This window comes from Nonomuraea typhae (assembly GCF_009760925.1).
In the GTDB taxonomy this organism is placed as follows: Bacteria; Actinomycetota; Actinomycetes; order Streptosporangiales; family Streptosporangiaceae; genus Nonomuraea; species Nonomuraea typhae.
This window is the reverse complement of sequence record NZ_VRLV01000002.1, coordinates 282,053-397,395: the sequence shown is the minus strand read 5'-3', so window position 1 is coordinate 397,395 and position 115,343 is coordinate 282,053. Positions and strand designations below refer to the sequence as shown.

Annotated in this window: 91 protein-coding genes (2 of these 91 running past the window's edge); 58 read left to right on the top strand and 33 right to left on the bottom strand. The window is 71.9% G+C overall.

The genetic code is table 11. The annotated features are described in order from the left end of the window. A protein-coding gene (locus FVE25_RS08300; RefSeq protein ID WP_157245842.1) for a LacI family DNA-binding transcriptional regulator crosses the window boundary here: on the bottom strand, nt 1-71 show its beginning. Its footprint begins 1,012 nt before the window's first position; only the first 71 of its 1,083 coding nucleotides appear in the window; the start codon lies at nt 69-71; its stop codon lies beyond the left edge, outside the window. Between the two features lie 111 nt (nt 72-182). On the opposite strand from FVE25_RS08300, the gene FVE25_RS08295 reads away from it, so the two are divergent. Beyond that, the gene (locus FVE25_RS08295) at nt 183-1,403 is read left to right on the top strand and encodes an ABC transporter ATP-binding protein (protein ID WP_157245841.1); all 1,221 of its coding nucleotides are present in this window, start codon (nt 183-185) and stop codon (nt 1,401-1,403) included. Nucleotides 1,404-1,505: 102 nt separating this feature from the next. Here FVE25_RS08295 and FVE25_RS08290 read toward each other — a convergent pair whose 3' ends face one another. Next, complete coding sequence (locus FVE25_RS08290) at nt 1,506-2,255, bottom strand: SDR family NAD(P)-dependent oxidoreductase (RefSeq protein WP_157245840.1); 750 nt, start codon at nt 2,253-2,255, stop codon at nt 1,506-1,508. Between the two features lie 147 nt (nt 2,256-2,402). Here FVE25_RS08290 and FVE25_RS08285 point away from each other — a divergent pair, with 147 nt between their 5' ends. After that, a complete protein-coding gene (locus FVE25_RS08285) occupies nt 2,403-3,590 on the top strand; it encodes a PQQ-dependent sugar dehydrogenase (protein WP_246266799.1) in 1,188 nt (395 codons plus the stop codon). Beyond that, nucleotides 3,587-4,033 carry a flavodoxin family protein gene (locus tag FVE25_RS08280; protein ID WP_157245839.1) on the top strand — a complete coding sequence of 149 codons (447 nt, stop codon included), beginning with the start codon at nt 3,587-3,589 and terminating at the stop codon, nt 4,031-4,033. Before FVE25_RS08285 ends, FVE25_RS08280 begins: the two co-directional genes overlap by 4 nt. 6 nt (nt 4,034-4,039) lie before the next feature. Here FVE25_RS08280 and FVE25_RS08275 read toward each other — a convergent pair whose 3' ends face one another. Then, nucleotides 4,040-4,306, bottom strand: a complete 267-nt coding sequence (locus tag FVE25_RS08275) for a carboxymuconolactone decarboxylase family protein (protein WP_157245838.1) — start codon at nt 4,304-4,306, stop codon at nt 4,040-4,042. 116 nt (nt 4,307-4,422) lie between these two features. On the opposite strand from FVE25_RS08275, the gene FVE25_RS08270 reads away from it, so the two are divergent. From FVE25_RS08270 to glnII, 13 genes are all read left to right on the top strand, one after another. Next, a complete protein-coding gene (locus FVE25_RS08270; protein WP_157245837.1) occupies nt 4,423-4,830 on the top strand; it encodes a hypothetical protein in 408 nt (135 codons plus the stop codon). Nucleotides 4,831-4,956: 126 nt separating this feature from the next. Further along, a complete protein-coding gene (locus tag FVE25_RS08265) occupies nt 4,957-7,536 on the top strand; it encodes an AAA family ATPase (RefSeq protein WP_246266798.1) in 2,580 nt (859 codons plus the stop codon). Nucleotides 7,537-7,603: 67 nt separating this feature from the next. Beyond that, nucleotides 7,604-9,094, top strand: coding sequence for an MFS transporter (locus FVE25_RS08260; protein WP_157245836.1), 1,491 nt, complete (start codon nt 7,604-7,606; stop codon nt 9,092-9,094). Between the two features lie 31 nt (nt 9,095-9,125). After that, nucleotides 9,126-9,557, top strand: coding sequence for a hypothetical protein (locus FVE25_RS08255; protein ID WP_157245835.1), 432 nt, complete (start codon nt 9,126-9,128; stop codon nt 9,555-9,557). Between the two features lie 63 nt (nt 9,558-9,620). Further along, nucleotides 9,621-10,967, top strand: coding sequence for a cytochrome P450 (locus FVE25_RS08250; RefSeq protein ID WP_157245834.1), 1,347 nt, complete (start codon nt 9,621-9,623; stop codon nt 10,965-10,967). A gap of 35 nt (nt 10,968-11,002) precedes the next feature. Next, on the top strand, nt 11,003-11,398 hold the full coding sequence (locus tag FVE25_RS08245) for a hypothetical protein (RefSeq protein ID WP_157245833.1): 396 nt from the start codon (nt 11,003-11,005) through the stop codon (nt 11,396-11,398). After that, complete coding sequence (locus FVE25_RS08240) at nt 11,395-12,582, top strand: adenosylhomocysteinase (RefSeq protein ID WP_157245832.1); 1,188 nt, start codon at nt 11,395-11,397, stop codon at nt 12,580-12,582. Before FVE25_RS08245 ends, FVE25_RS08240 begins: the two co-directional genes overlap by 4 nt. After that, a complete protein-coding gene (locus FVE25_RS08235; protein WP_157245831.1) occupies nt 12,579-14,186 on the top strand; it encodes an ABC transporter ATP-binding protein in 1,608 nt (535 codons plus the stop codon). Before FVE25_RS08240 ends, FVE25_RS08235 begins: the two co-directional genes overlap by 4 nt. After that, on the top strand, nt 14,183-14,761 hold the full coding sequence (locus FVE25_RS08230) for an ECF transporter S component (protein ID WP_157245830.1): 579 nt from the start codon (nt 14,183-14,185) through the stop codon (nt 14,759-14,761). The genes FVE25_RS08235 and FVE25_RS08230 overlap by 4 nt, the downstream gene beginning before the upstream one ends. A gap of 4 nt (nt 14,762-14,765) precedes the next feature. After that, nucleotides 14,766-15,587 carry an energy-coupling factor transporter transmembrane component T family protein gene (locus tag FVE25_RS08225; RefSeq protein WP_157245829.1) on the top strand — a complete coding sequence of 274 codons (822 nt, stop codon included), beginning with the start codon at nt 14,766-14,768 and terminating at the stop codon, nt 15,585-15,587. Beyond that, nucleotides 15,575-16,819 carry an amidohydrolase family protein gene (locus FVE25_RS08220; RefSeq protein ID WP_157245828.1) on the top strand — a complete coding sequence of 415 codons (1,245 nt, stop codon included), beginning with the start codon at nt 15,575-15,577 and terminating at the stop codon, nt 16,817-16,819. Before FVE25_RS08225 ends, FVE25_RS08220 begins: the two co-directional genes overlap by 13 nt. Before the next feature lie 32 nt (nt 16,820-16,851). Further along, entirely contained in the window at nt 16,852-18,798 is a 1,947-nt protein-coding gene (locus FVE25_RS08215) for a sensor histidine kinase (protein ID WP_157245827.1), read from the top strand. A gap of 22 nt (nt 18,799-18,820) precedes the next feature. Beyond that, nucleotides 18,821-19,840 carry a glutamine synthetase gene (gene glnII, locus FVE25_RS08210; RefSeq protein ID WP_157245826.1) on the top strand — a complete coding sequence of 340 codons (1,020 nt, stop codon included), beginning with the start codon at nt 18,821-18,823 and terminating at the stop codon, nt 19,838-19,840. A gap of 59 nt (nt 19,841-19,899) precedes the next feature. On the opposite strand, the gene FVE25_RS08205 is transcribed toward glnII, so the two are convergent. The 6 genes from FVE25_RS08205 to FVE25_RS08180 form a co-directional block, all read right to left on the bottom strand. Beyond that, on the bottom strand, nt 19,900-21,180 hold the full coding sequence (locus tag FVE25_RS08205; protein ID WP_157245825.1) for a CehA/McbA family metallohydrolase: 1,281 nt from the start codon (nt 21,178-21,180) through the stop codon (nt 19,900-19,902). A gap of 88 nt (nt 21,181-21,268) precedes the next feature. Further along, on the bottom strand, nt 21,269-24,802 hold the full coding sequence (locus tag FVE25_RS08200) for a tetratricopeptide repeat protein (protein ID WP_157245824.1): 3,534 nt from the start codon (nt 24,800-24,802) through the stop codon (nt 21,269-21,271). After that, on the bottom strand, nt 24,799-26,151 hold the full coding sequence (locus FVE25_RS08195) for a hypothetical protein (protein WP_157245823.1): 1,353 nt from the start codon (nt 26,149-26,151) through the stop codon (nt 24,799-24,801). Before FVE25_RS08195 ends, FVE25_RS08200 begins: the two co-directional genes overlap by 4 nt. After that, nucleotides 26,148-27,167 (bottom strand): hypothetical protein, encoded by a 1,020-nt coding sequence (locus FVE25_RS08190; RefSeq protein WP_157245822.1) that lies wholly within the window; start codon nt 27,165-27,167, stop codon nt 26,148-26,150. The genes FVE25_RS08195 and FVE25_RS08190 overlap by 4 nt, the downstream gene beginning before the upstream one ends. Then, a complete protein-coding gene (locus tag FVE25_RS08185; protein ID WP_157245821.1) occupies nt 27,164-28,216 on the bottom strand; it encodes a hypothetical protein in 1,053 nt (350 codons plus the stop codon). Before FVE25_RS08185 ends, FVE25_RS08190 begins: the two co-directional genes overlap by 4 nt. Before the next feature lie 48 nt (nt 28,217-28,264). Continuing rightward, the gene (locus tag FVE25_RS08180; RefSeq protein ID WP_157245820.1) at nt 28,265-29,803 is read right to left on the bottom strand and encodes an aldehyde dehydrogenase family protein; all 1,539 of its coding nucleotides are present in this window, start codon (nt 29,801-29,803) and stop codon (nt 28,265-28,267) included. Nucleotides 29,804-30,147: 344 nt separating this feature from the next. On the opposite strand from FVE25_RS08180, the gene FVE25_RS08175 reads away from it, so the two are divergent. Beyond that, nucleotides 30,148-31,548: a class I adenylate-forming enzyme family protein gene (locus FVE25_RS08175; protein ID WP_157245819.1), complete on the top strand. Its 1,401-nt coding sequence runs from the start codon at nt 30,148-30,150 to the stop codon at nt 31,546-31,548. A 13-nt stretch (nt 31,549-31,561) separates the two neighbouring features. Here FVE25_RS08175 and FVE25_RS08170 read toward each other — a convergent pair whose 3' ends face one another. Then, nucleotides 31,562-32,791: a hypothetical protein gene (locus FVE25_RS08170; protein ID WP_219825386.1), complete on the bottom strand. Its 1,230-nt coding sequence runs from the start codon at nt 32,789-32,791 to the stop codon at nt 31,562-31,564. Between the two features lie 74 nt (nt 32,792-32,865). Between FVE25_RS08170 and FVE25_RS08165 the strand changes: the two genes are divergently transcribed. After that, nucleotides 32,866-33,927, top strand: a complete 1,062-nt coding sequence (locus tag FVE25_RS08165) for an alpha-hydroxy acid oxidase (RefSeq protein WP_157245818.1) — start codon at nt 32,866-32,868, stop codon at nt 33,925-33,927. A gap of 68 nt (nt 33,928-33,995) precedes the next feature. Further along, entirely contained in the window at nt 33,996-34,655 is a 660-nt protein-coding gene (locus FVE25_RS08160) for a sulfotransferase family protein (protein WP_157245817.1), read from the top strand. Between the two features lie 20 nt (nt 34,656-34,675). Here the strand turns inward: FVE25_RS08160 and FVE25_RS08155 are convergent, their stop codons facing one another. From FVE25_RS08155 to FVE25_RS08130, 6 genes are all read right to left on the bottom strand, one after another. Then, nucleotides 34,676-35,164, bottom strand: a complete 489-nt coding sequence (locus tag FVE25_RS08155) for an RNA polymerase sigma factor (RefSeq protein ID WP_157246569.1) — start codon at nt 35,162-35,164, stop codon at nt 34,676-34,678. Between the two features lie 88 nt (nt 35,165-35,252). Continuing rightward, on the bottom strand, nt 35,253-35,798 hold the full coding sequence (locus tag FVE25_RS08150; RefSeq protein WP_246266796.1) for a cupin domain-containing protein: 546 nt from the start codon (nt 35,796-35,798) through the stop codon (nt 35,253-35,255). Next, entirely contained in the window at nt 35,799-38,837 is a 3,039-nt protein-coding gene (locus FVE25_RS08145) for an NACHT domain-containing protein (RefSeq protein ID WP_157245816.1), read from the bottom strand. It abuts the gene before it with no gap. 21 nt (nt 38,838-38,858) lie between these two features. Then, nucleotides 38,859-39,665 (bottom strand): carbohydrate ABC transporter permease, encoded by an 807-nt coding sequence (locus FVE25_RS08140; RefSeq protein ID WP_157245815.1) that lies wholly within the window; start codon nt 39,663-39,665, stop codon nt 38,859-38,861. Further along, entirely contained in the window at nt 39,662-40,537 is an 876-nt protein-coding gene (locus FVE25_RS08135) for a carbohydrate ABC transporter permease (RefSeq protein ID WP_219825384.1), read from the bottom strand. Before FVE25_RS08135 ends, FVE25_RS08140 begins: the two co-directional genes overlap by 4 nt. Continuing rightward, nucleotides 40,534-41,832: an ABC transporter substrate-binding protein gene (locus tag FVE25_RS08130; RefSeq protein WP_219825383.1), complete on the bottom strand. Its 1,299-nt coding sequence runs from the start codon at nt 41,830-41,832 to the stop codon at nt 40,534-40,536. The genes FVE25_RS08135 and FVE25_RS08130 overlap by 4 nt, the downstream gene beginning before the upstream one ends. A gap of 137 nt (nt 41,833-41,969) precedes the next feature. On the opposite strand from FVE25_RS08130, the gene FVE25_RS08125 reads away from it, so the two are divergent. The 5 genes from FVE25_RS08125 to FVE25_RS08105 all read left to right on the top strand — a co-directional run bounded on the left by FVE25_RS08125 (nt 41,970) and on the right by FVE25_RS08105 (nt 49,415). Further along, a complete protein-coding gene (locus FVE25_RS08125) occupies nt 41,970-42,998 on the top strand; it encodes an SWIM zinc finger family protein (protein WP_157245814.1) in 1,029 nt (342 codons plus the stop codon). A gap of 80 nt (nt 42,999-43,078) precedes the next feature. Next, a complete protein-coding gene (locus FVE25_RS08120; RefSeq protein WP_157245813.1) occupies nt 43,079-44,572 on the top strand; it encodes a DUF5691 domain-containing protein in 1,494 nt (497 codons plus the stop codon). Between the two features lie 127 nt (nt 44,573-44,699). After that, entirely contained in the window at nt 44,700-45,764 is a 1,065-nt protein-coding gene (locus tag FVE25_RS08115) for an ATP-binding protein (protein ID WP_157245812.1), read from the top strand. Continuing rightward, nucleotides 45,761-48,160: a DUF5682 family protein gene (locus tag FVE25_RS08110; RefSeq protein WP_157245811.1), complete on the top strand. Its 2,400-nt coding sequence runs from the start codon at nt 45,761-45,763 to the stop codon at nt 48,158-48,160. The genes FVE25_RS08115 and FVE25_RS08110 overlap by 4 nt, the downstream gene beginning before the upstream one ends. A gap of 76 nt (nt 48,161-48,236) precedes the next feature. Then, nucleotides 48,237-49,415 carry a VWA domain-containing protein gene (locus tag FVE25_RS08105; RefSeq protein ID WP_246266795.1) on the top strand — a complete coding sequence of 393 codons (1,179 nt, stop codon included), beginning with the start codon at nt 48,237-48,239 and terminating at the stop codon, nt 49,413-49,415. Here FVE25_RS08105 and FVE25_RS08100 read toward each other — a convergent pair. Further along, nucleotides 49,370-50,305: a hypothetical protein gene (locus tag FVE25_RS08100; RefSeq protein WP_157245810.1), complete on the bottom strand. Its 936-nt coding sequence runs from the start codon at nt 50,303-50,305 to the stop codon at nt 49,370-49,372. The genes FVE25_RS08105 and FVE25_RS08100 overlap by 46 nt on opposite strands. 234 nt (nt 50,306-50,539) lie before the next feature. On the opposite strand from FVE25_RS08100, the gene FVE25_RS08095 reads away from it, so the two are divergent. From FVE25_RS08095 to FVE25_RS08085, 3 genes are all read left to right on the top strand, one after another. Further along, nucleotides 50,540-51,856 (top strand): MFS transporter, encoded by a 1,317-nt coding sequence (locus FVE25_RS08095; protein WP_246266794.1) that lies wholly within the window; start codon nt 50,540-50,542, stop codon nt 51,854-51,856. 11 nt (nt 51,857-51,867) lie between these two features. Then, a complete protein-coding gene (locus tag FVE25_RS08090; protein ID WP_157245809.1) occupies nt 51,868-52,872 on the top strand; it encodes an enolase C-terminal domain-like protein in 1,005 nt (334 codons plus the stop codon). A gap of 253 nt (nt 52,873-53,125) precedes the next feature. Next, nucleotides 53,126-53,689: a response regulator transcription factor gene (locus FVE25_RS08085; RefSeq protein WP_157245808.1), complete on the top strand. Its 564-nt coding sequence runs from the start codon at nt 53,126-53,128 to the stop codon at nt 53,687-53,689. 34 nt (nt 53,690-53,723) lie between these two features. Here the strand turns inward: FVE25_RS08085 and FVE25_RS08080 are convergent, their stop codons facing one another. The 3 genes from FVE25_RS08080 to FVE25_RS08070 form a co-directional block, all read right to left on the bottom strand. Beyond that, complete coding sequence (locus FVE25_RS08080) at nt 53,724-54,188, bottom strand: FixH family protein (protein WP_157245807.1); 465 nt, start codon at nt 54,186-54,188, stop codon at nt 53,724-53,726. Continuing rightward, on the bottom strand, nt 54,185-58,735 hold the full coding sequence (locus FVE25_RS08075) for a hypothetical protein (RefSeq protein WP_157245806.1): 4,551 nt from the start codon (nt 58,733-58,735) through the stop codon (nt 54,185-54,187). Before FVE25_RS08075 ends, FVE25_RS08080 begins: the two co-directional genes overlap by 4 nt. Nucleotides 58,736-58,880: 145 nt before the next feature. After that, nucleotides 58,881-60,320, bottom strand: coding sequence for an LCP family protein (locus tag FVE25_RS08070; protein WP_246266793.1), 1,440 nt, complete (start codon nt 60,318-60,320; stop codon nt 58,881-58,883). Between the two features lie 121 nt (nt 60,321-60,441). Here FVE25_RS08070 and FVE25_RS08065 point away from each other — a divergent pair, with 121 nt between their 5' ends. Both FVE25_RS08065 and FVE25_RS08060 read left to right on the top strand, forming a co-directional pair. After that, nucleotides 60,442-61,008 (top strand): enoyl-CoA hydratase-related protein, encoded by a 567-nt coding sequence (locus FVE25_RS08065; RefSeq protein ID WP_157245804.1) that lies wholly within the window; start codon nt 60,442-60,444, stop codon nt 61,006-61,008. Continuing rightward, the gene (locus FVE25_RS08060; protein WP_157245803.1) at nt 61,001-61,930 is read left to right on the top strand and encodes an alpha/beta hydrolase; all 930 of its coding nucleotides are present in this window, start codon (nt 61,001-61,003) and stop codon (nt 61,928-61,930) included. The genes FVE25_RS08065 and FVE25_RS08060 overlap by 8 nt, the downstream gene beginning before the upstream one ends. Here the strand turns inward: FVE25_RS08060 and FVE25_RS08055 are convergent. Then, nucleotides 61,903-63,405, bottom strand: coding sequence for an alpha/beta hydrolase family protein (locus FVE25_RS08055; RefSeq protein WP_157245802.1), 1,503 nt, complete (start codon nt 63,403-63,405; stop codon nt 61,903-61,905). The genes FVE25_RS08060 and FVE25_RS08055 overlap by 28 nt on opposite strands. Before the next feature lie 107 nt (nt 63,406-63,512). Here FVE25_RS08055 and FVE25_RS08050 point away from each other — a divergent pair, with 107 nt between their 5' ends. Further along, complete coding sequence (locus FVE25_RS08050) at nt 63,513-64,622, top strand: exonuclease SbcCD subunit D (protein ID WP_157245801.1); 1,110 nt, start codon at nt 63,513-63,515, stop codon at nt 64,620-64,622. After that, nucleotides 64,623-68,321, top strand: coding sequence for an AAA family ATPase (locus FVE25_RS08045; protein WP_157245800.1), 3,699 nt, complete (start codon nt 64,623-64,625; stop codon nt 68,319-68,321). A gap of 16 nt (nt 68,322-68,337) precedes the next feature. Here the strand turns inward: FVE25_RS08045 and FVE25_RS56200 are convergent, their stop codons facing one another. Further along, nucleotides 68,338-68,460, bottom strand: a complete 123-nt coding sequence (locus FVE25_RS56200; protein ID WP_281367828.1) for a hypothetical protein — start codon at nt 68,458-68,460, stop codon at nt 68,338-68,340. A 222-nt stretch (nt 68,461-68,682) separates the two neighbouring features. Between FVE25_RS56200 and surE the strand changes: the two genes are divergently transcribed. Together surE and FVE25_RS08035 are read left to right on the top strand one after the other, a co-directional pair. Further along, nucleotides 68,683-69,552: a 5'/3'-nucleotidase SurE gene (gene surE, locus FVE25_RS08040; protein ID WP_157245799.1), complete on the top strand. Its 870-nt coding sequence runs from the start codon at nt 68,683-68,685 to the stop codon at nt 69,550-69,552. A 108-nt stretch (nt 69,553-69,660) separates the two neighbouring features. Continuing rightward, entirely contained in the window at nt 69,661-70,989 is a 1,329-nt protein-coding gene (locus tag FVE25_RS08035; RefSeq protein WP_157245798.1) for an NAD(P)/FAD-dependent oxidoreductase, read from the top strand. 3 nt (nt 70,990-70,992) lie between these two features. Here the strand turns inward: FVE25_RS08035 and FVE25_RS08030 are convergent, their stop codons facing one another. Further along, on the bottom strand, nt 70,993-72,213 hold the full coding sequence (locus FVE25_RS08030; RefSeq protein ID WP_157245797.1) for a LeuA family protein: 1,221 nt from the start codon (nt 72,211-72,213) through the stop codon (nt 70,993-70,995). 195 nt (nt 72,214-72,408) lie between these two features. Between FVE25_RS08030 and FVE25_RS08025 the strand changes: the two genes are divergently transcribed. Beyond that, nucleotides 72,409-73,929, top strand: a complete 1,521-nt coding sequence (locus tag FVE25_RS08025) for a citrate synthase (RefSeq protein ID WP_157245796.1) — start codon at nt 72,409-72,411, stop codon at nt 73,927-73,929. A 345-nt stretch (nt 73,930-74,274) separates the two neighbouring features. On the opposite strand, the gene FVE25_RS08020 is transcribed toward FVE25_RS08025, so the two are convergent. The 7 genes from FVE25_RS08020 to FVE25_RS07985 form a co-directional block, all read right to left on the bottom strand. Next, nucleotides 74,275-75,570 carry a threonine/serine exporter family protein gene (locus tag FVE25_RS08020; protein WP_157245795.1) on the bottom strand — a complete coding sequence of 432 codons (1,296 nt, stop codon included), beginning with the start codon at nt 75,568-75,570 and terminating at the stop codon, nt 74,275-74,277. Between the two features lie 67 nt (nt 75,571-75,637). Further along, nucleotides 75,638-78,640, bottom strand: coding sequence for a coiled-coil domain-containing protein (locus FVE25_RS08015; protein WP_157245794.1), 3,003 nt, complete (start codon nt 78,638-78,640; stop codon nt 75,638-75,640). Between the two features lie 118 nt (nt 78,641-78,758). Continuing rightward, complete coding sequence (locus FVE25_RS55015) at nt 78,759-80,087, bottom strand: hypothetical protein (protein ID WP_246266790.1); 1,329 nt, start codon at nt 80,085-80,087, stop codon at nt 78,759-78,761. Then, nucleotides 80,084-81,283, bottom strand: coding sequence for a hypothetical protein (locus FVE25_RS08000; protein WP_157245793.1), 1,200 nt, complete (start codon nt 81,281-81,283; stop codon nt 80,084-80,086). The genes FVE25_RS55015 and FVE25_RS08000 overlap by 4 nt, the downstream gene beginning before the upstream one ends. Before the next feature lie 179 nt (nt 81,284-81,462). After that, nucleotides 81,463-82,647: a PucR-like N-terminal domain-containing protein gene (locus FVE25_RS07995; protein ID WP_157245792.1), complete on the bottom strand. Its 1,185-nt coding sequence runs from the start codon at nt 82,645-82,647 to the stop codon at nt 81,463-81,465. Nucleotides 82,648-82,752: 105 nt separating this feature from the next. After that, nucleotides 82,753-83,511 carry a hypothetical protein gene (locus tag FVE25_RS07990; RefSeq protein ID WP_157245791.1) on the bottom strand — a complete coding sequence of 253 codons (759 nt, stop codon included), beginning with the start codon at nt 83,509-83,511 and terminating at the stop codon, nt 82,753-82,755. A 43-nt stretch (nt 83,512-83,554) separates the two neighbouring features. After that, entirely contained in the window at nt 83,555-84,307 is a 753-nt protein-coding gene (locus FVE25_RS07985; protein WP_157245790.1) for a hypothetical protein, read from the bottom strand. Between the two features lie 270 nt (nt 84,308-84,577). On the opposite strand from FVE25_RS07985, the gene FVE25_RS07980 reads away from it, so the two are divergent. The 21 genes from FVE25_RS07980 (at nt 84,578) to FVE25_RS07880 (ending at nt 108,143) form a co-directional block, all read left to right on the top strand. Further along, on the top strand, nt 84,578-85,993 hold the full coding sequence (locus FVE25_RS07980) for a hypothetical protein (protein WP_157245789.1): 1,416 nt from the start codon (nt 84,578-84,580) through the stop codon (nt 85,991-85,993). A gap of 121 nt (nt 85,994-86,114) precedes the next feature. Then, a complete protein-coding gene (locus tag FVE25_RS07975) occupies nt 86,115-87,077 on the top strand; it encodes an ABC transporter ATP-binding protein (protein WP_157245788.1) in 963 nt (320 codons plus the stop codon). Between the two features lie 3 nt (nt 87,078-87,080). Further along, on the top strand, nt 87,081-87,851 hold the full coding sequence (locus FVE25_RS07970; protein WP_157245787.1) for an MlaE family ABC transporter permease: 771 nt from the start codon (nt 87,081-87,083) through the stop codon (nt 87,849-87,851). Beyond that, a complete protein-coding gene (locus tag FVE25_RS07965) occupies nt 87,851-88,660 on the top strand; it encodes an MlaE family ABC transporter permease (protein ID WP_157245786.1) in 810 nt (269 codons plus the stop codon). The genes FVE25_RS07970 and FVE25_RS07965 overlap by 1 nt, the downstream gene beginning before the upstream one ends. 10 nt (nt 88,661-88,670) lie before the next feature. After that, nucleotides 88,671-90,047: an MCE family protein gene (locus tag FVE25_RS07960; RefSeq protein WP_157245785.1), complete on the top strand. Its 1,377-nt coding sequence runs from the start codon at nt 88,671-88,673 to the stop codon at nt 90,045-90,047. Then, nucleotides 90,044-91,069: an MCE family protein gene (locus FVE25_RS07955; protein ID WP_157245784.1), complete on the top strand. Its 1,026-nt coding sequence runs from the start codon at nt 90,044-90,046 to the stop codon at nt 91,067-91,069. Before FVE25_RS07960 ends, FVE25_RS07955 begins: the two co-directional genes overlap by 4 nt. Continuing rightward, nucleotides 91,066-92,181: an MCE family protein gene (locus FVE25_RS07950; RefSeq protein ID WP_246266788.1), complete on the top strand. Its 1,116-nt coding sequence runs from the start codon at nt 91,066-91,068 to the stop codon at nt 92,179-92,181. Before FVE25_RS07955 ends, FVE25_RS07950 begins: the two co-directional genes overlap by 4 nt. Next, nucleotides 92,178-93,353, top strand: a complete 1,176-nt coding sequence (locus tag FVE25_RS07945) for an MCE family protein (RefSeq protein ID WP_157245782.1) — start codon at nt 92,178-92,180, stop codon at nt 93,351-93,353. Before FVE25_RS07950 ends, FVE25_RS07945 begins: the two co-directional genes overlap by 4 nt. Beyond that, nucleotides 93,353-94,600: an MCE family protein gene (locus FVE25_RS07940; protein ID WP_157245781.1), complete on the top strand. Its 1,248-nt coding sequence runs from the start codon at nt 93,353-93,355 to the stop codon at nt 94,598-94,600. Before FVE25_RS07945 ends, FVE25_RS07940 begins: the two co-directional genes overlap by 1 nt. Continuing rightward, nucleotides 94,601-95,851, top strand: a complete 1,251-nt coding sequence (locus FVE25_RS07935) for an MlaD family protein (RefSeq protein ID WP_157245780.1) — start codon at nt 94,601-94,603, stop codon at nt 95,849-95,851. Then, nucleotides 95,830-96,372, top strand: a complete 543-nt coding sequence (locus tag FVE25_RS07930) for a hypothetical protein (RefSeq protein ID WP_219825381.1) — start codon at nt 95,830-95,832, stop codon at nt 96,370-96,372. The genes FVE25_RS07935 and FVE25_RS07930 overlap by 22 nt, the downstream gene beginning before the upstream one ends. A gap of 13 nt (nt 96,373-96,385) precedes the next feature. Then, nucleotides 96,386-97,045, top strand: a complete 660-nt coding sequence (locus tag FVE25_RS07925; RefSeq protein ID WP_157245779.1) for a hypothetical protein — start codon at nt 96,386-96,388, stop codon at nt 97,043-97,045. After that, nucleotides 97,042-97,617 carry a hypothetical protein gene (locus tag FVE25_RS07920; protein ID WP_219825380.1) on the top strand — a complete coding sequence of 192 codons (576 nt, stop codon included), beginning with the start codon at nt 97,042-97,044 and terminating at the stop codon, nt 97,615-97,617. The genes FVE25_RS07925 and FVE25_RS07920 overlap by 4 nt, the downstream gene beginning before the upstream one ends. A 32-nt stretch (nt 97,618-97,649) precedes the next feature. Then, nucleotides 97,650-98,213: a hypothetical protein gene (locus tag FVE25_RS07915; protein WP_157245778.1), complete on the top strand. Its 564-nt coding sequence runs from the start codon at nt 97,650-97,652 to the stop codon at nt 98,211-98,213. Next, nucleotides 98,210-98,749 (top strand): hypothetical protein, encoded by a 540-nt coding sequence (locus tag FVE25_RS07910; protein WP_157245777.1) that lies wholly within the window; start codon nt 98,210-98,212, stop codon nt 98,747-98,749. Before FVE25_RS07915 ends, FVE25_RS07910 begins: the two co-directional genes overlap by 4 nt. A gap of 95 nt (nt 98,750-98,844) precedes the next feature. Further along, the gene (locus FVE25_RS07905; protein WP_157245776.1) at nt 98,845-101,019 is read left to right on the top strand and encodes a fibronectin type III domain-containing protein; all 2,175 of its coding nucleotides are present in this window, start codon (nt 98,845-98,847) and stop codon (nt 101,017-101,019) included. 15 nt (nt 101,020-101,034) lie between these two features. Continuing rightward, nucleotides 101,035-102,030, top strand: a complete 996-nt coding sequence (locus FVE25_RS07900) for an AAA family ATPase (RefSeq protein ID WP_246266786.1) — start codon at nt 101,035-101,037, stop codon at nt 102,028-102,030. Nucleotides 102,031-102,032: 2 nt separating this feature from the next. Further along, the gene (locus FVE25_RS07895; RefSeq protein ID WP_157245775.1) at nt 102,033-103,112 is read left to right on the top strand and encodes a DUF58 domain-containing protein; all 1,080 of its coding nucleotides are present in this window, start codon (nt 102,033-102,035) and stop codon (nt 103,110-103,112) included. A gap of 377 nt (nt 103,113-103,489) precedes the next feature. Continuing rightward, the gene (locus FVE25_RS07890; protein ID WP_157245774.1) at nt 103,490-105,514 is read left to right on the top strand and encodes a transglutaminase TgpA family protein; all 2,025 of its coding nucleotides are present in this window, start codon (nt 103,490-103,492) and stop codon (nt 105,512-105,514) included. Between the two features lie 84 nt (nt 105,515-105,598). Next, a complete protein-coding gene (locus FVE25_RS07885) occupies nt 105,599-106,618 on the top strand; it encodes a winged helix DNA-binding domain-containing protein (protein WP_157245773.1) in 1,020 nt (339 codons plus the stop codon). Between the two features lie 127 nt (nt 106,619-106,745). Beyond that, nucleotides 106,746-108,143: an MFS transporter gene (locus tag FVE25_RS07880; RefSeq protein ID WP_219825379.1), complete on the top strand. Its 1,398-nt coding sequence runs from the start codon at nt 106,746-106,748 to the stop codon at nt 108,141-108,143. Between the two features lie 15 nt (nt 108,144-108,158). Here FVE25_RS07880 and FVE25_RS53740 read toward each other — a convergent pair whose 3' ends face one another. Beyond that, complete coding sequence (locus FVE25_RS53740; protein WP_181019499.1) at nt 108,159-110,849, bottom strand: serine/threonine-protein kinase; 2,691 nt, start codon at nt 110,847-110,849, stop codon at nt 108,159-108,161. Nucleotides 110,850-110,939: 90 nt separating this feature from the next. Further along, on the bottom strand, nt 110,940-111,638 hold the full coding sequence (locus FVE25_RS07870; protein WP_157245772.1) for a M50 family metallopeptidase: 699 nt from the start codon (nt 111,636-111,638) through the stop codon (nt 110,940-110,942). Between the two features lie 34 nt (nt 111,639-111,672). On the opposite strand from FVE25_RS07870, the gene FVE25_RS07865 reads away from it, so the two are divergent. Genes FVE25_RS07865 through FVE25_RS07855 form a run of 3 tightly spaced genes read left to right on the top strand, consistent with a single transcriptional unit; the run spans nt 111,673 to nt 114,198 of the window. Continuing rightward, nucleotides 111,673-112,557: an amidohydrolase family protein gene (locus tag FVE25_RS07865; RefSeq protein ID WP_246266785.1), complete on the top strand. Its 885-nt coding sequence runs from the start codon at nt 111,673-111,675 to the stop codon at nt 112,555-112,557. A 7-nt stretch (nt 112,558-112,564) separates the two neighbouring features. After that, the gene (locus tag FVE25_RS07860) at nt 112,565-113,032 is read left to right on the top strand and encodes a nuclear transport factor 2 family protein (RefSeq protein ID WP_246266784.1); all 468 of its coding nucleotides are present in this window, start codon (nt 112,565-112,567) and stop codon (nt 113,030-113,032) included. A 44-nt stretch (nt 113,033-113,076) separates the two neighbouring features. Next, entirely contained in the window at nt 113,077-114,198 is a 1,122-nt protein-coding gene (locus tag FVE25_RS07855) for a magnesium and cobalt transport protein CorA (RefSeq protein WP_157245771.1), read from the top strand. Nucleotides 114,199-114,217: 19 nt separating this feature from the next. On the opposite strand, the gene FVE25_RS07850 is transcribed toward FVE25_RS07855, so the two are convergent. Beyond that, nucleotides 114,218-115,343, bottom strand: the 3' portion of a protein-coding gene (locus tag FVE25_RS07850) for a thiamine pyrophosphate-dependent enzyme (RefSeq protein ID WP_157245770.1). Its footprint extends 1,094 nt past the window's final position; only the last 1,126 of its 2,220 coding nucleotides appear in the window; the start codon falls outside the window, past its right edge — the gene reads right to left on this strand; it ends in the stop codon at nt 114,218-114,220.

Genomic DNA, 115,343 nt, shown 5'->3' with positions numbered 1-115,343 from the left:
AAAACCCGGGATACGGTCGCCACGCCGACGCCCGCCGCCTCGGCCACATCCTTGATGGTCGCCCGCTTCATGGAAACGATTCCATCATGGTTTCCGCAATGTTTCCAGCATTGCCCCAGGCTCTTGACATGGATGTACGTTTCGGGTGAGATGCATGAAAACGTATCCACGCAGGAGTGCGCATGGCTTCCATCGTCCTAAACAACGTCGACAAGATCTACGCCGGCGGCGTCAAGGCAGTGAACGGGCTCAACCTTGAGATCAAGGATGGCGAGTTCATGGTGCTTGTCGGCCCGTCCGGCTGCGGCAAGTCGACCGCGCTCCGGATGATCGCCGGCCTTGAGGACATCAGCGGCGGCGAGATCTCCATCGGCGAGAAGGTGGTCAACCACCTGCCGCCGAAGGACCGCGACATCGCGATGGTCTTCCAGAACTACGCGCTCTACCCGCACATGACGGTGGAAGAGAACCTGGCCTTCGGCCTCAAGCTCCGCAAGATGCCCAAGGCGGAGATCCAGAAGCGGGTGAACGAGGCGGCCAAGATGCTCGGCCTCGAGCAGTACCTCAAGCGCAAGCCCGCCGCGCTCTCCGGTGGTCAGCGTCAGCGTGTCGCCATGGGCCGCGCGATCGTCCGCGAGCCGCAGGCGTTCCTCATGGACGAGCCGCTGTCCAACCTGGACGCCAAGCTCCGCGTCTCCATGCGCGCCTCGCTCAACCAGATGCACGAGCGCCTCGGCGTCACCACCGTGTACGTCACCCACGACCAGGTCGAGGCCATGACCCTCGGCGACCGCGTCTGCGTCCTGCGCGACGGCCTGCTCCAGCAGGTCGACACCCCGCAGAACCTGTTCGACAAGCCGGTCAACCTGTTCGTCGCCGGCTTCATGGGCTCGCCGTCCATGAACTTCGTCACCGCCGAGCTCGTCCGCGACGGGAACGGCGCCGCCGTGTCGTTCGCCGGCATCAAGCTGTCGATCCCCGAGTCGACCTTCTCCGACAAGCCGGGCCTCGACCAGTACATCGGCAAGAAGATCATCCTCGGCATCCGCCCCTCCGACTTCGAGGACTCCAGCGCGGCCGGCAACCACGCCAACGGCTGGGCCACCCTGCCCGTGAGGGCGGAGGTCACCGAGGAACTCGGCTCCGAGATCAACGTCCTGTTCCTCATCGACGCCCCGCCGGTCGAGCACAAGGACACCGTCGCCGCCGCCGACACCGGTGACGACGACGAGGCCGCGCTGCCGCTGGCGGGCGACAAGTCCCTGTGGACCGCCCGCGTCAACGCCCGCAGCCACGTGCGCCCCGGCCAGAACATCGAGCTGGTCGTGGACACCCACAACCTGCACTTCTTCGACTCCGCCTCCGGTCTGTCCATCGGGCACGAGGCGAACATCGGCAAGTAGCTCTCCCAGCCCCGATCCCCACCACAACCCCCTCCTGTGGTGGGGATCGGCTGTTTTCCCGATTTTTCCGGGCTTTTCGTAGAACCGGGCGCCCGCGTGCCGTCAGCGGCCGATCTTGGCGGAGACCAGCGCCGTGAGGTTGTGCGGGATCAGCTTGCCCACGGCCACGATCGCCTTGTAGCGCACGTCCTGGACGCTGACCAGCTTGCCCCGCGCCAGGTCGCGCAGGGCGGCGTCGGCCACGGCGTCGGCCTTGAGCCACAGGAAGCCCGGGATGGCCGAGGTGTCCATCCCGGCGCGGTCGTGGAACTCCGTGCGCACGAAGCCGGGGCACAACGCCATGACCTTGACCCGCGGGTGGCCGACCTCCGTGGCGGCCGAGGCGCTGAAGTTGACCACCCACGCCTTGGAGGCGCTGTAGGTGCCGCGCGTGAAGAAGGCGGCCACCGAGGCCACGTTGATGACGCCGCCCCTGCCGCGGGACTTCATGCCCGGCAGAGCGGCCAGCGTGAGACGGAGCACGGCTTCGCAGTGGACCTTGAGCATGCGGCGCTCGTCCTCGACCGGCGTCTCCAGGAATCCGCCCGGGTGGGCGAAACCGGCGTTGTTGACCAGGAGGTCGACGCCCTCGCCGACCCGGGCTTCGACGGCGGCCAGGCCCTTGTCCGTGGCCAGGTCTGCGGGCAGGGTCTCGACGGTCACGCCGTACCGGCGCTTGAGGTCCTCGGCGCTCTCGGCCAGGCGCAGCTCGTCGCGGGAGACGAGCACCAGCGTGAAACCGTCGGCGGCCAGGCGACGGGCGAAGGCGGCGCCGAGGCCGGCGGTCGCGCCCGTGATCAGTGCGGTAGGCATGTCGGCAGACTAGCCGCAGGTCGCACGCGTCTCACGCAGGCACAGGCTGGGCCGGTCGGATGCGGACGCGGGGTCGTGCCGGGTTGGTGAGGGCGTGGGTTGCGGCGCGGTCGTGGGGCCGCGGGGGGTGCGTGAGAGGATCAAGGGGTGAGATCGGCCGTCCTCGCGCCCCTGGCCGCCGCGGTGCTCACCGTGACGGTGGCCGCCTGCGCGCCCTCCGCCCCAGAGATCACCCAGCCTCCGGCGCCCGCGTCCTCGGCGCCTTCCTCGCCGGCGACCGCCTCTTCGCCGGCCGCCACGGCGGCGGGCACCTCGCCCGCCCCGGAGAGCGAACCGGGCAAGCTGGCCTTCGAGCAGGTCGCCACCCTGGACAAGCCGGTGGCGATGGCCGTGCGCGCGGGGGACGACCGGGTGTACGTCGCCGAGCAGAGCGGCCGGTTGCGCACGCTCGGCGGTGACACGGTGATCGACCTGTCCGGTGAGATCAGCACGGGCAACGAGCAGGGGCTGCTCGGGGTGGCGTTCCACCCGGACGGGCGGTGGCTGTACCTGAACTGGACCGACCGGGACGGCCACACGCATGTCACCGAATGGGCCTTCGACGGGACGAAGGCCACCTCCCGCCGGGACGTGCTCAAGCAGGACCAGCCCTACCCCAACCACAACGGCGGGCACCTCGCGTTCGGGCCGGACGGGTACCTGTACATCGGGCTGGGCGACGGGGGCAGCGGCGGGGACCCGCACGGCTACGGCCAGAAGCTGACCACCTGGCTGGGCAAGATCCTGCGCATCGACCCGAGGGGCAGCCCGTACAAGGTGCCGAAGGACAACCCGTTCGCCGGACGAAGGACAGCAAAACCCGAAATCTGGGCCTATGGGCTGAGAAATCCCTGGAAGTTCACCTTTGATAGGGAAACAGGTGACCTGTGGATCGGGGACGTCGGCCAGAACGCCTGGGAGGAGATCGACTTCCAACCGGCCTCCTCCAAAGGCGGGGAGAACTACGGCTGGAACCTCCGCGAAGGCGGCGAACCCTTCAACGGCGGCCAGGGCGGAAACCTCACCGACCCGGTCATCACCTACCCCCAGGACGACTGCACCTCGGTCACCGCCGGATACGTCTACCGCGGTCAGAAGATCCCCTGGCTCAAGGGCCGCTTCCTGTACGGCGACTTCTGCGCCGGCTGGGTGAAGGCCGCCCGGTCGGGCAAGCCCGGCGACGCCGTCGAGGTGGGCCGGGTCGAGCAGCTGTCGTCGTTCGGCGAAGGGGCCGACGGGGAGCTGTACGCGATGAGCATCCAGGGGCCGGTGTACAAGATCGAAGCGGCGCCGTGAGCCGGCTCCTCATCGTTCACCACACGGTCTCGCCCGTCACGCACGAGCTCTTCGGCCAGGTGCTCAAGGGCGCCACGACGGACGAGATCGAGGACGTCGAGGTGGTCACCGAACCGGCCCTGGGCGCGACCGCCGCCGACCTGCTGGCCGCCGACGGCCTGATCATGGGCACGACCGCGAACATCGGTTACATGTCCGGCGCCCTCAAGCACTTCCTGGACACCGTCTACTACCCGTGCCTGGCCGAGACGCGCCGCCTGCCGTACGGGCTCTATGTGCACGGCGACAACGACACCACGGGCGCGGTCCGCGCGGTGGAGTCGATCGCGGCGAGCCTCGGCTGGGAGCGCGCCGTCAAGCCGGTGACCGTCACGGGACGGCCCGGCAAGGCCGATCTGGAGGCGTGCTGGGACCTGGGCGCCACCGTCGCCGCCGGGCTGTGAGCGCGGTCAGCCGAAGATCTTCTCGACGAGCTCCTCCACCTGGGCGTTGAGCCGGGCCCCGCGAGACCACCCGGCGTAGTGAGTGAGGAACGCGACGACCTCCCGCATCTCTTCGACGGTCAGCTCTTTGGTCCGCAATGCGGCGTCCACCTGGATGAAGAGTTCCTCATCCAGGCCGCCCTGGCCGACGAAGAGGCCGAGCAGCAGCAGGCGGCGATCCCTGACGGAAAGCGCGTCCCGCGACCACAGATCGGCGAAGGTCATCTCTGTCATGGACACAGCGCTCCCTGTCCGGGCTCCGTTGCCACGTGATCCCCATATTTTTCGCTACTTCCGGAGATGGACCAATGGGGGTTGCGGGAACGTTGCGGCGGAGTGACCGTGAGGGAATGCGAGTCTTAAGCACGCTGCTGGCCGTGTTGCTCCTCGTCACGGCCTGCGGCGCGAATCAAGGAGAGGCCCCCGGCGCCGCGCTGCCGCGCAACGACGGCGGGAACGCCAGCCAGCGCGGCGTCCACGTCCGCAACGCCTACCTGCTGAAAGGCGGGTCGCTGCACGCCATCCTGATCAACTCGACCGGGCGCCCGGACCGGCTGGTACGGCTGGCCCTCACGACCGGGCAGCTCACGCTGGACGCGCCGGTGGAGCTGCCGCCGCGCGAGCCCGTCGGCACGGCCCGGGCGCTGGCCACCGCCACCGGCCTGCAGGCGCAGCCGGGCGCGTGGGTGCCGGCGACGTTCGTGTTCCAGGAGGCGGGCACGCTCACCGTGGAGGTTCCGATCAAGGAATACCCCTAGGCATGTGTCACCGGGCAACAGCCCTCATTCCACATAAAGACGGGCATAAACCGACTGTTAATCCGTAAAGCGGAGGTAAGTCCCGGTGATGCCCACACTGGCCCCGCTCCGGCTGAGGGGGCTTCCTTGACGACCGTTCGCCGCGCCGTCACCAGGAAGAACCTGCGGTTCTGGGACCGCGGCAGGATCCTCGCCGTCCTTGTCGCCGTCTTCCTCATCCTGATCTGGAGGTCCATGGCCGATGCCGAGGGGACCATCCCCGTCGGCCACGCCGTGCGGGACGTCGCGCGGGCTCATGCGTGGATCTTGTGGCTGGCGGCCGCCGAGACGGTACGGCAGGCGCATGTCCTCACGGGCGAATGCTCCTCCGGCTATCACCGGTTCTGGAGCGAGAAGGTCTTCGGCGGGTTCGAACGCTGGTCGCATCGCCGCTTCGGCGACTGGACCCGCTTCCGCATCGCCCGCGCGGTCGCGATCGCCTTCTGGGTGGTGATGATCGCGCTGCTCCTCGGGATCAGCCCGTTCGCCGCCTTCCTCCAGGCATCGGCGCAGGCACTGCCGTTCGTCGTCTTCGTGACCCTCGCCGGCCTGCTCTGGCTCCTGTCCCGCGGCGGCGTCGAGACGCACCTGCCCGACGACGTCAAGGCCCGCTTCGCCGACGTCTGGGGCCAGGACCACGTGGTCGAGCGCGTCCGGGAGGACACCCTCTTCCTGGAGAACCCCGGCGCCATCGAGGCAGGCGGCGGCCGCGTGCCCGGCGGCCTGCTGCTGTGGGGCCCGCCCGGCACCGGCAAGACGCTCATGGCCGAAGCCGTGGCCGGCGAGACCGGCAAGCCGTACGTCGTCGTGCACCCCGGCGCGTTCACCACCCCGTTCACGGGCATCGGCGTCCTCAAGGTGAAGGCGCTCTTCGGGAAGCTGCGCACCCTCGCCCTGCGCTACGGCGGCGTGGTCGTCTTCTTCGACGAGGCCGACTCCCTGGGCCGCCTCGCCGGGCAGGGGCCGCCGGGGCGGCAGGACCGGAGCGGCTGCCACGGCCTGACCTACCTGTCGGAGGAGACCCGCTCCGTGCTCGCCTTCCGCGGCGGCCGCCCCGAGCCCGGCACCGCCCGCGACCCCGGCCCCGTGCGGGCACTGCTCGCCGAACTGTCCGGGCTCCACAAGCCGCGGGGACTCGTCAACCGGCACGTCCGGCGGGCGCTCGGCATGCGGCCCAAGCCGCCGCCCAAGTACCGCATCCTGGTCATCATGGCCACCGACCGGCCTGACGCCCTCCACGAGGCGCTGCTGCGGCCCGGCCGCATCGACCGCGTCTACAAGCTCGGTCACCCCTCCGAAGCCGGGCGGGTGCGCACCTACCAGGGCTACTTCGGCAAGGTCGCGCACCGGCTCACCCCCGGGCAGATCGGCAAACTCGCCACCATCACCCCCTACGCCACCGGCGCCACCATCAAAGACCTGGTCAACGAGTCGCTCATCCTCGCCGTCCGGGACGGCCGCCAGGTCATCACCTGGTCCGACGTGCTGCGCGCCAGGCGCCTCAAGCAGCTCGGGCCGCCCGAGGACGTCGAGTACGCCGAGCGTGAACGGCACGCCGTCGCCGTCCACGAGGCGTGCCACGCCGTCGTCGCCCACCACACCCGCCACCGGCTCGAGATCGACCTGGTCACCATCGAGAAGGGCGCCGGCTACCTCGGCATGGTCGCCGCCGTCGGGCCCGGGGAGCGGTTCACCCGGTGGAAGTCGGAGTACGAGGCCGACATCATGGTCGCGCTCGCCGCGCTGGCGGGGGAGCGCATGTTCTTCGCCGGGGACAGTTCCTCCGGCGTCTCCGGCGACCTGCGCGCGGCCACGTTCCTGACCGCGCTCATGGAGTCGTGCTGGGGCATGGGCTCCGGCCTCACCTCGCTGCCCGCGCTGCGGGAGCTGGAGATCGCGGGCGGTGTGCCGGAGGAGCGCATCGAGGGCGGCCTCGTGCGGCTGCTGGAGCGGACCGAGCGGCTGCTGCGGGAGCACCGGCGGGAGGTGCTGAGCGTCGCCCACGCGCTGGAGACCCACAGGACGCTCGACGGGGACGACGTGGTCGCCGTCATCGAACGCCGGGCCGGGCCCCTGCTCGACGGCAGCGTGTACGCCTCCGAGGAGCTCTGGGCCGAGCTGGAGGACTACCACCGGGAGGCGGCCCGCGCCCACCGCGAACACGGCCGCGTCGGACGCGGCCTGCCGGGACCGCCCCGGGAGAGCACGGTTCCCGGCCCGCCCGCCGTACCGGACCTCTGGGGTACGGCGCAGCCGGAGTTCACGGCGTGGACCCCCGAGCCCCAGCCGCCGCATCCCCACGTGCCGGTCGCCGAGGCGTCGTCCGGGCGGCGAGGGGCCGGGCGGACGGTGCTGATCACGGCCGGCAGCCTGCTCGGCCTGGTGCTCGTGGCGCTGCTGGGCGGGCTGGCGGTCACCCGGCCGGAGACGAGCATGGAGCTGGCGTCGCCGGGTCTGCTGGTGGCGATGGCCGTGTTCGTGGTGGCGGTGATCGTGGGCACCTGCCTCGCGGTGGTGACCGTCAGGGGGCTGCGGGCCGCCCAGGCCAAGGTGGAGCGCGAGCGTGACCAGGCCCACGCCCGTGCCCAGCTGCTGGCCGCGGCCATGGACCCGGACACGGCCATGCGCCTGCTCGGCTACGACGGGGGACACCGGCCCGGCACATAGCTTCATCACGCCATGTCATCGCTTCATTGCTTAGGGTGAGATCGTCGCCGGGTGAGGGAGTGATGGCATGGGTCCGGGAATCGTCCGCAGCCTGGTTCCCGCGCGCATGGACCGGCTGCCGTGGTCGCCGTTCCACACCCGCCTCGTCATGGCCCTCGGCGTCGCCTGGGTGCTCGACGGCCTGGAGATCACCATCGCCGGCAACGTCGGCGCCTTCCTGCAGCGCTCCGACACCCTGGGTCTCACCTCGGCCGAGGTGGGCCTGTCGGCGAGTGTTTATCTGATCGGGGAGGTGGTCGGCGCGCTGTTCTTCGGCTGGATGTCCGACCGGATGGGCCGGCGCAAGCTGTTCATCCTCACCCTGGCCGTCTACCTGATCGCCAGCGGGCTGACCGCCTTGTCCTGGGATCTCGGCAGTTACCTGGTGCTGCGGTTCATCGCGGGCACCGGCATCGGCGGCGAGTACGCGGCGGTCAACTCCGCGATCGACGAGATGATCCCGTCGAAGTACCGCGGCCACGTGGACCTCGGCGTCAACGGCACCTACTGGCTCGGCGCCCTGCTGGCCACCTCGGCCACGTTCGTGCTGCTCGACCCCGGCGGCCCGCTCGACCCCGACTGGGCCTGGCGGCTCGGGTTCCTCATCGGCCCGGTGATCGGCGTCCTCATCTGGGGCCTGCGCCGCCACCTGCCGGAGAGCCCGCGCTGGCTGATGACCCACGGCCGGGAGGACGAGGCGGAAGGCGTGGTCGCGGCGATCGAGAAGGAGGTGGAGCGGGAGACCGGGGCGGAGCTGCCGCCGGTGCCGGAGGAGCAGGCCATCGAGGTGGTGCCGCAGAAGCGGCTGCCGCTGATCGAGGTCGCCAGGACGTTGTTCCGCACCTACCCGCGGCGTTCGTTCCTGAGCGCGACGCTGATGATCTGCCAGTCGTTCCTCTACAACGCGATCTTCTTCACGTATGCGCTGGTGCTCACGCACTTCTACGGCATCGAGGCCGGCGACGTGCCCGTGTACATGTTCGCCTTCGCCCTGGGCAACCTGATCGGCCCGCTCACGCTCGGGCGGCTGTTCGACACCGTCGGGCGCAGGCAGATGATCGCCGGCACCTACATCACCTCCGGCACGCTGCTGGCCGTCACCGGCTGGTTGTTCGAACGCGGTGCGCTGACCGCGACCACGCAGACGGTCATGTGGTCGGTCATCTTCTTCATCGCCTCGGCCGCGGCCAGCTCCGCCTATCTGACCGTCAGCGAGATCTTCCCGATCGAGATGCGCGCCCAGGCCATCTCGATCTTCTTCGCGCTGGGCCAGGTCGTCGGCTCGTTCGGCCCGGCGATCTTCGGTGCGCTCATCGGCGACCAGGCCCATCCGGATCCGACCAGGCTGTTCTGGGGATACCTCTTCGCCGCCGGAATGATGATCTTCGCCGGGATCGTGGAGATCCTCTTCGGGGTCAAGGCCGAGCGCACCGCGCTGGAGCACGTCGCCGAGCCGCTGACCGCCATCGAGGCCAGGGCCCGGCGCACGGCCGAACGCCGCGCGGGGGAGACCCCGTGAACCGGCGCCGCGCCCGGCACGTGGTGAGGGCATGAACCGCCACCGCACGCTCGGCCTGCTCGCGATCCTGCTCCTCCCGCTGGCCGCCTGCCAGAGCGAGAGGATCTGCACGGCGATCGGCACGCCGGTCGGGATCCAGGTGGACGTCGCGCCGCCGCTCGCCGGGCGGGTGGCGGCGGCCGAGATGGAGGTGTGCCAGGCGGGCGCGTGCCGCCCGGCCCGGCTGGAGCTGTTCGTCGCCGGCGGCGGCGGCAGCAACGGCTTCGGCGACGTGCGGGGCCTGAGCAAGGAGCCGGCCAGGGTGGCGCTCAAGCTGACTAGCCCCGGCGGTGACACGCTGGTGGACCGGCGGGTCGAGGTGGTTCCGCGCGGACGCTACCCCAACGGGCCCGACTGCGGCGAGGGCGGCCCCAACGCCCGGGTCGTGGTGGACGGCGACGGCACCCTGCGCGAGGTCCCCTGACGCATTGACGAAAGGGCGGCAACCAGATTAATTGGATAGGTCGCCTAATAGTGGGGTCCTGCGATGCCGGAGGTCGTGCACTACAGCCTGCGTGACCGGATACGCGTGCTGTTCACCCAGCAGGATGTGCTCGCCCGGTTCCGGCTGATCTCCGGCCACGCGGCGGGAGCCGTATGGGTGCGGACCGGCAAGGGCGGCTACTGCATCGCCTGGGCCCCCGAGCACGTCGAGCGCATCTTCGTCACCCACCAGCACCTCTACGCCAAGTCGGCCCAGTACCGGCTGCTCGCCGTCGTCACCGGCGACGGCCTGCTGACCAGCGAGGGCGAGCGGTGGAGCACGCAGCGCCGGCTCATCCAGCCGATGTTCGCCAAACGCCACCTCGGCCGCTTCGCCGAGCACATGACCGCGGCCGTCGCCGACTTCATCAAGGAATGGGAGCAACTGCCCGACGGCGCCCCCGTGGACGCCGCCACCGCCATGAACCGGCTCACGCTCGACGTGGTCGGCCGGGCGCTGTTCGGCGCCGGGCTGTCGGAGCAGGCCGCGCGGCTCGGCCCCGTGCTCACCTTCGGCCTGCGCGCCGGGGTCCGCGCCACCCGCCTGCAACTGCTGTTCAACCCGCCGCCGTGGCTGCTCGACCGCGCCCAGGCCCTGGTACGGCGGGCCCCACGGCGCCTGCCGGGCATCGGGCGCCTCCACGAGATCCTGGACACCACCGACGAGGTCGTCGAGAACCTCGTCGCGGCCCACCCCGGCGGCACCGACGACCTGCTCGGCCTCCTGCTGGCCGCGCCCATGGACCGCCGGCAGGTGCGCGACGAGGTGATGACGTTCCTGCTGGCCGGGCACGAGACCACCGCCAACGGCCTGGCCTGGTTCTGGCACCTGCTCGACCGCCACCCCGAGGTGCGCGAACGCGTCGTGGCCGAGGTCGCCGAGGTGCTCGACGGCCGGACGCCGAGCGCGGAGGACGCCGGCCGCCTCGTCTACACCGCCGCCGCCTTCCAGGAGGCGTTGCGCCTCTACCCGCCCGCCTGGTCGATCGTGCGCAAGGCGGTGAGCGGCGACCGGCTCGGCGACGTGGACGTCCCGGCGGGCAGCAGCGTGGTCATCCCGGTCTATCTGGCCCACCGCGACCCGCGCGCCTGGCCGGATCCGGACCGCTTCGACCCCGGCCGCTTCCTGCCGGGGGCGGCGCCGCGGCGGTTCAGCTATCTGCCCTTCGGCGCCGGGCGGCGCATCTGCGTGGGCGCCGGGTTCGCGGTGATGGAGGCGACGCTGATCATCGCCATGCTGGTCCAGCGGTTCCGGCTGGAGATGGAACCGGGGGCCGTGGTGCGGACGGAGGCGACCGTCACTCTCCGGCCACGGGATGGGATTCCGATGCGACTCTACAAAATGGTCTAATTCAATCGGATCCCACAAAGATCGGAAGGAAGCCCTTGACCCGGCTCCTCAGCGCGCAGGCGGTCATCCAGGCACTCCTGCGCCGGACGAACCTGCTCATGGCCGGCAAACGCGTGGCCGTGGCCGGCGACGCCCCGCCTGAGCTGGCCGTACGGCTGCGCGCGATGGGCGCCCGGCCGGGCGCCCCGCTCCACGAGGCGGATCTGGTCTTCGGCGCCGGAGTGGATCCGGCGGCGCTGAAGCCGGGCGCGGTCCTGGCCGGCGGCCCGCCGCCCGAAGGCGCGCAGCGCGTCCGCGAGGGCGTCTTCCGGATCGTGACGGCCTCCGGAGCCGAGGTGTTCGTGGCAGACCTGACCGGAGCGGCGGACCTGACCGGGGCGGCGGACGGTCCGGGCGTGGCAGACCTGACCGGAGCGGTGGATCCGTCGTGAAGAGCGAGATCGCCGACGGCGCGCTCTGGCCCGAGGGGGCCGGGCGCATCGCCTGGGCGCGGCGGTTCATGCCGGTGCTGGGCGCGCTCGGCGGCGAGCTCGACCTGGACGGCTGGCGGATCGGCCTGGTGCTCGTGCTGGAGCCCAAGACCGCCGCCCTGGCCCTCGCCCTGCGCGACGCCGGCGCCGAGGTGATCGTGCACTGCCCCGGCCGCGAAACCGCGGACGACGTGGCCGCCGCCCTGGTCCACGAGGGCATCACGGTGCTCGCCCGGTCCGGCTCCTCCCGCGTGGAGGACGACGACCTGGCCCGCCGCCTGCTCGACGCCGGGCCCGACGTCCTGGTCGACGACGGCGCCCGGGTGGTCAGGCTGGCCCACGCCGAAGAGCGCCTGGGCTCCTTGCGCGGCGCGGCCGAGGAGACCACGAGCGGACTGCGTCCCCTGCGGGTGATGGCGGCGCAGGGTGAGCTGAAGATCCCCGTCCTGGCGGTCAACGACGCGCGCGCCAAGGTGCTCTTCGACAACGTCCACGGCACCGGGCAGTCGTGCGTCATGGCCGCCCTCGACCTCAGCGGGCTGGAACTGGACGGGCGCACCTGCGTCGTGGCCGGCTACGGTCACGTCGGCCAGGGCGTGGCCCGTTACGCCGCCGCGCTCGGGGCCGAGGTGCTCATCAGCGAGGTGGACCCCTTCGCCGCGCTGCGCGCCCACCACGACGGCCTGCGCGTCCTGCCCCTGCTCGACGCCTGCCCCGAGGCGGACCTGCTGTTCAGCGCCACCGGCGTGGCCGGCACGATCACCGCCGGGCACCTGGCGGCGCTGAAGCCGGGCGCCTGGGTGGCGGTGGCCGGGGGCGTGGAGGGCGAGGTGGAGCGGCCCCCGGGCGGCCGCCCGGTCCGCCCGGGTGTCACCGCCTTCCCCGGCGGGTGGTACCTGCTGGCCGACGGGGACTGCGTCAACTGCGCCGCCGCCGAGGGCAACCCGATCGAGATCATGGACCTGTCGTTGTCGGTGCAGGCGCTGGCGGTGAACCACCTGCTCGGCACGCGGCTGCCGCCCGCCGTACACCTGCTTCCCGCGGACCTCGACGAGCGGGTGGCCAGACTGAAACTGGATGCGCTGGGGGTCGGGCTCGATCGGGTGACCGATGCCCAGCGCGCGTTCCTGGGCAGGGGCCTGTGATCATCGACGTCAGAGGCGCCGCGGTCCGGTACCGCTCGACCGGGCAGCAGGTGCTCCACGACGTCGACCTGACCGTCGGGCGCGGCGACTTCGTGCTGGTCGCCGGGCCGTCGGGATGTGGCAAGAGCACGTTGCTGCGGCTGCTCAACGGGCTGGTGCCGCACGCCTACCGGGCCGAGGTGGGCGGCGAGGTGCGCATCGGCGGCAAGGCGGCGGGGGAGCAGTCGATCCGGCAGCTGTCCACCGTGGTCGGCACGCTGCTGCAGGATCCGGCCAAGCAGATCGTCGGCACCACGGTCGTCACCGAGCTGGCCTTCGGCCCGGAGAATCTGGGCCTGCCGCGGGCGGAGATCCGTGGCAGGATCGACGAGGTGGCCACCCGGGTCGGGATCACCCACCTGCTGTCGCGGCCCACGCACGAGCTGAGCGGCGGCGAGCTGCAGCTGGTGGCGTTCGCGGGCGTGCTCATCATGCGGCCGGACGTCGTGATCGTGGACGAGCCGCTGGCCAACCTGGACCCCGACGCCGGCCGCCGCCTGCTGGGGGAGCTGCGCCGGTTCGTCGACGGCGGCGGCGCCGCGGTGGTCGTGGAGCACCGGGTGGAGGAACTCCTGGAGTTCGCCCCGACGACCGCGCTCTACCTGGAGGAGGGCCGCACCCGCTACCTGGGCGACATCCCGGGATTCCTGCGGCAGGTGCCCGTCGCCCACGTCAAACTCCCCTTCGACACGCTCATCGCCCGCGCCGACGAACTCCCCGCCTTCCCGCACGCCCCTCGCCCGCCCGGCGCCGGCCCGTCCCGGCTGGCCTACCGCAACGTCTCCCTCGGGTACGGCCGGCGTACCGTCCTGCACGAGGCCGACCTCGACCTGAAGGCCGACGAGCGGGTCGCCGTCCTGGGCCGCAACGGCGCCGGCAAGTCCACGCTGCTCCGCGCCGCCGTACGCCTGCTGGAGCCCACCGAGGGCGAGATCCTCGTGGACGGCGAGCCCATCGCCGGCCGCAGCACGCTCAGCCTGGCCACCACGTTCGGCTACGTCTTCCAGAACCCCTCCCAGGCGTTGTTCTCCGCGAGCGTCGAGGAGGAGATGGCCTTCGGGCCCCGCAACCTCGGCCGGACCCCCGAGGAGATCGCCGAGGTCGCGAAGGAGGCGCTGGCCGCGATGATGCTCGATGACGAGCCGGACATCCTGGCCCGGCCGCCGCACACGCTCTCGCACGGCCAGCAGCGCCGGCTGACCGTGGCGCTCGCGCTGGCCATGCGACCCAAGACGCTGGTCCTGGACGAGCCGACCGCCGGCCAGGACCTGCGGACCACGGCCACGTTCATGGAGCATGTGCTCGGCGGCATGGAGAGCGTCTACTTCATCACCCACGACGTGGATCTGGCGCTCACCTCCGCCGACCGCATCGTGATCGTGGACGGCGGGCGCATCGTCGCCGACGCCGCCCCCGCCGAACTCGCCCACCGGCCCGACCTGTGGACCGGCAGCGGCCTGCGCGAGACCAGCCTGGTCCGCGCCATCCGTGACCTGCTGCCAGAGAAAGGAGCGATACCCCATCCGTTCGACTTAGCCAGATCTGGAAGGAATCCCCCTCCATGATGTCTTCAGGAGCTTTACCGGTACGCCACTCCTTATGGGAGATCAACTCGCGCGTGGTCGTCTTCGCCGCCGTCGGCGCCGCGCTCTACGCAGTACTCGGCCTGATCAGCTTCACCATTCCCGGCACGCAGAACATCGACATCCGCCCGGCCTTCGCGATCGTCCCCTTCATCGGCATGCGCTTCGGCCCGATCGCCGGCTTCTTCACCGGCCTGGTCGGCAACATGGTCATCGACCAGATCCACGGGCTCGGGGCGGTGACGTTCTGGAACTGGAGCCTCGCCAACGCGCTGACCGGCCTGCTGGCCGGCCTCCTGTTCGGCCTGCTGTCCGGGGTCCTGGCCAACCGGCGCGAGATGCTGCGCCTGGTCACGATCGCCGTTATCGCATGGATCTCGATGTTCATCGCCTTCGCCACGACCTTCACGGACATGTGGCTGCAGGACATGACCTTCGGCGCCTGGGCCTCCTTCGCCCTGGGCCCGCTGCTGGCCAGCAACACCCTGGTCGCCCTTCTCCTGGTGCCCGCGCTCGACGCGATCTGGGAACCGATATCCAAGCGCATGGGCAGGTAGCAGCGTGGACGTCACCCCACGGTATCTAGGAGGCTCCTCCTTCCTCGGCCGCCGGGACCCGCGGGTGCTGCTTCTGGTCCCGGTCTGCTTCCTCGTGGCGGTGGCGCGCGTGGCGGACCTGCGCCTCATGGTTCTGTGCGCCCTGGTGGCCCTGGCCTACTACTGTGCGGCGGGCATCCCGTGGCACGAGGTCAGGGCCAACTGGGCGTTCGCGCTCACCCTGGTGACGCTGACGGTGCTGGCGAACAGCGTCTTCACCAACGCCATGCAGATCGAGGCGACCCGGAAGGCCGAGCCGCTGTTCGCGATGCCGCTGACCGGCAACCCGGTCAGCATGGCGACCCTGTCGTACTCCCTGACGGTGTTCCTGCGCTTCATCGCGATGGTGATGGTGGGCTTTCCCGTCGCCTACTGCATCGCGCCCGGCGACCTCGGGGTGACCTTCGCCCGGCTGAAGGTCTCGCAGCGCCTGGCCTTCGGCGTGGACCTGACCTTCCGGTTCCTGCCGTCCACGGTCGCCACCATGCAGGAGATCATCGACGCGCAGCGGGTCCGCGGCTACACCCATCCCCGCACCAATAACCCGATAAAGCGGCTAAAATCCCTCAAACCCATCGTGATCCCCCTGACCGTGAACTCCCTCATCGACGCAGAGGACACCTCCAACGCCATGGACCTGCGCGGCTTCGGCGCCAAGCACCGTACCTGGATGCGCGAGCTCGTCTTCGACCGTGCCGACTACCTGCTCCTCGGCGGCTTCGCCGCCTTCGCCGTGGCCCTGCTGGCCTACAAGGTCCTCGGCACGGACGTCGTATGGGTCCCGTAGTCCACGCCGCGCCGGTCATCGTCACCATGGACGGCCCGCCGATCGTCAACGGCACGATCACCGTCGAAGACGGGCGGGTCGTCGAGGTCAGCCGGCTCCGCCGCGGCCTGGCCGACGTCCTCTGGTCGGGCGTTCTGGTCGCCGGGCTGGTCAACGCCCACACCCACCTGCAGTACACCGGCATGGCCGAGGTCGGCAAAGGCAGCTACGACTCCTTCGAGCACTGGTCCGAGGTCTTCAACCACGCCTACTTCCAGGGCCGGGAAGGCAGCTGGGACCCGGCCCAGCGCATCGGCGCCTGGGACTGGGCCGCCGGCGCGAGAGACGGCGCCCGGCAGTGCCTGCGCACCGGGACCACCTCCGTCGCCGACATCGTCACCGATCCCGAGGCGTTCGTGGACACGCCCCTGGGCGGCCTGCCGTACCTGGAGATCATCGGCGACACCGACGCGAGCTGGGCGGCCGACGGCCGTGACCGCTTCCTCAAGACGCTCGGCGAGCGCGGGGCCGGCATCTCCCCGCACTCGGTCTACACCATCGACACCGGCGTGCTCGCCGACGCCGCCGCCCTCGCCCGCGACCGCGGCGCCCGCCTCCACCTCCACCTGGCCGAGTCCGCGAGCGAGCGCGAGTACACCATCGCCGGCACCGGCCCCCTCGCCGGGCTGGTCAGGACGTGGGAGGCCCCCTTCGCGCTCCTCGACGGCGGCTCCGGCCTCCCGCCGCTCGCCTACCTCGACAGCCTCGGCGTGCTCGGCCCCGACTGCCATCTCGCCCACGGTGTCTACCTCGACGCCGACGACCGCGCGCTGCTGCGCGAACGCGGCGTCACCCTCGCCCTCTGCCCGCGCTCCAACCGCACGCTCGGCCTCGACCGGCCCGACGTGGCCGCGCTGCTGCGCGAGGGCAACCCCATCGCCGTCGGCACCGACTCGCTGTCGTCCTCGCCGTCGCTCGACCTGCTCGCCGACGTCAGGCTGCTCAAGGTCCTCGCCGTACGGCAGCGCTACCGCGAACCCGACCTCGACCGGCGCCTCATCGAGGCCGCCACGCTCGGCGGCGCCCGCGCCCTGGGCATGGAAGGCGAGATCGGCGTCCTCAAACCCGGCTCCCGGGCCGACTTCGCCGTCTTCGACGTGGACCCGCGCGAGCCGTACCGCGCCCTGGCCGAAGACGGCGCCGGCCGCTGCGTGGCGACGGTGGTGAACGGAAGAAAGATTTGGGCCCTGTAGCGGGGCCCGGTTGGTGCTAGCGTCCCTGGACGATGGCATCGCAGAGTCTGCGGTTCAAGCTGTACTCCCTCCTCAGCCTGCCGATCGTGGCGCTCGTCGCGCTGTGGACCTTCGTCGCCGGTTACGTGGTCGGCGACTTCTTCGAGCTGCGCAGGGCTTCGACCGTGTTCGAGAAGATCAGCTCGCCCGCCGCGGCGCTCGTCACCGAGCTGCAGTACGAGCGCAAGTCGGCGGCGATGTTCCTCTCGGCGCCGCCCCCCGACGGCAGCCTGCTCATCACCGCGCGCAAGCGCACCAACGCCGCCGCCGCGCAGTTCCGCGCCCTGTCCTCGACGGAGGAGGCGCACACCGTCACCACGCCCGAGCTGCGCCGGGCCATCGACGCCGTGCTGCGCAAGATCGGCGGGCTGGACGCGGTGCGCAAACAGGTCGACGACGGCGAAACCACCCGCCTGGCCGCGGTCCAGGCGTACGGCGAGGTCACCGACGAGGTCTACCGCCTCTACGACCAGGCCGTCACCGTCTCCGAGATCAAGCTCTACCAGCAGGCCGCCGGGCTTCAACGCATCACGCACGCCCGCGACCTGCTCTCGCGAGAGGACGCGCTGATCGCCGGCGCGACCGCGACACCGGGCGAGCTTCTGACCAAGGAGGAGTACACAGCGATCCAGCAGCTCGCCCCCAACCGGCGCCTGCTGCTGGAGGACGGCGTCTCCGCGCTCGACGCCGAGCTGCGCGGCCCCTACGACCAACTGCTCGCCTCCGCCGACCACCGGCAGATCGGCGCGATCGAGAGCGAGATCATCGAAAACGCCGCGCTGCCGCGCGAGCGCACCTCCTGGCTGTCCGTCGCCGAGAGCTTCGGCGCCGCCCTGGACCGGCTCCGCATCACCCGCGCCGAGCTGCTCAACGTCCGCACCGAGAACGAAGCCGGCACCATCGTGGTCAGGATCGTCGTCGTCGGCGCGTTCGGCCTGGCCACGATCTTCGGCGCGGTCGTATGGTCGGCCAGCCTCGGCCGCCGCCTGGCCGGGGAGCTCGACGCCCTGCGCGACGCCGCCGCCGACCTCGCCGACGTACGGCTGCCGCGCGTGGTGGAGAACCTGCGCGACGGCGAGAAGGTGGACGTCGACGCCGAGGCGCCGCCCATCCCCACCGACGGCGCCACCCAGGAGATCCGGGACGTCGGCCACGCCTTCGCGGGCGTGCGCCGCACCGCCATCGAGGCCGCCGTCGGCCAGGCCGGCCTGCGCCAGGGCCTCGGCCGCGTCTTCCGCAACATGGCCCGGCGCAACCAGGCGCTCGTCCAGCGCCAGCTCGCCCAGCTCGACGTCATCCGGCGGCAGATCACCGAGCCCGACACCCTCCAGGACCTGTTCACCCTCGACCGGCTCACCACCCGCATGCGCCGCCAGGCCGAAGGACTGCTCGTGCTGTCCGGCGCCTCGGGCGGCCCCAGCACCGGCGACCCGGTTCCCGTCGCCGACGTCGTGCGCGTGGCGGTGGCCGAAGTCGAGCAGTACACCCGGGTGGCCGCGCCGCCCATCCCCGACGCCTTCCTGGACGGCGCCGCCGCCTCCGACGTCACCCACCTGCTGACCGAGCTGCTCGCCAACGCCACCGCCTTCTCCCCGCCGACCACCACCGTCCAGGTCCAGGGGCAGCTCGTCGGCCGTGGCTTCGCCATCGAGGTGGAGGACCGCGGGCTCGGCCTGCCCGAGGGCATCCGGGAGGACTTCAACGCCCGCCTGGCCGACCCGCCGGAGTTCGACCTGGCCGACAGCGAACGGCTCGGCCTGCTCGTCGTCGGCATGCTCGCCCGCCGCCACGGCATCAAGGTCACCCTCAACAAGTCGCCTTACGGAGGCATCACGGCGGTTGTCCTGCTTCCGCAGTCCCTGATCGTCACCGGATTAACACGGCGTTCACATGCGGGCAAAAACCGGGAAACGGCCGGGTGGCAGCCTCGGCGTGGCTGAAAGAAATCCCGAAAGGACCGCCGTGAGCTACAAGGCTGAGTACATCTGGATCGACGGCACCGAGCCCACGGCTCTGCTGCGCGCCAAGACGAAGATTCTTGCCGATGGCGCCGAGCCGCCGGTGTGGGGTTTCGACGGCTCCAGCACCAACCAGGCCGAGGGCCACTCCTCCGACCGCGTGCTCCGCCCCGTCTTCACCTGCCCGGACCCGATCCGCGGCGGTTCCGACATCCTGGTCCTGTGCGAGGTCGAGGAGATCGACGGCGAGCCGCACAAGAGCAACACCCGCGCCCTGCTGCGCCCGATCGCCGAGCAGTTCGCGGCCCAGGAGTCGTGGTTCGGCATCGAGCAGGAGTACACCTTCTTCAAGGGCTCGCGCCCGCTCGGCTTCCCCGAGGGCGGCTTCCCCGCCCCGCAGGGCCACTACTACTGCGGCGTGGGCGCCGAGGCCGTCTTCGGTCGCGAGATCGTCGAACTGCACCTCGACCGCTGCCTGGCCGCGGGTCTGTCGATCTCCGGCATCAACGCCGAGGTCATGCCGGGCCAGTGGGAGTTCCAGGTAGGCCCGGCCGGTCCGCTCGAGGTCGCCGACCACCTGTGGGTCGCCCGCTACCTGCTCTACCGCACCGCCGAGGAGTTCGGCGTGGAGGCCACCCTCGACGCCAAGCCCGCCCGCGGCGACTGGAACGGCGCCGGTGCGCACACCAACTTCTCCACCAAGGCCATGCGCGAGGGTTACGACGCCATCATCACCGCCTGCGAGGCGCTCGGCGAGGGCGACAAGCCGCTGGAGCACATCAAGCAGTACGGCTCCGACATCGAGTCCCGCCTCACCGGCGCCCACGAGACCGCCCCGTGGAACAAGTACTCCTACGGCGTCTCCAACCGCGGCGCCTCCGTGCGCATCCCGTGGCAGGTCGAGAAGGACCGCAAGGGCTACATCGAGGACCGCCGCCCCAACGCCAACGTCGACCCGTACGTGGTGACCCGCCTGCTGGTCAACACCTGTTGCGCCGCCCTGGAGAAGGCCGGCCAGGTCTGATCTCCGCCTGACGACGAGGAACGCGGGTACCCCCGATGGGACCCGCGTTCCCTCCATTGTCAGGCAAGGCGCGCGCGGTAGACGCGCCGGGCCTCCTCCACCAGCCCCTCCCGGTCCTTGACCAGCTCCTCCAGCAGATCCAGCCAGCGCAGGCAGAACGTCACGTCCTCCTCCCTCGCCACCCTGCGGCCCTCCACGTCCAGGTAGACAGGGCTCGAATGAGCGCGCACCAGCCCGCCGCCCTCGGCCACCGCCACCACGTACGTCGGCCAGTCCACGCGTAACTCCGCCGCCACCTCGTTCGGCGGGCCCGCCGCCAGTTCGCCGTCGGCGGTCAGCAGCCGGACCCGCTCCACCTGCGGGCCGATCACCCGGGCCGTCGCCCGCACCCGGCCGCCCGGCTGCAGGTCGATCGTGGCCCCCGGGCCCTCGCCCTCGACCGCCAGCTCCAGGAAAGGGCCGGTCGTGGCGAACGTACGGCCCCGCCGTACGGCAAGGGCGTAGGACTCGGCGGTCAGCGGGCCCGCCACGTGCGCGTAGGTGCGCTCGCCGCCGATCGGCCCGAGGCGCCCCGCGGCGCCGGCCACCGCCGCCACCCGGTTGCCCGCCCCGATCAGCCGCCGGTAGGCCCGGTCGGAGCCGATCGCCGAGGAGAAGCTGTCGACCAGCCCGAGCGCCGCGTCCACCACGGACATGCGGGCGTCGTGGACCGGATGCCCGCCGCCCACGAGTTGCTCCGGCGTCTCCACCGGCCCGTGGAAGGCGTTGGCGTAGCCGATCAGCGCGCCCCTCGCGCGTAGCTTGTCCACCGAGTCCGAGGACACGCTCGGGGCGTCCTTGGCCAGGCCGACCCTGGCCACGTGCGTCTCGTCCGACCAGGGCAGGTTCCGGCCCGCCCACAGGCCCTCGGTGTCGTCGTCGCCGGCCAGCAGGTTGACGACGTGCAGGTCCTCGCCGTGCTGGGAGTCGGCCACCCACTGGGGCGGGCGGTTGAGCCGCACGTGCAGGTCGCCGCCGTACCAGCCGCGGGCCGCCGCGTCGTAGATGCGCGGCGGGACCAGCTCCACCAGGGTCTCGCCCGCGCCGCGTGGCGTCAGCGTCGTCTCGGCGTGGCCGTACTCCATGCCGCGGGCCGCGCGGACGGTGAGCGGCCGCGCGGGCACCTCCAGGACCACGTCGTCGCCGTGGAAGTACGGCAGGCCGTCGGTGTCCCTGGCCGGGGAGGCGCCGTCCGGGTACCAGCCCCGGCCGTCCTCCGTCCACACGCTCCACCGGCAAGGGAAGCCGGCCCGGAGGCGGAGGGTCTGCTGGGTGGCGAGTAGTGTCAGATCGTCACGCATCGGCTTCTCCCCGTAATCGAAGGCGCCGTTATCGTGCCACGGCCCTCACCCGGCGGAAAGCCGGATGAGGCCTGACGGAGTGGCTTTCTTACTCCGGAGTAGAAGGATCTGGAGCCGCGGTGGTGCCTTCGTATTTCGGCAAATGCCTACGTTCCCCCCGCAACCTCGACAAAAGTTGCTCCCGGGTCGTGAGGTTGCCGCGCCGGTCGCACTCCAGGTCGCGGACGGCCACGTCGAGCAGTCCGCGGCGGCGCTCGCGCGCCTCCACCTCCTCCGTCTGCGCCAGCGCGTTGTCGTAGGCCAGCCGGGCCGCCTCGTCATCGCCCTCGGCCCAGGCCAGCAGACCCAGGTCGAACAGCACGAACCCGGGCTGATCCCGCTTGACGGCCAGGTACTGCTGGTAGAAGTCGAGCGCCTCGGGGAAACGCCCCAGCCGATACAGGCACCACGCCTTGGTCGAGAGCCGATCGAGGTCGTTGGAGGTGAGCAGATCCAGGACCTTCTCGTAACAGGCGTGGGCCTGCTCGATCCGCCCCATCGCGTACAAGGTGTCGCCCTTGCCGGAGTGGGCCCCGGCCGAGTTGGCGTCCAGCTCCAGGGCCCGCTCGTAGGCGGCCAGCGCCGCCGGCAGGTCCGGCTCGTCGCGGTAGCGATAGGCCCAGGCCAGCATCTCCTCGCAGTACGCGGTGACCTGGCGGCCGGGTGCGGTCGCCTCCACCCCGGCCTCCACCGCGAGGTCCCAGGCGCCCACATAGGCCAGCGCGATCGACAACTCGGCCCAGATCCAGGCGGCCTCCGGCTCCAGCCGCACCGCCCTGGTGAGCGTCTCGACCGCCTTCAGCGACTCCTTGGCGGTGCGCTGGATGGAGCCGAGCACATAGAGCCGGTCCGCGCTTGTGGGGGCCTGGTCCACCGCGGTCTGCGCGGCACGCAGGGCGGCGTCGTGCCGGCCCATGGCCGACTCCAGCCACGCCAGCGCGGAGTGGATCGACGCCTGCTCGGGCCAGATCCGCGCCGCCTGGTCGAGGACGTCCTTGGCCTCCTCCACCCGGCCGACGTACTGCAGCGCCTCCGAGTAGTACACCACCGCCTGAGGGTCGCGGTTGGGGCGCACGCCGCTCTCGTCCGTCGCATACGCGCTCAGCAGCTCCACCGCCTCCTCCGCCTGCTTGGTGCGCTGCAGGGTGTTGCGCAGCGTCACCAGCGCCAGCAGGTCGATCGGCTCGTCGGGATGGTTGAGGACGAGCGCGCCCCGCAGGTCCGGCTCGGCCTTGCCGTAGGCGCCCTTGGCGAAGTGCGCGGCGCCGCGCACCGACAGCAGCCAGCGGTTGTCGGCCTTCGGCCGGATCGCCTTGGTCGCCTCCCTGATGGCCTCGTCCAGCTCGCCGGTCATCCGGTAGACCTCGGCCAGCGTCCCGCGCGCCCAGTCGAGGTCGGGGTCCATCTCCACGGCCCGCTTCAGGTCCGCGGCGGCGCGGGTGAGGTCCCCGACGGCGTAGTAGAGCTGGCCGCGCGAGCCGACGGCGAAGGGCGACTCCTGCAGCGCGACCGCCTCCTTGGCCAGCTCCAGCCCTTCCTCCGGCCGCCCCGTCATGCGCAGCACCTCGGCCAGGTCCAGCAGCGGGTCGGGATTGTCGGGCCAGAGATCCTTCGCCTTCTCCAGGTACGGCTCGGCGTCCTCGTAGCGGCCCGCGGCCAGCAGCAGGTTGCCGAGTCTGGCCAGGGCGAAGGCGTGGTCGCCGTCGAGTTCGACGGCCTTGGTGAGCTCCTCCTCGGCGGCCTGGTGGCGGCCGAGGAGGTTGAGCTCCACCCCGAGGTGGGCGTGGAGGTCGGCGTAGTTGGGCACGAGCGCCAGCCCCTGCCGGAAGGTGGCCACCGCCGCCTCGCGGTCGCCGAGCTCGCTGTAGGCGATGCCCACGAGGCGGTGGTCCTCGCCGTCGCGTGGCTCTATGCCGGTGATCTGCATCTCCACCTCCCTGGCCGCGGCGGCCAGGTCCTGCTCCAGGAGGATCGCGCGATAGGCCCAGCGCAGGGGGATGTCGCCGGGCACGCGGGCGATGGCGGTCTCGACCGCCGCCTTGACCAGGGCGATCTGCTCGGCGCCCCAATGGAGCAGCCCGGCCTCGGTCAGCTTGGTCAGCGCCACCGGATCGTGGGCGTCGATCCCCAGCGCCTCGCGGAGGGCGGCGTCGGCTTCGGCCGGCTCGCCCTTGTCGTAGAGGACCTTCCCCCGCAGCGCGTGCGCGGCGGCGTTGCCGGGATCGAGGACCAGCGATCGATCGAGCAGCCGCAACGCCCGGTCGGGGTCGTCGGCCTCGATGACCTGGGCCAGCAGGCGTAACGTCCACGCCTCCTCGAAGCCCGCCCGGTGCGCTCGCTCGAGGTCTTCGCGCGCGCCGGGCAGGTCGACCAGCCGGCGCCGCAGGTCGCCCCTGACCGCGAGCATCCATCCGTCGTCCGGGTCGAGGTCCAGGGCCTGGTTGAGCAGGGGACCGGCCAGGTCGAGCCGGTTCAGGTTGAACTGGGTCACGGCCAGGTGCCGCAGCACGACCGGCTCGCCGGGCAGCGACTCGTGCGCGCGGGTGAGGATGCGCTGAGCCGCGTCGTAGTCGCGCACGCCGAACAACGCGATGCCCTCGACGGCCAGCGCCCGCGGCTCGCCGGGCAGGTCGGCCCTGACCTCGCGGATCAGCTCGAGCGCCCTGGGCATGTCGCCGGTGGCGAGCAGGATCTGCGCGGCGGCGAAGCGGACGGCGTGCTCGTCGGCGGCCTCGAGCGCCTTGTCCACCTGCCGGGCCGCCTGGGCGTGCCCGCCCGTCGCGACGTACGCGTCGGCGGCCCGCAGGTGCAGCTCGGCGCTGGACAGGAGGTCGGCGGCCCGCGCGGCCATCGGGGCGGCGTGCTCGAGCTCGCCGAGGCTCTCGTAGGCGGTGGCCAGCAGTTCGAACGTGGGGGCGTCGTCGAGCTCCGAACGGCGCAGGGCCGGGATGGCCTCCGCGTAGTGGCCCGCGGCGGACAACGCGCGGCCGAGGCCGCTCCACACCTGCGGGGTGAGCTTGCCGAGCCGTTCGGCGAGGTCGTGGCGGAGCCGGGCCAGCTTGAGGTCGTGCTCCCAGCGGGCACAGGCGGCTTCGAGCTGCTTGAGCGTCAGGTGCGGGTCCTGCTGCCTGGTCAGCAGCGCCTGCGCGTAGGCCGCGTGCGGGTCGGCGGAGGTGCTCAGCTCGGCCAGGATCCGGCCCGCCTCCTCGGCGCGGCCGGTGTGCAGCAGGGCCAGCGCGTGCAACGGGGAGGCGTGCGACGGCGAGGTCTCGAGCCCCTCGGCGAACAGCGTCTCGTCCCGCGGCCGGTCGCCGGCGTCGCGCGCCAGCAGGCCGAGGGCGATGAGCACCAGGCCGAGCAGGCCGTTCAGGTCGTGCTGCGCGTCGGCCCCGCGGGCCCTGAGCGCGTCGCGCAGCCGGTCGCCCAGCACGTCCGCGCGCTCGGCCAGCCCGTCCTCGCGCTCGTCCCACAGGTCTGCCAGCAGCCAGACGACCTCCTGCGCCAGCGCGGCGGTGCCGGGGACAAGGTCGGCACGCCGGCGGCTGCGCCAGAGCGTGGCCATCGCCACGTGGTGTGACGTCATCGTTGTCCCCTGGGAGGCTTGGTGGTGAGGGGTTGGTCGCTTCTGCGCTCGGTAGCACGAGCCGTATTGTCCGGCTTAAGGTGCTTCATCATCCGCTCGGCGATTTCGCCTACGCTGTCGGGTTTTAGATCTTTCCTGGCTATCCAGCCTGCGTTGAGGAGGATGACCACGAGGTCGGATGGCTTCTCCAGCGGCGGCAGCCTCCCGCCGGTGCGGAGCTGCTTCGCACATGTTTGCACGTCCTCCCAGCTAATGGCACGGATCCCGCGGATCCGGGCCGTCACCAGCGCGTCAAAGATCTTCTCGGCGAGGGGCGGACGCGACTCGGGGCGCGGGCTGAGATGGAACTCCTCCAGCAGCTTGTCCCACAGGGCCGCCAGTTCCGCCACGTGGTCGGGGAAGCGGGACTGGCCGTCCTTGTGGGAGCAGAGTTCCAGAACGGCCAGGATGACCTCCGCGCGCTGAAGATCGGACGGTGTCTCCGCCTCCGGCGCGTCAGGCCGCAGGCGGAGGGTGAACATCGCCCTGGCGTAGGCGGGGCCGATGATGTAGGCCGCCACCGCGTCCGCGGCGAGCAGTTCCTCCTCCGGCTCCAGCGGGGGGTCGAGCAGCTGCCGCACCGCCATGGCCTCGGAATGCTGGAAGAAGCTGGTGCCGGCCTCCCGCCCGACCAGGGGGACGCCCCAGACGGTCCATTCGGGGAAGCCCATCCGCACGAGGCCGGGCAGATTGCAGGCGACCGAACGAGCGGGAACCGTGAGCGCCCGATCCTGGCCCGGGATCTTGGTGAGGAGGAGGTCGCTCGCCGCCGACACGTCCTTGGCGATGTTGGCATCGCGCATGGCCAGCCCGGCGATGAAGGCGACGTAGTCGTCGTAGATCCGCTCGGCCGCGTCCACGATGGCGGTGGAATAGGACTGCCAGATGCCGTGCAGGTCGTCGCCCCTGTCCATCCGTGCGCGCAGCTTCCTGACTTCCCCGCGGAGCTTGCCGCACTCCACGCGCAGGGCCTTCTCGTGTGCGTCCTGCTGGTCGAACTTGGCCGGTTCGACGAGGGTCCGCACCTCGTCGGAGGCGGCCTTGGCCTGCTTGATCCGGTCGTCGAGGACGCGGAGGCTGGTTTTCAGGACGTCGCTCTTCAGCTCGCTGAACTCCCCGCGGTCCCGTTTCAGCTCTTCACGCACGGTGGTGCCGATGCGTGCCAGCTCGTCGATCGCCTCCTGCTCCCGGCCGAGCACCTCGTGCAGCCAGGTGCGCCTGACCAGGACCTCGTTCAGCGTTTCGTCGATGTACTTCATCGCGGCCTCGAGGTAGGTGAGCCGCGTCGCCAGGATCTCCCGCCCGCTCACGCCGCCTCCAGCAGGAGGGTCATGGCCCGGCGGTTGACCTCCGGGCCGTGCCGGCCGTCGCGGCGCAGCCGCCAGGCGGCGTTGAGGACATGGGCGGGCGAGATCCCGGACCTCCTGACGTTCCTCTCCCCTGCCAGGACGCGCTCGGCCCCGTCCACGCCGTACCCGGCGTCGTACCGGGCGCGGGGCAGGTGGCGTTCCAGCAGCCGCAGGATGGCCGAGGCGGGCATGGGGACGGCGTGCCCGCCGGGGTCGATGGCGTCCTCGCCGGTCAGCTCCTTCCAGGCCGGGCGGATCCAGGACTCGACCGCGCCGCCGTACTGCTGGGTGGCGTGCTGCCGGCTCATCAGGTGAAGCATCTCGGCCATCGTGTGCACCCGCACGCGCCAGGGCGGGTGCGTCTCGGCGGCCAGGTCGAGCTCCTGCGGGTCGATGCGCAGGCAGATGCAGGACAGCGGGTACGCCGGGCCGATGGCGTAGGTGGCGTAGCAGTCGGCGATCAGCTCGTTCTGCGGCGAGGTGGCGGCCCGGTCCCGGATCGGGCGCTCGTCCCCGGCCCTGACGTGCCGGGCCTCGTGGATGACGTAGTGGCCCAGCTCGTGGGCGAGGACGGGCAGGTGCCACACGTCGGCGTGGGGCGGCAGCCGGATCAGGTCGGCCACGCGGGTGAAGGACTCCGGCCCCGAGCTCGCGATGATCTCCACGTCGCCGGGGAGGCCGGCGCGCTCGCACAGGTGGCGGGCCAGCGCCCGGGCGGGGCCGTCGTCCTCGCCGAGGGGGTGGCCGCGCAGCATGACGGCGTGGGCGTAGTCGAGGGCCTCCGCCCGCAGCCGGTCGGCCTCCTGGCGCGCGCGGCGGAGCCTGGGCCACGTGCCGGCCCTGCCCAGCTCGCCGATGAGGTCGTCGGCGTGGTCGCGGAGCCTGCGGGCGGTGGCCGTCTCCGGAGCCACGCGGAGCGCGAGGCCGGTGGCGGCCTTCAGGGCGTCGATCTCGGCGTGGATGTGGTCATCGATCATGCGGTGGCTTCCTCGACCACCGTGCGCACCCCGCGGACGGCCGCGGGCAGGGCCCAGGCGTCGGCGTAGTCGGCCGCCAGCACGACCACCACGGCGAGCAGGAGCGCGGCCACCCCGCCCGCCGCGAGGGGCGTGGCCAGCGTGCTGACCAGGCCGGCGCTCACCGCGATCGTGAACGAGAGCAGGTCCATGCGCTGCCCGAAGCGCTCTCCCAGCCCGCCCAGCTCGGCGCGGGCGGCGTCGAGTTTGGCACGATCCAGGGCGTCCCGGTCCAGGCGGGCGCCGAGCGTCTTCCTGAGGTCGTCGGCGCCGAGGACGGCGTCCATCAGCAGGCCGCCCGGGGTCCTGTCCCGGGTCAGGCCGTCGGCCAGCCGGGTCACCGCCGTCCGCAGCCGGTCCAGCAGGACCGAGGGGATGAGGCGATACAGCAGGGTGAGCGCCTTCTCCAGGAGCCGGACGGCCCACTTGGTCAGCTGCTCGGCCGGCGTGGCCAGGCCCAGCGAGCTGAGCAGTTCGTCGGCGCCGGCGGCCAGCGTGCCCACGACGGGGAGCTTGACCAGGGCGCCGGTCACCGCGCCGCCGGAGCGTTCGCAGATGAGCTCCAGGCAGGCGCCGCCCTCGTGGCGCAAGCCGGCGATCGCGGTGGGCAGGTCGGGAGAGGCGGCCGCGGCCGGCTCGAAGCCCCGGCGCGCCGGGCCCTCCAGCGCGGCCGCCAGTTCGGCCAGCGTGTCCTCGGCCGCGCGCAGGCGCTCCAGGTCGGGGGGCCTGCCGCCCTCGCCCTCGGCGGCGCGGAACAACGCCTCCGACAGGGCCAGATCGCGGGCGGCCACGGCGAGCACGTCGTCGGCGCCCGCCGCGCCCGCGGCGGGTTCGAAGCCGCGCTCGCCGGTGTCCCCGAGGGCACGGCGTGCCTGCTCGGCCAGATGATCCTTCGCGTAGCCGGCGCCCTGCTCGTCGCCCTCGGTCAGCGCCGTGTGGAGCTCACCGACCGTGTCCTGCAGGGATCGTGCCGACCGTGCGAGGTCGTCGAGGTGCTGTCGTGAGCCCACTGTGCATCCCTCCGGAGCAACATTGTGATGCTCCGGAGGGAATCCTGCCTAGGAGAGTCGGAAGTCCATGTCAGGAGTGATATCTGCCACGTCCATCTGGGCCTTCTGGAGCCGTCCGGAATAGTCCCAATTCATGGCCTGCCAGCGGGTGAACTGGTCAAGTACCCACATACCGGACTGACGGCTGCCGTTGCCCGACTTGCCGTTGCCGCCGAACGGCAGGTGCGCCTCGGCCCCGCTGGTGGAGTTGTTGACGCTGACCATGCCGGCGGAGATGCCCTCGCGGAAGCGGAAGGCGTTCTGCGCGTCCGTGGTGTAGATCGAGCTCGACAGGCCGTAGCCGGGCAGGTTCGCCAGCTCGATCGCCTCACCCAGGGTCTGGAAGGTGGTCACGCCGACGATCGGGCCGAACGTCTCCTCCAGGAACAGCCGGTCGTCCCGGCGCACCCCGTCGACCACCACCGGGTGGTAGAACAGGCCGTCGCCACCGGTGAAGTCGTGGTGCGGATTCTCCGCGGAGATCCTGCCGGTCGCGCCGGTGACCACCTCGTGATGCGGCTGGATCCAGGTCAGGAACTCCTCGTAGCGCACCGCGAACTTCTCATCCAGCAGCGGCCCGGCCAGCACGTCGCCCATCGGCTCGCCGATCTTGGCGTTGGTGACGGCCCTGGCGAAGCGCTCCAGGAACTCGTCGTGCACGCTCTCGTGGACGATGACCGTGCCCAGGCTGGTGCAGCGCTGGCCGGCCGTACCGAAACCGCCGAACAGCGCGCCCTCCACGGCCAGGTCGAGGTCGGCGTCCGGCATGATCACCATGGGGTTCTTGCCGCCCAGCTCCAGGCAGGCGGACTGCAGGTGCCGCCCGGCCAGCTCGCCGATCTTCCTGCCGACCTCCGAGGAGCCCGTGAAGCCGACCTTGTGCACGGTGCCCTCGCCCAGGGCCAGATCCAGGCCCTCGAAGGTCTCCTTGCCGTCGGCGAAGACGATGTTGAGCACGCCGTCCGGCAGCCCCGCGGCCGCGAACAACCGGAACATCGCGTGCGCCGAGGCCGCGGCGTACTCGGCCGGCTTCCACACCACCGCGTTGCCGCACAGCAGGGCCGGGACCAGATACCACGACGGCACCGCGACCGGGAAGTTCCCGGCGGTGATCACCGCGGCCACGCCCACCGGGTTGCGGAACGTGAACAGGTTCTTGTCCGGCATCTCCGACGGAACGGTCTGGCCGTACAGCCTGCGTCCCTCGCCGAGGAAGAAGTCGCACGTGTCGACGATCTCCCGCACCTCGCCCAGAGACTCCTTGTACGGCTTGCCGATCTCCTCGGTGACCAGGCGGGCCAGGGTCTCGGCGTTGGCCTCCACCAAGCGCCCGATCGAGGCGATCACCCGTCCGCGCACGGGCGCCGGCACCTTGGCCCACTCCCGCTGCGCCTCATGGGCGGTACGGCAGGCCGCCGCGAAGGCGGCGGCATCGGCCAAGCTCACCTGGGCCACGACCTGGCCGGTGTGCGCAGGGTTGGTCGAGACGTAGGCGCTGGTGCCGGGGGCGTCCTTGCCGCCGACCGTGGAGACAATTTGACGGGTCACCGATGACCTCCTCGTAGTTCCTCCGCAAAGACAATCATCCTGCCGCACATTCTCCAAAGCCTCGGGGATCTTCGGGGTTGTTGCCAGGTGGCGTGGATGCCGCGGTTTGAGGGTGGATGCCCGTTTCGGGGGGCGGCACGGGTGGGGTGGTTGTGGAATCTCGGGTTTCGGGGAATCCGCGATGCCCTCCCCGTTCGTATTACCAGTGACCGTCTCTCCCCTGGGAACACGGCTGGGGTGCCGTTCCTCGCGGGGTGCGTGTGGCGGGGAGGCGGTCGGTTGCGCGCGTCCTGGCAACTGTGGCGGTCCGCCGGGGCGCGCGCTCTTCATCGTGCGGAGGTGCCATGCTGTTTCCGGGTCCCGTCTTGGAGGCGCTGGCGGGTGAGCCGTCGGCTCCGGCGATCGAGCACCGGGGGCGGGTGGTTTCGCGGGGTGAGCTGCTGGCGCTGGTCCGGCGGTGCGCGGGCGGGCTGCGGGAGGGCGGGCTGGGGCCGGGGCGTGGCGTTCTGGTGACGGTCGACTCCTCGCCCGAGTCCTACGCCGTCCAGCTGGCCGCCCACGCCCTCGGCTGTCTCGTGGCGGCGGCCCGCCCGGCGTGGAGCCCGGTGCAACTGGCCGACGCCCTGGAGAAGGGCTTCGACCTGGTGGTGACCGGCGACGTGCTCGCCCGCCTGGCCGCCGGGCCTGACGGCGGGCCGGTCGAGGCGCTGGCCGCGCCCGGCGATCCGGCCCGGCTCACCTTCACCAGCGGAAGCACCGGCAGCCCGAAGGCGTGCGCGCAGACCTACCGCGCCTACAGCCTCGCCTACCTGCCCCGCCACTGGCCGCCGCCGCTGCGGGCGCTGATGGCCAATTTCGACCGCTGCCTCGTCCATTCGAGCCTGGCCAGCCCGGTGATGATGACGTACCTGGGCCGGACGCTGGTCAGGGGCGGCGTCGTGATCATCCCTGAGCTGCCACTGGCCGAGGCGATCCCCGCATCCCGCGCCACGGCCACCATGATGGCGCCGCCGCTGCTGCACCGGCTCCTGGACACCGACACCGACCTGAGCGGCCTGCGGGCGCTGGTGATCGGCGGCGCCCCGGCCGCGCCCGGCCTGCTGGAACGGGCCGTGGCCAGGCTCGGCCCGATCATCTGGCAGGGGTACGGCCAGGCCGAGGCGGGCGTGGTCGCCATGCTCACCCCGGACGACCTGCGGGCCGGCTACGCGGGCGCGGTGGGCCGGCCGCTGCCCGCCGTACAGGTGAGCCTGCGTGACGAGGCGGGCCGGTCGGTGCCCGGTGGCGCGGTCGGCGAGATCTGGGTGCGCAGCCCGCACGTGATGACCGGCTACTGGGGCGCGCCCGAGCTGACCGGGGAGGTGCTGCGCGACGGCTGGCTGCGCACCCGCGACCTGGGGTTCCTGGACGGCGACGGGTTTCTGCACCTGACCGGCCGGACCCGTGACGTGATCATCGTGGGCGCCGAGGTCTGCTACGCGGCGGCGATCGAGCGGGTGCTGGCCGGGCATCCGGACGTGGACCAGGCGTACGTGGTGGGGGCGCCGGACGCGGAGACCGGGGAGGCGGTGCACGCGTTCGTGGTCCCGGCCGCGGGCCGCGCGCCCGACCTCGGCGCGCTGGGCGCGCTCGTGCGCGCCTCGTTGAGTACGGCCAGCGCGCCGAAGAGCATCACGGTCATCCGTGAGGTTCCGCTCAACGACTCCGGGAAACCGGACAAGAAGGCGCTCAGACCCGCCGGCTGACCGTGAGGGCGGGTCACCGGTCGAAGTGGCGTTCGCACAGGCGCAGGCGCCTGGCGTCCCAGACCATGTAGGTGCCGAGGACGAGCTGGAGCACGCTGCGCCACACCTCCTCCCACCGGTCGCGCAGCCGGACGAAGGCGAGGACCACGCGGCGGGCCCGCACGGGCCGGCCGCGCGGCGTCATGAGGCAGGGGCCGCGGTTGGGCAGGGGGCGCGTGTGGCGGGCGGAGGTGGCCAGGTCGTAGCCTTCGGTGAGCTCCCTGACCACGGCGCGGATGCCGATGGGCGCCAGGTGCCAGGCCGGGCAGGGCCGGTTGGCCGCCACGCCGAACGGGATGTCGCCGCCGGAGCGGTGGAAGTCGGCGTAGTTGAAGCACAGGACGGAACCGGCCGGGATCGTCGCCGCCTCGTCCAGGACGATGTCGCCCGAGGTGATCCGGTGCGCCACCCCGAACAGCGGGAACGCGTGCAGCGTCCGCTCGACCAGCGTGTCCAGCGGCTCGTCGCAGCCGTGGGCGGCGATCTCCATGAGCACGTGCGCGGTGGCCTCGGCGCTCTGCACGACGGCGGTGTTGAAGAACGTCCCCTGCAGGTAGTAGGCGCGCTCGTCGCGGTCGAGGGTCTCCGGGAGGGGGTGCGGCACCAGGTCGAGGCTCTGCCGCAGGTGGCGGGTCAGCCGCAGGCGCCGGTCCATGTGGCGCAGCCCGCAGCACTTGAGCGAGGTGATCACGTCGTGGGCGTGGCCCACGATGAGCTCCCTGACGCCCGGCGGGCAGGGGACGCCGAAGACGACCCGGTGGTAGAACTCCGCCCACACCGGCATCATCAGGTCGCGCAGCCGTACCAGCCCGTTCTGGTACGGCAGGGCCGCACGCAGGCTGGCGACGGCCAGCTCGTCGGCGGCCTGGCTGGGCATGGTGAGCATGCGCCGGGTGCAGCGGGCGACGTCGGTGTAGCGGGGGCCGGGCTCCAGGTGTTCCTGGTGCACCTCGGCGCCGGGCGACAACCAGTACCAGAACAGGTCGGACAGCGCGGCGCCCCGGCTGCGGCCGTCGGCGGCCGGATGCGAGTAGACCTCCAGGAAGCGGGAGACGCCGACGAGATCGCCGGGGATCGGGATGCCGTCCGGGCCGTTGATGCGGGCGAAGAGCCAGACGCGCACCGCGGTGACCGCGCGCGGCAGCCAGTACGGCAGGCTCAGCACCGCCAGCAGGCTCACCACGGCGACGGACGCGGTAGTCACGCAAGGTTCTACGGACGGAGATCCGCTCCGGGATTCACCGAATCTTTTCGGCCGCGTCGCTCCGTACAACACGCATGAGAGTCGTCAACCTACGCGACTTCGAGGACGTGGCCCGGGAGAAGCTCGACCCGGTCTTCTACGACTACTTCGCCAGCGGCGCCCAGGACGAGGTGACGGTCGCGGCCAACGAGGCCGCCTACCGGCGGCTGGCACTGGTGCCCAGGATCCTGCGCGGGGCCGGGCTGCCGTCCCTGGCCACGAAGCTGCTCGGGTGCGCGGCGTCGATGCCGGTGATGCTGGCGCCGACCGCCTTCCACCGGCTGGCCTGGCCGTCGGAGGGGGAGGCGGCCACGGCCAGGGCGGCCCGGGACGCGGGGGTGATCATGATCGCGGCGATGCTGTCCACGATCACCATCGAGGAGATAGCGGCCGCGGGCGGGACGCTGTGGTTCCAGCTGTACGTGCAGCCCGATCGCGGCTTCACCGAGTCACTGGTACGGCGGGCCGAGGCGGCCGGGTGCCGGGCTCTGGTGGTGACCGTGGACTCGCCCGCCCTCGGGCGGAACGAACGCGGTGATCGCAACGACTTCCACGATCTGCCTCCGGGCATCTTCTGCGCGAACCTGCGGGGGGATGGGTGGAGCAATGGGCACGTACGGCAGGTAGTGCTTTCCCCCGAAATTTCGTGGAGTCATGTGGAATGGCTCCGGGAGGTGACGCGGCTCCCCATTCTGCTCAAAGGGGTGCTGCACCCCGAGGACGCCCGGCTCGCCGTGGAGAACGGCGTGGACGGGCTGATCGTCTCCAACCACGGCGGACGGCAGCTCGACACCACCCCCGCCTCGATCGACCGGCTGCCGGTGATCGCCGAGGCGGTGGCGGGACGGGTGCCGCTCATCGTGGACGGCGGCGTGCGCCGGGGGACGGACGTGGTCAAGGCGCTGGCGCTGGGCGCCACGGCCGTGGCCATCGGGCGGCCGGTGCTCTGGGGACTGGCCGCGGACGGCGGCGAAGGGGTGGCGGGCGTCCTGGCGCTGCTGCGGCGGGAGGTCGAGAACGCGCTGACACTGTGCGGGGCCGCGTCGGCGGGCGACCTCGGCAGGGACCAGGTCGTCAGGCAGGGGACGGCTGAATGAGCGGCCTAGCGGAGGACGGCGGGATGGCGGACGGTGCCGGGACCGGCGGCGGGAGGGCGGGTGGGGGGATGCGGGTTTTCGGGGCGGGGGTCGGGCGGACCGGGACGCTGTCGCTGAAGGCGGCGCTGGAGCGGCTCGGTTTCGGGCCCTGCTTCCACGGGCGTCACGTGCTCGACCACCCCGACCGGCTGCCCCTGTGGCTGGCCGCGGCGGCGGGCGAGCCGGTGGCGTGGGAGACGGTCTTCGCCGGGTACGCCTCGAGCGTGGACTGGCCGGGCGCGGCCTTCTGGCGGGACCTCCTGCCCGTCTTCCCCGCGGCGAAGGTGATCCTCACCGAGCGGGACCCCGAGGCGTGGTACTCCAGCGTCTCCCGGACCATCTACCGCATGTTCGGCGACGGCCCCTCCGACGCGCGCGTGGCCGAGGCCCGGCGGATCGTGCCCGGCCTCGACGTGTTCACCGCCTTCCACCGGGCGATGATCTGGGACGGCTTCTTCGCCGGCCGCTTCGCCGACCGGGACTACGCGATCGCGGTCTACCTGGAGCACAACGCGGCCGTGCGGGCGGCGGTGCCGCCGGAGCGGCTGCTGGTCATGGAGCCGGGGGCCGGATGGGAGCCGCTGTGCGCCTTCCTGGGGGTGGCCGTGCCGGGCGAGCCGTACCCGCATCTGAACGACCCCGAGCGGTTCTGGGCACGGGTCGAGGCGCGCATGGCCGAATCGCGGTGACGAGGGTGCCGCGCGAGAGGTCAGGACGAGGTGGCCAGCGCGGTGCGGATGCGGGCCAGGCCCCGGCGGATGCGGGTCTTGGCGGTGCCCAGCGGGATGCCTTCGCGTTCGGCGATCTCCTGGGCGGTCAGGCCGTACAGGATGGACAGGACGACCGGCCGGCTCTGGCTGGCCGGCAGGGCCAGGATCTCTTCCTGGATGCGCTCGACCCGCGAGCTCGGGTCGGGGTCCGTGGTCGGCGAGGGTAATCGCCACGGGTCAACGGGCAGGTCGCGGCGCAGGCGGATGGCGTCCACCGCGAGGTTGCGGGTGATGGTGAGCAGCCAGGTCGCCACCCTGCCGCGGTCGGGGTCGTAGGTGCCCGCGTGGCGCCAGGCACGCACGAAGGCGTCCTGGGTCACTTCCTCCGCCAGGCACGGGTCGGCGACCACGCTCAGCGCCAAGCCGTACACTCTGGGTTGAAAGCGCCGGACGAAGGCGGCTGTCGCATCGGTGTCACCCAGCGCCATACCCGCCATGAGCGACTCATCGGAGAGTGTCCACACACTCCACGACGGTTCCCCCCCAGGGATGGTTCAAAGTTGAAGCGGCCCGGTTTTATGCCTGAAAATCGGCAAATTCGAAGCCGGGCGAGACCACGCAGCTCACCAGCACCTCCTGCCCGCCCGCCGGCCGGGCCGACTGCCAGACGCCGCCGGGCACGATCGCCTGCGGGACCTGCCCGTTCTCGACGTCCGGACCGAGCGTGACGGTCTCGTCGCCGATCTCGAGGGTGAGCGGGCCGCCACGGTGCCAGAGCCACACCTCGTCGGACTTCACCACGTGGGGGACCGACTCCTCGCCCGGCATCAGGAGGAAGTAGATGCCGGTCGCGCTGGCCCGCTCGCCGTCGTAGCCGTCCGGGGCGAAGGAGCGGGCCGTCTTCCAGGTCTGGCGGAACCAGCCGCCCTCGGGGTGGGGGAGGAGGTCGAGGGCTTCGGCTATGGGCGGGCGGGAGACGAAGGCGATCGGGGTCCCGGTGACGTCACGGCGCAGGAAACGGGTGCCGTCCAGGACGAGCTGGCCCTCCAGGGTGCTGGCGAGGGCGGCGGCCTCGTCGGGGACCTGGGTGGTGGGGCCATCCGGATAAATCGTGAGATCCACCTATCTCACGATAGTGACCTTCAGGTTGGGGAGGGCCTCCAGGGGGGAGCGGTCGAGGTCGGAACTCAGGCTGACCCGGGTGAGAAGGGGCAGCTTGGCGAGGACGGACAGGTCGGTGATGTCGGTGGCGTAGAGCGAGAGCCCGGTCAGCGGCGCACCCGCGTCGGCGAGCGCGTCGAGGCAGGCGGGAATGTTGCGCAGGCCGGTCACCGAGAGATGCCGCAGGGCCCGCCAGCCGGCGAAAACGGAAGGCGAGAGCTCCTGCCCCGCTCCGTACACGGAGAGCCAGCTGAGTTCCGTCTGCCGGGAAAGGGCGCCGGTCCAGGCGTCGCCTTCGGGAAGATTCAGTCCGAGCTCGTCCAGGCGGGGAATCCGGTCGAGGAAGCCTAGATCGGCGTCGTGGCCGCACCACGCACACAAGGTGTGCAGCTCGGTCAGGGTGGTGATCGGCGTCATGTCCATCGGCTCCGCGGACCACTGCTGGAACCACAGCCTGTTCAGACCGGCCAGATGGCGCACGGAGGTGAGTTCGCAGGCCAGGTCGTCCAGCTCCAAATCAACGAGCTGGGGCGTGTCCGTCAAGAACTCCAGGGAATCCACCCTGGGTTCGATCTTGAGTCCCGTCATCCTGCTCAGGCGGCCCAGGCACGGCAGGTGCGAGGTGTCGGTGACGGTGATCCACGGCAGCACGGACGAAGACGCCACCACCTCCCGCGCGTAGCGGTCCGGCTCGAAGAACGGCCACATCCTCACCACCGTGTCCCCCACCGCCCAGCGGGTGTCGCCGGACCAGGCGGCCAGCTTGCGCAGCGCGTCCTCACCGTTGATCCATCCGGTCATCCGGACCGTGTACATCGCCTGGTTCTCCGTGAACCCCGACAGATCATCCGGCACCCGCCGCAAAATCTCCTCCCCGGCCGCCGCCAGAATCCGGGCCTCGTCCTCACTCCGAGGCGGGATCACCTTCGTCAGGCACGCCTCCACCCGATCCCGCAACTCCACCGGAATCTCCCGCAGCGTCTCCAGACACGACGCCACCAGCAGCCGAAGCCGCCGGGCATGCCGCCCGCCCTCCTCCGCCCGGTCCAGAAGCCCGCGGAGGAGGTCCCGCCGCCCCCGCCCCGTGGCGTGCCCGGCCGTCATGACGACGACCTCCCGCCACTGGTCCAGGTGCGCCCGCTCGACCGCCGCCTCGACGTCGTCGTCCTCCACGAGCTGCCCGGCCGCCAGGTACTCCTGGACGGTCTTGTGCGCGAAGTCGATCCGTCCCGGCACCGGCTCGCGGATCACGCCGCTGCGCCGCAGCAGGTAGTCGAGCACGTCCGCCGCCTGGTACGGCATGCGGGTCATCCCGGTCAGCCGTTGTTCGATGCGGCGCAGGGCGGTGGCCTTGGCCAGTTCCGATCGGCCCATGGAGACGACCCGCCAGGCCAGGTCGCGCAGGATCCAGATCTTCTGTTCCGGATCGAGCACGATGTCGTCCTGGATGCCGCGTTCGGCGTCGCGGCGCTCCAGGAGCAGGGCGAGGACGGCCTCGTACAGGCCCATGCGGCTGCGCGGGAGCTGAGTGCGGCGGTCGAGGTTGAGGGCGCAGATCATGGCGGCGAGCAGGGGAGTGGCGGCCAGCAGGCGCAGGTGCGGGGTGCTTTCCAGGCGGGCCAGCAAAGCGCGTTCGTAGGTGCGCAGTTCGCCGGGCTCGCACGGGAGGCTGGGGCACGCGCGCATCGCCACGTGCCACTGGCCGATGAACTCGCCGAGGTCCTGCGGGGTCATGGGCTCCAGGAGGGCGGCGGCGAACCCGTCGTCGGCCAGCCAGCGCACGTCGGCGGCGGCGGGGCGGGAGGTCACCACGACGCGCAGCTCCGGGTTGGCCGCCAGGAGGCGCCCGAGCCACTGGCGTACGGCCTGGCGGTGCCGTACCCGGAGCTCGTCGACGCCGTCGACCAGCAGCAGGCCGCGGCCGGAGGCGAGGACGCGCTCGGCCCAGCCGCGCGGCATCAGGCCGGCGACCTCCTGGGCGACGTCGTCGAGCAGGCCGGAGGGGGCGGGCAGGCGGCCGTCGGCGTGGCTGCGCAGCTTGACCATGAACGGGACGCAGCCGTTCCAGGAGCTGAGATCGCCGGTGAAGCCGCGGCGGGCGGCGGTGACGGCCAGCCAGCGCAGCAGCGTGCTCTTGCCGGAGCCGGCCTCGCCGCGCACGAGGGTGCGGCGGGTGAGGGCGGACTCGATGCGGCGGCTGCCGGACTCGCTCTCGTCGCGGCCGGTCAGGGAGGCGGGGGCGAGGCGTTCCAGGGAGCGGCGCGGCTGGCCGGTGCTGACGTTCAGGGAGATGTAGGCGACGCTGAGGGAGGTGCGCGGGCGGTAGGTCTCCATGGGGACGCCGAACAGCTCGATCTCGTCGAGCGTCCGGCTGAGGAAGGCCAGGTAGTGCTGCTCGAAGGCGTGGTCGTCGCGGGTGCCCTCGGGCGCCTCCAGGGTGCGGGCGGGCAGGCGGGCCAGGACGCGTTCCATGCCCTCGGCCAGCCCGCTCAGCCGGGCCAGGCTCTCGGTCTGGGCGCGGGGGAGGTACTGGGGAAGTTGCTGCATCATGCCGACCAGGCAGGCGACGCACTCGGCGAGCAGCACGCCGTACAGGGCGTCCTCGTCGGCGCCGAGGCGCGGCGGGGCGACGGTGTCCAGGACGCGCGCGGCCAGGCGGGCGGGGTCGGCGTCGGCGTCGAACAGCGCCCGGTCGGACAGGTCCGTCGCGCGCAGCGCCTCGACGACCTCCAGGAGTACGGCGGCGCGGGCGGCCTCGTCCAGGTCGCGGTACTCCTGCTCGACCAGGTCGCGTAACCGGGACTCGACCGCCATCGCGATGCCGTCGAGCTGGTTGCCGAACTTCCTCGGTGCCAGGCGGTCGCGGAAGCCGCTCTGGATGAGGTCCTTCAGCTGTGTCTCGCGGTCCCTCCGGGCGGCGCGGACGGCGAGCCACTCGCGCATCGCGCGTTCCGCGATGGCTCTGCCCGCCGCCACGACCGCCGTCTCCACACCAGGCATGAGCCGATCATGCCGGAAATCTCAGCCCTTTACGGCGCCGCCGAGCAGACCGGCCACGAACTGCCGCTGGAACACCAGGAAGACCAGCATGAGCGGCAGCGTGGCCAGGAACGCGCCCAGCATCAGCCCCGCGTAGTCCACCTTGGACAGCCCGATGAGGTGGTTGAGCGCCACCGGCACCGTGTACTTCTCCTCGGAGTTCAGCATGAGCAGCGGCCAGATGAAGGAGTTCCACTGCGCCATGAAGGTGAAGATGACCAGCGCCCCGAGCTGCGGCCGCACCACCGGCAGGACGATCCTGTAGAAGATCCGCAGATCGCCCGCCCCGTCCAGCCGCCCGCTCTCCAGCAGCTCGTCCGGGAAGTCCAGGAACGCCTGCCGCATCAGGAAGATCCCGAAGGAGTTGGCCAGGAACGGGATGATGATCGCCTGGTAGCTGTTCACCCAGCCGATGCTGGCCATCATCTGGAACAACGGCACCAGCAGCACCTGGAACGGGACCATCATCGTGGCCAGCACGACTCCCAGCAGCAGGCCCCTGCCGCGGAAGCGGTACTTGGCCAGGCCGTACCCGCACATCGCCGAGACCAGCGAGCTGAGCGCGGTGTAGACCAGCGCGGTCCAGATGCTCGTCACCATCACCCGGGTGAAGTGCACCGACTCTTCCAGGTTGGCGATGTTGGCCAGCAGGTCGTTCCCCGGAAGGAACGGCGGCGGCGAGGCGAACAGCTCGCTGCCGTCGTGCGTGGCGGCCACGATCATCCAGTAGAAGGGCACGATGCTCACCAGCGCGCCCAGGACGGCGAGGACCCACACCAGCCGCTTCATGCCCGCTCCTTCCCGAAATACCGGAACTGCACCCACGACAGCGCGCCGACCAGCAGTACCACCGCCCACGCGATCGCGGCCGCGTAGCCGAAGTCGAACTGCTTGAAGCCCACCTGGTAGAGGTAGAGGATCGGCGTCAGCGTCGCGTCGCCGGGCCCGCCGCCGGTCAGCAGCAGCGGCTCGTCGAACAACTGCAGCGTCCCGATCGTCGAGGTGATCGAGCAGAACACCACGACCGGCCGCAACTGCGGCAGGATCACCCGCCGGAACGTGGTCAGCGGACCCGCCCCATCGATGGCCGCCGCCTCGTACTGCTCGCGCCCGATCGCCTGCAGCCCGGCCAGCAGGATGATCGCGTTGTAGCCGGTCCAGCGCCAGGTGATCGAGGCGATCAGCGCCACCCGGGCCCAGAACGGGTCGTTCAGCCAGTCGACCTGCAGGCCGAAGATCTGGTTGACCGCGCCGCCCTCGGTGCGCAGCAGCACGCGGAAGACCACCGCGTAGGCCACCAGCGTCGTGACCGCCGGCAGGAAGTACGCCACCCGCAGCGTCGCGCGGAAGCGCAGCCAGGACTGGTTGAGGATGTAGGCCAGGATGGTGGCCAGCCCGATCATGATCGGTACCTGGACCACCAGGATGAGCGCGGCGTTGCCGAGGGCGCGCAGGAACGCCGGATCACGGACGAGCCGGGCGTAGTTCCCGGCGCCGCCGTCCAGGCTCTGCAGCAGGGACGCGGCCAGCGGGTAGGCGAAGAAGAGCACCAGCAGCGCCGCCGCCGGGCCCGCGAACACCCACCCGCTGGTCCGGCGCCGCCTGCCGGAGCGCCGGTCGCGGGCGTGTTTCTTCAGCGGAAGGGCTTCCGCGGCGCTCACGGAGCGATCTCGCGCTTGGTGGCGGCGGCGAGTTGCTCGGCCACGCCGTCCAGGACCGTCTTGGGGTCCTCGCCGTTGAGCAGGCTGGCCGAGACGGCCTTCTTGAGCAGTTCCTCGGCCTGCTTGTCGTCACCGGTCAGCTCCACCGGCGGGATCTTGGTCACCTGGTCGGCGAAGAGGCGGTTGACCTTCTGGCCGCCGAAGTACGGCTGCGGCTCGTCGAACAGCGGGTCGGCCAGCGCGGGCAGGTAGGCGGGGAAGAGCGCCTCGGTGCGCATCATCGACACCTGGCGGTCCTTCCCGGCCAGCAGCCAGTCCATGAAGGCCCAGGCGGTCTGCTGGTTCTTGGTCTGCGCGGTGATCGACAGCGCCGAGCCGCCGTTGGCAGAGGTACGGCTGCCGCCCGCGTCGAAGGCGGGGAGCGGGATGACTCCAAACTTGTCCGACAACTCCGGCATCTCCCCGGTCAGGGTGCCGCTCCACCAGGCGGCGGTCGGCTGGGTGGCCGCCTTGCCCTGCTTGGTGGCGGTGACGCGGCCGTCCCAGCCCTTCTCGTTCTGCAGGAGGTCCTTGTCCTTGAGCGTCTTGAGCAGCGTGAGCGCGCGGACCGCCTTCTCGGAGTTGACCGCGACCTTGCCCTGCACGACGTAGCCCTGGCCGAGCTGCTGCAGCAGGGTGGTGAACGTGGCGGCGCTGGTCAGGTCGGAGACGAACAGCCGCTTGCCGGTCGCCGCCTTGACCTTCTCGCCCGCCTTGACCAGGTCGTCCCAGGTGGCGATGTCCTCGGGCTTCACCTTCGCCTTCTCGAAGTAGTCGCGCCGGTAGAACAGCCCGACCGGGGCCGAGTCCCAGGGAAGCGCGTACAGGCCCTTGCCGGAGGTGGCGGCCTGCCACTTGGCCGGGTCGAAGTCGGCCTTGTACTTGCCCGCGACCGGCGTGAGGTCGACCAGGCCGTTGGGGAAGTTCTCGGCGTACCCCGGGATGTAGGTGTCCTCGAGGGTGATGATGTCCGGCAGCCCGGCGCCCGACTTGAGACCCACGGTGATCTTGTCGTAGGCGTTGTCGTAGCCGATGTCGGTCACCTTGACCGTGACTCCGGGATGGGCCTTCTCGAACTCGGGCGCCAGGCGCTGGAGTGCTTTGGCCGCGACATCCCACGACCAGATCTCGATATTTCCAGACACCTTGGCGTCTGCGGTGGGTTGGGTGATCTTGGGCGCTTCCTTGGCGGGCACGCCTCCGGTGGCGCAGGAGGCGGTCAAAACGAGGGCGAACCCGGCGATGGCTTTCTTCACGGGTGGCTCCACGGGTGTGGTTCTGGTGATATATCACGTGATGTATTCTGAGTTTTGAATACAGTAGACGTGTCCCCCTCCCCGCGCCAGCCCCCTCGGCCCGGAAAATGTCGGTGGAGCCGGTTAATCTGCGTTGGGTGATCGACGCACGATCCCCTTCCCCCGCACGCAAACCCCCAGCTCAGGCTACCCGCCACGCCCGGGTCGCCGCTGGGCTGGCCGAGCTCGAACGCTGGCTGGCCGACCAGATCCGCCTCGGCCTCGGCCAGGCGGGCGACCGCGAGTGCGACGAACTCGCCAAACGCCTCATCGACGCCCAAGCTTCCGGACCGGCCGCCGTGGCGTCCCGCCTGCCCGCCGTACGCGCCGGCGCCTCCTGGCCGGAGGCCCTGCTGGGGGAGTACGCGCTGCTCGCCCTGCTGGCCGTGGCCTACCGGCGGCGGGAGGCGCTGCCCGCCCCTTTGGCGCAGACCGTGCTGACCCGGGTGGGGTTCACCACCTCGCGGGAGTCGGTGCTGGCCGCCGGGGCCCGGGTCCGGGATCGGTGGCTGGTGCTGGGGGTGCGGGACGAGGTGCTCGACCAGGTGACGGGGCGGCACGTGTGGCTGCGGGGGTGCGGCACGTCGCGGGCCGCCGTCCTGCTCACCTACACGCCCCATGGGCAGGCGCTCGCGGCCGCTCCGGTGGCGGGGAGCGACATGGATGCGACGCTGGCCTTCTACCCGGGGGCGGCGCCGTTACGGGCGCTGGTGGTGCCCTCGCCCGAGGCGGGTCCGGTGACCGGCCCGCCTTCGCCCGAGGCGGGGCCGGGGGACGAGGCGGAGGCCGGTGTGCCTGGGGCTCCGGTGGGCACTGCGCCGGCTGGCTTTTCTTCGCCTGTGGGGCTTTCTCCGGTTGCGGCGGGGTCGGTGGACGACGCGCTGGCCGAGGTGGCCGAGGCGGTGGCCGCCGACCCCTGGACGGACTCGTGGCCGTTGCTGCTGGCCGGGGTCGTGCCGGAGCGGACCACACTCGGCGGGCTGCCGTTGCACCCCGCCTGCGTGGAGCCTTGGCGGCTGATCGCGGTCTCCGGTGGCGAGGCGGTGACGGTGGCCGTGGAGTGGACGCCGCAGGGCTTGCGTCCCCTGACGGTCTGGGACGACGAGGGGCGGGCGGTGGTCCTGTGAGCGCGGGTGAGGGGGTGCTCGGTGGCCCCCGGGGTTCGGGGCGGGCTCCCGATGCTCCGGGGGGCGGACGGTGGGAGGAGATGGTGTCCACCGCTCTGGTGGGTACGGCACGCCGGCCGTACCCAGGGGATCTTCTGGAGGATGCGGCCGTCGAGGTGGTCCGGCGCCGCGCGGGGCAGCGGGCTGTCCGCTCCGGCGCGGGTGAGCATGCCGGCGTCGCGGGCGGTTCGTCAGTTGCGGGCGGTTCGCCGGTGGCGGGTGGTTCGCCGGTGGGTTCCGGTGTCGCGGTGGCGGGGCGGGAGGAGCGGGTGGCCGTCGGGTGGGCGGCGGCGGAGCGGCTGGCCGGGATTCTGGGCGGGGAGCACGGCAGGGTGCTGCCCGAGTGGCTGGCGGTGGCGGCGGGGAGCGGGCGGCGGGTGCCCGCGCACGTCCTGCCCGACCTGCTTGAGCGAGGGCGGCGGGACTGGTCGATCCGGGCCTGGCTCGGGGTGCTGGCCGGGCGGCGTGGAAGGTGGCTGGCGGAGCGGAATCCGGCCTGGTCGTACCTGCTGGACGAGCCTACTGGGGAGAGCTGGGAGTTCGGGTCGCGGGCTGATCGGCGAGCGTACGTGCAAGCGGTGCGGAGGGCGGATCCGGGGGCGGCGCGGGCGTTGCTCGAAGGCACGTGGGCGGATGAGGCGCCGGAGGATCGGGCCGAGTTCGTCGAGGTGCTCGGCGACGGGCTGAGCATGGATGACGAGGACTTCCTCGAACGGGCGCTGGACGACCGGCGCAGGGAGGTACGGCAGTCGGCGGCCAACCTCCTCGCCAGGCTGCCGGGCTCGCGGCTCGCGGGGCGGATGCGGGAGCGAGCTGCGCGCTGCCTGCGTCCCGAGGGCGGGCGGATGGAAGGCGGGCGGATGGAGGACGGGCGGATGGAGGACGGGCGGATGGAGGACGGGCGGATGGAGGACGGGCGGATGGAGGGCAGGTGGGTTGAGGGTGGGCGGGTTGAGGTGCGGCCGCCGGAGGAGTGTGATGCGGCGATGGAGCGTGACGGGGTGCGGGCCAAGCCGCCTCGTGGCATCGGGGAGCGGGCCTGGTGGCTGCAGCAGGTGGTGGCGCGGGCGCCGCTGGGGATGTGGGCGGAGCCGCGGGTGATGCTGGGGATGAGGGTGGCCGACTGGGATGCCGAGGTGAAGGCGGGGTGGGTGCGGGCGGCCGTGCTGCAGCGGGATGCGGGGTGGGCGCGGGCGATGTTCGCGCATGACCCGATCGCCGACCTTCTGGGCGTCCTGGGGCCGGACGAACAGCAGGAGCTAGCCGCCGAATTCGTGAAAAATCAGGACATGGATAGTCAGCTCATCATGGTCCTCGGAGGCGTCGACCGCCCCTGGGGAACGGCGCTGGCGACAGCCGTCCTCAACAAGATCACAACAATCGCCGCCACCCAGCCGTGGAACCTCGGCGAACTGGCCAGACTCGCCGGCGAACGCATCGACCCCGCCCTCCACCCGGCGGCCGAGCGGATGCGGCTGCCCGACGTGGCGGCGGTGCTGCGCTTCCGGGCGGAGATGGTGGAAGAGCTCCGGTGAGGGTGCGGGCGGGTGTGGCGGGAGTTCGGTGACGGTGCGGCGGCCGTGGCGGAGTCCGGTGACGGCGCGGGCGAGGGTGGAAGAGCTCCGGTGAAGGCGGGGGCTTGGTGAAGGCAAGGGAGAGCGCATGACGGTCCTGCGGGCCCACGCGGAAGACGAGTACGCCGAGGAGCTGGCGCTGCTGGCCAAGGAGGACGACCGGCCCCGGCCGCCCGGATGGGCGCTGTCGCCGTGGGCCGTGACCACGTACGTCCTGGGCGACGGGCGGCGGATCAGCCCCAAGTACGTCGGCGCCCGCCGGATCGTCGAGGTGGCGGTCGCCACGCTGGCCACCGACCGCGCCCTGCTGCTGCTCGGTGTGCCGGGCACGGCCAAGACGTGGCTGTCGGAGCATCTGGCCGCGGCCATCAGCGGCGACTCCACGCTGCTCGTGCAGGGTACGGCCGGCACCGCGGAAGAAGCCGTCCGCTACGGCTGGAACTACGCCCGCCTCCTGGCCGAAGGCCCCTCGCGCGACGCGCTGACCCCGAGCCCGGTCATGCGCGCCATGGCCGAGGGCCGCCTGGCCAGGGTGGAGGAGCTGACCCGGATGCCGTCCGACGTTCAGGACGCCCTGATCACGCTGCTGTCGGAGAAGACGCTGCCGATCCCCGAGCTGAACCTGGAGATCCAGGCCCAGCACGGCTTCAACCTGATCGCCACGGCCAACGACCGCGACCGCGGCGTGAACGAGCTGTCCAGCGCGCTGCGCCGCCGCTTCAACACCGTGGTCCTGCCGGTCCCGGCGACGGCCGAGGAGGAGGTGGACATCGTCTCCAGGCGCGTGGCGCAGCTCGGCCGTTCGCTCCGGCTGCCCGAGACCGTGACCGGCGCCGAGGAGATCCGCCGCGTGGTCACGGTCTTCCGCGAGCTGCGCGCCGGGGCCACCGAGGACGGCCGCACGAAGCTCAAATCCCCCAGCGCCACCCTGTCCACCGCCGAGGCGATCTCGGTGCTGACCGGCGGGATCGCCCTGGCCGCCCACTTCGGCGACGGCGTCCTCAGGGCGCGGGACGTGGCCGCCGGGATCGTCGGCGCGGTCGTCCAGGAGCCGGTGGCCGATCGGGTGGCCTGGCGCGAGTACCTCGAGACCGTGGTCAGGGAACGCCCCGACTGGCGCGACTTCTACCGCGCCTGCCGCGAGGTGTCATGATCGAGGTCTTCGGCATCCGCCACCACGGCCCTGGCTCGGCCCGCGCCCTCCAGAGCGCCCTGGACCGCCTGCGCCCCGACGTCATCCTCATCGAAGGCCCGCCCGAAGCCGACGCCCTCATCGCCTTCGCCCCTCATTGCGAACCGCCCGTCGCCCTGCTCGCCCACGTCCCGGGCGACCCCGCGCGCTCGGCGTTCTGGCCGTTCGCGGTGTTCTCGCCCGAGTGGCAGGCCATCCGGTACGGCACGCGGCACGGCATCCCGATCCGGTTCTGCGACCTGCCCGCCGTACATCTGCTCGCGGCGGAGGCCGGGGCGGCGGGGCACACGCGCGACCCGATCGGGGAGCTGGCCGCGGCGGCCGGGCACGACGACCCGGAGCGGTGGTGGGAGGACGCGGTCGAACACCGAGGGGGAGGCGCGGCAGGGGAGGGGACGTCGCCGTTCGCCGCCATCGCCGAGGCGATGTCCGCGCTTCGCGAGGGGCACGAACCGGACGAGTTCGAGGCGCGGCGTGAGGCGTCCATGCGGAAGGTCCTCCGCGCGGCGGTCAAGTCTGGACATGAGCGGATCGCGGTGGTGTGCGGGGCCTGGCATGTGCCCGCGCTGGCCGGACCGCTGCCCCCGGCCAAGGCCGACGACCGGCTGTTGCGCGGGCTGCCCAAGGTGAAGGCCGAGCTGGCCTGGGTGCCCTGGACGTACGGACGGCTGGCCGCCAGGTCCGGGTACGGCGCCGGGGTGGCCTCGCCCGGCTGGTACCACCACCTCTTCACCGCGCCCGACCGGCCCGTGGAGCGCTGGCTGGCGGCCGCCGGGTCCGTCCTGCGCGAGGAGGGGCTGGCCGTCTCCGCGGCGCACGTCATCGAGGCGGTACGGCTGGCCGAAACGCTGGCCACGCTCCGTGGCCGCCCGCTGCCCGGCCTCGGCGAGGTCACCGAGGCGGCCAGGGCGGTCCTGTGCGACGGCGACGAGCCGCGGGTGGGGCTGATCCAGCGCCGCATGGTCGTCGGGCACCGGCTCGGCCACGTGGGCGACGGCGCCCCCCTGGTACCCCTCCAGCGCGACCTGCGCGCCGAGCAACGCCGCCTCCGCCTGCGCCCCGGCCAGAGCACAGACCTCGACCTCGACCTGCGCAAACCCCTCGACCTGGCCAGGAGCCGCCTGCTCCACCGGCTCCGGCTGCTCGGCGTGCCCTGGGGCGTCCCGGGGCAGGCGCGGGGCAAGGGGACGTTCCGGGAGGTGTGGCGGCTGGAGTGGCGCCCGGAGTTCGACCTCACGCTGATCGAGGCGGCCGCCCTGGGCACCACGGTGGAGTCGGCCGCCACCCGCCACATCCTGGACCGCGCGGGGGTCCCGCCGGGCGACCACGGCACGGGCCCGGAAGAAGACCGTGGCACGGGCCCGGAAGAAGACCATGTCGCGGGGCCGGCGGAAGACCGTGGCACAGGCCCGGAAGTAGACCGTGGCGCGGGGCCGGCGGAAGGCCCAAACGCGGGGGCGGGCGGAGATTGGGGTGCGAGGGACAGCGGCGGGGGACTGATGGGGCCCGGTGGGCGGGTCGCCCCCACGCTGGCCGAGCTGGCGAGCCTGGTGGAGGGGTGTTTGCTGGCTGGGCTGCCCGGTGCGTTGCCGGGGGTCTTGGCCGCGCTGTCGGATCGGGCGGCGCTGGACACCGATGTCACCCACCTGATGGCGGCCTTCCCGGCCATGGTGCGTGCGCACCGGTACGGCGACGTCCGGGGGACCCCGGCCCACGGGGCGGCGGCGGTGGCCCGGTCGATGCTGGAGCGGATCCGGGCCGGGCTGGGGGTGGCCGTGGCGGGGCTGGGCGGTGAGGCGGCGGCCGGGATGCTGGCGCACGTGGACGGCGTGCACACGGCGGTGGACCTCATGGACGACGCCGCCGCCCGGCGACGCTGGCTGGAGACGCTCGTGGCGGTCTGCGACGGCGCCCATGGGCTGGTCGCCGGGCGGCTGACCCGCATGCTGCTGGACGCGGGGGTGCTCGACGACGCGGACAGGCGGCTGGCCGCGGCGACCTCGCGGGGCGACGGCCCGGTCCGGGCGGCGGCGTGGATCGAGGGGTTCCTGGGCGGGGGCGGGCTGTTGCTGGTGCACGATCCGCGGCTGCTGAGCCTGGTCGACGGCTGGCTGAGCGGGTTGCCGGGCGAGCAGTTCACGGAGGTGCTGCCGCTGTTGCGCCGGACGTTCGGCGGCTTCGCCGTACCGGAGAGAAGGGCGATCGGAGAGCGGGTGCGGTGGGCGGCGGGCGGGCGCGCGGAGCGGGAGCTCGACCCACGGCGGGCCGAGGCGGCGGAGCGGACCGTGCTGACGATCTTGGGAAGGGCGCGCGGTGAACGCCACAGGCCGGACGACGGTCGAGGAGGACGCGGGTGAACGCCACGGGTCGGACGACGGTTGAGGAGGACGCGGGTGAACGCCACGGGCGGGACGACGGTTGAGGAGGACACGGGTGAACGGCGCAAGCGGGGCGACCGTGCCCCGGCAGCACGTGGATGAGCGGCTGCGCAGGTGGCGGCTGGTGCTGGGAGGCGGGGAGGGCGACGGGATCGGGGTGGCCCTGGAGGGGGACGATGCCCGGATGGACGGGGCGCTGGGCGCGCTGTACGGCGGTGACGGGCGGGAGGCCGGGCTGGGCGGGTCCGCGCCGAGGGTGGCGCGCTGGCTGGGTGACGTAAGGCGATATTTCCCGGCGAGCGTCGTTCAGGTGATGCAACAGGACGCGATCGACCGGCTGGATCTGACCCGGCTGCTGCTGGAGCCGGAGATGCTGGAGGCGGTCGAACCGGACGTTCATCTGGCCGGGACCCTTCTGGCGCTGGCCAAGGTGATGCCGGACCGGGCCAGGGAGTCGGCGCGGGCGCTGGTGGCGGCCGTGGTCAGGGATCTGGAGCGGCGTCTGGCGGCCAGGACCCGGACGGCCGTGGCGGGCGCGCTGGACCGGATCGGGCGGACGTCGCGGCCCCGCCGTACCGCTGACATCGACTGGAACCGGACGATCCTCGCGAACCTCAGCCGCTACCTGCCGGAGCGCAGGACGGTGGTGCCGGAGCGGCTGGTCGGGCACGCGCGCAAGCAGCGTTCCGTCCGGCGGGACGTGGTGTTGTGCGTGGACCAGAGCGGGTCGATGGCCGAGTCGGTGGTGTACGCGGGGGTGTTCGGCGCGGTGCTGGCGTCCATCGGCACGTTGCGGACCAGGCTGGTGGTCTTCGACACGGCGGTGGCCGACCTCACGGCGCTGTTGCCCGACCCGGTCGAGCTGCTGTTCGGCACGCAGCTCGGCGGCGGCACCGACGTCAACCGGGCCCTGGCCTACTGCCAGGGGCTGGTGACGCGGCCGGCGGAGACGGTGCTGGTCCTGGTCAGCGACCTGTTCGAGGGCGGGCACCGGGACGAGATGCTGCGCCGGGCAGCGGCGCTGACCGGGGCGGGGGTACGGGTGATCGTGCTGCTGGCGTTGTCCGACGAGGGGACGCCCGCCTACGACCGGGAGAACGCCGCCGCCCTGGCCGCGCTGGGCGTGCCCGCGTTCGCGTGCACGCCCGACGCCTTCCCCGAGCTGATGGCGGCGGCGATCGAGGGCCGTCAGGTCGCCGACCGGCGGACGAACGAGGTGAGCGAGACCGTGTAGTCGCCCCGGTTGCCGCGATGGGCGATGCAGTAGCGGGTCGGGTACCAGCCGGCCTCGGCCCAGGCCGACGGCCGTTTGATCGGGACGCACCCGTCCTTGCGGGCGTCGAACCACGCCTTGGTGATCATCGTCTCGTAGAAGGTGATCTTCCCGTCGTAGGCGCCGTAGATCCAGGTGTGGGTGAACGGCTTGCCGTGGAACTCGTGCGCGGCCGTGTCGACGAGATGGTTGCCCATGCCCGGCTCGACGGCGTCGACGTCGTGGAAGTCGGGGTGGGAGTAACGGGCGGGCACCGGCACCTTGGCTCGCCGGTAGTCGTCGCAGTTCGTGAGGATCGGGCACGGGCCGGGCCGGATCGCGTTCCGGGCGGCCAGCGGCTGGATGTAGAAGTGGAAGTCGAAGTGCGGCACGTTGTACACGCCGACCGGGATGTGGCCCATCGGGTTCCAGTTGACCAGCGCCCAGCGGAAGGGGGCGGGCGCCTTCGGCAGGGTCAGCACGCGGGAGTGGCCGACGGCGCACTCGGTGTCGCGTTCGACGCGGCCGTCGCCGTTCTTGTCGAAGCAGATCTCGCCGTCGTTCATCTCCGGCGGCAGGCCGCGCAGCGCGGCGGGGGTGAACGTGACGCCCATCGCCACCGGCCGCCGCCCGTCGGTCTGCGTATAGCCGCGCAGGGCGCCGCCGCCCAACGGTACGGCCCTGCCGTACACCGCGCAGGGGCCCCGATACGACAGCGTGGTCCTGAGCAGGCGCTTCACGGCCGGGGAAGGGACCGTGACGGTCTTCTCGGCGGCGGGCCGGGCGCGGGAGACGAAGCAGATCGGCTCCTTCGCGACATCGGAGACGGCGGCGGGGGTGGCGGCCAGGAGGGCCGTGAGGAGGATGCGCATGCCCGAGTGTGCGGCCGCCCTCTGGGCCGGACAAGGAGAACGCGGGAAACTTTGCCGAGGGAACGCCGCGCGCCTTAGGCCCAATTGCCTAGGACCGCCGCCCGATGTGCTGACCAGGGCGTTCGCCATAGCTTGCCAATCATGAAATCGCTCGCTGAAGCTGAAGCGGCACACGAAGCCGCACCTGAAGTCCCTCCCGCCCCCGCCAGCGTGATCTCCCGTGACTATCGCTCCTTGAGCTTCGGCCTGGTGGCGCTCGTCACGCTTGTCGCCTTCGAGGCGATGGCGGTGGCCACCGCGATGCCCGTGGTCGCCCGCGAGCTCGGCGGCATGGACCTGTACAACCTGGCCTTCAGCGCGACCCTCGCCGCCAGCGTCATCGCCACCGTCCTCGGGGGCCGGTGGAGTGACGTGAAAGGCCCGTTGCAGCCCATGGCCACCGGTGTGGTGACCTTCGTGGCAGGTCTCCTGCTTGCCGGGTTTGCCCCCACGATGGAGGTGTTCATCGGGGGACGCTTCATCCAGGGCCTGGGCGCCGGGCTCATCCAGGTGTCGTTGTACGTGGTGGTCGCCCGGGTCTACCCGGGAACCCTGCATGCCAAGGTGTTCGCCCTGTTCTCGGCGGCCTGGGTGGTCCCGTCCATGATCGGCCCGGCCATCGCCGGCCTCGTCGTCGAGCACGTGGACTGGCGCTGGGTCTTCCTGGGCGTCGCCGTGATCGTCGTCCCGTCCGCCCTGCTGCTGTGGCGCGGCACCGCCGGCTCCGACGTCCGCTCCGGCAGCGCGGAACCCGCGCCCGGTCTCGGCCGCAAGCTCGTCTGGGCCACCCTCACCGCCGTGGCCGCCGCCCTCATCCAGTACGGCAGCGCCCTCGGCCTGGCCGGCCTGCCCCTGCTGGGAGCAGGCGTGATCATCCTGGCCGTCGCCCTGCCCAAGCTGCTCCTCAAGGGCTCCCTCCGCGCCGCCCCCGGCCTGCCCACCGCCCCCGTGCTGCGCGGCCTGGCCTTCGGCTCCATGACGGCCTCCCAGGTGCTCATCCCCCTCATGCTCATCAACGAGCGCGGCCTGACCCCGATCGGCGCCGGCGTCGTCCTGACCGTGGGCGCGCTCGGCTGGTCCACCGGTTCCTGGATCAAGGGCCGCGGCGTCATCGGCCACCTGACCGCCCTGCGCGGCGGCGCCCTGCTGATCGCCGCCGGCATCGCCCTGGTCTCGCTCGTCCTCATCGACGCGGTGCCCCTCGCCGTCGCCTACGTCGCCATGGCCGTCTCCGGCCTCGGCATCGGCGCGCTGCACCCGACGGTCTCCGTCCTGGTCCTGAAGCTGTCCAAGCAGGGCGAGGAGGGCCACAACTCCGCCGCGGTCGGCGTCGGCGAATCCGTCTTCACGGTCGTCGCGGTGGCCGCCACCGGTGCCCTGTTCACCGCCACCCACGAGGCATACCTGGCCGGTTTCGCCTTCACCTTCGCCCTCGCGCTCCTCGGCGCGTTCCTGGCCCCGCGTTTTACCCAGTCGGTGAAGGCGGGCACACTGGAGGGGAGCGCGTCATAAAAGGGGGGTACATGCCGCGAGTGCGGGAGCTTGAGGTCTTCCGGCTGGTCCTGCCGTACGGCGGGCGCCAGGAGACCCTGCTCGTCAAGCTCACCGACCACGGGGGCATGACCGGCTGGGGCGAGGCCGTCTCCCCCCAGCCCAAGACCTGGACCCAGCTGGAGGAAACCCTCGGCGCCCGCCTGGTCGGCGTCGACTGGGAACACCCCGACAGCGCCCCCTCCGGCGACCCCGCCGTGGACATGGCCTGCTGGGACCTCTGGACCAAGATGCGCGGCGTGCCCCTGGCCCACGCGCTGGGCGGCAGCCGTACCTCCGTCATGGCGACGGTACGGCTGGCGCCCGACCCCTCGGTCGAAAGCCTGGTGGCCCGCGTCAACCAGCAGGTGTGCGCCGGCTACGGCCACGTGACCCTGGACATCCGGCCGGGCTGGGACGTCGAGCCCGTGCGCGCGGTGCGGGCCGCGTACCCCGCGCTGACGCTGGCCGTCGACGGGGCCGGGGCCTATGAGTCCCCGGACCAGCTCGTGGCCCTCGACTCCTACGGCCTCGAGGTCATCGAACGCCCCTTCGCGGTCACCGACCCCGACCTGCACGCCACCCTCCAGGACCGGGTGAACGCGGCGGTGGCCGTGGAGGCGACCAGTACCGCCGAGCTGGACGACTACCTGACGCTGCGGGCCGGCCGCGTCCTGTTGCTGCGTCCCGCGGCCTTCCCGTCGCTGAGCGAGGTCCGCCGCGCCCACGACCGCGCGGCGGCGGCCGGCTGGGACATCCAGTGCACCGGCGGCCAGGGGGCGGGCCTGGCCAGGGCCGCCACGGTCGCGGTGGCCAGCCTCCCCGGCTGCACGCTGCCGTGCGACGTCACCCAGCCGCCCCGCCGCAACCAGATCGTCGACCCGATCGTGGGCGCGAACGCGGGCGTCATCGCCGTCCCCCTGACCCAGCCCGGCCTGGGCCACACGATCGACGAGACCCGGGTCCAGAAGCTGGCCAAGGACATGCTCCGCGCCTGAGGTCGGGGCGCACCTGCGCGGGCGTGAGCTGGTCCATCAGGTCTCCGATCGGTTTCCGGCGAGCAGAAAAAACCCGCCGTCTGCCGTTGAACACCGCTGAAGAGGGATGTTGTGTTTTTCGATCTTTAGGTAGCCTTTCAGATAAAGGGGCAGTAAAAATGCCGACGTCATTCTGTCTTGGGGGCAGACGAGTGATGTGATCCGCGTCGTGGCCATGGTGGAAGGTTCGCGGCTTCAGGCCGCGGGATTCAGAATGCTGCTGCGGCAGGTCTCGTCGAACATCTCCGTGCTGGCCGTGGTACGAGGGTTCGAGGAGCTCGGGCACGCCGTCAACGGCCGCGCGCCCGACATCGCCGTCCTCGACGTGCGCTCGCTGGACCCGGCGCTGATCCAGGTCGTCCGGCGGCTGCGGGAGACCCGGCCCACGCTGAAGATCATGCTGGTGGTCGACGCCATCGACGCGTCAGGCGCCCGCGAGGTGATGCGGCTCGGGGTCAGCGGGCTGTTCTCCAGCGACGCCGACCTTCACGGCCTGGCCCGCGCGCTGCAGGTGATCAGCGCGGGCGACGTCGTGATCAGCTCGACCGCCAGCGGCCCGCTCTTCAGCGAACCGGCCGGGCCCATCCCCTCACTGACCGCGCACGAGCTGCGCATCCTGCGGCTGCTCGCCAAGGGCCTGCGCAACGAGGAGATCGCCCGTCAGCTGGCGATCAGCACGTCCACGCTCAAGCGCAACCTCCGGCCGATCCTGTCCAAGCTCCACGCGACCGACCGGGCCAGCGCCCTGTTCGCCGCGACCAAGGCCGGACTCCTGTGACGGGTCCGGCCAGGGCCACGGATTTCCGTACGGCTCAGCCCGCGCCCACCTCGACCCGGGTATGGGCCTCCCCGGGAAGCGGGCGCTGGACGCTCACCTGGATGTCGTACTCACCGACCATCGGCACCTGCGTCTCGGCCGTGTAGTGACCGGGTTTGCCCGCCACCTCCGTCATCGGGATCGGGCCCAGCCGGTGCGCCATCGGCATCGCCACCATGTCCGCGTACATGACCACGCTGGCCCGTGACAACGGGTCGTAGGTCTTGGTGCTGGCCCGGGCCGTCACCGTGACCTTGAGGCCGCCCCGGTGCCGGGCCTTGACGTCGATGCCCACGGGCAGGCCCGCCCCGGCCGGCTGCGCGGCAGGGGGCCGGGTGGCCTGCCGGCCGGCGGACGCCGCCGGGGCCGGATCGGTGACGAGGAAGGCGATCAGCGCTATCGCCAGGGCCGCGGTCAGGCCGGCGGCCGTGCCGTACAAGAAGCCACGACGGAACGTCATCTGCGTGCACCTCCACGGTCGGGCAGCGCGATGAGGTCGGGCTGCTGCGCGGCGTGCACCCGGAAGATGCCCCATTGGCCGCCGGTGAGATGACGGGCGAGCGTGCCTGATCGGTACAGGTAGTCGCCCGGAGTGCCGTCGGGGCCACCGGCGCCGCCGGTCACGGTGGGATCGAGGTGGATGTTGTAGACGACGCCGGGGTTGAACTGACCCTGGAAGGCGGCCGGCGGCGACTGCGGGTCGTCCGGGGCGCGCCGCCACTTGTGACCGTGCAGCGCGAAACCGGTCGAGCGCGGGTCGCCGACCGCCTGCCCGACGCGGAAGCGCACCGGGTCCTTGGAGTACGCGCGGAAGATCGGCGTGGCCGGGTCGCCGTGGACCTGCGAGGAGAAGATCTTGGCCAGGTCCTGGTTGCGGGCGTAGCGGTGACTCCAGGGCTCGTTGCTGTAGTTGACGGCGAACTCGCCCTGGTCCTCCGGGTCGTCGGCCTGGCGGCTCGGGGTGAGGGCCAGGTCGTAGTTGTCGGGCACGGGCTGGTTGGTGTTCTTGCGGACCAGCGACAGGTCGCTGTTCATGAGGACGACGTGCTCGCGGAAGTCCTTGCCGTTCGGATCCGCGATCACGGCGTCGGTGCCGCTCTTCAGCTCCGCGCCGGTCTTCGGATCGAGGTAGGTCGAACCCTTCGGCTCGATCACCAGGCCCGCGTAGAGGCCGTGATGCCCGTGGTTGAGCGGGTCGGCGTAGTCCTGCAGGATGCCGAGGCCGGTGGCGCCGTCCTCCTCCGGCGCGTACCACCGGTAGAAGCCCGACGCGCCCGGGGCGACCGTGGTGTCGGGGTAGTTGGTGCCCACGTTGGAACCCGCGCCCTGCACATGGCTGTCGGCCAAGGCCGAGCGCAGGCCGACGCGGGAGCTGACCGGGAGCGGCTTGAAGCCCGGCACGTTGTGCTCGTTCTTCGGCGGCTGGTCCAGGCAGCCCGGCAGCGTCAGGCCGCCCTCGCTGGGGTCGCGGAAGCCGAGCTGGCCGGGTTCGGTGCCCTCGAAGCAGTGCGGCGCCATCTTGGCCGGTTCGAGCTGGTTCTTCAGGGTGATCTCGATGCAGTCGCCGGCGTTGGCCCTGAGGACCAGCGGCTCGGCCTTCTTGGTGCCCGCCTTGATCGCCGCCACGTCCGCTTCCAGGGCGAACATCGCCCCGTTCGGGTCGTGGTCGCCCGCGGCGTTGTAGGTGAGGTCCTTGTTGAACGCCACGACCGTGTGCCGCTTGATCGGCACGGTGATCGTCTCGTCGGGCAGGTGCGGGCACGGGTTGTTGCGCCCGGGGAGGGGAAGTGGGGGCCCGTGCTTTTCCGGCTGCGGCCCGGCGCAGATCTCCGCCGGCATGTTGTCCGGGAGCCAGGCCAGCCGGCCGGTGGGCGGCTCGAAGCCCTCGCGGCAGCCGTAGACGACGAGTTCGCCCCAGGTGCCGAGGAACCAGTCGTCCGCGCCGGCGTAGTTGTAGAGGTAGTTCCGGTATTCACCGGGATCGCCTGGCTGGTACATCTCGTAACCCATGTCGGCCTGCACGTCGAAGTATTCGAGCATGCCGATGTGCTGGGCCTGGACCCATGGCGAATCCGGGTCCTTGGGCTCCTGTTTCCAGCGGAAGCGTTCCAGGTTGAAGCCGTGCGACTCCTCCTGGCTCAGCTGGAACAACCGCCATTTGATCCGGTCGCCCTCGAAGGCGCGCGGAATCGGCGTGTTCGGGTTTCCGTGGTTGGCCGGGCCGCTGGAGCTGAACATGTTGGCCATGTCGGAGTTCCGGCGCGCCTCGAACGGCTCCAGCCGGTAATTGACCCCCATCACGCCCTGGTCGTCGTTGCTGGAGGGGAACTTGGCCGGGAAGATCGGTACTCCCTCCGGCGTGATGAACCGGTCGTCGTTCGGATCCGCGGCGTCGGCCGGTTTGAACATCGGCACGTGATCCTCGACGAACAACGCCACGTTCCGGTAATCCGCGCCGTCGGCGGGACGGCCGTGGTAATCGGTGGCGCCCGGCGTGCAGAGCACGTCCACGATGGTGCCGATCGCCACCACCGCGTCGGTCGTGGGATCGCGGAAGGTGCAGCCGGGCGGATGGATGGTGGCGCCGCCGAACAGGCCGTTGTCCTGGTGCACGTTCGGGAAGAAGTGGTCGTGGAAGGAATTCGTCGCGGTGTCGGCGTGCACGAAGTCGCGGTAGGTGTATTCACGGTTGGGCCCGGTGGCGTCGGCGCCCTGGTCGTAGTTCCAGCCGTTGGCCGCGCCGTCGGAAGAAAGCACGTCGAACTGGACCATGTGCTGGTGGATGCCCACCTCGTTGGTGATCTGCCGCCGGTCGAAGACGTTGCCGCCGAACTGCTCGGGTAAGTCGTTGCGTAAGTGGTAGACGACGCAGTCGCCGACGTTCAGCAACGGTGAGAAGGGTTCCGGTTTCTTGCCGTTGCGCACCTCGGCGACTTTCGCGTCGCGTTCCGCCGCGGTGGTGCCGCCCACATAGACGCGGCTCTGCGGGTTGTTCCAGTTGAGTTTCGGGTTGTAGACCTGTTTGATCTCGATCGCGGACACGTAGAACGTCTTGGTGGGAATGGGCCGGCCGTCCGATCGGAGCGCCGGGCAGGGATTCTGGAAGAAGCCGCCCGGCACCTGACCGCGGTCGTCGGCGGCCCGGATCTCCGCGGGTGTGGGCGCGAACACCGCCCCGGCCTGCCGTTCGGCGACCGCCAGCGGCGACTTGGGCGCCTTGTAGCCGAACGCGCCGGGAATGAAGTGCGGGAAGCCGGGCTTGTCCGTGGTCGGCGCGGGCGGGGCCGGATAGTCGGCCAGCGGGATCAGCTTGGGCACCGGCGTGGTGTCGGGATTGCGCCGCGTGCCGTCCTCGAGCGTGTCGAAGGTGCGGTTCAGCCCCCACATGCCGTTGGCGAAGTGCGGATACAGATGGCAGTGGAAGATGATGTCGCCGAAGGTCGCCTTCTTGTCGTCGTGCGCGCTGCCGGTCCCGCCCTCCATGATCAGCGAGTAGTGGGATCCCGGGCTCACCGCCTGCACGTCCAGGGCGTTGCTCACCGACGTGTGGTGCGTGGGCTTGCTGACCTGCTCCAGGCCGCCCTCGTCCTTCGGGTCGAACGGCCACCGGTTCACGTGCTGATGGAAGGTGTGGGTCTCGAACTCCGCCGGATGGATCAGCCGGAACTGCGTGGGTTCGCCCCGGTAGCTGGGGAAGACCAGGTCGCCGCCGCCCGGGTCGCCGTACGCCCACGACGACAGGCTCGTCTCCTCGCCGATGCAGGCCGGGGCGTTGTACCCCTGCCCCGCCCGCGTGGCCGCGGGACAGCCCACCTCTTCGCGGTTGAACCCGGGCTCGGCCCGGTAGTTGAACGCGAACCACTCCAGCTTCACCGGCACCTCGCCCTGCACCAGCGCGTCGGCGTCCCCGCCCGACAGCCCCGGCAGGGTGCCCTCCTTCAGCTTGGCCAGCTCCGCCGCGCTCGGCTCCACGCACTCGCCGCTCTCCCGGTCCTCGTCGTCCTCTTCCGTACGGCAGAGCCGCGTCAGAATGCCGGGCTGCGCCTCCACCTCGTCGTGCATGAAGACGACCTGCTCGCGGAAGTCCTTGCCCGCCGGGTCCTGGATGATCGCCCGCGTGCCCGACTTCAGCGGCTGCCCGGTGGAGGAGTCCACCCAGGTGGTGCCGGCGGGTTCCACCATGATCGCGCCGAAGGCGCCGAAGGCGTGGGATCCGATGAAGTTGCCCGCTCCGGTGTGCACGGAGCTCATGTCGGCGCCGTCCTTGAACTGGAACTCGCCCTCCACGTCGGCGAACAGCCGATAGGTGGCGGAGGCGCCGGGCGCCACGGTGGAGGCCGGGTTGTTGCCGACCGCGGTGCCGTCCGAGGTGGCCACGTCGTACTTCAGCCCGTCGAAGTGCATCGAGGCGTGCGGCGCCGCCGCCGTGTCGAACTGCACCTTGCGCGCAGACCTGGCCGGCGCGTACTGGCGCTTGGCCGGGGTGACCGCCCCCGGAGTGGCGACCACGGTCTCGCCGGGCAGTTTGAAGACCGACTCGCCCTGGTCGAACTCCAGGTCCGGCGCCGGTTCGTGCAGCCGGTTGGTGAACTTGACGGACACGCAGTCGCCCTTGTTCACCCGGACCGTCAGCGGTTCGACCAGGTCCCGCTGGGCGAACGGGTCGGCCGCCTTCTTGAAGTTCGCCCGGACCGCCGCGATGTTCTCGTCCAGGACGTACATGCGTCCTTCCGGGACGACGTCCCCGAACCGGTTGAGGAAGAGCGGAAGGTTGATGAGGGAGACGTCGAACGTCCTGACCGGTGCGCCGGCCGCACACGGATCGACCCCCGCAATCCGTTGCGCGAGCGCGCTGCTGACCCCCCACATGCCGCCGCCCGCCGCCAGCACCCACGTGCCCACCGCCATCGCGAACAGCAGCCGCACCCCGATGCCGCGCCTTCTGAACCTGATCAGCACCAGCAGGATGCTGGCGCACGCTAAAGCAACCGTCGACAGGTCCGCCATGATGTGCTCCTTTTTGCCCCGTTCACACCAGTACCGCGCGCGCAGGGGCGCGGGACAAGCGGGCCGGGGCAATCTGGTCCCCGCGGACCAGAGGTTGACCCGGCCGGCTCGCCTCTGGTGACCCGGCCGGGCCGTACGGGAGAACTCAGAGCACGCCGCACCCGTCGCCGAGGCTCTTGGTCGAGTCGCTCGACTTGCGCGGCTTCGGCGTGGCCGAGGCGGTGGCCGTGCCCGTCGGGGCGGCGGACGGGCCGGCGGTCGCGACGGCGGGACGCTGGGCGACCGAGTCGCGGATGGCCTTGGCGGAGATCTGGCGGATCTTCTCCCAGTCCGGGTACCCGGTGTGGATCAGCGGCGGGACGAACTGGATGCTGGTCACCTTGCCGTTCTTGACCTTGAGGGCCAGCGGCACCAGGTGCTTGAGCACGTCACGCGGGATGTCGGTCCTGAGCAGTTCCTTGGTGGCCAGGGCGATCTTGTTGAACCGGGTCAGGACGGTCGCCGGGTCGGCCTGGTCGAGGAGGGCGGCGATGACGCAGCGCTGGCGGCGCATGCGGGTGTAGTCATCCGAGTAGGTGCGCGAGCGGGCGTACCACATCGCGTCGCCGCCGTTGAGCTTGCGGGTGCCCGCCTTGACCAGGCCCTCGTTGAACTTGCCGAAGACGACGTCCGTCTCGACGGTGATGGTCACGCCGCCGATGGCGTCGATGAGCTTGGCGAAGCCCCACATGTTGACCAGGGCGTACCAGTCGACCTTGACCCCGAGGGTGTAGCCGATCGTGTCCATGAGGACCTTGGCGCCCTGGTGGGTCTTGCCGCCGAAGATCTCGGGGTGGGCGTCGGCGTACTCCCAGACGCTGTTGAGCAGGTCGCTGCGGCCCCCGCCGGGGTCGGCCGGGAGGCGGAAGCCGTTGGGGAAGCGGCCGGCCATCGGGGTGCCGGGGCGGAAGCGGACGTTCTCCAGGTTGCGCGGCAGGCTCATGAGCACGGTGTTGCCGGAGGCGACGTCGACGCTGGCCAGGTTCATGCTGTCGGTGCGCACGCCGGTGCGGTGGGTGTCGGCGTCGCCGCCGAGCAGGAGGATGTTGACGCGTTTGCGCCCGGCCCATGGGTCGACCGGGCGGCCTTGCTGCTCGGCCTGCGGTTCCGGGGTGCTCTGGGCGAAGATGGCGTTGAGCCCGCTCTCGGTGGTCCAGGCGGTGTTGGCGACCACGACGAAGGGCGTGATCATGGCGACGGCGATCAGCCCGGCGAGGGTGCCGGTGAGGATCTGCGCGCCCTGCGGCAGCCGTCCGGGCCGGAAGGCGACGTAGGTGTGGACGATCATCACGAACCAGCCGGCGCCGAGCAGCAGCGCGCCGACCGCGATCGTCTGGAGGTAGTCGGTGGCGGCGCCGAACAGGTCGCCGTCGGCGTTCAGATAGAGGAGGAACGCGCCGAGCAGGAGGGCCGCGTACACGCCGAGGAGCGCCAGGCCGGTCCTGCGCCAGCCGGCCCGCAGATGGCCGGCTCCCGGCGCGATCGCCGACAGCAGTGTCCATCCCAGGACCTCACCGGTGCGCGCCGGTTCCCTACTCTGTGCCACGCCCATCCCCGCTTCCCCGCGCAGTCCACCGTAGGCCGCTTTGGGGCGGCAGCATACGGATGGAATGCGAAATATGACGTTAGTGGAGAGTGAACATCAGTAACCGAATAACATTCGGTACATGGCCTTCTCCGAGATCGACTACACCGTGACGGACGGTGTCGCCACCGTCACATTGAAGCGCCCCGACCGCCTGAACGCCTTCACCTTTACGATGCGCAGTGAGTTGATCGACGCTTTCGATCAGGCCGACGCCGACGACGAGGTCCGCGCGGTGGTCGTCACCGGGGCAGGACGGGCGTTCTGCGCCGGAGCCGACCTGTCGGGCGGCGGCGCGACCTTCGGCCACGGCGAAGCCGAGCTCATCGACGGCTATCCCCGCGACGGCGGCGGCACCGTCGCGCTGCGCATCGCCGCCTGCCTCAAACCGGTCATCGCCGCCGTCAACGGCCCCGCCGTCGGCGTGGGCGCCATCCGCAGGCTCATGTGGTCCGGCCTGTCCGCCGAAAGTCCCTGGCAGGCGCACGCCGCCGACTCCCGTCTCATGGCCGAACTGGGCGGCGCCCCCGACGCCGTCGAAGGCGTCACCGCGTTCCTGGAGAAGCGGCCCGCCGCCTTCCCCATGCGGGTCAGCAAAGACCTGCCCGAGGGTCTGCCCGACTGGCCTTATCGTGATGAACATGTATGAGAGCACCGTTCTGCCCCTGCCGCCCGACTCCGAGGGCGAGGTCGTCGCGACCCTTCTCACCCGGCGGGCACAGTCCGGCTCGGGACGGGCCGTCCTCTACATCCACGGCTTCACCGACTACTTCTTCCAGGACCACATGGCCGCGCACTACGTCGCGCAGGGCATCGACTTCTACGCCCTCGACCTGCGCAAGTACGGCCGGTCCCTGCTGCCGCACCAGACCCGCGGCCTGATCAGGAGCGTCACCGACTACTTCCCGGAGATCGACGAGGCCGTCCGGATCATCCGGCGGGACCACGACTCGCTGCTCGTCAACGCCCACTCCACCGGCGGCCTGGTCGCCGCCCTGTGGGCCGACCGGGTGCGCGGCCGCGGGCTGGTGCAGGGCATGGTGCTCAACAGCCCCTTCCTCGACCTCAACGTCTCCGCTCCGGTACGGCTGGCCGCCGACCTGCTCAAGACCCCGCTCTCCTACACCAACAAGGCGCTGCCCCTGGGCATCAGCACCGCCTACGGCCAGAGCCTGCACCGCTCGGCCGGCGGCGAATGGGACTACGACCTCGAGCTCAAGCCGCTCACCGGCTTCGCCGTGCACGCCTCCTGGCTGGCCGCCATCCGCCGCGCCCAGCGCCGCCTGCACGCGGGACTCAACGTGGACGTGCCCGTGCTGGTCCTGGCCTCCAGCACCGGCCTGCGCCTGCGCGACTTCGCGCCCGAGGCGCGCAGCGCCGACATCGTGCTCGACCCGAAGCAGATCGCCCGCTGGTCCACCTCGATCGGCCCGCACGTCACGTGTGTGCGCATCACCGACGGCATGCACGACCTCGTGCTGTCGGCCGAGCCGGTGCGCAAGCAGGTCTTCGCCGAGATGGACCGGTGGAGCGCCGCCTACCTCTACCAGGGGAACGAGAACAAGCCGTAGTACGCGGCGGCGACGAGCAGCAGCCCGGTGCCGCCGACCACGCCGGCGATCGCCACGTGCTGCCACCGGGTCGGCTGCCATCCCTCGCGCAGCCCCGACACCACCGCCGCGACCGCGGTGACCTCCTGGATCAGCATGAGCACGGCCAGCGCCCGCACCAGCAGCCACCCGGCCAGCACCGCGGGCCAGGCCCCCGCCTGGTTGATCGAGAACATCACCAGCAGCGCGATGAACCCCAGCACCGAGACCAGCAACGCCAGACCCGTCCAGGCCATCCGGTGCAGGCGGCGCCGGATCGGCGGCCACAGCCTGGCGTTCATCTCGGCCATCTCGGCCGGTGCGCGCCTGCCGCCGCGCAGCCGTACCACCATGGAGGCGACGGGACCGGCCACGTAGCCGACGGCGGCCAGGCAGATCGTCAGCCCCAGCATCGTCCCGCCCGCGTACCACGGCGCGGCGGGCACGTCGCTGGCCTCGAACCGCTGCACCGGCGTCGCCCCGGCCAGGTGCAGCCGCGGCGTCGCGGTGTGCGGCAGCCCCTTGAGCCAGTTGGCCAGCGTCTCCAGGTACCCCTTGGTGAACGGCCCGCCCGACACCCGCAGCGCATGGTCGCCCTTGTCCATGAACCGGATGGTGTACTGGTCGTTGCCCGATTCCTTCATCGCGGCCGTCAGCGCCCGCGTGGACTCCACGAACGGGATCGACGGATCCGTCGTCCCGTACAACGCCAGCACCGGCTGCCTGATCTGCCGCAGCGCCGGCATCGCGTCGTAGCGCAGGAAGTTGAAGCCGACCCCGCCCATCGCCCGCGTGAGCAGGTCCCGCGCGCCCACGGGCGCGCGCAGCCGCAGCAATTGCTCGTTCAGCGCCCACGCCACCTGCCGCAGCGGGGAGACGTTCGGCGAGGACACGAGTACGGCGAAGCCGACGTCACGGCTCTTGGCCGCGGCGATCGGCACCACCCAGCCGCCCTCGCTGACCCCCCACAGCCCCACTCGCATCGGGTCGACGCCCGGCTGGGCGCGCAGCCAGCGCACCCAGCGCAGCGCGTCGTCGGCCAGCAGCCCGAAGTCGCGCTCGCGGAAGGTGTAGCCGTTGGTCCGCTTGTCGAAGGCGAGCGTCGCCACGCCCGCCCGGGCCAGGAAGTCGGCCTGCGGCGTGAACTCCGTCCGCGAGCCGTTGCCCGACCCCGAGACGAACACCATCCCCGGATGCGTCCCCGGCGTCAGCGGGAACCGGACCGTGCCCGACAACGACTGGCGCTCGGCCGCGATCGTCACCTCCTGGGTGCGTACCGGGCCGGAGGCCACCACGGGCCTGGTCTCCTCGGCAGGCTGCGGGGCGAGCGAGCGGAAGGCGGCGTCCACCTGGAGCGGAGGCGGGTCGAACGCGGGCGGGAGAGCGTAACCGACGGTGGCCAGAGCCACCAGCACCAATCCGGCGGCGACACTCAAGGTGCCACGGCCCGTCCGCATCGGCCTCCCCATGTGCGCTGGTTTGCCCACTGATCTTCTACCCTACTCCCGGCGTGTGTGGCGCAGGGGACCGCATTTGTCGGTGAGACCTGTTAGCTTCCTGCGACATGCGGATCCTGCACACGTCCGACTGGCATCTCGGCCGAACCTTTCACCGGGAGAGTCTTCTGGAGGGGCAGGCCGCCTTCGTCGATCACCTGGTCGAGACCGTGCGGGCCGAGCGGGTGGACGTCGTGGCCGTGGCCGGCGACGTCTACGACCGCGCGCTGCCGCCCGTGGACGCGGTGGCCCTGTTCGACGAGGCGCTGCGCCGGATCGTCGACGCCGGTGCCCGGATTGTGATGATCAGCGGTAACCACGACTCGGCGCGCCGCCTTGGCGTGGCCGCCTCGCTGCTGGATCGTGCCGGTGTGCACCTGCGCACCGACCCCGACCGCGCCTGGGAGCCCGTCGTCATCGGCGACGTGGCCTTCTACGGCGTCCCCTATCTGGAGCCCGAGCTGGTGCGCGGCCCCTGGGAACTGGCCGAGCGCAGTCACATGGCGGCTCTCTTTCATGCGATGGAGCGTATCCGGGCCTCGGCCGCGGAGCATCGCCGGGCCGTCGTGCTCGCGCATGTCTTCGTGACCGGGGGAGAGGCCAGCGACAGCGAGCGTGACATCAGCGTCGGCGGCGTGGCGCACGTGCCGCTGACCGCCTTCGACGGCCTCGACTACGTGGCGCTCGGTCACCTGCACGGCCGCCAGCGCATGTCCGAGTCCGTGCGCTATTCGGGCTCCCCGCTGGCCTACTCCTTCTCCGAGGTCAACCAGCGCAAGGGCAGCTGGCTGGTGACGCTCGGGGAATCGGCGGAGTTCGTCCCCGCGCCCGTCCCGCGCCCGATCGGGCGGCTCAAGGGCGAGCTGGAAGATCTGCTGACCGCGCCGCGTCACGCCGCCTATGAGGATCATTGGCTCCAGGTGGTGCTGACCGACGCCGTGCGCCCCAAGTCGGCGATGGACCGGCTGCGCGCCCGCTTTCCCCACACCCTGGCGTTGTCCTTCGAGCCGGTCGGCGCCACGCCCGCCGCCCGGCTGACCCGGATCCACGGGCGCCCCGAGACCGAGGTCGCGCTCGACTTCGTGCGCGAGGTCCGCGGCGAGCCCGCCTCCGGCGACGAGGAAGAACTGCTCCGCCAGGCCATCGAGGCATCCAGGATCAAGGAGGCAATGGCCTAGATGCGGCCACACCTGCTGACGATCACCGCGTTCGGCTCGTTCCCGGGCACGGAGACCGTCTCCTTCGACGCGCTGACCGAAGCCGGGCTCTTCCTCGTCCACGGGCCCACGGGAGCGGGCAAGACGACCGTCCTCGACGCGCTCTGCTTCGCCCTGTTCGGCAAGGTCGCCAACGCCCAGCGCGACAGCGCGCGCAGCCTGCGCTGCGACCACGCGGCGCCCGGCACCGGCCCGGCCGTGGCCCTGGAGGTGACCGTCCGGGGCAGGCTGCTGCGCATCGAGCGCTCGCCCGCCTGGCAGCGGCCCAAGCTGCGCGGCTCCGGCTTCACCGAGGAGAAGGCCAAGGTCATCGTCCAGGAACGCGTCGCCGACGCCTGGCAGGGCCTGACCACCCGCGCCGACGAGGCCGGCGACCTGGTCGGCGGCCTGCTGGGCATGAACGCCGACCAGTTCTGCCAGGTCGCCATGCTGCCCCAGGGCGACTTCGCGCGCTTCCTGCGGGCCGACGGCGACGACCGGCGCAAGCTGCTCGAACGCCTGTTCACCGTCAAGGTCTACACCCAGGCCGAGACCTGGCTGGCCGAGCGGCGCAAGCTGGCCTGGCGCGAGCAGCAGGAGCTCCGGCAGCAGGTGGACTTCGCCATCCAGCGGATCGAGGAGGCGGCCGGTGACGACCTGCTCGAGCCACCCGGGCGGGAGGCGGCCGGGGACGCCTTGTTCGAACTGCCCGGGCAGGAGGCGGCCGACCGGGAGAGCGACCCGCTGACCTGGGCAGGAGGGCTGCTGGAGGCCGCCCGCGCCGTGGTCACCGGCTCCGCCGCCCAGCACGCCGCCGCCGAGTCCGCGCTGCGCGAGGCCAGAAACTCCTGGGAGGCCGCCACCGCCCTGGCCGAGCGGCAACGCCGGCACGCCGAGGCCGCGACGCTGCGCCGTACCCTCGACGAACGCGCGGAGGAGCGCGCCGGCCTCCAGGCCCTCCTGGACGACGCCGCCCGGGCCGACCGCGTCCTCCCCCTGGTGACGGCCGCCCGCCAGCGCGCCGAAGCCGCCGCCAAGACCCGCACCCTCGCCGCCGACGCCGTCGCCCGCGCCCGCCCCCTGCTCGAAGGCGCCGCGGCGAGCATGGACGACCCCGGCTTCCCCGCCACGCTGGCCGCGCTCGAACGCGAGCGGCACGACGAGTCCGCACGCCTGTCCGAGCTGCTGACCGAGGAGGCCAGGCTGTCGGTGATCCGCCGCGACCTGGCCCGCGTCGAGGACGAACTCACCGGCCTGGCCACCGACGACGAGCACACCACCGCCCGGCTGGACGAGTTGCCCGCGCTGATCGAGCAGGCCGAGGGGCTGCTGGCCCAGTCCCGGGTGGACGCGGCCAAGATCCCCGCCGCCGAGGCGGTCCGGGTGGCGGTCGCCGACATCCTGGAAACCGACCGTGAGCTGGTACGGCTGGCCGCCCAGCTCGAGACGCTGACCCGGCGGCAGTCCGACCTGCGGCAGGCGGCGGCAGACCTGCCCGCGCAGCTCGCCACGGCGAAGGACGCCCTCGCCCGGGTACGCGCGGAGGCCGCCACCGTGCCCGCCGCCATCGCCGCCCGCGACGCCGCCCGCGGCGTGCTGGAGGCCGCCCGCCGCCGGGACGCGCTCACCGCCGAGCTCCAGGCGTCCGCCGGTGAGCTCAGGCAGCTCGTGGACCACGCGCAGCACCTGCGCGAACGCTGGCTCGACCTGCGCCAGGCCCGGCTGGACGGGATGGCCGCGGAGCTGGCTCGCGATCTGGCCGACAACCGGCCGTGCGTGGTGTGCGGCTCGCTGCACCACCCCGACCCGGCCGCACCCGCGCCCGCCGCGCCGTCGGCCGAGGACGAGCGGGCGGCCGAGTCGGCGCACGAAGCGGCCCTGGCCCGCCGGGAGTCGGCGGAACGGGCGGTCGCCGGCCTCGAGTCGCGGCTGAGCGCGGCCATGGAGGCCGCCACACCGTCGTATCCGCATCCTTGGTCGTCTCCGGGGGACGAAGAGCGCGGGGGTCGGCTCGTGGATCCGGGGCCGGCTGAGGACGGTTCGGACGGGGCCGGGCGTGGGCTCGGTGCGGAGGACGCCGCGCGGGCCGTGCGGGAGGCCGAGCAGGAGCTGGCCAGGCTGCGGGAGGTCGCCGGGCGTGAGCCCGTTCTGGCCGACGAGGTCGAACAGATCGAGGCCCGCCGGCAGCGGGCGGCCGAGCAGGAACGAGAGATCGGCGAGGCCCTCGCCGCCCAGCGCACTCACCACACCCAGCTCACCGCGGAACGCGCCCGGCTCCTGAGCCGCCTGCCCGCCTCCGTCCCAGGCCGTGTCCTCGCGGCGGGCGAGGCACCCGTCCCGGTCTCCGGTCACGCCGGTGCCCAGGGGGAGGCCCCCGTGCCGGGCCGTGGTCCCGACGCCGCCGATTCCTCCCCCGTGGAGGTGGGGCCGGAGGCGTTGCGGGCGGCCGTGGGTGAGGTGGATCGGTTGCGGCGTTCGGCGGGGCGGGAGGCCGGGCTGGCCGGGCAGGTGGAGCGGCTGCAAGCGGAGCGGAGCGAGCTGGAGGAACGGCTGCGCCGCGTCACGGCCAAGGTGGCGGCCTGCCGTACCCGGCAAGAAGAGCTGAGCGGTGATGCGGGGCGGCTGGCCGCGCGGCTGGACAGCGCGCGCGGCGGCGATCCCACGCTGGCGGCCCGGCTGTCGCGGCTCGGGGACGAGGCGGAGCTGCTGCGGGAGGCGATCGAGGCCACGACGCGGGCGGTCGCGGCGGCGCGGGAGCGGGAGGACGCGCGGGAGGCGGCGGCGCGGGCGGCCGAGGAGGCGGAGTTCGCGGACGTGGACGACGCGCTGGCGGCGGCTCGGCCGGATGAGGAGCGTGCGGAGAAGGACGCGCTGCTCAGGGAGCTGGACGCGCAGTATGCGGCGGTGACGAGCACGCTGGCCGATCCGGTGCTGGTGGCCGCGGCCGGGCAGGAGGCGCCTGATCTTCCGGGGCTGGATGCGGCCAGGGAGCGGGCCGAGGAGGAGTACGCGGCGCTGGTGTCGTCGCGAGATCGGGCGGCCGGGCGGGCGCGGCGGCTGGAGGAACTGCACGGCGAGCTGGCCGCGTGCCTGACGCGCTGGGAACCCGCCGCGCAGGCGCATAGGCTGGCCGAGCGGATGGCGTCGCTGGCCTCGGGCACGTCGGGGGACAACCAGTGGAGCATGAGCCTGTCCTCGTTCGTGCTGGGGGAGCGGCTCCGGCAGGTGGTCGCGGCGGCCAACGACCGCCTGGATCACATGTCGGGCGGGCGGTACCAGCTTCAGCACGACCTGCGGAAGACCGCGGGGGCGCGGGGACGGTCGGGTGGCGGGCTCGGCCTGCGGATCGCCGACGGGTGGACGGGGGTTGACCGGGATCCGGCCACGTTGTCGGGTGGCGAGAGCTTCATCACCTCGCTGGCTCTCGCGCTCGGGCTGGCCGACGTGGTGACGGCGGAGGCCGGCGGGGCGGAGATCGGCACCCTGTTCGTGGACGAGGGCTTCGGCACGCTGGACGAGGACACGCTCGACGGCGTCCTGGACATCCTCGACGGTCTGCGGGACGGCGGGCGCGCCGTCGGCATTGTCAGCCACGTCGCCGAACTCCGCACCAGGATCCCGGCCCAGCTCAAGGTCACCAAGTCCCGCACCGGCTCCACCCTGTCGGTGACCGGGGTGTGAGTCAGCGCGGCGGGGGTCAGCGGGTCAGCCACCAGATGGCGAGGACCACGGCGCCGATCGCGAGGGCGATGGCGTACTGGAGGACGAATCGGCCGAGGCGGCGGCGCACGTACCCGGGGCGGTGACGGTCTGCGGTCATAGGTCCCCATTGTGCAGCCTTCGCCTCTTTGGAGTGCCGGACCGCGACCCCAGGTGAAGCGCGCGGTCAGATTTCCGGCGGCACAATCGCGGTGACCCCGCCTCGTTTAGGGGTGTGCCGTCACCGGAGCGGCGTAGCAGGCTCGCAGTTCAGAACGTGTGACCCGGATTGCTCACTCAGCACGGTGAATCCCCGGTGAACGACGATGAACGGAGACCCCCGATGTTCAGGCGCATCCTCCTCCTGATCCCTGTCCTGTTATCCGTCCTGGCCCTGCCCGCGCCCGCCCGGGCGCAGCCGCCGGCGTCCCTGCGCATCCTGCTGACCAACGACGACGGCTACCAGGCCCCGTTCACCCTGCACCTGCGCCAGGCGCTGATCGCCGCCGGGCACGACGTGACGATCGTGGCGCCGGCGGGCGACTCCAGCGGGGTCGGCACCTCGATCAACATCAGGTTCGGCACGACCGTCGAGGCGGCCGAGATGTCGCCCGGCGTGTGGGCGATCGCCGGCACGCCCGCCGACGCCGTCTCCTTCGGCGTGCGGAAGGTCTTCGCCGCGGATCCGCCCGATCTGGTCGTCTCCGGCCCCAACCAGGGCGAGAACGTGGCCGCCGCGGTCAACCACTCCGGCACCGTCGGCGCCGCGGTGACCGCCCTGGAGGTCGGCATTCCGGCACTCGCCCTGAGCACGGCCCGGCAGGGTTCGGCCTTCCCCGGCGCCGCCCAGGCGGTCGCCTTCGGCGTCAAGCTGGTCAACCGGCTGGCCGCCACCGCGCCGAACGGCCTGCTCCTGCCCGCCAGGACGGCGTTGAACGTCAACTATCCGGCGGCGCCGACCGGCGAGGTCCGCGTCTCCCGCCTGGGCAGGATGCTTCCGGTGACCGTCGACTACCTTCCGGCCACGGACGTGTGCGCCCGTTGCTACCGCCTGCAACCCTTGTTCGCCACCACCCCCGACCCCGTGGCCGACGCCGACCGCACGCACCTGGCGGCCGGAGCGGTCACCATCACGCCCCTGACCGACAACTGGGAGGCCAGGCCCGCGATCGCGGCCCGGCTGGGCGCCCGTCTGGACGACCTGACCCCGTGACGGCGGCGCCGTAAAAGATCTTGAAGGGACGTGTCACAACGGGCAGGGCTGTCCCGTCTAGAGGGTGTAGATCGCAGAAAACGGTCGCACTAAAGGGAGTGGGACATCATGAGGAAGCAGATCCTGGTCGTCGGTGGCGGATATGTCGGTCTTTACGCCGCGAGGGGGCTGCGCAAGCTCATCCGCAGCGGCGAGGCCGAGGTCACCATCATCGACCCCCGTGGCTACATGACCTACCAGCCGTTCCTCGCCGAGGCCGCCGCTGGGGCGATCGAGCCCAGGCACGTGGTGGCCCCGCTGAACCGGGTCCTGCGCGGGGCGAAGGTGCTGATCGGCAAGGTCACCCACGTGGACCACGACCGCCGGGTCGCCACCTTCCAGCCCGCCCAGGGGCGGCCGTACGAGGTCGCCTACGACATCGTCGTCATGGCCGCCGGTTCGATCACCCGCGGGCTGCCGATCAAGGGACTGGCCGAGCACGCGGTCGGCTTCAAGACCGTCGGCGAGGCGGTCCACCTACGCAACCACGTGCTGGCCCAGCTCGCCGCCGCCGCCTCGACCGACGACCCGGAGGTGCGCCGCAGGGCGCTGACGTTCGTGGTGGTCGGCGGCGGGTTCGCCGGCGTCGAGGCGCTGGCCGAGATGCAGGGCCTGGCCGACGACGCGCTGCGCTACCACCCCGGGATCGCGCGGGAGGAGCTCAGCTGGACGCTGGCCGAGGCGACCGGCGGCATCCTGCCCGAGCTGCACGAGAGCCTCGGCGAATGGACCGCGGAGGCGCTGCGCAAGCGGGGCGTGGACGTGCGGCTCAACGCGCCGCTCGTCTCGGCGGAGAACGGCGTCGCCACCCTGAGCGACGGCACCACGCGGGACGCGGGCACGATCGTCTGGGCCGCCGGAGGACGCCCGAACCCGCTCGCCGCCGCCAGCGGCTTCCCCGTCGACAGGATCGGCCGGATCCGCGCCACCGAGTACCTCACCGTGGACGGCCTGCCGGACGCGTTCGCCGCCGGTGACGGCGCGGCGGTGCCCGACCTGACCAACCCCGGCGCCTTCACCGCGCCCAACGCCCAGCACGCGGTACGGCAGGCCAAGCTGCTGGCCCGCAACCTGGTCGCCTACGTCCGGGGCCGCAAGCTGAAGGCATACAAGCACGCCTACCTCGGCTCGGTCGCCGGGCTCGGCCACCACCAGGGCGTCGCCCAGGTCTACCGGATCAAGCTCACCGGCTTCCTCGGCTGGCTGGCGCACCGCGCCTACCACCTGGCCTGGGTGCCGACCTTCAACCACAAGGCGAAGGTCCTGGCCGACTGGACGCTCGCGATGTTCTTCCGCCGCGAAGCCGTACAGCTCGGCGGGCTGGAGCACCCGGAGACCGACTTCCAGGAAGCCCTGGCCACCGCGCCGACCCAGGCGCAGACCGGCCGCGCCGCGTGAGCGCTAGCCGGTGTAGCCGGGGAAGAGCAGGGACAACTCGCGCGGGTAGGTCGCGATCAGACGCAGTTCGTCGTCGGTGAGCGGCCTGCCCGTCATCGCGTTGCAGAGCTGAACCAGCCGGAACGCCAGATCCTCCTCGGCCACCTCTGCCCCCAGCCCCTCCATGACGTGGCGGAACCCGGCCTTGCCGCCGTACTCGCCGGTCAGCACGACCCGCCCGTCCCGCGCGTGCCAGTCGCCGGGGAACGGCCCGAGCGACGCCTCGTCGTAGAGCTCGTAGTTGCCGTGGTCCTTGAGCGCGCCGTCGGCGTGGATGCCGCTCTCGTGCGCGAACGCGTTGCGCCCCACCCCCACTTGGTTGTACGGCAGCGCCTGCCCGAACGCGTAGGCCGCCCACAATCCGAACCTCCTGGCCCACGACAGATCCAGGTCGTCACCGATCTCCGCCTTCTCCAGGCCGAACCCGTGCCGGAACGCCAGGATCGTCGAGAGCAGATCGGCATTGCCCGAACGCTCCCCGATGCCGTTGACGCACGTGTTGATCCACGCGTCCTGCCCCGCCTCGAGATCCCCGAGCGCCCCGGAGACGGAGTTGGCCACCGCCATCCCGAGATCGTTGTGGCAATGGGTCTCGACGGGCATCCCGGTGGCCCCGGCCAGGCGGGCGAAGCGCTCGCGGATCCGGTCCGGGGTGTCGCCGCCGATCGTGTCGCAGTACCGCACCCGGTCCGCCCCCGCCTCCTTGGCCGCCAGCGCGAACTCCAGCAGGAACCCGTCGTCGGTGCGCGAGCCGTCCTCGGCGTTGACCCCGACGGTCGCGGCCCCGGCGCCCTTGGCCGCGCGCACCGCCGCGGTCATCTCACGGATGATCGCCGCCCGGTCGAGGCGGCCCTTGAACTTGTTCTGGATCATGTAGTCGGAGGTGGAGATCGACAGGTTGTAGTGGCTCAGCCCGAGCGGCGCCGCCTTCTCCACGTCCTGCGCCACACCCCGGCACCAGCCCGACAGCCTGAGCCCCCCGAACGCCCCCGCCTCGGCCAGCGCCACCTGCGCCCGGACATAGGGCACCTCGTGAAACAGAAACGGGAACCCGATCTCCGACTGCGCCACCCCGAGCTTGCCCAGGTAGAAGTTGACCATGGTCTTGCCGAACTTCGACAGCCCGGTGCGCGCGGTCTGCACGCCGTCCCGGTTGGTGACATCGAGGAAATGAACCTTTGCCATGTCTCTCACGTTGACATGTGGCTTCAATGTGTATCAATATTGATTTTCGTCAACATGGACAGAGGGCGCATGGGCCGGGTGACATGGACCGGGTGACATGGACCGGGTGACATGGACCGGGTGACATGGACCGGGTGACATGGACCGGGTGACATGGACCGGGTGACATGGACCGGGTGACATGGACCGGGTGACATGGACTGGATCGACGCCGCCACCGCTGCCGACTGGCTCGGCGTCAAACCCGCGACCCTCTACGCCTATGTCAGCCGTGGCGTACTGAAACGCCGTCACGAGGGCCGCCGCAGCCTGTTCGACGCCGCCGAGATCGACCAGCTGGCCCGCCGCGGCCGCCCCCGCAACCAGCCGCCCGACCTGGTCATCGAGTCATCGGTCACCACCCTCGGCCTGGACCGCCCCTACTACCGCGGCCACGACGCCCTCGACCTGGCCCGCACGGCCACCTTCGAGTCCGTCGCCGGCCTCCTGTGGGCCGACGAGGCCCTCGCACCCCGGCCGGGCGACCTCGCACCCCGGTCGGGCGACCTCGCACCCCGGTCGGGCGACCCCGCACCCCGGTCGGGCGACCCCGCACCCCGGTCGGGCGACCCCGCACCCCGGTCGGGCGACCCCGCATCCTGGTCGGGCGACCCCACACTCCGGTCTGGCGACCCCGAATCTTGGGTAGGCGACCCCGGACCCTGGGCCGGCGACCCAGCCGCCCTGCACGCCGCCCGCACCGCCCAGCTCTCCCTGCCCGGCGGCCTCCTGCCCTTGGACCGGCTCCAGGTGATCGTGACCGTCCTGGGCGCCACGGACACCCTGCGCCACCACCTCGACCCCGCCTCGGTGGCCGCCACGGGGCGACGCCTGATCGCGGGCCTGGTCGATGCCCTGCCTCCGGTGGCGGAGGCGGGCTCCGGCGACGTCCCGGGCACTGCGGGATCCGGCGGCCGGGAGCAGGGCGCTGCGACGGCGCCTGGCGACGTCCGGGGCACCGTGGCAGAGGCCGGCGACGGCTCTGTTGGTGTGGCGGGGTTTGGTGATGTCTCGATCGCCGAGCGCCTCTGGCCCAAGCTCACCCAGTCCCCGCCTTCCGCCGGACTCCTCTCTGCCCTGCGCGCCGCCCTCATCCTGCTGGCCGACCACGAACTGGCCGCCTCCACCCTGGCCGCCCGCGTCGCCGCCTCCGCCAAGGCCGACCCCTACGCGGTGGTGCTCACCGGCCTGGGCGTCCTCGGCGGCCCCCTCCACGGCGGCGCCTCCTACGGGGCCGAGCGCCTCCTGTCGGAGGTGACCGAGCCCGCCCTGGCCCCGCGCGTGATCGCCGATCGGGTACGGCGGGGCGAACGCATCCCCGGCTTCGGCCACAGCGTCTACAAGAACGGCGACGCCCGCGGCACGACCCTCCTGGACCTGATCGGGACGGCCGCCCCCGGCCACGACCGCCTCGCCGCCGCCCACGCCGTCCTGGCCGAGACCCGGCGCCGCCGCCTCCCGGAACACAACATCGACCTGGCCCTGGCCACCCTCGCCGCCGTCACCGGCATGATCCCCGGCGCCGGTGAAGCCATCTTCGCCGTGGCCAGGTCCGCCGGATGGCTGGCCCACGCCATGGAGGAGTATGCCCGGGGGTCATTGCTCCGCCTGCGCGCCTCTCACCCGCCGGGACACAGGGCCGGAGTCCCGCGGCACCCGGCCGGCGGCGCTTCGTAGCGGTGCGCTACCCCGTCCGACATGAGAAGCGCCCGCCGACCGGCGCCCGCGCACGGCGGGGGGAGGTGTGGGGGCGGCTCCGCCGTATATGGATCTATCAAGCAGGAACCACTGCGTGGCGCGTCCACTGCGTGGCGCGTCCACTGCGCGGGGCATCTACTGCGTCGCGCATTCACTGCGTAGGACATCAACTGTGTGAGGCACCAGTTGCATGGCGCACCATCTGCGTGGCGCATCAACCACGAGGAACAGCAACCACGAGGAACAGCAACCACGAGGAACAGCAACCACGAGGAACAGCAACCACGAGGAACAGCAACTACCAGGGAACGGCCGCCGGGGGCGTCAGTAGCCGCGGGTGCGGCGGGAGGCGGGGCGGATGCGGCGGGCCAGGTCGTGGCCGCGGAAGGCGCGCAGGACCTCTGAGCCCATGATCACCCCGGCCCCGATGGCCAGCGCGATCGACAGCGCCTCGATGAGATGGAGCGTCCCCCTGGACAGCTCGCCCAGGCTCATCTCCAGCATGCCCTTGTACAGCACCGACCCCGGCAGCAACGGCCCGATCGCCGGGATCACGAAGACCATCGACGGAACCTTCACCCGCCGCGCGAACGCCGTGCCGAGCAGCCCGACCACCGCCGAGGCGACCGTGGTCGCGACCACCGACGGGAACCCCCGCCACGTCAGGAACACGAACGTCACCCAGATCAGCAGCCCGCCCAGCGCCCCCGGCAGCAGATAGCGGGGCGGCACCAGCAACGCCACCGCGAACGTCAGGCTGACCCCCGTCGCCCCGACGAGCTGCGGCGTCGCCATCGACAGCGGCGCCACCGGCACGTTGTCCACGGTGATCGGCACCCCGAGCTTCACCGCCAGGGCGAGCATGGAGCCGATGCCCGAGACGACCGCCGCGACGATGAAGACGACCTCGGTGAGCCGGGCGGTGGCGGTGACGTACTCGCCGGCGATGCCGTCCTGGACGCAGGCCACCAGCGGCCGTCCCGGCAGCAGCGCGATCACCGCCCCGACCACCACGGCCGAGGCCGGGACCGGCACCTCCCGCCAGATCAGGAGTACGGCGATCAGCGCGCCGAATCCGGCGGCCACGGCGAGCTGGAAGAACTCCGCCACCCCGCGCCGTCCCAGCCACGCCCCCGCCCGGTCGCCCAGGACGGTGGCCGCGAACGCCGCCGCCGCGACGATCAGGTCGCCGCCGATCAGCACCGCGGCCGAGGCGGAGATCAGCGCCAGCGAGCAGACCACCGCCCATTCCGGATACACCTTCACCCGCCGGGTGATCTCCCGCAGCCGGTCCTTCGTCTCGGCCAGCGTCAGCCCCTCGGCGGTGATCTCCCCGACCAGCCCGTGCACCGCGATCAGCCGGTCGTAGTCGGGCTGCCGCCGCCGCACCCGGCGTTCGGCGGTGGTGGCCGCCCGCCCGTCCTCGGGCACATGCGACAGCGTGATCGCCGACAGGTTGACGTCGGCCTCGACGTTGCGCAGGCCGTAGGTCTCGAGGATCCTGCGCATGGCGCCGCCGACGTTCTCGGTCGCCTCGCCGCTGCCGAGCAGCAGCTCGCCGACGCGGAGCGCCAGGGCCATGGCACGATGCCCGTCGGCATCGGAGGCGGTGTATGTCATCGGATTCCGGACGTTAGCCGCCTGCCCGGCCGCCGCCGCGCAGGCACACCGAAGGCTGGCCGATCTTTCAGGAAGCGGGCCGCTCCACGTAGTGGGCCAGGGCCTTCACCCGCTCGGCGTGCTGGTCGTGCCCGATGATCACCGGTGGTTCGTTGTACGGCATGGCGTCCGACGACCGCCTCAGCTTGATGTACTGGCCACAGGCGTCGATCGCGTACGGCTCCATGTCGTCCTGGAGGGCGCCGATGACCGTGATGCCGTATGTTTCGCCGATCCGCCGGAACAACGCCACCGCCTCCCGCCGGTGCTCCTTGCCGAGGTTCCGCCCGAGCTCGTCGAGCACCAGGCACAGGTGCCCGCCCCCGGAGGACGCGATGGCCGCCGCGCACACCAGCTTGACCGCCTTCTCGTCCATGAGCGCGGTGTTGGCCCGCCGGTTGTACGGCACGAATCCCTGCCCCTCACCGCGCTTCCACTTCGGCGTGACCCGCCACTGCCAGCGCTGCTCCGGGTCGGCCGGAGGCGGCGGCACCGGGAACTCCAGCGTCGCCCCATAGCCGCCGTAACCGGTGTCGAGCTTGTCGAACTCCTCGGCCACCCGGGTCAGCCGCGCCTTGATCGCCGCCGTGAGCGCGGCCCGGTGCACCGCCGTGGACTGCGCCGCCTCCTCCGCGCCCTTGTCGGCGGCGGCCAGGTCGCGCTGGCGGGAGACGATCTGCGCCTCGATCTGGCGGCGCTGGTGCTTCTCGTACTCCTCCTGCCCACGCAGGTACGACGCCAGGGCCCCGCACACCGCCGCGAACGTCGCCTGCTCGCGCGCCGTGCTGCCCGCCCGCTCGGCCAGCAGGAAGCCGAGCTCCTCCGGGATCTCGTCGTCCTCTTCCGGGAACGTGTCGCGCTGCGCCTGGTCGAAATGCCGCTCGGCCATCCGCCACCACTCGTCGGCCCCGCGCGGACGCTCCTCCTCGGTCAGCGCGCCGATCCACTCCCGCGCGCCCTCGGCCGTGCCGCCCCAGTCGGCGGCCAGGGCGTCGAGCTTGAGCCCCTCCCGCTCGCCGCCGACCCGGCGATCCTGCCCCAGCGCCTGCTCGCGCTCGGCCTCGTGCCGCTGCCTGCGGCCCTCCATGCGCTCGATCTCCATGTCACGGGTGCGCGCGCGGAAGTCCAGCGATCCGGCCAGCCGCTCGGTCTCGGCCACCTTGGGCGTGACCTCCTCCAGCGCCCCGGTCAGCTCGGCCAGCTTGGCCCGCCGCTCGGCCAGCCGTTCCTCGATCTGGGCCAGGCGTACCGCCGCCTTGGCGCCTTCGAGCCGCCGCTGCGCCTCCGCGACCGCGCCCTCGGCATCGTGTACGGCCTGCGTCGCCGCCTCCTGGGTGTCCATGGCCCGGTTCAGCCGGTGCTCGGCCGCCTTGATCCGCGCCTCACGCCCGGTGGCGACCCCGTCGAACGCCCCCACGACACTGACCCCGGCCGAGGACACCAGCACCGAGCCCGGCAAGCCGGCCAGCGCCGCTGCGGCGGCCTCCAGCTGACCGGCGTCCACGATCACCGCATGCTCGTTGGGCCACCCGCGCAACCCCGCCAACCCCAGCCCATCGGGCCCGGCTGCGCCGCGGGCGTCGTCGCGGGCCTGTTCGGCGACGTCCAGGGCGTCCAGGAGGCCGGTGGCGGAAAGCCCCGCGGCCGACAGGGCGTTGAGCTGCGCGGCGGCCGGACCGCCCTCGGCGTCGTCGAGCGCCGCCTGCGCCGAGGCCACCTCCCGGTCGGCCACGCCCAGCGCCTTCAGCGCCTCGTTCAGCCGGAGCCTGGACTCGCCCACCTCCCGCTCGGCGGCCGGGACGTCGCGCCCGTCGGCGAAGCGCCGCGTCTCCTCCAGCGCCGGAATCTGACCACGCAGCTCGTCGGCGGAGTTGGCGGCCACGGCCCGGTCGGCCTCCAGCTTGGCCGCCCGCGCCTGCAACGCCGCCAGCTCCCGCCGCGCCTCGCTCACCTTCCGGTCGAGCGTGTCGTCCTTGAGCGAGGCGATCTCGGCCTTGACCGTCGCGATGGCCTCGGCCGCCCGCTCGGCCGCCTCCTGGTAGGTGACCGACTCCGCCGCCAGCGCCTCGTCCTTGGCCGCCGCGTCGGCCAGCTTCCTGGCCTGCCGTCCCCGCCAGCAGCGCAACGCCTCGGCCAGCCGTACCCGCGCCTGATCGCGGCGGTCGAACGTGGTCAGCAGCGCCTTCGACTCCGCCTCGAACTCCGCCAGCCGATCGCCCGCCTGCGCCGCTCGCACCCGCTTGGCGTGCTCGTCCCGCCTGGCCTCGCGCTCCTGCTCCAGCTCGGTGTCGAGACCGGTCAGCGCCGCGATCGCCTCGAACACCCGCTCCGGCGAGATCTCGTTGAGCGGCTGCGACAGCAGGTTCGTGGCCACCTTGCTCCGCACCGACGTGGACAGGAACGACACACATCGCACCCGGTCGCCGTAAAGCACCTTGGTGAGGTCGCGGGCCACGACGTCCCGCCGCCCGGCCGACTTGGGCAACGCCGCCCACATCTCATCCGCCCTGGCCACCCGATCCGCCTCGGAGGCGGCCGCCGCAAGGTGCACCCCCTCGCGCCACCGGATCTCCAGGTGCGGCGCCTCCTGGTTGACCCGCAGCCAGACGGTGATCGCGCCACCCGTGGGCATGGCGAACAACTCGCCGTCCTCCTCGCCGGGGGAAGGCCGCTCCTCCTCAGCGCCCGTCATCTGCTCACCGGGCGGCCCGAAGACGCCCACGATGTACCCGTGGTCGGCGCTGGCCCACTGCTTGCCGCCCGCCCCGCTGGCCAGCTCGGCGTTGAACAGCAGCTCCGAGACCGCCTTCGCCCCGGACGCGAACCGCCACTGCTCGTCACCGAGCAACGCGGTGACCGAGGCGATGAACGACGACTTCCCGGCTCCGTTGGAGTCCTTGGGCCCGGCCCCGGCGACCACGATCAGCGTTCCGGGCACGGTCGGCACGGGATGCGTCGACAGCCGGGAGATGTTGACCGCCTGCACGGCGATCAGGACCCGGTCCCCGACGACGTTTTCCACCTGCGACACCCTCAACCCCCGTGACTCGTACGACGACCTGCCCCTGCTGCCCGCCCGGGCCCGGCACACCCGCGCCCCCCGCCTTTCGCGCGGCTCACCCGAGCTCCCGGCCGCCCCCGCCTCGCCGTCACGATGCGGACCTCCGGGCGCGTACGGCTGCCGCCAGCGGCGTGTGCGGCCCGGCCGCCAGGATGAGCTCCTCCTGCAGGCGCCGGCGCGCGACGGGCGTGAGCCGGTGGAACTGGGGCCCCGGCACGTATCCGCCCGCCTCCTCCCCGGCCTTCACCTGACCGAGGAGGCCGGCGTGCCGGAGCGTGCGCAGGGCCGCCTCCAGCTCGCCGATGGGCAACTGGGTGTGCCGCCGCAGCTCGTCCACCGGCGTCGGGTACGGCGACAGCCACGTGTCCTCCGGCAGGGCCCCCTCGGCCCGCGGGATCGCCACCGAGTGCACCAGCACCAGGGTCAGCACCGCCCGCTCGCTCTCACCCAGCCCGCCGCCCGCGGCCGCCTCCGCGGCGGTGGCGTCGCCGTAGCCGGAGATCCAGCGCTCGTGCTGCTGGATGAGGGTACGGCCGCGCCGTGCCAGCATCTCGCCCAGCGTGCGCCGCATGGCCGGATCCCGGAGCGCCATGAACCTGGCCTCCGGCACCGGCTCGGCCGCGTGCTCCAGCACCAGGTGGGCGGCGACGAGCTCGGCCCGGCGGCGCTCGTCGTAGCCCGACAGCAGGTCGTCGAGGTCGGGCCGGCCGCCGTCCACCTGCCCGCCTGGCTCGGCGGCGGCGGAGACGCCGGCCACCAGGTCGTCGTCGCCGACCACGGTCAGCTCGTCGCGCTCGGGCTCCGGCAGGCGCCGCACCAGCTCCTTGAGCTGGGCGAACGACTCCACCGGCCACAGGGCGCAGCGCGGGCCGAGGCGTACCAGCCCGTCGGAGAGGATCACCCACGAGGACTCGTGCAGGCGCCGCAGCGCGCCCACGGCCCAGTTGCGCATGAGGTCGTCGGAACGGCCGATGAGCGCCCGGTAGGTGTCCAGCACCAGCTCGACGGGGGCCGCGACGCCCGGCCACGGGTCGCTCGTCAGGTCGCGCCAGCAGCACTTGAGGCAGGCCGCCAGCACCCGCCTGGCCTCCCCGGCCCGCTCGACCGGCATGGGGGCGACCTGGTGCTCCTCCAGCAACGACGGCGTGGCGCCATCGGGCCACACCGGCACCGCCACCCCGGTGGTGTCGGCATGGGTGAGCCGCACCATCCCGGGCGGCGCCGCCACGCCGGCGCCCAGCCGCAGCGGCCCACCGGAGCGTGCCATCGCATGCGCGACCGCCGGAGCCATCTGGCCGATCTGGCCGAACCGCACCACCGCTTCTGACACCACGTCGTCAGGGGCGGCCGACGCCGCCTCGGGCGCGGAGGCGCTGCGCGCGTCGGGGGAGGTTGCCTCGGGGCCGGGGGTGGTCATGCGGTGCGCTCCAAGAAGCCGTGGGACAGCCAGGCGGGCTCGCGGGCCGGGTCGACCGTGAGCTCGTCGGACCAGGTGAGGCGATAGGGCAGCTCTGGGCGCAGGTCGATGCTGGTCAGGTCGGCCAGCAGGCGGCGGGCCGAGGGCCAGTCGGCGCCCACCGCGTCGGCCAGGCGGATTCTCGTGGATCCGCCCAGCAGGGACTCGGCGAGTTCCGTGAGGCGGGCGGTCACGGCGTCGGTGGAGCCGTCGAGGGAGTCGGCGGGGCCGGGGTCGGGCAGGTCGGAGCGCGGGGGAGTGGGCTGGGCGGGGACGGGACGCGGGGCCTCGTCCACCGCGCGGGCGATGGCGGCCGGATCGTGCCAGGGCGCCGGGGCGTCGAACAGGAAACCGTCGAGAACCGCGGCCAGGCGTTCGCGCGAGGCGGTCTGGGCGAAGGTGCGCCAGGTCTCCGTGGGCAGGAGGGTGAGGTTGCGGGTGGTGCCCGCGGAGTCGGCCAGGCGGCCGGCGGCGCGGCGGCTGGCGTCGCTGTAGGCGTAGATGGCCGCGCGCAGGTCGGTGCAGGTGCGGTCGAGGGCGGGCCAGCGGGTGAGGATGGTGCCGTGGAGGCTCTGGGCGCGGCGGGCGATCTCCTCGGTGCCCCACAGCTTCGGCGCCTGCTCGCGCAGCTCCTCGATGGTGCCGGTGGTCAGCGTGATGAGCTCCAGGGCCCACAGGCGGAAGGCGCGGGCCAGGTTGACCGCGCTCTGCCTGGCCTCCTCCATGGTGGTGCGCGGGTCGGCGACGTTGAGGTCTTCCAGGGCCAGCAGGCGGTGCATCTCGGACTGGCCGCCGTCGTCCATCATGCGGCGGATGAACATCAGGCCGACGACGCTGGTGAACGAGGCGCGGTAGCGCAGCTGGTTGGGTTTGGGGAAGACCTCGCGGATGGCGCCCAGGCCCTTGAGCACCCGCAGCCGGTTGTCGAACTGGTCGCCCGGGTAGGCGCGGCAGGCGTAGCGCATCTGCTCGTGTGTCAGCCACTCCTCGCCCGCCTCCGCGAACGCCCCGAACAGCGTCTCGGCGATGTCGACCAGGGCCGGGTCGTCGACCACGGCGCCGCTGTCGCGGGCCAGCGCGGCGAACATCCGGCGGTAGGTCGACAGCACCGCCTCCTCCGAGAGGGCGGCGTCGAGGGTCAGGGGCTGTTCAGGCACGCGCACTAAGGTACGGCTTCGCACCGACACTCTGGCACCGGACGCGGCGTGCCGTACCGGAGAACGCACTGTCTCGGAGAACGTGCCGTACCGGAGAACGTGCCGTACCGGAGAACGTGCCGTACCGGAGAACGTGCCGTACCGGAGAACGCGCCGTACCGGATAGCGACCGCCCGGCGTCAGCTGCCGAAGGCGCCCTTCGCCGCCCGGGCGCGCAGCACCAGGTCGATCGCGAAGCGCCGGTCCGGCTCGGTCAGGGCGTCGCCCAGGGCGCTTTCGAGCTGCCGCATCCGGTACCGGACGGTCTGGGGATGCACCTTGAGCTGTTCGCCGATGTCGGCCGCCGTCCCCCGGGTGGACAGCCACACCCCGAGCGTCTCCAGCAGCCGCTCCCTGCGCCCGGTGGTGAAGGCGTCGAGGGCGGCGAAGGCCCGGCGCGCGATCTGCTCGGTCAGCTCCTGGTCGGCCAGCAGCCACAGGGTGAGGAGGTGATCCTCGCAGCGCATGAGCGGCGCCCCCGCGATGATGCCCTCGTCGGCCAGCGAGAAGACCCGCCGGGCCCACCGCAGTGCCGAGGGCGCCCCGGTCAGCGGGACGGTCACGGAGATCACCGCGGGCAGGCCGGTCAGCAGTTCCTCCAGGCGCGCGGTCCGGTCGGGGCCGAGGGCGCCGGGGAAGAGGAGGCAGGGTTCCGCGCTGTCCCAGTCGGCCAGCACGCCGGGGTCGAGCGGGCGGCCGGGGTCGGCCGCGCCGGGGCGGAGGGCGACCAGCGTGATCTCTTCCGCGGGGGTCCAGGCGGCCCGGGCTGCGCGTTCGGCCACGGCGCCGCCGCCGTCGAGGATGTGGCGCAGGAGCCTGGCCCGGCGTTCACGCAGGTCCTTGCTGGCGCGGGCGAGTTCTTCCTGGTGGCCGCGGACGGACTGCTCGGCGAGGTCGCCGATGAAGGCGATGATGGAGTCGCCCATGGTGGCCACGAGGGACGGGGCGATGCCGTACCTGTTGCCGACCTCGATGCTGCGGCGCCAGACCAGGCGCAGGCCGAGCCGGTAGGCGGCCTGCAGGCTGTCGAGGCTGCGCCCTTCGCGGGCTTCGAAGCGGCCGAGCTGGCGGCAGACGGCGTCGCGGGCCTCGAAGGAGGCGGTGGGGTCGGCGACGCGCTGGATGAACGAGGTAAGGATGCAGTCGATGCCGCGGCGTAACAGCTGGCCGTGCTTGCCGGTGGTGCGATGGGCGAACTCGGGGATCGATTCGCGGATGGCCTGCAGGACCTCGTCCACCATGCTGGGTACTTCTGGCCACATGATCTCGGCGAAGTGCGGCGGGATCGGGCCGGATAAGTCACCCTGTTCAACGGTTTGCGTCAACAGTCACACCTCCCTCGCACGCTTTGTGACATGTGACACAACGAACATAGGGAAGAGCCCGGTCTCCTCACAAGAGACCAGGCACTTCCTTGATCATCGAACCTTTCAGGGCACGATGTCGGTGTACTTCTTGAAAGATCCGTATTGCTGGAAGATCGCGGTGTTGTAGCCGGCCGCGGCAGGGGTGCCTGCCTGGGAGTTCACGACCGCGTTCAGCAGCCCCAGGTTGAGCCCGCAGCCCTGCGCGCCGGGCACCGCGAACGCGTTGTCCACGATCGTGGCCTTCTGGATCGGCGGATTCGTCGACACGAGAACGGGTCTCACCCCGGAGATGGGCGTGTTCGGCGGCGGCGGGTTGGTGGTGCCGAGGATGAGGTTCAGCCGGACCGGGCCGGCGTCCGAGCCGAGCCGGCAGTTGTGGCCGAGGACCGGGTTGATGATGCGCACCTTCAGCGCCATCTTCCAGATCGGCCCGGGCACGACGTCGAACGAGCCCGCGTACTGGGGCTCGGCGTAGACGGCGGTGAGGATGGGGTCGCCGAAGATGCCCCTCCTGACCGTCATGCGCTCGGCCCGCAGCCGGCCGAAGACGGTCACCTGCTTGCGGGTGTCGGGGTCGAGGCCCGTCGCATAGGTGATCTTCATCTCCTTGTTGATGACCTGGTCGAACTTGCCCAGGACGAACTTCCCGCCGTTGACGATGATCACGTTGCACGTCCAGAACCGGGGATCGGCCCGGTCGGGCAGGTCGGGACAGTCGTCGAAGTCGAACGCGGGGATGGTCTCCGCCTGCGCGGGGGTGGCCATGGCGGCCGGCGTCACCATCATGAGCAAGGCGGCCAGGACGGCTTCGGCTCGCTTCACTGGATTCCTTTCGAAAGGAGCCCCCGAATCGGATGTCGTCGGATCAGGCCTTGGTGGCGTAGAGCTTCTGGTCGTAGGTGCCGGAGTTGGCCACGGTCTCGCCCTTGACCACCACGTTGGCGAAGGCCGCCGCCGCCTCGGGGCAGTAGACGTCGTTGGTCTCGGAGGTCATCAGGTAGAACTGCTGCCCCTGCGCGCTGCCCTGGGCCTGGGCCACCCCGGTGTCGGGCCGGTTGGGGTTGTCCGGGTTGTAGAGGTCGATCTCCATGTCGGGCGTGTCGGCCGTGAGGCCGTAGTAGCAGGTCTGCGGCTCGGTGGTGACGGCCGGCATCTCGATCACGGCCTTGATCTTCACGCCGGGCTGGTCGCCGGGCAGCTTGAGGAAGGTGTCACGGCTGTTGACGTGGTCGTCGTCGTAGCGGATGACGCCGGTGCCGTTGGTGTCGATCGCGGTGATGGTGGTGGTGCCGCCCTGGTTGTTCGGGCAGGCCCCGCCGGAGCCGTTGTTGTCGATCTGGACGAAGTTGACGTAGCCGCCGGTGCCGTCGGAGTTGACGCCGCCGCGGAGCTGGGCGTACTGGCAGGTGGTGTCCACCAGGCCGATGAAGGGCGCGTTGCCGGAGAAGTAGACCTCGCCGAAGCTCAGGGCCTGGATCCTCCCGGAGTACGGCGCGGCGGTGGCGGTGCCCTTGCGGATGGTGGGCAGGGAGTCGGCGGCCACGGCCGTGCCCGGCAGCAGGATCAGCGCGGCGGCGGCCAAGGCTAATGGCGCGGACACGCGGGCGAGGGATTTCATCGGGTGCCTCCGTGAATGTGAGATGGTGACGAACGTCACAGAAACAGAAGAGAGTTCTGGCGTCAACAATTCGAAACGCGGAAATATGTATTGCTCAGCCAGTGACAAACAATGCGCGGTGAATTAGTCATCGGCTGCCAACCGGCCGTCGCTCATCCGGTGACAAAGCCGTCCCGCCGTTTTGTCAGCGCGTGACAGAGGTGTCTGACTGTCTTGAAATATCGTCGCATTGTGTCCTAGCGTGCCGCGCACACCGCTGAAGGGACTGCCATGCGCCGCGCCGCATCGTGGATCGCCGCCGGACCGGCCGCCGCCGTCCTGGCGACCGTGCTCGTCACAGGGGGGAGTGCCGCCACCGGGTCGCAGGGCCCGGTGTCGGACACCACCTACGGCTGCAAGGTCGGCACCTCGACCGTCAACCACCGCATCCGGATCCGCCTCACGGTCACGATGAAGAGCCCGGAGGCCGTGAACACCGACGTGCGGCCAGGGCGGCTCAGCATGAAGATCGTGATGCCCCGGTCGATCCTGGCCGACGTCTCCGACCCGCCGGCGGACGCCCTGACCGCCGTCATCACCCCGAAGGTCACCGCCGCCTTCAAACCGGACGCCGGCGAGGCGCCGGAGCCGCGCGTGCTCAGCTGGCGGCAGGTCCGCAGCCCGGCCAGGAGCCCCGTCCCGGCCACCGGGGAGGTACGGCTGACCGCCGCGACGTGGACGGCCGGCCAGCGCGGCGACGCCTTCCGTACGGCGGTGCCCGGCACGGCGACGTTCACCGCCTCGGCGCTGACGATGGCGCTCACCCCCGCGACCGGCCCGGCCAGGACCGCGACCTGCACGCCGGAGTCGGCGACCGTGCAGGCCAAGGTGCTCTTCCGCGGCCCGAGCCCCGGCACGGACTGCCCGCCGAACCCGGCGGCCACCGCGCTCAACCCCGACTTCGAGGTCCCGGAGGTGCCGCCGACCGCGGTGCCGGGCCCGATCCCGCCCGCCATGGGCTGCGCCAAGCTGAAGGGCTTCTCCAACATCAAGAAGCTCGACGCCGGCGTCTCGATCGAGTCGCTGTCGGCGGTGAAGAGCCTCACCGGCTTCCGCTGGGTCGTGCCCAGGGACCCGCCGCCGGGCACCGTCCCCTGGCAGCGCCAGGACTATGTCGGCGAGAACCAGCCCGTGCGGGCCACCGGCACCTTCCTCACCTTCGGCTTCGTGCCCACGACCACGACGGTCGAGCTCACCCAGGTGGGCGTGGCCAACGTGCACCTCATCGACTCCTCCACCGCGGACGGCTCCGACGACCTGATGGTGGCGGTCAACGCGCGGGTGACCATGCGCGTGCTGAAGGCCGCCATGAACGGCCGGCAGGTGGAGGTCGGCCCGAAGTGCCGCACGTCGAAGCCGCTCGACCTCAAGCTCAGGGGCGGCGAGATGTACGACCCGCCGTACCAGGACAACCTGCTCGTGGGCGGCGTCCTGCGCGGGCTGGTGACGATCCCGCCGTTCACCGGCTGCGGGGTGGGCGAGGACATCAGCCGCCTGCTGACGGCCGCCGTCTCGGGCAAGGGCAACGAGATCCAGGTGACCCAGGGAGCCCTCTGCGGCACGGCCGGCGCCCCGTCACCCCAGTGCCCGCCCGAGGTGACCATCAACGGCAAGAAACTCGCACAAGATGATAAATCCGGAAATTGAGCTCATCATGCGTTGACAGAAGCCGTGACCGATGCGGAATCGTGTCTTTAGTCACTTGCTTCGCAAAGACCGCGGTGAGTAGTTTTCCCGCACGCAATGCCACGACCTGTTGGGCGAGGTAATGGGAATTGAAGTGGCGGTCCACGGGCTGACCAAGTCCTTCGGCACGCAGACCATTTGGGAAGACGTCTCGCTGATTCTGCCCGCCGGCGAAATCAGCGTGATGCTCGGCCCCTCGGGCACCGGGAAAACGGTGTTTCTCAAATCCCTGATCGGCCTGATCAAGCCGGAAAGGGGCCGGGTCATGGTCGACGGCGTCGACATGATCAACTCCCCGGACCGCCAGGTCTACGCGGCCCGCAAGCTCTTCGGCCTGATGTTCCAGGACGGCGCCCTGTTCGGCTCCATGAACCTCTACGACAACATCGCCTTCCCGCTGCGCGAGCACACCAGGAAGACCGAGACCGAGATCCGCAGGATCGTCCTGGACAGCATGGAGACGGTCGGCCTGGCGGGCGATGAGAAGAAGCTGCCCGGCGAGATCTCCGGCGGCATGCGCAAGCGCGCCGGCCTGGCCAGGGCGCTGGTGCTGGAACCCGAGATCATCCTGTGCGACGAACCCGACTCCGGGCTCGACCCGGTCCGCACCGCCTTCCTGTCCCAGGTGCTCATCGACCTCAACGCCCAGTTCGACACCACGATGCTGATCGTCACCCACAACATCGACATCGCCTCCACCGTCCCCGACAACCTCGGCATGCTCTACCGCCGCGAGCTGGTCACCTTCGGCCCCCGCGAGGTCCTGCTGACCAGCGACGACGAGGTCGTCCGGCAGTTTCTCAAGGGCGACATCCGCGGGCCCATCGGCATGTCGGAGGAGAAGGACGCCGCCCTCCGCGCGATGGAGAGCGCCGTGCCGTTCGCCAGGAAGGCGATCCCCGAGCAGCTCGCCCCCACGCCGGGACTGCCACCGCGCCAGGCCGTGTGGCGGCGCATGGACCGGGTCATGCGCCTGCTGCCCGAGCTCGCCCCCGCGGCCAGGGACGCGATCATCTCCCGCCACCTGCCCGGCGCGAAGGAGTAGACGATGGCCACGATCACCGGCGGCTTACGCCAGACGGGCAGGATGTTCGCCCTCGGCGGCTCCGTGCTCGGCCTGATGTTCCGGCGGCCGTTCCAGTTCGCGGAGTTCATCCAGCAGTTCTGGTTCATCACCAGCGTCACCATCCTGCCCGCCGCCCTGGTCTCGATCCCGATCGGCGCGGTCATCTCCCTGCAGGTCGGCTCGCTGGCCCAGCAGATCGGCGCCCAGTCGTTCACCGGCGCGGCCAGCGTGCTCGGCATGCTGCAGCAGATCAGCCCGATGATCGTGGCCCTGCTGGTGTCCGGGGCGGCCGGCTCGGCCATCTGCGCCGACCTCGGCGCCAGGACCATCCGCGACGAGATGGCCGCCATGGAGGTCATGAGCGTCAACCCCATCCAGCGCCTGGTCGTGCCCAGGGTGCTGGCCGCCATGGGCGTCGCGGTGCTGCTCAACGGCCTCGTCTCCGTCGTCGGCGTGGCCGGCGGCTACTACTTCAACGTCGTCATGCAGGGCGGCACCCCCGGCGCCTACCTGGCCAGCTTCTCGGCGCTGGCCCAGCTGCCCGACCTCTACATCAGCGAGCTCAAGGCGCTGATCTTCGGCTTCATCGCCGGCGTCGTGGCCGCCTACCGGGGGCTCAACCCCGCCGGTGGGCCCAAGGGCGTCGGCGACGCGGTCAACCAGTCCGTCGTCATCACCTTCCTGCTGCTGTTCTTCGTGAACGTCGTGCTCACGGCGATCTACCTGCAGGTCGTCCCCTCGAAGGTGGGCTGATGCACACCAGAGTCCTCACCTGGCTGGACGACCTCGGCGACCAGTTCGGCGTCTACATCAGGGCGCTGCTGTGGATCCCGGCCGCCGTCACCCGCTACTTCAAGGAAGTGCTGCGCCTGCTGGCCGAGGTCGCCTTCGGCAGCGGCGGCCTGGCCGTCATCGGCGGCACCATCGGCGTGATGGTCGCCATGACGTTGTTCACCGGCGTCGTCGTCGGCCTTCAGGGGTACGCCGCGCTCGACCAGATCGGCACCGCCTCGTTCACCGGCTTCGTCTCGGCCTACTTCAACACCCGCGAGATCGCCCCCATCGTCTCCGGCCTGGCGCTGTCGGCCACCATCGGCGCCGGGTTCACCGCCCAGCTCGGCGCCATGCGCATCAACGAGGAGGTCGACGCCCTGGAGGGCATGGGCATCCCGAGCCTGCCGTACCTGGTCTCCACCCGGATCGTGGCCGGGACCGCGGCGATCATCCCGTTGTACGGCATCGGCCTGATCAGCTCCTACCTGTCCTCGCGCATGGTCACCATCGTGGTCAACCAGCAGTCGGAAGGCACCTACGACCACTACTTCGGCGTCTTCCTGTCGCCGGCCGACGTCATGCTCTCCTTCCTCAAGGTGCTGATCTTCAGCGTGATGGTGATCCTCGCCCACTGCTACTACGGCTACCGCGCCTCCGGCGGGCCCGCCGGGGTCGGCGTGGCGGTCGGCCGGGCCGTACGCGCCTCGATCGTGCTGATCAGCGTCACCGACTTCTTCCTCAGCCTGGCCATCTGGGGCGCCACCACGACCGTGAAGATCACCGGGTAAGGAGCGAGGGATGAGACGACGGCTGGCAGGGGTGGCGTTCCTCATGGTCCCCGTGCTGCTGGTGTGGTTGTCGGTGGCCGTCTACACCAAACAGTTCGCCGACGTCGCGCTCGTCACGCTGCGCACCGGCAGCGTCGGCCACCAGATGCACCCGCTGGCCGACGTCAAGGTGCGTGGGGTCGTGGTCGGCGAGGTCAGGACGATCGCCGCCGACGGCGACGGCGCACGGCTGACGCTCGCCCTCCAGCCCGCCCGGCTGCGGCTCATCCCCGCGAACGTCAGCGCCCAGATGCTGCCCACCACCGTCTTCGGCGCCCGCTACGTCGCGCTCATCCCGCCGGCCCAGCCGTCCGGGCGGTCCCTGGCCGACGGCGCGGTGATCTCCGAGGACCGCACCGCCAACGCCATCGAGCTCCAGGTCGTGCTCAACAACCTGCTGCGGCTGCTGACCGCGGTCAAACCGGCCAAGCTGTCGGCGACGCTCAACGCCATGGCGCAGGCGCTGGAGGGCAAGGGCGAGCAGCTCGGCCGGACCCTCGTGCAGCTCGACGCCTACCTCGAGAAGCTCAACCCGCACCTGCCCGAGCTCAACGCCAACGTGCGCGAGCTGATCGCCTTCAGCCACCTCTACAGCGAGGCCGCGCCCGACATCCTGCGCGCGCTGGCCGACTTCACCACCACCAGCAAGACCGTCGCCGAGCAGCGCGAGAACCTCGGCGAGCTGTACGCGAGCGTGACGGCCGCCTCCCAGGACCTCACCACGTTCCTGCGGGCCAACTCGGCCAACCTCATCCGGCTGGCCGCCCACAGCCGCCCCACCCTGGAACTGCTGGCCCGCTACTCGCCCGAGTTCCCGTGCACCCTGGAGATGATGGCGGCCTTCGTCCCGCTCATGGACAAGGTGCTCGGCAAGGGCACCAAGGAGCCGGGCCTGCACGTGAAGGCGATCGCCGTGCAGAGCAAGGGTCGCTACCTGCCCGGCCGGGACGCGCCCGTCTACCGGGCCACGGGCGGGCCGCGCTGCTACACCGTCCCCTACACCGGCGACGGCACCCGCCCGACCGGAGGCCCGACGCCCTCGCCCTCCGCCTCGCCGTCGGCGAGTCCGACGGCGAGCCCGTCAGCGAGTCCGTCAGTGAGTCCCACGGCGAGTCCGTCAGTGAGTCCGTCGGTCTCCGCAAGCGCCACGCCGTCCTCCACGTCCGGCCCCACCCCGCCCGTGGAGGCCCTCGGCGGCGCGTACGGCCCGCCCAACTCCGGCGCGGAGAGCCGGCTCGTCAACGAACTGCTCGCCCTGGAGTACGGCGGCGCCCCGCAGGACCTGCCCGACTGGAGCAGCGTCCTGGCCGGGCCGCTGTACCGGGGCGCCGAGGTGAGGATCCGATGAGGGAAGTCACCGCACCGCTGATCAAGTCGATCGCCTTCGTCGTCGTGACCGTCCTGGCCACGCTCGCGCTGGCGATCAGCGTGGCCAACAGCGACCTGGGCGAGCGCACCACCTACCGCGCCCGCTTCACCGACGTGGCCGGGCTCAACACCGGCGACAGCGTCCGCATCGCCGGGGTGCGCGTCGGCCAGGTCGAGGCGATCGCCATCGTCGAGCGGCGGGTGGCGGAGGTGGAGTTCTCCCTCGAGCGTGACCGCCCGCTGCCCGCGGGCGTGACCGCGACGATCAAGTACCTCAACCTCGTCGGCCAGCGCTACATCGACATGGGCCAGGGCGAGGGCGAGATCGGCGGCGTCCTGGCCGCGGGGGCCACGATCCCGCTCGGCCGTACCACCCCGGCGATCAACCTGACCGAGCTGTTCCGCGGCTTCCAGCCGCTCATGCGGGCGCTCTCGCCCCGGGACGTCAACAAGCTGGCCGACGAGCTCATCCGGGTGCTCCAGGGCGAGGGCGCCACGGTCGAGAGCCTGCTGCGGACGGTCGGCGAGCTGACCAGTTCCCTGGCGGCCAAGGACGAGCTGATCGGCGAGGTGGTCGGCAACCTCGGCAAGGTCGTGGCCACCGTCAACGCCCGCGACAAGCAGCTGACCACGCTCGTGGTCACCCTGCGCAAGCTCATGAGCGGCCTGGCCGCCGACCGCGAGCCCATCGGCACGGCCGTCAGCGCCCTGGGCGAGCTCACCACGAGCACCGCGGGTCTGCTGGCCGAGAGCCGCGACCCGCTCCGGCGCGACATCACGCAGCTTCGCCGCCTGGCCGGCAACCTCAACGCCGACGAGCCGCTGGTGGAGCGGTTCCTGCAACGACTGCCGGACAAGACCGAGATCATCTCCCGCACCGCCTCGTACGGCTCCTGGTTCAACCTCTACCTGTGCGAGGCGCTGATCAGCGGCGTCACCTACACCGACGACCGGCCGCCGCCCACGGGCATCCCGAACAAGCAAGGCAGGTGCAAGCGGTGAAGCGGCTGCGCGAGCGCAACCCCATCCTGGTCGGCCTGGCCGGTCTGCTGATCATCGGCGGCGTCGGCGCCGCGGCCTACCAGGCCGACGCCCTGCCGATCATCGGCGGTGGCACCGACTACACCGCCTACTTCACCGAGGCCGCCGGGCTCACCAGAGGCGACGAGGTACGCGTGGCCGGGGTGCGGGTCGGCAAGGTCAACGACGTGGCGCTGGACCGCGGCAAGGTCCGGGTGGAGTTCCGGGTCAGGGACGCCTGGATCGGCAACCGGACCACCGCCGCCATCATGATCCGGACGCTGCTGGGCGCCAAGTACCTCGCCCTGGACCCGCTCGGCCCCGAGGCCCAGGATCCGGCCCGCGCCATCCCCACGTCGCGCACGCTGGCCCCCTACGACGTGACCACCGCCTTCGACGACCTCGGCCGCACCGTGGCCCGGCTGGACACCGACAAGATCGCCGAGAGCCTGGACACGATCGCCGCGACCTTCTCCACCACACCCTCCCATGTACGGCAGGCGGTCACGGGCCTGTCGGCGCTGTCGAAGACGATCTCCTCCCGGGACGCCGAACTGGCCCGCCTGCTGGCCGGGACCAAGAAGCTCAGCGGCACCCTCGCCGCCCAGAACGACAACTTCGCCGAGCTCCTCAGAAGCGGCAACCTGCTGCTCGGCGAGCTGCGCAAGCGCCGGGAGGCCATACACGCGCTGCTGACCGGCACCCGGGAGCTGTCGGCCCAGCTCGTCGGCCTGGTCCGGGACAACCGCGAGCAGCTCGCCCCCACCCTGCGCGCCCTGAGCCGGGTCGGTGACGTGCTCCTGCGCAACCAGCAGGACCTGGACCGGGCACTCGCGCTGGCCGGGCCGTACACGCGGCTGGTCGGCAACACGATCGGCAACGGCCGGTGGATGGACGGCTACCTGTGCGGGGTGATCCCGCGCCACTACCTGCCGGACGGACTCCCCGAGAAGGGCTGCCTTCCTCCCAAACCGGGCGGCCGCCAGCCGTCCCCGACCGGCAGCCCCACACCCACGCCCAGTTCCAGTCCCACGTCCAGTCCCACGCCCACGGGCAGCCCCGCCCCGGGATCCACCAAGGGAGACGGCCGATGACGGCCCACCGCGGGCGCGTCACCGCCCTGCTCGGCGCGCTCGTCCTCGCGCTCACCGGCGCCGCCGCGCCCGAGCAGGCCCCCGCCCGCCAGATCACCGCCTTCTTCCACTCGGCGGTCGCCGTCTACCCCGGCTCCGACGTGCGCGTGCTCGGCGTCAAGGTCGGCGAGATTACCTCCGTCACCCCCGAGGGCACGCAGGTCAGGGCGCTGCTGACGCTGGACGACGACGTGGACGTGCCCGCCGCGGCCAAGGCCGTCGTGGTCGCCCCCGCGCTGGTGGCCGAGCGTTACATCCAGCTCACCCCGGCCTACACCGGCGGCCCGAGGCTCGAGCCTGGCGCGGTGCTCCCCGCGGACCGCACCGCCGTACCCATGGAGCTGGACAAGCTCTACGAGACGCTCAGCGAGTTCGCGCAGGCGCTCGGCCCGGACGGCGCCAACAAGGAGGGCTCCCTCTCGCGCGTGCTCGACGTCGGCGCCGCCAACCTCAAGGGCAACGGCCGCGACATCAACACGCTGGTCGCCGAGTTCGGCAAGGCGTCCAAGACGCTCTCCGACTCCAGCGGCGACCTGTTCGCCACCGTGCGCAACCTCGCCGCCTTCACGCGCATGCTGCGCGCCAACGACGATCAGGTACGGCTGGCCGAACAACAGCTGGCCGACGTGGCGGGCTTCCTGGCCGCGGACCGCGACGAACTCGGCGGCGCCCTGCACGAGCTGGCCGGGGCGCTGGGCGAGGTCAAGACGTTCGTCGCCGAGAACCGCACGCTCCTGGCCGCGAACGTGGACAAGCTCGCCGGCATCACCCAGACCCTGGTGGACCAGCGCCGCTCGCTGGCCGAGGCCCTGGACAACCTGCCGCTGGCCGCCACGAACGTGGTCAACGCCTACGACGAGGAGACCCGGACGATCATGGGCAGGGGCGACCTGCTGGAGCTGATGTTCGGCCCCGCCGCACGGGCGCTCGACCCCGCGCAGGTCGCCGATCCGGAGCCCACGCCGGCCGGCGGCCCGACGCCGGAGCCCTCCCCGTCCAAGACGGCCCAGCCGACGCCCGGCGCCGCCTCCAGCCCGACGCCCTCACCCACGGCGACCGGCTCCACCGCCCGGCCGAGTCAGAAACCCAGCCCGAGCCCGGCCGTGGAGATCCCGGGACAGGAGGAACGCTGATGGCCCGCCGTACACGCGAGGCAGCCGCGCTCGCGGCGGCGGCCGGGATGCTGGCCGGGTGCGGGTTCGGCGGCATCAGGGACGTGCCGCTGCCCGGCGGCGCCGACCTCGGCGAGCGGCCCTACACGGTGACCGCCGAGTTCGAGACCGTGCTCGACCTGGTGCCGCAGGCGGCCGTCCGGGTCAACGACGTGGCCGTGGGCCGGGTCACCCAGATCACGCTGCCGAAGGACGGCTGGACCGCGCGGGTCACCATGCTGGTCAACGGCGCCGTGACGCTGCCGGCCGACGCCGAGGCCCGGCTGGAGCAGACCAGCCTGCTCGGTGAGAAGTACGTGCAACTCGCCGCGCCGAAGGGCGGCGGCGGCGGCACGCTGGCCTCCGGCGCGCACATCCCGCTGAAGCGCACCAACCGCAACGCCGAGGTCGAGGAGGTGTTCGGGGCGCTGTCGATGCTGCTCAACGGCGGCGGCCTGGCCCAGATCAGGACCATCGCCCGCGAGCTGAACAAGGCGCTCGACGGCAACGAGGCCGAGATCCGCGACCTGCTCAAACGGCTGCAGGTCCTGACCGGCACCCTCAACCGGCACAAACAGGAGATCATCGACGCCCTGGAGGGCCTCAACCGGCTGGCCAGGACGCTCGACTCCCGCCGCGCCGAGGTCAACACGGTCCTGGACGACCTCAGCCCCGGCCTGAAGGTGCTGGAGGAGCAGCGCGGCGCGCTCGTCACCATGCTGAGCCAGCTCGAGAAGCTGTCCGGCGTGGCCGTGGACGTGATCGACCGCAGCAAGGCCGACGTCGTCGCCGATCTGCGGGCACTCGACCCCGTTCTCCGCAACCTCTCCGACGCCGGACGCGACCTGCCGAAGGCGCTCGAAGTGGCGCTCACCTACCCGTTCACCGACGAGATCGCCAACGCCGTCAAGGGCGACTACCTCAACGCCTACCTGGCCATGGCGGCCGGGCCCGACGTCCAGCCGATCGTGCCGACCATCTCGATCAACGCCGACCCGAAGGACGACTGGCCCGAACTGCCGATCGACATGGTCAAGCAGAAGCCGTTCAAGCAGCGGTCCGCGACGCCCTCGCCGTCCAAGAGCAAGACGCCCACCCCCACTCCCAGCCCGAGCAAGACCAAAACCCCGACCCCGAGCCCGGAACCCGAGCCGACGCCCACCCCCACCCCCACGCCGACCTCGACGCCCAGCCCCGAGCCGACCCCCTCCCCGGGAGAGGAGAACTAGATGCTGACCCGCGCCACCCGCATCCGGGTCGCCGCCTTCCTGGTCATCGCGGTCACGGTGATCGGCTTCATCGGGCTCGAGTACGCCAAGCTCGGCAGGTTCTTCGGCCGGCCGGGCTACTACGTGGTCAAGCTGGAGCTGGCCGAGACCGGCGGGCTGTTCCCCGACGCGAACGTCACCTACCGGGGCGTCACCGTCGGCCGGGTCGGCGACATGACCCTCACCGAACGCGGCCTCGTCGCCGACCTGCGCATCGACGACGCCGCCCCGCGCATCCCCACCCGGCTGAAGGCGGTCGTCGCCAACCTGTCGGCCGTCGGCGAGCAGTACGTGGACCTGCGCCCCTCCACCGGCGACGGCCCGTACCTGGCGGCAGGCTCGGTCATCCCGAAGATCGCCGGCAGCACCCCCGCGCCGGTCACCGAGATCCTCGGCAGCGTCAACGCGCTGGCCGCCTCCGTCCCCCTCGACTCGCTGCGCACGGTCGTGGACGAACTGGGCAAGGCATTCCAGGGCCAGGGCGCCAACCTGCGGGCCCTCCTGGACTACCAGAGCAGCTTCGTGAGGGCCGCCGACGAGAACATCGTCCCGACCACCCGCCTGCTCATCGACGGCACGTACGTCCTCAAGACCCAGAACGAGGAGGGGCAGGCGCTGCGCGACTTCGGCCGCAACGCCCGCCTGCTCGCCCAGCAGCTCAAGAAGTCCGACCCCGACCTGCGCACGCTCATCACCGAGGCGCCCGGCGCCACCCGCGAGCTGTCCCGGCTCGTGCGCGAACTCGACCCCGGCTTCAGCGTCCTGGTCGCCAACCTCCTCACCACCGCCGACCTCACGCTCACCCGCCGGCGCGGCCTCGAAGAGCTCCTGGTACGGCTGCCGCAGGTCGTGGCCGCGGGCACCACGGCCGCCAAGGACGGCACGTTCACCTTCGGCCTGACCAACACCTTCTTCAACCCGCTGCCGTGCGTGCGCGGATACGGCAAGACCGTCTACCGCAACGGCCTCGACACCGATGCCGGGCCGCCGCTCAACACCGGCGCCCGGTGCGCGTCGCCGCCGTCGACCGGCATCGGCGTGCGCGGCTCGGCCAACGCGCCCAAGGGCGGCGTGCCCGAGGCGGCCAAACCCGGCTCGCTCAGCCTCGACGAGCTGCCCGGATACCTCGACGACACCCCCGGGGACGACCCGCGCGACGACGGCCCCGGCAACGAGATGGAGGAGCTCCTGTGGCCGGATCCCGATCGCTGACCCGCCGGACCGGGCCGCCCTTGCGGCGGCGGGCGCAGCCCGCCGCCCTCGTGCTCCTCGCCGCGGCCGTCGCCTTCTGCGGCTGGTCCGGCTGGGCGTCCTGGCAGGCGCGGGCCGACCCGCGGGCCGCCTACGCCGCCGAGCGCGACCGGGTGCTGGAGGCAGGGCGGCGGCACCTGACCGTCCTCAACACCATGGACAGCGCCGGCGCCGGGCTGGCCCGGTGGCAGGACGCCACGACCGGCCCGCTCCGCGAGGAACTGGCCGCCGGGCGCGAGCGTGCCCGGCAGGCCGTGGAACAGGCCGGGACCACCGCCCGGGCCAGTGTCATCGAGGCCGCCGTCACCGCGCTCGACCAGGAGGGCGGCGACGCCCAGATCATCGCGGCCGTCGAGATCGAGGTCACCCGGCCCGGCAGGGCGGCCTCGGTCGAGCGCAAACGGTTCCAGGCCGGGCTGGCCAGGACCGGCGCGGGCTGGAAGCTCAAGTCGTTCACCGCGATCCCCGCCGTGGGCGAGTGAGGAGGAGGCCGGCGTGGACACCGAAGCGACCCTGGTCGCCGAGACCGGCACCGCGACCCGGCGCGGCCGCCATGCCGTACCGGGGGAGAGACGGCGCGCGCGTGAGAAGGACGGGTGGCGCCGGCGGGCGGCCGCCCGGCCGCAGAGTGAGTCCGGCCGGGCCTCCGCCTGGTGGGTACGGCCGGCGATCCTCACGGGGATCGCGCTGGTCTTCCTGGTCACCGGGGTGGCGTTGCGGACGACGGCCACCCACGGCGCGACCCCGGCCAACCGGGCGCTGCTCGACCGGACGGCCACGGCCCAGGTCGCCGGGGACGTCGGGACCGCGCTGGCCAAGATCTTCACCTACTCGCCCGCCGAGCTCGAGGCGACGGAACAGGCGGCCCGCGACTCCCTCGACGGGACCGCGGCCGGGCAGTACACGCGGCTGATCACCCAGATCCGCCGCGACGTGGTGACCCAGCAGGCCACGCTCACCACCCGGGTGGTCCGCGCCGGCGTCGTCACCCTCACCGCCGACACCGCCCGGCTGCTCGTCTTCCTCGACCAGACGGCCACCCGCGGCGGCAAGCCCGCAGGCCCGGCCGTGGCCGCGCAGCTCACCGTGACCGCGCACCTGCGCGACGGCCGCTGGCGCATCACCGAGATCACCTCCAGCAAGGCGAAGAGATGACCACCACAAGCCCCCAGGCGGCCCCCGAAACCCCCACCGCCCCTTCGCCTTCCTCGGACGAGGGCAGGGGCCGGTTGCGGAGGGCGGCGGTGGCGTTGTTCGCCGTCTCCGCGATCTGCGCCGGCTGGTTCGGCTGGGCGTGGGTGGGCGCGGCCGGAGACGAGGGGCTGGGCTACTCCCGGTTGCGCGAGGAGGTGCTGAGGAGCGGTACGCAGGCCGTACAGAACATGAACACCCTCAGCCACCGCAGCGTCGAGCGGGACCTCGCCCTGTGGGAGGACTCCACGGCCGCCCAGCTCCACCAGCAGATCGTGCAGGGCCGCGGCACGTTCGCCGCGGAGATCGCCAAGGCCGGGACGACCACCACGGCCAAGGTCATGGAGGCGGCGCTGACCGAGCTCGACGCGGCGGCCGGGACCGCCCGCATCATCGCGGCGGTGCGGATCACCGTGATCCCGCCCCAGGGCGAACCCGCGGTCAAGAAGAGCCGCCTGGTCGGCGAACTGACCCGTACGGCCGGCGGCTGGAAGCTGTCGGCGCTCACCCAGGCTCCGGACGGAACCACCTCATGACCAGCCCAGACAACCCTTCAGAGGAGCCCGCGATGACCCGCGACCCGCAGCCGCAGCCACAGCCGGGCGACAGCCTCGTGTACACCTCGCCCGAGCCGGCGTCCGCGTTCTCCGACCCGATGCCCGGTTTGCCGGAGGCGGCGCCACCGGTGCCGGCGCCCGTCCCGGAGACCGTGCAGCTGCGGGTGCCCGCGCAGGGAGGGCCGGTCGAGCCGCCGTATCCGGTGTTCCCGGCGCCGCCCGCCCCGCCCGGCAGGACGTCGTTCGCGGCGCGGGCCAAGCCGGTGCTGGGGGCGGCCAGGGCGGGGTGGCGGCGGGTTTCCGCCCTGCTGATCTGGGCGGTGAAGGTGGCCGTCCGGCTGGTCGCCGCGGTGTTGCTGGTGCACGCCGCCTTCTCCATCTTCAAGGCGAACACCGCCAACGTCTGGTACCAGGTGATCGACTCATGGGCGGGCACCATGTCGCTGGGCCTGACGGGCCTGTTCGACCTGCCGGACGCCCGCTGGGAGGCGCTGGTCAACCACGGCCTGGCCGCCGCCGTCTGGCTGGTCGCCGGGTCGGTGGCGGCGGGGCTGCTCCGCCGGATCACGCCATGACCACGGTAGCCGCCGCCGGCGCCGCGCTCGCCCGGTGGCGCCTGCTGCCCGCCGCGCTGGCGGTGGCCACCGTACTTCTCGGCGGTGTGGCCGCGCTGGCGGCGACGAAAGCACACGACCTCCGCAACACGACCACGACCCGGAACACGGCCATGACGGATCAGACCCTGACCAGCCAGGTCAAGAGCCAGATCACCGACGCGGTGAACACGGTCTTCTCCTACGATCACGCAGACGTCGGCAAGACCGAGCAGGCGGCGCGGGAGCTGCTGACGGGCGAGGCCGTCCAGCAGTACCACGGCATCTTCGGCCTGGTGCGCGAGCAGGCGCAGGCCAACAAGCTCGTGCTGACGACCACGGTGACCGACAGCGGCGTCACGCTGCTGGAGGGCAACCGGGCGCGGCTGCTCATCTTCGCCGATCAGCACAGCACCACGACGGAGGCGGGCAAGGCGTCCTACGCCCCGGCCATGTTCGCGGTGGGAGCGGTGCTCGAAGGAGATCGATGGAAGATCTCGAACATAGACACGTTTTGAGCAAGGCATGCACCCTGGTGCGCCTGCACGCTATCGTGATGCCCGGTAAGACGGGGGCAAACGTTCAGTAATTGCACATACGGGGTGGGTGACGGATGCTGCGCAAGCTCCGAGGCGACCGCGTCACCGCTGTCATCGCCGCGATCGTGGCCGGTGGCCTCGTCGTCGCGGCCGCGGTGTTCGGCGTCGGCGTGTCGAGCGCCAATCCGAAGCTGGCCGACGTGGGCGCATGGCTGTGGACCAAGGTACGAGGCAAGATCGTCCACGTCAATGGCCTGTCCGGCGAGGTGGACGGCTACCTGGACGACAAGGCGGGCCGTCCCCTGCGCATCGTCCAGGAGGGCCAGACGGTGCTGCTCGTGGACGACCGCAGCGGCGTCGTCAGCCGGATCGAGCCCAGCCAGCTCAGCGTCGCCGAGACCCGTGACTTCGGCGCCGCCGGGATGCAGCTCGTGGTCTCCGGCCAGACGGCGTACGCGGTCGACCCCAAGGGCCGGGTCCAGCGCATCGACCCCGTCACCCTGAACTCCGTCGGCCAGCCGATCGACCTGCCCGGCCCGCTGGGTCCCGCCCGCATCGACGGCGGCGGCCAGTTGTGGGTGCCGGTCCCGGCCAAGGGCGAGGTCGCGACCGTCGCGAACGGCGTCGCCGCGCAGACGGTCAAGGCCGGCGAGCCCGGCGAGGAGCTCGCGGTGACGATCGCCGGCGGCCGTCCGGTGATCGTCAACACCCGGGCCGCCACCGCCGTGGTGATCGGCTCCGACGGCGGCGCGGGCGAGATCCTGCTGCCCAAGGGCGTCGCCCAGGCGGAGAAGGGCGGCGTGCTCACCCCGCCGATGAGCGAGGGCTCGCTGGTGCCCATCCTCGTGCCCGGCCCCGACGGGCTGCTCGTCGTGATCGACACCTCCTCCAACGCCGTGCAGACCACCAAGCTCGAGGCGGCCAAACCGGACGCGCTGGGCGTGCCGCAGGTGCTCGGCACCAAGGTGTACGTCCCGGACAGCACGACCGGCGGCCTCATCGTCTGGGACAGCGCCGCCGGCGGCCGTCCCACCACGATCCAGGTGGCCGACGAGCCGGGCCCGATCGAGATGTTCGTCAAGGACGGCCTGCTGTGGGCCAACGACGAGAACGGCGACAAGGCCGTCGTCGTCGACCCCGAAGGCCGCAAGCACGGCGTCGACAAGGACGACACCGACGTCCCCGGGCCCACCAGCACCCCGAAGCCCAAGCAGACGCCCAAGCCCGACCCCACCAACACGGGCCGCCAGCCCGACCCGATTCGGACGCAGGCGCCGGAGGAGCCCGAGGAGACCGGCACGCCGGAGGAGCCCGTGGCGCCGACGACCAAGAAGCCGACGAAGAAGCCGGACCCGACGACCACCCCGACTCCCACGCCGACCCCGACGCCGACGCCGACCCCCACCCCGACGCCCACGCCGACCCCGAGCCCGCCGGGCAAGCCCGGCTCGGTCAGCGCCAGGTCGGGACCCGGGAAGATCGACATCACCTTCAGCGCCTCCGACGGCGGCAAGCCCGACCGCTACACGCTCAAGGTCAGCGGTGGCGGCGGCGACGTGAAGCCCGCCTCCGTGGACGCCGGCGGGCCGTTCCAGTTCGAGTTCACCGGCGGCGACTGCAGCCGGGAGTACTCCTTCACCGTCGTGGCCCACTGGAAGGGCGGCGAGGTCGCCTCCGAGCCGAGCGCCGGAGTGAAGCCCTGCGTGGCGCCCGGCGCGCCGCGCAACTTCGCCGCCAAGGCCAAGAACCGCGGCGCCGAGCTGTCCTGGGACGCGCCCGCCAACGCCGGCGAGGGCACCACCTATGTGCTGACCGGCGCCAAGTCCGACGGCAACATCAGCGGCACCTCGTTCAACGTGGAGGGGCTGCAGAACAACAAGCAGCACGAGTTCAAGCTCAAGGCGAAGAACGCGGCGGGGGAGAGCCAGGACGTGGCCTCGGCCACGGCGGACCTCGCCTACCCGCGCCAGCAGTACCAGAACGTCAGCAACGAGGACACCAACACCATCATCCGCCCGGGGCCCTCGAAGAACGGGGAGGCGGGGAAGATCCCGCAGAAGCAGTACATCACGCTCACGGTCATCTGCCAGGTGAAGGGTGAGCCATACACCGACACGTCCAACGGGAACTCCAGCGACATCTGGAACCGGATCGAGTCGTCGGCCGGCAACGGATACCTCAACGACACGCTGGTGGGCACGCCCAAGGGGGGCTTCCCGGCGGGACCGCTGTTCGAATGCACGGACTGAGAAGGGGACTCAGCTGTGAGCCACTACAACGTGGAAGAGACCGCCCAGCCGTACCAGCCGCAACAGCTCGCCATGCAGTTCGCCCAGCGCTTCCAGCTGCTCGCGGGCAACATCGAGCGGGTCATCCGCGGCAAGCACGAGGCCGTCGAACTGGCGCTGATCTGCCTGTTCGCCGAGGGGCACCTGCTCATCGAGGACGTGCCGGGCACCGGCAAGACCACGCTGGCCCGCTCGATCGCCGCCAGCGTGGACGCCGAGTGGCGGCGCATCCAGTTCACGCCCGACCTGCTGCCCAGTGACATCACCGGCGTGTCGATCTTCAACCAGGCGTACCAGAAGTTCGAGTTCCACCGGGGGCCGGTCTTCGCGAACATCGTGCTGGCCGACGAGATCAACCGCGCCTCGCCCAAGACGCAGTCGGCGCTGCTGGAGGTCATGGAGGAGCGGCGGGTCACCGTCGACTCCGAGCCGCACGAGGTGCCCCGGCCGTTCCTCGTCGTGGCCACCCAGAACCCCGTGGACATGGACGGCACCTACCCGCTGCCGGAGGCCCAGCTCGACCGCTTCCTCATGCAGATCTCCGTCGGCTACCCCGACCACGCCGCCGAGGTCGAGGTGCTCAAGGGCATGCCGTCCGGCCCCCAGGTCGAGCGGCTGCCCGTCGTCGCCCGCGCCTCCGACGTGGCCGGGATGATCGACTTCGCCACCCGCATCCACGTGGCCGATCCGGTCTACGACTACATCGTGGCGCTCTGCGGGGCCACCAGGACCCACCCGGCGCTCCGCCTCGGTGCCAGCCCCCGAGGCAGCCTCGCCCTTCTGCGCGCCGCCCGGGTCAAGGCCGCCGCGGCGGGACGGCACTTCGTGGTGCCCGAAGACGTGAAGGCGCTGGCCGTACCCGTGATTGCGCATCGGCTCATCCGCACGCCCGACGCCGAGCTGCGCGAGATCACGGCGGCGCAGGTGCTCGGCGAGATCCTCGCCGGGATGCCGTTGCCCCAGGCGGCCTGACCGTGCTGACCCCGCTCGGCTGGGGGACGCTCGCCGGATCGATCCTCCTGTACACGGCCGGGTTCCTCCTCGGCTACACCGAACCGGTGATCCTGGCCACCGGCGGCCTGCTCGCCCTGGGCGCGGCAATGGCCTGGACCGCGCCCAAGCCCCGCCTGGAGGTCAGCCGCGAGCTGACGCCGCTGAAGGTGCCGCGCGAGGAGGCCGCCGTGGCCGTCCTCAACGTGCGCAACCTCGGCCGCTGGGCGCTGAACGGCGTGCGCGCCCACGACCGCATCGACGCCGCCGACCACACCGTGGACCTGCCCCGCCTGCCGCGCAACGGCGCCCGCATGGTCTCGTACTCGCTGCCCACGTCCGTCCGCGGCGAGATCCCCGTCGGTCCCCTGCGCCTCGTGCGCGCCGACCCGCTCGGCCTCACCCGCCGGGTCCGCTCGTACGGCGCGGCCGCCACGCTGCTGGTGCGCCCCCGGACCGTGCCCCTGCCCGTGCCCCCGTCCGGCCGCGCCCACCACCTGGAGGGCCCCACCAGCGACAACGCGCCCAGCGGCACCGCCACCTTCCACACCCTGCGCGAGTACGTCGTCGGCGACGACCTGCGCCACGTCCACTGGAAGTCCAGCGCCCGCACCGGCACGCTGATGGTCCGCCAGCTCATCGACGCCAGCCTGCCCACCACGACCGTCGTCCTCGACACCCGCGACCTGACCGAACCCGCCGTGGACGCCGCCGCCTCCGTCGCCGTGGCCGCCGCCCGCGCGGGGTTCCCCGTCCGGGTGCTGACCGGCGACGGCCCGCTGGCGGAGACCAAGTCCGACCCCGAACTGCTGCTGGACCGGCTCGCCCTGGTACGCGCCGGGGCCGCCGGCGTCACCGAGGCCATCCGGCTGGCCGGGGGCGGGGGGTCGCTGGTCGTGGTGACCGCGGATCCGGCCGAGGTCGGGCGGTGTGCGGGAGTGCGGCGGCGGTTCGACCGGGTCGTCTGCGTGTACCTGGGCCACGGGCGGCCGGCGACGCCTGGCGTCACCGTGGTTCCGATGCCCGATCTCGACGCGCTCGCCCAGTCCTGGAGTTTCCGATGAGCCCTGCTTACCCGGCGTCGCCTCATGGAGCCGGTGACGCGGCGGGTGCGCCTTGGGGCGGGGGCGGGCCGGCGGGGGTTGCTGAAGGTGGTCCGGGGGTTGCCGGGAGTGGTGCCGGGGTTGGCGCGGTACCGGCGGGGGTCGCCGGGAGTGGTCCGGGGGTTGCCGCGGGATTGCCTGGGTCGGGCGACGGGGTTGGTCAGGGTCGGAGGGGCAGGCGCCGGCGGCCGGCCACAGCTGCCGGGAGCGCGCCGGACCTGGTCGGGCTTCGGAACTCGCCGGGTCTGGCAGGGCCGGGGAGTGTGTCGGATGGGGCCGGGGCGGCGGGTCCGGGTGATGCCGGCCGGGGTGTGCGCAGTCCGCTGACGTGGCGGTTGGTGACGGCGCTGCTTGTTGTGGCCGTGCTGACCGGGGTGGCCGGGTGGGGGTGTCACCGGGTGTTCCCCACGCAGCCGCTGCTGCAGGTGCTGGCGCCGGCGGCGCTGGTCCCCGTGGTGGTCGCGCTGCTTGCCAGGAACCGGCCGCTGTGGCTGGCACTCCTGGTCAACGTCGCGTTGTGGTTCGCCGCCACGGTCCCGATCTACAAGGGGCTCGCGCCCGGCCTGGTGAAGGATCTGGCCAACGCGTGGCAGGCGCTGCTCACCACGCTGCTCCCGGCCCAGCCGGAGCCGCGGCTGCTGGTCCTGGTGCACACGGTGGTGTGGCTGGCGTCGCTGGTCGGGGCGGAGATCGTCACCCGTACCACGACCAGGGCGGCCGCGGCGCTCCCCGCGGTGGCCGCGTTCGGGGTGGCGCTGCTGCTCGGGGTGGACGGCGAGGGATCGAACCTGCCGGTGGCCGCGGCGCTGGTCGTGCTGGTCGCCGCTCTGGCGCTGGTGCGCGACGGGCGCCCGGCGCGCTGGCTGCTGGCCGGGCTGCCCGCCGCCGGCCTCCTCGCGGGGGCGGCGCTGGTATTCGGGCCGCTGCTGCCGATCGCGGCCGAGCCGTACAACCCGAGGTCCGACGCCGAGCTGCCACCGCCGGTACGGGTGGACAGCGTCAGCCCGCTCGACCGCGTCACCGCCTGGCTGCAGGCGCCGGATCGGCCGCTGTTCACCGTGAAGGCCGACAAACCGGCCAACTGGCGGCTGGCCGTACTGGACAGGTACGACGGGGTGCGCTGGACGTCGAGCGCGCGCTTCCAGCCGACGGGCGGGCGGGTGCCGGCCGGCGAGTGGACGGGCGCGGCGGAGACGGTACGGCAGCGCGTCACCGTGGACGGGCTGCCCGGCACCTGGCTGCCCGCGGCCGAACGGCCCGAGTCGGTCACCGGCGTGCCGGGGCTGGCCGTGGACCCGGGCAGCGGGGCTTTGCTGGCCGCCGAGCCGCCGGGCAAGGGGTTCGGTTACGAGGTGAGTTCGCGGGTGGCGCGGCCGTCCAAGGAGGAGTTGCTGGCGGCGGTGCCGGTCAAGGACGCGGCGCTGACGGCCTTCCCGGCGGGGCCGCAGGAGGCGAAGTTCCGCAAGCTGGCGCAGCAGGCGGTCAAGGGGGCCGACGAGCCGATCAAGCAGGCGTACCGGCTGCAGAAGTATCTGCGGACCAGCGCCGCCTACGACATCACCGCGCCGCCGGGGCACTCGCTGAAGGGGCTGGAGTTCTTCCTGGAGACCACGCATCGGGGCACGTCGGAGCAGTTCGCCTCGGCGTTCGCGCTGATGGCGCGGACGCTGGGGCTGCCGTCGCGGGTCGTCGTGGGGTTCCGGCCGGGGGCGCAGTCGGGCGGGGTGCATCAGGTCAAGTCCGGAGATGTCATGGCTTGGGCGGAGATTCAGTTCGAGGGGCTGGGCTGGCGGCCGTTCTACCCCACGCCCGGGCGGAGCGGGGCCAAGGACGACCATGAGGTGGTGTCCTCGGCCATCGAGGAGAGCGAGCGGCTGGAAGGGGAGTTCACGCAGGGCGGCGCCAACAAGCCGAAACCGTCGGCCAAGCCGTCCCCGGCAGGGGGCCGCGAGCCGGGGGAGGGGGCGCCGCTGTGGGTGATCGTCCCTGCCGCGGCGGCCGGGGTGCTGGTGGTCTACGCGGTGGTGGCCATGGCGCTGCCGTGGTGGCGGCGGCGCCGCAGGCGTTCGGCTCCGGGCGCGGAGGGCCGGGTGCTCGGGGCGTGGCAGCAGACCTGCGACGACCTGGGGCTGAGGGACAACCGGGCGCTGACGGCCGAGGAGGTCGTGGAGCGGCATCCTGCTGCCATCTCCCAGCATCTGCGGCCTCTTGCGGATATTTCCAACTACGTGCGCTATGCCCCGGACGGCGTGGCCGACCAGGCCGCCGACGAGGCTTGGCGCCGCAGCGACGCCGTCCGCGCAGAGGTACGGCGGAGCACCCCGCTCAAACGGCGCGTCCGGCGCCGCCTGCTGTTGCGCTGAGCAGGCGTCAAGCTGGACCGGACGGGGCTGAGCCGGGCCAGATGCGGGTTCGAGGTGGCTGAGCGGGTCTGGGAGGATCGCGGGATGCGGAGCGTCGAGGCCCAATTGCTGCACCGGCCGCCGGGGTCCGGGACCGGGGAGGCGGTGCGCCATCTGCTGGCCGTACAGGCTCAGGACGTGACTGCCGCGCAGCTCGCCCTGCGCGCCCGATCGGCCACCGTGACCCGGGCGGAGATCGACGCGGCGGTGGAGCGGCGGGAGATCGTGCGGGCCTGGGGGCCGCGCGGCACGCTGCACTACATCCACCACGACGACCTGCCCTGGCTCCTGCCGCTGACCAGCGCACGGCTGGGGTCGATGACGCGGCTGGCGCAGGAAGGGGTGACGGGTGACGATCTGCTGTCGCTGATCGAGCGCGCCCTCGCCGGGCAGGGGCCGCTGACCAAGTCCGAGCTGGAACGCCGCCTCGCGGGACGGGCTCGCGGGCAGGGGATTGTCCACCTGGCCGGGCTGGCCGCCGCGCACGGGCTGGCCGTACTGGGGCCTTCGCGGGACGGGAAGCCCACCTACGTGCACACCGCCGACTGGCTGGGCGCGCCGATCGTCTTCGAGCCCGATCGCGAGCGGGCGCTCGCCGAACTGGCCGTCCGGTACCGGCGTGCGCACGTGCCGGCGACGGCCGAGGATCTGGCCGCGTGGTCGGGGGTGCCGTTGGGGGAGGCACGGCTGGCGTGGGGGACACCGCTGGCGTCGGGGGCGCGGCCGCAGTGGGAGGCACAGCTGGAGTGGGAGGTGTCGCCGGAGTGGAGGGCCGCCGGTCAGGAGGCGGCTGGGAGCCGTCCGGGCCTGGTCAGGCTGCTGCCCGCCTTCGACGAACTCCTGCTCGGGTGGAAGTCGCGCGACCCCATCCTGGCGCCCGACCATGCGCGCGCGGTGTTTCCCGGCGGCGGCATCCTGCGGCCCGCCGTACTCGTGAACGGACGGATTCGCGGCACCTGGTCACGCAAGGGCAGCGCCGCCGCCGTCGAGCTGTTCGAGGACGTCCCGGGGATCGCCGGCGCGCTGGCGGACGAGGTGGAGGATGTTCGCCGGTTCCTGGGCTAGGTGTCCTGTCCCCATCTGGGTGTGTTTCCATGGAACACGATCACCGGATCCCACGGGGAGGCTCGGGGGTGGACGTCGCTGTCGATGAGGTCGCGGGCCTGAGCGTGGCCGGACCCCGGCGCCGCCGGTGAAGGGGCGCGCGGCGGTTTCGGCCGGGCTCATGCTGGCGATGGCGCTGGCGGCCGTCGACGGCACGATCGTCGCCACCGCCGTGCCGTCGATCGTGCGGGACCTGGGGTCGTTCTCGCTGTTCCCGTGGGTGATCTCCGGATACATGCTGTCGCAGGCGGTGTGCACGCCGATCTACGGCCGCCTGTCCGACCTCTACGGGCGCAAGCCCATGCTGGCCGCCGGTATGACGATCTTCCTCGTGGGGTCGCTGCTCGCGGGGGCGGCCACGGGGATGCCCATGCTGATCGCGGCCCGGGTGGTTCAGGGGGTGGGCGCGGGGGCCATCCAGTCGATCGTGCAGGTGGTGGCGGCCGACCTGTACCCGCTGAAGGAGCGCGGGCGGATCAGCGCCCTGCTGTCATCGGTCTGGGGGATGTCAGCCCTCATCGGCCCGGCGATCGGCGGCCTGCTGTCGGAGCTGGTCTCCTGGCGGTGGATCTTCTACCTCAACCTCCCGCTCGGCGCCGCCGCCATCCTCGTCATCGTCGTCTTCCTGGACGAGCGCGTCGAACGCCGGAAGGTCCGCCTCGACCTCGTGGGCAGCCTGCTCCTGGCCACGGGCGTGGTCGCCGTCCTGCTCGGACTCCAGGACCTGCGCTGGTGGACCATCGCGGCGGGAGCCGCGGTCCTCGCCCTGTTCGCCCTGTGGGAGACGCGGGTCCCCGAACCCCTCATCCCGCCCTGGATCTGGCGCGACCGCTTCCTCCTCGGCTCCTTCCTCAGCAGCGCCGTCGTGGGCATGGTCCTGGCCGGGCCCACCGCCTACCTGCCGACGTACGCACAGGGCGTCCTGGGCGCGGGCGCGGTGGCCGCCGGGTTCGCGCTGGCCGTCCAGTCGATCGGCTGGCCTCTGTCGGTCAGCCTGTCCGCCCGTCTCTACATGCGGTACGGCTTCCGCGACACCGCCCTGACCGGCCTGTCGCTGATCGCGGTCTCCTCCGTCCTCTTCACCCTGATGACCGCTTCGTCCCCGATCCTGTATGCCGGGATCTGCGCCTTCATCAACGGCGCCGGCCTGGGCCTGGTCTCGGTCTCCATGCTGGTCGGCGCCCAGAACCAGGTCGGCTGGGACCGCCGCGGTGTGGTCACCGGCGGCGCGGTCTTCTTCCGCGTGGCGGGAAGCGCCCTGGGCACCACCATCCTCGCCGCCGTGGCCAACGCCACCCTCGCCACACGCCTGGACGGCCTCGCCTCCGTCGACACCGCCGCCCAGGCCCTGCAACGCGGCGGCCCTGACGCCGAGCCGGTCCGCCAGGCGTTGTCGGCCGCCGTGCACAACGTGTTCCTCGGCATGGTCGCCATGACCGTGCTGGGACTGGCGACCATCCTCATCATGCCCCGCAGGACGCCCTGACCCCGCTCGTCCCGGTCAGCGCTCGGTGACGGGCGGCCGGGCGGTGGTGCCGTCCGGAGGGGTGGTGATGTCCGGCACGGCGCCTTCCGGGGTGCCGCCGTCGGGGGTCAGTCCGTACGGCGAGGCGCCACCTGGGCGGGCTCCGCGGATACAGATCGGCTTGGACCAGGCGACCTTCGTCTTCTCCGAGATCTGCAGCGGGACGCCGACCACGAAGCAGTAGCCCGTGCCCTTGGTGAGCCCGGTCAGGCGGGTGGACGTGGTGCCCGCCGGCAGCGCGGTCAGCGGCTGGCCGTCGGAGGGCTCGCGCTGCACCACGATCGGGTACTTACGGGCGTTCGCCGGAAGGTTCCAGCGCAGGGTGACCGAGATGCCGTTGTCGGAGATGACCTTGAGCGTACGGGGGCGCAGCGCGTCCACGGTCTTGTCGTCGACGGCCGGGGTGCTGGGGTCTTGCTTCTTCTGCTGCTGCGCCTGCTGAGTACGGTCGGCCGCCTGCGGGGTCTGCTGCCGGCCCCGCGTCAGGTACACCGCCAGGCCCACTCCCGCCAGCACCACCGTCACCACGACCACACCGGCCACAAGCTTGCCCAGGCCGGCGCCTTCGGAAGCCGCCCGCCGCCTGCGCCCACCGGCCGGCGCCCGCCCGCTTCCGGGGGCACCTGAAGGCGAGCCGGCCATCCCGGCTTGGGCACCGGGCATCCCGGCTTGGCCGGCTCCCGTCCCAGCGTGGGCACCGGCCATGCCGGGCTGAGCGCCGGCCATGCCGGGCTGAGCGTGGGGCGTACCGGCGTGAGCGTGGGGCGTACCGGCGTGAGAGCCGGCCATCCCGCCTTGCGGGGCGCCTGGCTCAGTCTGACCTCCGCCAACTCCGGCCTGGGCGCCCGGACCGGGCTGGCCGCCTCCGGCAGGTGGTTGTCCTGGGTGGTACGCCTGCGCGGGGGGTGAGGGGGCGGAGAGTTCCCATGCCTGGCTGTCCGGCACGTATGGCGGTTCGGAGGGTGCTCTCCCTGGGCCGGATGGGGGATAACCGCCCTGGTAGGGCCCGAAGTTGGGGAACCCGGCCGGAGGCTCGCCTGTGTGGGGGGCCCACTCGTCCACCGGACGTCCGCTGCCTGCGCGCGAGTACCCGGCGTCCGGGTAGCCCCCGCCCGGGTGACCCGAGGCCGCATGCCCTGGTTCGGCGCGCCCACCTGTGCCTGTGTGTCCTGTGCCTGTGTGTGCTGTGCTGGGGTGGCCTGTGCTCGCGTCCGCCCCGGGCTGCTCTGCGCTGGGATGACCACCCATGGGCTGACCAATCCCGGACTGACCGGCCTGAGACAGTCCACCTCCGGTCTGACCGACCGGGGGCTGATCACCTTCGGTCTGACCGGCCTGAGACGGTCCACCTCCGGTCTGACCGACTCCGGTCTGACCGACTCCGGTCTGACCGACTCCGGTCTGACCGACTCCGGTCTGACCGACTCCGGTCTGACCGACTCCGGTCTGACCGACTCCGGTCTGACCGACTCCGGTCTGACCAACCCCGGTCTGACCGACTCCGGTCTGACCAACCCCGGTCTGACCAACCCCGGTCTGACCGCCTGCAGGCCGTCCCGTACCCGAATGCGCCTGGTTGCCATGTGTGCCCGCCGCCTCCGGCGCCCACGGGCTGATCGGTCCCCCGGTGCCCTCGGGCAAGACGGCCCCGGTACCCGGATACGTTCCACTCCACGGCCCAGCGGCGGCCGGTGGGAAGGCCGGGTACTGGGCGGGGCCGTTGGGGTTGGCCGGGGCGGTTTCCGGATAGGCGGCCGGAGGCGCGGTGGAGGAGGCGGAGGGCGGGGGAGCGGGTGCGGCGGGGCCGGTGGAGTCGGTCCCCAGCAGGTCGGTGACCGGAAGGCCGAGTTCGGCCTGGACTTCCCGGAGGCGCTCGGCGAACGCGCGGGCCGTGCCGTACCGGCTCTGGGGGTTCTTGGACATGGCCTTGAGGACCACGGACACGACCACCCCGGGCACGTCGGCGCGGTTGATCGGCGGCGGCTCGGAGCTCAGCACGCGGAACATGAGCGGCGCGATCGACGGGTCGGTGGCGCTGTGGAAGGCGGGCTGGCCGGCCAGCAGGTGGTAGAGGGTGGAGCCGAGTGAGTAGATGTCGGTGGCGGCGGTGTGCGGCTGGCCGCTCAGGACCTCCGGGGCGGCGTGCAGCGGGGTGAAGGCGTGGGTGGCGGCGGAGATCTCGGCGGTGTCGATGACGCGGGCGACCCCGAAGTCGGCGATGGCGGGCTCGCCGTACCGGGAGATGAGGATGTTCTGGGGTTTGATGTCGCCGTGCAGCACCCCGGCCTCGTGGACGGCGGCCAAGGCGCCGGCCAGCTTGACGCCCGAGCGGAGGACCTCCTGCAGGGGGAGCGGGCCCTGGGTGCGGATGCGGTCGCGCAGGGAGCCGTTCTCGAAGTAGTCCATGGCGATGTACGGCTTGCCGGTGCGCGTGGTGCCGGTGTCGAAGACGGTGACCACGTTGGGGTGGCCGGTCAGGCGGCCGGTGAGCTGGAGTTCGCGCTGGAACCGGCGCATCGTCTTGTTGTCGACCCGGTCCACGGACAGCACCTTGAGCGCCACGACCCGGTCGAGGCGCTCCTGGTAGGCCCGGTAGACGATGGCGAATCCGCCCTGTCCGGCCTGATCGAGTATTCGATAGCCGGGGGCGTCCTCGACGTGCTGCACGATGCTTCCCCCTTGTCACGGGCGAGTTTAGTGGGGAATTTCGGCACTAGGCCGGGCATAGGTGCATTTGTGATGAGTCCGCCGCGAGGGTTAGAACGGGGACATCAAGTAGGCCCCGCCGACCGCCGAGGCGCCCGCGACCACCAGGAAGAAGAAGACGTAGAAGCCCCCGGGCAGCACCGTCAGCCTGGCCAGCTGGTCGGCGTCGGAGTTGGCCGCCTGCCTGCGGCGGCGCTTGCGCTGCAGCTCGATGATCGGGCGCACCCCGCCGAACAGCAGGAACCACACCGCCATGTAGGCCACGGCCTGCTGCACCTCGTCCGGCGCGTACATCGACAGCGCGAACAGCGCCCCGCCCGTGGCCAGCAGGATGAGCGCGCCATACAGGTTGCGGATCAGCAGCAGCATGCAGACCAGGAACAGCAGCACGGTCCAGATCAGCAGCGTGATCCGCCCCTGGTCGGTCAGCCACGCCCCGGCCAGCCCGAGCAGCGACGGCGCGAGGTAACCGGCCAGCGCGGTCAGGACCATGCCGGGGCCGGTCGGCCTCCCCCTGGTCAGGGTGACGCCGGAGGTGTCGGAGTGGAGGCGGATGCCTTCGAGCTTGCGCCGGGTGAGCAGCGCCATCAGCGCGTGCCCGCCCTCGTGCGCGATCGTGACCAGGCCGCGCGTGAGGTGCCAGGAGGTGGTGTAGCCCACGACGACGAGCGCGACGAGCGCCGACACCGCGACCACCCAGGGCTCGGGGGCGGGCTGGACCTTCACGAGCTGGGCCAGGAACTTCTCCATCGAGACAAGACCCTATCCGGGTAAAGTCCTCGGCGTGGTCACAGAACTTCATTCTGATGTGGAGGTGCCCGCCTGGCTGGCCGCCCGCGGGCTGCCCGGGCTGATCGACATCCACGTCCACTTCCTGCCCGACCGGATGCAACGCCGCGTCTGGCACCACTTCAACCACGGCGGCCCGCTGCTCGGCAACGGCTGGAAGGTCGAGTACCAGTGGCCCGTCGAGCAGCGCCTGGCTCGGCTGCGCGAGATGGGCGTCACCCGCTTCACCGCCCTGGCCTACGCCCACAAACCCGGCATGGCCGCCGACCTGAACACCTGGACGCTCGACTTCGCCCGCCGTACCCCGGAATGCGTCCCCTCCGCGACCTTCTACCCCGAGCCGGACGCCCCGTCCTATGTACGGCGGGCCATCGAGGCCGGCGCCCGGGTCTTCAAGATCCACCTGCAGGTGGGCGGGTTCGACCCGCGTCTGCCCGAGCTCGACCCGATCTGGGGCCTGCTGGCCGAGGCGGGGATCCCGGTGGTCACGCACGCCAGCTCCGTCCCCGTGCCCGGCGGCTGCGTCGGGCCGGAGCCCGTCGCCGGGCTGCTGCGCCGCCACCCGCGCCTGCGGCTGGTCGTCGCCCACCTGGGCATGCCCGAGTACGAGCCGTTCTTCGAGCTGGCCGAGCGCTACGAGCGGGTCGCGCTGGACACCACGATGGCCTTCACCGACTTCTCCGAGCTCGGCATGCCCTTCCCCGCCGCGCTCCGGCCCGCGCTGCGTGAACTCGGCCTGGCCGGGAAGGTCGTGCTGGGTAGCGATTTCCCGAATATTCCACACCCGTACGCCCACCAGCTGCAGGCCCTCGACCGGCTGGAACTCGGGGACGAATGGGTCCGGGCCGTGTGCTGGCGCAACGGATCGGACATGGTCTGATAGGGGGGTGAACGATCGGCACGTGGCGCTGGTCCGCGCCTTCTTCGAAGCGCTCGCCCGCAGGGACCTCGCGGTCATGGAGCGTTGCTACCATCCGGACGTGAGCTTCGGCGACCCCGTCTTCCAGGAGATCGAGGGACGCGACCGGGTGATGGCGATGTGGCGGCTCCGGCTCGGCGTCCGCGACGGTCTCCACGCGGACTTCGGTGACGTGGCCGCCGACGAGCACACCGGCACCGCCAGGTGGACGGCCCGCTACGCCTTCGGCAGGACCGGCCGCCGGGTCGTCGACGAGATCGACTCGTTGTTCCGCTTCGAGGACGACCTCATCGTCCGCCACCACGACGACTACGACTTCAGGCGCTGGTCGAAGATGGCCCTCGGCAAGCCCGCCGGCGTGCTGTTCGGCTGGACGCCGATGTTCCGCAAGACGATCAGGGACCGGGCCCACCAGGCGCTCGACGAGGCGTCCTGAAACGAGGCGTCCTGAGACGAGACGTCCTGAGAGGAAGTGAGCGCATGGCCCGCATCAGGGGCTTCTTGAACAGCAGCAGAACCCGCGAGCAGGCGCCGGAGACCTCCATGGACCCCCGAGCCGTGGAGGAGGAGGCCCCCTACCGCCCCACGGTCATCGACAACGCCATCTACCAGGACGGCGAGCGCGTCGACAACCCCGGCTCCCTCGCCGACGCCTTCGAGCGCCTCAAGGAGATGCCGGGCAGCATGGCCTGGATCGGCCTGTACCGCCCGAAGGAGTGGGAGCTGGTCAAACTCGGCGAGGAGTTCGAGCTGCACGAGCTCGCCCTCGAGGACGCCATCGTCGGCTCCCAGCGCCCCAAGGCCGACCGCTACGGCGACACGCTCTTCGTCGTGCTGCGCGCCGCCCGCTACCTCGACGACGTCGAGGAGGTCGCCTTCGGCGAACTGCACGTCTTCGTCGGCGCCAACTTCGTGATCACGGTACGGCACGCCGAGGCCCCCGACCTCCAGGCCGTGCGCAAACGCATGGAATCGGACCCCGATCTGCTCCGCCAGGGCCCTCAGGCGGTGCTGTACGCCATCCTCGACGCCGTGGTCGACGGCTACGCCCCCGTCGTGGCCGGGCTCCAGATGGACCTGGAGCAGATCGAGGCCCAGGTCTTCAGCGGCGACCCGGCCGTCTCCCGGCGCGTCTACGAGCTCAGCGGCGAGGTCATCGAGTTCCAGCGGGCCACCGCCCCGCTGCTGTCCATGCTGGACGGCTTCATCGCCGGCGCCGCCAAGTACGGCGTCAACGAGGAGCTCCAGAGTTACCTGCGCGACGTCGCCGACCACGCGATCACGGTCACGGAGCGGGTGTCGGCCTTCCGGCAGATGCTCCAGGACATCCTGGTCATCAACTCCACCCTCGTCACCCAGGCCCAGAACGAGGAGATGGCCAAGATGACCGAGGCCAGCATCCGGCAGGGCGAGGAGGTCAAGAAGATCTCCGCGTGGGCGGCCATTCTGTTCGCGCCCACGCTGGTCGGGACCATCTACGGCATGAACTTCGACTTCATGCCGGAGACGCACTGGTCGCTCGGCTACCCCTTCGCCGTCGTGCTCATGGCCGCGGTCTGCCTGATCCTCTACGTCGTCTTCAAACGGCGCGACTGGCTCTGAGCCTGCGCGAAGAGCCCGGTCAGCCGAGCAGCTTGCGGGCCGCCGCCTCGATCTCCTCTTCCGACAGCAGCACGTGGGCGGCCGCGTCGCCCAGCGGGATGAAGCTGTCGCTGGAGGTCGCCCGCGCCACGTCCCCGGTGAATCCGGCGTCGATCAGCTCCGCCAGGATGCCCTCCGAGACGCCCCCGGAGCGGCGGGTCTCGTCGGCGATCAGCACCTTCCCGGTCAGCTCGGCCGCGCGCAGGAGGTCCTCGACGGGCAGCGGCGCCAGCCAGCGCAGGTCGAGCACCCGGCAGCTGTAGCCCTCCTGGGTCAGGCGGACCGCCGCGCGCAGGCTCATCCGCAGCCCGTTGCCGTAGGTGACGATGGTGAGGTCGCGGCCGTCGCCGTACGAGCGAGCGCGCCCGATGGGGATGTGGGTCTCCGCCCAGCGGCTGGGCGGCGCGTAGGGGGCCAGCCAGCCGCCGTCGCCCTCGTCGAACAGGTCGCGGGTGTGGTATAGCGCGATCGGCTCCAGGAAGACGCAGAGGCTGCCCTGGGTCTGCGCCGCGGCCAGGCACGTGCGCAGCATCGCCGCGGCGTCGTCGGGGCGCGAGGGCGAGGCGATGACCAGGCCGGGGATGTCACGCAGCGCGGCGACGGCGTTGTCGTTGTGGAAGTGGCCGCCGAAGCCCTTCTGGTAGGCGTATCCGGCGACGCGCACCACCATCGGGTTGGTGTAGGCGCCACGGGAGAAGAAGGAGAGCGTGGCGCCCTCGCCGCGGATCTGGTCGAGGGCGTTGTGCAGGTAGGCGAGGTACTGGATCTCGGGCACCGGCAGCAGCCTGGACAGCCCCGAGCCGAGCGCGAGGCCGAGGATGGCCTGCTCGTCCAGCAGGGTGTCGAAGACGCGGGCGCCGCCGAAGCGCTTCTGCAGGCCGCGGGTGACGCCGTAGACGCCGCCCTTCCTGGCCACGTCCTCGCCGAAGACCATCATCTCGGGGTAGACGGTCAGCGCGTCGGCCAGCGTGCGGTTGATCGACTGCGCGAGCGTCATCGGCTTGTCGTGCTCGGGCAGCGCGCCGGCGAACGCCTTCTCGCGTACGGCGGGCTGGGCGGCCACCGGGCTGATCTTGGCGATGACGTCGGGCCGGCGCGGCGCGATC

What these genes read in the sequence shown, in the direction of transcription:
- FVE25_RS08295 (WP_157245841.1), top strand. Translation starts at nt 183, where the DNA reads ATGGCTTCCATCGTCCTAAACAACGTCGACAAGATCTACGCCGGCGGC.
- FVE25_RS08290 (WP_157245840.1), bottom strand. Translation starts at nt 2,255, where the DNA reads ATGCCTACCGCACTGATCACGGGCGCGACCGCCGGCCTCGGCGCCGCC.
- FVE25_RS08275 (WP_157245838.1), bottom strand. Translation starts at nt 4,306, where the DNA reads ATGACAGAGATGACCTTCGCCGATCTGTGGTCGCGGGACGCGCTTTCC.
- FVE25_RS08270 (WP_157245837.1), top strand. Translation starts at nt 4,423, where the DNA reads ATGCGAGTCTTAAGCACGCTGCTGGCCGTGTTGCTCCTCGTCACGGCC.
- FVE25_RS08260 (WP_157245836.1), top strand. Translation starts at nt 7,604, where the DNA reads ATGGGTCCGGGAATCGTCCGCAGCCTGGTTCCCGCGCGCATGGACCGG.
- FVE25_RS08255 (WP_157245835.1), top strand. Translation starts at nt 9,126, where the DNA reads ATGAACCGCCACCGCACGCTCGGCCTGCTCGCGATCCTGCTCCTCCCG.
- FVE25_RS08250 (WP_157245834.1), top strand. Translation starts at nt 9,621, where the DNA reads ATGCCGGAGGTCGTGCACTACAGCCTGCGTGACCGGATACGCGTGCTG.
- FVE25_RS08230 (WP_157245830.1), top strand. Translation starts at nt 14,183, where the DNA reads ATGATGTCTTCAGGAGCTTTACCGGTACGCCACTCCTTATGGGAGATC.
- FVE25_RS08220 (WP_157245828.1), top strand. Translation starts at nt 15,575, where the DNA reads ATGGGTCCCGTAGTCCACGCCGCGCCGGTCATCGTCACCATGGACGGC.
- FVE25_RS08215 (WP_157245827.1), top strand. Translation starts at nt 16,852, where the DNA reads ATGGCATCGCAGAGTCTGCGGTTCAAGCTGTACTCCCTCCTCAGCCTG.
- FVE25_RS08205 (WP_157245825.1), bottom strand. Translation starts at nt 21,180, where the DNA reads ATGCGTGACGATCTGACACTACTCGCCACCCAGCAGACCCTCCGCCTC.
- FVE25_RS08200 (WP_157245824.1), bottom strand. Translation starts at nt 24,802, where the DNA reads ATGACGTCACACCACGTGGCGATGGCCACGCTCTGGCGCAGCCGCCGG.
- FVE25_RS08190 (WP_157245822.1), bottom strand. Translation starts at nt 27,167, where the DNA reads ATGATCGATGACCACATCCACGCCGAGATCGACGCCCTGAAGGCCGCC.
- FVE25_RS08175 (WP_157245819.1), top strand. Translation starts at nt 30,148, where the DNA reads ATGCTGTTTCCGGGTCCCGTCTTGGAGGCGCTGGCGGGTGAGCCGTCG.
- FVE25_RS08165 (WP_157245818.1), top strand. Translation starts at nt 32,866, where the DNA reads ATGAGAGTCGTCAACCTACGCGACTTCGAGGACGTGGCCCGGGAGAAG.
- FVE25_RS08160 (WP_157245817.1), top strand. Translation starts at nt 33,996, where the DNA reads ATGCGGGTTTTCGGGGCGGGGGTCGGGCGGACCGGGACGCTGTCGCTG.
- FVE25_RS08155 (WP_157246569.1), bottom strand. Translation starts at nt 35,164, where the DNA reads ATGGCGCTGGGTGACACCGATGCGACAGCCGCCTTCGTCCGGCGCTTT.
- FVE25_RS08145 (WP_157245816.1), bottom strand. Translation starts at nt 38,837, where the DNA reads ATGCCTGGTGTGGAGACGGCGGTCGTGGCGGCGGGCAGAGCCATCGCG.
- FVE25_RS08140 (WP_157245815.1), bottom strand. Translation starts at nt 39,665, where the DNA reads ATGAAGCGGCTGGTGTGGGTCCTCGCCGTCCTGGGCGCGCTGGTGAGC.
- FVE25_RS08120 (WP_157245813.1), top strand. Translation starts at nt 43,079, where the DNA reads ATGGTGTCCACCGCTCTGGTGGGTACGGCACGCCGGCCGTACCCAGGG.
- FVE25_RS08115 (WP_157245812.1), top strand. Translation starts at nt 44,700, where the DNA reads ATGACGGTCCTGCGGGCCCACGCGGAAGACGAGTACGCCGAGGAGCTG.
- FVE25_RS08110 (WP_157245811.1), top strand. Translation starts at nt 45,761, where the DNA reads ATGATCGAGGTCTTCGGCATCCGCCACCACGGCCCTGGCTCGGCCCGC.
- FVE25_RS08100 (WP_157245810.1), bottom strand. Translation starts at nt 50,305, where the DNA reads ATGCGCATCCTCCTCACGGCCCTCCTGGCCGCCACCCCCGCCGCCGTC.
- FVE25_RS08090 (WP_157245809.1), top strand. Translation starts at nt 51,868, where the DNA reads ATGCCGCGAGTGCGGGAGCTTGAGGTCTTCCGGCTGGTCCTGCCGTAC.
- FVE25_RS08085 (WP_157245808.1), top strand. Translation starts at nt 53,126, where the DNA reads ATGCTGCTGCGGCAGGTCTCGTCGAACATCTCCGTGCTGGCCGTGGTA.
- FVE25_RS08080 (WP_157245807.1), bottom strand. Translation starts at nt 54,188, where the DNA reads ATGACGTTCCGTCGTGGCTTCTTGTACGGCACGGCCGCCGGCCTGACC.
- FVE25_RS08075 (WP_157245806.1), bottom strand. Translation starts at nt 58,735, where the DNA reads ATGGCGGACCTGTCGACGGTTGCTTTAGCGTGCGCCAGCATCCTGCTG.
- FVE25_RS08065 (WP_157245804.1), top strand. Translation starts at nt 60,442, where the DNA reads ATGGCCTTCTCCGAGATCGACTACACCGTGACGGACGGTGTCGCCACC.
- FVE25_RS08060 (WP_157245803.1), top strand. Translation starts at nt 61,001, where the DNA reads ATGTATGAGAGCACCGTTCTGCCCCTGCCGCCCGACTCCGAGGGCGAG.
- FVE25_RS08055 (WP_157245802.1), bottom strand. Translation starts at nt 63,405, where the DNA reads ATGCGGACGGGCCGTGGCACCTTGAGTGTCGCCGCCGGATTGGTGCTG.
- FVE25_RS08050 (WP_157245801.1), top strand. Translation starts at nt 63,513, where the DNA reads ATGCGGATCCTGCACACGTCCGACTGGCATCTCGGCCGAACCTTTCAC.
- FVE25_RS08045 (WP_157245800.1), top strand. Translation starts at nt 64,623, where the DNA reads ATGCGGCCACACCTGCTGACGATCACCGCGTTCGGCTCGTTCCCGGGC.
- FVE25_RS56200 (WP_281367828.1), bottom strand. Translation starts at nt 68,460, where the DNA reads ATGACCGCAGACCGTCACCGCCCCGGGTACGTGCGCCGCCGCCTCGGC.
- surE (WP_157245799.1), top strand. Translation starts at nt 68,683, where the DNA reads ATGTTCAGGCGCATCCTCCTCCTGATCCCTGTCCTGTTATCCGTCCTG.
- FVE25_RS08035 (WP_157245798.1), top strand. Translation starts at nt 69,661, where the DNA reads ATGAGGAAGCAGATCCTGGTCGTCGGTGGCGGATATGTCGGTCTTTAC.
- FVE25_RS08030 (WP_157245797.1), bottom strand. Translation starts at nt 72,213, where the DNA reads ATGGCAAAGGTTCATTTCCTCGATGTCACCAACCGGGACGGCGTGCAG.
- FVE25_RS08025 (WP_157245796.1), top strand. Translation starts at nt 72,409, where the DNA reads ATGGACTGGATCGACGCCGCCACCGCTGCCGACTGGCTCGGCGTCAAA.
- FVE25_RS08020 (WP_157245795.1), bottom strand. Translation starts at nt 75,570, where the DNA reads ATGACATACACCGCCTCCGATGCCGACGGGCATCGTGCCATGGCCCTG.
- FVE25_RS55015 (WP_246266790.1), bottom strand. Translation starts at nt 80,087, where the DNA reads ATGACCACCCCCGGCCCCGAGGCAACCTCCCCCGACGCGCGCAGCGCC.
- FVE25_RS07985 (WP_157245790.1), bottom strand. Translation starts at nt 84,307, where the DNA reads ATGAAATCCCTCGCCCGCGTGTCCGCGCCATTAGCCTTGGCCGCCGCC.
- FVE25_RS07980 (WP_157245789.1), top strand. Translation starts at nt 84,578, where the DNA reads ATGCGCCGCGCCGCATCGTGGATCGCCGCCGGACCGGCCGCCGCCGTC.
- FVE25_RS07975 (WP_157245788.1), top strand. Translation starts at nt 86,115, where the DNA reads ATGGGAATTGAAGTGGCGGTCCACGGGCTGACCAAGTCCTTCGGCACG.
- FVE25_RS07970 (WP_157245787.1), top strand. Translation starts at nt 87,081, where the DNA reads ATGGCCACGATCACCGGCGGCTTACGCCAGACGGGCAGGATGTTCGCC.
- FVE25_RS07965 (WP_157245786.1), top strand. Translation starts at nt 87,851, where the DNA reads ATGCACACCAGAGTCCTCACCTGGCTGGACGACCTCGGCGACCAGTTC.
- FVE25_RS07960 (WP_157245785.1), top strand. Translation starts at nt 88,671, where the DNA reads ATGAGACGACGGCTGGCAGGGGTGGCGTTCCTCATGGTCCCCGTGCTG.
- FVE25_RS07955 (WP_157245784.1), top strand. Translation starts at nt 90,044, where the DNA reads ATGAGGGAAGTCACCGCACCGCTGATCAAGTCGATCGCCTTCGTCGTC.
- FVE25_RS07945 (WP_157245782.1), top strand. Translation starts at nt 92,178, where the DNA reads ATGACGGCCCACCGCGGGCGCGTCACCGCCCTGCTCGGCGCGCTCGTC.
- FVE25_RS07940 (WP_157245781.1), top strand. Translation starts at nt 93,353, where the DNA reads ATGGCCCGCCGTACACGCGAGGCAGCCGCGCTCGCGGCGGCGGCCGGG.
- FVE25_RS07935 (WP_157245780.1), top strand. Translation starts at nt 94,601, where the DNA reads ATGCTGACCCGCGCCACCCGCATCCGGGTCGCCGCCTTCCTGGTCATC.
- FVE25_RS07920 (WP_219825380.1), top strand. Translation starts at nt 97,042, where the DNA reads ATGACCACCACAAGCCCCCAGGCGGCCCCCGAAACCCCCACCGCCCCT.
- FVE25_RS07915 (WP_157245778.1), top strand. Translation starts at nt 97,650, where the DNA reads ATGACCCGCGACCCGCAGCCGCAGCCACAGCCGGGCGACAGCCTCGTG.
- FVE25_RS07910 (WP_157245777.1), top strand. Translation starts at nt 98,210, where the DNA reads ATGACCACGGTAGCCGCCGCCGGCGCCGCGCTCGCCCGGTGGCGCCTG.
- FVE25_RS07905 (WP_157245776.1), top strand. Translation starts at nt 98,845, where the DNA reads ATGCTGCGCAAGCTCCGAGGCGACCGCGTCACCGCTGTCATCGCCGCG.
- FVE25_RS07885 (WP_157245773.1), top strand. Translation starts at nt 105,599, where the DNA reads ATGCGGAGCGTCGAGGCCCAATTGCTGCACCGGCCGCCGGGGTCCGGG.
- FVE25_RS07870 (WP_157245772.1), bottom strand. Translation starts at nt 111,638, where the DNA reads ATGGAGAAGTTCCTGGCCCAGCTCGTGAAGGTCCAGCCCGCCCCCGAG.
- FVE25_RS07855 (WP_157245771.1), top strand. Translation starts at nt 113,077, where the DNA reads ATGGCCCGCATCAGGGGCTTCTTGAACAGCAGCAGAACCCGCGAGCAG.